A 115,343-nucleotide genomic window follows, 5' to 3' on the forward strand; every position below is an offset into this window, starting at 1 on the left:
TGCTCCTTAGAAAGGAGGTGATCCAGCCGCACCTTCCGGTACGGCTACCTTGTTACGACTTCGTCCCAATCGCCGATCCCACCTTCGACGGCTCCCTCCCACAAGGGGTTAGGCCACCGGCTTCGGGTGTTACCGACTTTCATGACGTGACGGGCGGTGTGTACAAGGCCCGGGAACGTATTCACCGCAGCGTTGCTGATCTGCGATTACTAGCGACTCCAACTTCACGGGGTCGAGTTGCAGACCCCGATCCGAACTGAGACCGGCTTTAAGGGATTCGCTCCACCTCGCGGTATCGCAGCCCTCTGTACCGGCCATTGTAGCATGTGTGAAGCCCTGGACATAAGGGGCATGATGACTTGACGTCGTCCCCACCTTCCTCCGAGTTGACCCCGGCAGTCTCTCACGAGTCCCCGCCATTACGCGCTGGCAACATAAGATARGGGTTGCGCTCGTTGCGGGACTTAACCCAACATCTCACGACACGAGCTGACGACAGCCATGCACCACCTGTACACCGACCACAAGGGGGCCTACATCTCTGCAGGTTTCCGGTGTATGTCAAACCCAGGTAAGGTTCTTCGCGTTGCATCGAATTAATCCACATGCTCCGCCGCTTGTGCGGGCCCCCGTCAATTTCTTTGAGTTTTAGCCTTGCGGCCGTACTCCCCAGGCGGGGTACTTAATGCGTTAGCTACGGCACGGAGTCCGTGGAAGGAGCCCCACACCTAGTACCCACCGTTTACGGCATGGACTACCAGGGTATCTAATCCTGTTTGCTACCCATGCTTTCGCTTCTCAGCGTCAGTTACTTCCCAGAGACCCGCCTTCGCCACCGGTGTTCCTCCTGATATCTGCGCATTTCACCGCTACACCAGGAATTCCAGTCTCCCCTGAAGTACTCTAGTCCGCCCGTATCGCCTGCAAGCTTAAGGTTGAGCCCCAAGTTTTCACAAACGACGCGACGAACCGCCTACAAGCTCTTTACGCCCAGTAATTCCGGACAACGCTCGGACCCTACGTATTACCGCGGCTGCTGGCACGTAGTTGGCCGGTCCTTATTCTACAGGTACAGTCACTTGCGCTTCGTCCCTGTCAAAAGCGGTTTACAACCCGAAGGCCGTCATCCCGCACGCGGCGTCGCTGCATCAGGCTTTCGCCCATTGTGCAATATTCCCCACTGCTGCCTCCCGTAGGAGTCTGGGCCGTGTCTCAGTCCCAGTGTGGCCGGTCACCCTCTCAGGTCGGCTACCCGTCGTCGCCTTGGTGAGCCGTTACCTCACCAACAAGCTGATAGGCCGCGGGCCCATCTCGCACCGATAAATCTTTCCACCACAAGACATGCATCTCGTGGTCATATCCGGTATTAGACCCGGTTTCCCAGGCTTATCCCGAAGTGCAAGGCAGATCACCCACGTGTTACTCACCCGTTCGCCGCTCGTGTACCCCGAAGGGCCTTACCGCTCGACTTGCATGTGTTAAGCACGCCGCTAGCGTTCGTCCTGAGCCAGAATCAAACTCTCCGTTGAAGACTCTCGAAACAACCCTCCCAARGGGAGAGCGAATCAAAATTATCTAACTAGAGTCCGAAAACCTAGCAAAACAAAACACCAGCAAAAAGATTCGCTGTTGTTCAATGTCCAACCTCCCACGACCGGGGGGTACATGAAAGATTGGAACCAATAATAATTATTGGCACTGACATTCATCGACACACTATTGAGTTCTCAAAGAACACACGCACANTCCCACGACCGGGGGGTACATGAAAGATTGGAACCAATAATAATTATTGGCACTGACATTCATCGACACACTATTGAGTTCTCAAAGAACACACGCACACACTTCTACCAACAACATGTCGTCGGGGTTTCRGTGAGGCAAGGGTTCAAACTTAGCTCAAGGCAWTCACCGGAAGCAAATCCGGTTGAYGTAACCCTGAACACATGATCAGTCAGGCGCTCAACGTCCTACCTCGTGTCCCAGCCASTGGCTGAGTCGGTGTCCGTGTCGCTCTGACTGGAATAAAGTTACGTGCCGACAAACGCGAAGTCAAATCGGCTGGTCAGAGGCCCTATTTCGGCGCATCGACCCGTTCGACCTGTCCCCCGAGCGCCTGCATCTGCTCGACGAACCTCGGATAACCGCGGTCGATGTGATAGACGTCGTGCACTTCGGTGACGCCGTCGGCGACGAGGCCGGCCAGGACCAGGCCCGCTCCCGCGCGGATGTCGGAAGACCAGACCGGCGCACTCGACAAGCGCGGGATCCCACGGACCACCGCATGGTGACCGTCGGTCCTGGCATCGGAGCCAAGTCGGATCATCTCCTCCACGAAACGGAACCGCGCCTCGAAGACGTTCTCGGTGATCATCGAGGTGCCGTCGGCGATGGCGGCCAGGCCGATGGCCATCGGCTGCAGGTCGGTCGGGAAACCGGGGAACGGCAGCGTCGCGAAGTTCACCGCGCGCGGACGTTCGGCCTGCACGACCCGGAAGCCGTTGGGCTCGTAGGAGATTCGCGCACCGGCCGAGCGCAGCTTGTCCAGCACCAGGGCGAGGTGCTTGGGGTTGACCCCGGTGACACGGACGTCGCCCGTGGTCATCGCGGCGGCGATCCCCCAGGTGGCGGCGACGATGCGGTCGCCGATCACCCGGTGTGTGGTGGGCGAGAGGCTCTTGACGCCCTGCACGGTGAGCACGGAGGAACCGGCACCGTCGATCTGCGCACCCATCTGGACGAGCATGGTGCACAGGTCGACGATGTCGGGCTCGCGCGCCGCGTTGTCGATGACCGTCTCCCCCTCGGCCAGGACCGCGGCCATCAGGATGTTCTCGGTCGCGCCCACCGACGGGAAGTCGAGGCGGATCCGCGCGCCCTGCAGCTGTTCGGCCGACGCCACGACGCAACCGTGCTCGATCGCACTGGTCGCACCGAGCAGACGTAGCCCCGCCTGGTGCATATCGAGGGGGCGCGAACCGATGGCGTCACCACCGGGTAGCGCCACCACGGCACGTTTGCAGCGCGCCATCAGCGGACCGAGCACACACACCGAAGCGCGGAACTGGGTCACCGCGGGGAAGTCCGCGTGGTACTTGGGTTCGGCGGGGGTATCGATGGTCACCACCGAGTTGTCGCCGCCGACGTCGTCGGAGATCGTCACATCGCAGCCGAGGCCGCGCAGCACCTCCGCCATCAAGGGGACATCGAGGATGTCAGGGCAGTTGGTGATGGTGGTCGTGCCCTCGGCCAGCAACGAGGCAGCCATCAGCTTCAGCACGCTGTTCTTCGCGCCGCCGACCGCGACCTCGCCGACGAGTCGATTGCCGCCGGAGACCAGAAACCGTTCGCTCACCACGCCAGCTTATCGACCGTCACGCGACGACACGCCCCCCTGCCACGAAAGAACAAGAAACCGACCGATTCTCCGCGTCGGAGAGTCGCTTTCAGCGGGGCAGCCCGCCGCCGGGCTGCCACAACACGTCGCCGGAAGGATTGGTGGCGCGGCTGAGGATGAACAGCAGGTCCGAGAGTCGATTCAGATATTTCGCGGGCAGCACACTGGTGTCGTCAGGGTACGTTTCGACAGCGGACCACGCGGATCGCTCGGCGCGCCGCACCACGGTGCGGGCTGTGTGCAACAACGCAGCCAACGGCGTGCCGCCGGGCAAGATGAACGAATTCAGCGGTGCCAGACCGTCGTTGAACTCGTCACACCACTTCTCGAGCCGGTCGATGTAGGGCTGGGTGATGCGCAGCGGCGGGTACTTCGGTTCGGCGACAACCGGGGTGGACAGGTCGGCGCCCGCGTCGAACAGATCGTTCTGGATCTGGCGCAACACCGTCAGCACAGCGGGTTCGGGCGCACCGAGGGCGACGGCGACACCGAGGGCGGCGTTGGCTTCGTCGCAGTCGGCGTAGGCGATCAGCCGTGGATCGTTCTTGGCGACGCGAGAGAAGTCGCTGAGACCGGTCGTGCCGTCGTCACCCGTACGGGTATAGATCCGGGTCAGATGCACGCTCACGATGGGCCTCCACGAGTACGGCGGGCGCGATCGGACGGTCGCGACTCCACCCAGGACAGAAAAGCCGCCATCGAACCGCGGTCGAGCGCTAGCTCGAAACTGCTCTGCGGATCGGTGACGGCTACCACCACGATGTCATCGGTCATGATGTCGAATTCGTCGCCCTGCGGCGCTCGGCGCTCGACGATCTCGAGACCCTGCCGATGCACCGTGGAGTCGGGACCGAATTTCAAGCTGGTCAGTTTGAAGAAGACGAGGCGGTCCTCGTCGTAGCGAATGAGCCCGTGCCGCCAGCCGTGGCCGCCGCGCGCGGGCAGTGCGCGTAGTAGCGCGGCCGTGCCCCCTCGGCGCAACATCACCAGGCGATATGTCGATGCACCGGCTACGAACACGAGCGTCAGCACCAGAATGATCAGGAGAACCATCCCGGTTTGCAATGCTGTACGCCCTTTCGTTCTTGCCGGTGTCCAAGACACCCCCGCTCCGATATTCAATCACGACCGCCACGGGACGCTCCGGCCGGATCGTTCATCCCCACGAAAACGCTGCGCAAACAACTCTGCCGGCGCGGAACCGAAGTTCCGCGCCGGCAGAGCGTGTTCTACTGCGATCAGTCGGTCACGGTCGCTTCGACCGCGCGCACCTGGCCCTGCGCCGCGCGCAGCTCCACCTCGGTGGCGCTCGCGTCGGAGAGCACCTTGCGCGCCGCGTCGACGTCGACCTCACCCGCGAGATCCGCGGACTCGGCCAGCACACGCACGGTGTCGGCGGTGACCGAGAAGAAGCCGCCGTGCACCGCGGCGACGATCCGCTCGCCGTCGGTCGACACGATGGAAACCGTGCCGCCCTCGACGAGCTGACCGAGCAGCGGCTCGTGGCCTGCCATGATGCCGATCTGACCTTCGGTGGTCTGCGCGCTGACGAACGAAGCCTGGCCGGACCAGATCTTGCGCTCGACAGCTACGAGATCAACTGTCATCTCCGCCATAGTGGACTACTTCCCGAGGATCTTCTTCGCGGCTGCCTCGACGTCGTCGAGACCACCGCAGGAGTTGAACGCCTGCTCCGGGTAGTGGTCGAACTCGCCCTTGCAGACACGGTCGAAGTCGTCGATGGTCTGTTCCAGCGGAACGACCGAGCCGACCTGGCCGGTGAACTTCTCGGCGACGATGAAGTTCTGACCGAGGAACTTCTCCAGGCGACGGGCGCGACCGACGAGGACCTTGTCCTCTTCGGAGAGCTCGTCCATGCCGAGGATGGCGATGATGTCCTGCAGTTCCTTGTACTTCTGCAGGATCCGCTTGACCTCGTTGGCAACCCGGAAGTGACGCTCGCCGACGATCGAAGCCTCGAGGATACGAGAGGTCGAGGTCAGCGGGTCGACGGCCGGGTAGATGCCCTTCTGCGAGATCGGGCGCGAAAGCTCGGTCGTCGCATCCAGGTGGGCGAAGGTGGTCGCCGGCGCCGGGTCGGTGTAGTCGTCGGCGGGGACGTAGATCGCCTGCAGCGAGGTGATCGAGCGACCCTTGGTCGAGGTGATGCGCTCCTGGAGCTGACCCATCTCGTCCGCCAGCGTCGGCTGGTAACCCACGGCCGAAGGCATGCGACCCAGCAGGGTCGAGACCTCGGAACCGGCCTGGGTGAAACGGAAGATGTTGTCGATGAAGAGCAGCACGTCCTGGTGCTGGACATCGCGGAAGTACTCCGCCATGGTCAGCGCCGACAGGGCCACGCGCATACGCGTGCCCGGCGGCTCGTCCATCTGGCCGAAGACGAGGGCGGTGTCCGGAAGGACGCCCATCTCTTCCATTTCCAGACGGAGGTCGGTGCCCTCACGAGTACGCTCACCGACGCCCGCGAACACCGAGGTGCCCGAGAACTCGCGAGCGATACGGGTGATCATCTCCTGGATCAGAACGGTCTTGCCGACACCGGCACCACCGAACAGACCGATCTTGCCGCCCTTGACGTACGGGGTCAGCAGGTCGATGACCTTGACGCCGGTCTCGAGGATCTCGGTCTTGCCCTCGAGCTGGTCGAAGCTCGGCGGCTGACGGTGGATGCCCCACTGCTCGCCGTCCCGGCCGAGGCCGGGGGTGTCGAGGCAGTCACCGAGGGCGTTGAACACGTGGCCCTTGACGATGTCGCCGACGGGCACCGAGATCGGCTTGCCGGTGTCGGTGACAGTCGCGCCACGGACCAGGCCGTCGGTCGGCTGCATCGAGATGGTGCGCACGATGTTGTCGCCGAGGTGCTGAGCGACCTCGAGGGTGAGGGTCTTGGCCACCGACGGGAGCTCGATGTCGGAGTTCAGAGCGTTGAACAGCTCGGGAATGGCGCCACGCGGGAACTCGACGTCCACGACGGGGCCGATGACACGGACGACGCGACCAGCGGTTTCGCCCGCCTTCTTCGCGTTGTCCTGAGTGACAGCTGCGGTCATTAGATTGGTTCTCTTCCTGCGCTACTTAGTCGCGGTCCGAGCTCGACGCCAGCGCATTGACGCCGCCGACGATTTCGCTGATTTCCTGCGTGATCTGGGCCTGACGCACCGAGTTCGCCTCGCGCTGGAGCACATTGGCCAGCTCGTTGGCGTTATCGGTCGCCGCCTTCATTGCGGTGCGCCGAGCCGCGGACTCGGATGCCGCTGCCTCGAGCAACGATGCGTAGATACGCGTGTTGATGTACTTGGGCAGCAGAGCCCCGAGCAGCACATCGGCGTCCGGCTCGAACTCGTACTGTGCCGTGGCCACCGCGTTCGGTGAGTCCGACATCATGTCGTCGCCGAGCTCGTAGTTCTCGTCGACGTAGCTGACCTGGATCGGCGCCAGACGGCGCACCTCCGGGTTCTGGGTCAGCATCGACACGAACTTGGTGTACACGATGTGCAGCTCGTCGACACCCTCGATGGTTCCGGTTTCGTCGAGCGAGGTGACCTCGCCGTCGGAGCCGGCCATGAAGGCCTCGACCAGGTGCTTGCACGCGGCCGACGCGTCGGTGTACTTGGGCTGCTGGGAGAAGCCAGCCCACGACGCCTGGAACGGACGGTTGCGGAACTTGTAGTACGTGATGCCCTTACTGCCCATCACGTACAGAACGGGTTCCTTGCCGTCGCCACGCAGCGAGGTCATGAGCTCCTCGGCACGCTTGAGCACGTTCGAGTTGTAGCCACCGCACATACCGCTGTCACTGGTGATCACCAGGACAGCGGCCCGACGAGCGTTGGCACGCTCGGTCAGCAGCGGGTGCGACAGGTTCTTCGACGCGCTCGCCAGTTCGCCGAGGACCTTGGTGATCTCCTCGGCGTACGGCTTGGCAGCCGCAACCCTGGCCTGGGCCTTGGAAATTCGCGAGGTCGCGATCAGTTCCTGAGCCTTGGTGATCTTCTTGATCGAATTCACACCACGAATGCGGGAGCGCAATTCGCGCAAACTTGCCACTAGCGGTTCACACTCCCTTCATTCGCCAGATCGGAAATTGCCGACATCATGACCCGGCTTACTTGTCGACGTGCTTGCGAGTGACCGACAGCGACTCGACCTCTTCGTGGTCCAGCTCGCCCGCGGCAGCCTCGTTCACGATGCGATTGCCGTCCGAATCGAGGAAGCCCTGCTTGAACTTGTCGGTTTCGGCCTTGATCGCGTCGGCGGCCTCGCCGGCGAGCGGCTTCTTGCCACCCTCGAGCGCGTCGAACGAGGACTGGGTCGCACCGTGCAGGTACTCCAGCAGCTCATTGGTGAAGCGACGCACGTCGGCGACGGGCACCGACTCGTAGTAGCCGGCGTCGACCAGGAAGATCGAGACGACCTGATCCTCGACCGAGACCGGGGAGTACTGGTCCTGCTTGAGCAGCTCGACCCAGCGGGCGCCACGCTCGAGCTGCGCCAGCGACGCGGCATCGAGGTCGGAGGCGAAGGCGGAGAACGCCTCCAGCTCGCGGTACTGCGCCATTTCCAGACGCAGCGAACCGGCGACCTTCTTCATGGCCTTGGTCTGGGCGGCGCCACCGACGCGGGAAACCGAGGTACCGACGTTGATCGCCGGGCGGACGCCCTTGTTGAACAGGTCGGACTCGAGGAAGACCTGGCCGTCGGTGATGGAGATGACGTTGGTCGGGATGAACGCCGAGACATCGTTGGCCTTGGTCTCGATGATCGGCAGACCGGTCATCGAGCCCGCGCCCATCTCGTCGGACAGCTTCGCGCAACGCTCCAGCAGACGGGAGTGCAGGTAGAAGACGTCACCGGGGTACGCCTCGCGGCCCGGCGGACGACGCAGCAGCAGCGAGATGGCGCGGTACGCCTCGGCCTGCTTGGTCAGGTCGTCGAACACGATGAGGACGTGCTTGCCCTGGTACATCCAGTGCTGGCCGATGGCCGAACCGGTGTACGGAGCCAGCCACTTGAAGCCGGCGGAATCGGAGGCCGGGGCCGCGACGATGGTGGTGTACTCCATCGCGCCGTGCTCCTCGAGCGCGGTCTTGACGCCCGCGATGGTGGAGCCCTTCTGGCCGATCGCGACGTAGATGCAGCGAACCTGCTTGTCGACGTCGCCGGTCTCCCAGTTCGCCTTCTGGTTCAGGATCGCGTCGATCGCGACGGCGGTCTTGCCCGTCTTGCGGTCGCCGATGATCAGCTGACGCTGGCCGCGGCCGATGGCCGTCAGCGCGTCGATCGCGGTGATACCGGTGGCCAGCGGCTCTTCGACCGGCTGACGCTCCAGCACGGACGCGGCCTGCAGCTCCAGCACGCGGCGCTCGTCGGACTCGATCTCGCCCAGGCCGTCGATCGGCTGGCCGAGCGGGTTGACGACGCGACCGAGGAACTTGTCACCCACCGGGACCGAGAGCACGTCGCCGGTGCGACGGACCTGCTGGCCCTCTTCCAGCGAGGCGTACTCGCCGAGAATGACGGCACCGATGTTGGTGTCCTCGAGGTTCAGCGCGACGCCGAGTACCCCGCCGGGGAACTCGAGCAGCTCGTTGGCCATCGCCGAAGGCAGGCCGCTGACGTGCGCGATACCGTCGCCGGTATCGGTCACGACGCCGACTTCTTCGATGGAGGTTTCCGGGGTGTAGCTCTGGGTGTAGCTCTCGATCGCGCTACGGATCTCGTCGGAGGAGATCGTCAGCTCCGCCATGTTGTTCCTGCTCTCGCTGTGGTCTCGAATGTCGGGGGTCGGAAAAATACTGCGTTGAGCGCCCTTTTCAGGACAGTGCCCGACGCAGCTTCTCCAGTCGGCCGGTGGCGCTGCCGTCGATCACGTCGTCTCCGACGCGCACGACGACGCCGCTCAGCAGCGTCGGGTCGACCTGCACGTGCACGGTGACCGCCTTGCCGTAGATCCGCTGCAGGGAAGCCGACAGCTTCGCCTTCTGCTGATCGGTCAGCTCGACCGCCGAGTGCGCGTGGGCGACGATCTGGTCACGACGGGCCGCCGCCAGATCGGACAGGGCGTCGAGGGCGACGCCGATGTTGTTGGACCGCAGGCGGGTGACCGCCTGCTCGGCCAGCGCCAGGGTGACCGGCTCGACCTTGCCGGTGAGCAGCCGCTCGATCAGTTCGCGCCGCGCCGAGGCGGGCTTGCCGTGATCGGAGAGGGCCTGCTCCAGCTGCGGGTTGTCGGCGACGATGCGTCCGAGCCGGAACAGCTCGTCCTCCACCGCGTCCTGCCGGCCACCGACGGCGGCCGACTCCAGCAGAGCCTCCTGCCCGAGCAGCACCAGGGTGTCGACCAGATCGCGGGTGCGTGACCAGTTCTGTGCCACCGCGGTGGTCAGCACTGCCTGCGTGGCAATGCTGACCTTGCCGCCGAAGACCCGCTCACTGAGTTCAGCGCGCGCCGAACCCGGCACCGAGGCGTCCGCGAGCGCCACACGCAGCGAACGCTGGTCGTCCAGCACGGCGACAACGGCGAACAGTTCCGACCCCGTTGTGGCCGCAACAGTTTCGCTTCCGGTCAGAGCGACCCGAAGCGCCTCGCGAGACCGGGTACTGGCCTCGCGGCTCGCTGCGTACATGCTTCTCACTTTCGCGTCGCTACCTTCCGACCCCGATGGCGTCGGTGTCGTCGAGTTCGCTGAGGAACTTGTCGATCGACGCCGCCTGCTTGGCTTCGTCCGAAACAGACTGACCGATGATCTTCTCGGCCAGGTCGACGGCCGTACGGCCGACCTCGGAACGCAGCTCCGTCAGGATCTGCTGGCGCTGGGCTTCCAGCTGGGAGTGACCGGCGGCGACGATGCGGTCGCTTTCGGCCTGGGCATCCGTGCGCATCTGCGCGAGGATCTGCTGACCCTGGGTGCGTGCTTCCTCACGGATGCGCGCGGCCTCGAGCCGGGCGTCGGCCAGCTGCTGCTGATACTGCTCCAGCGTGTGCTGCGCCTCGACCTGGGCTGCTTCGGCCCTGGCGATACCGCCTTCGATCTTGTCCGTGCGCTCTTCGAGTGTCTTGGTCACACGCGGGATCACGTATTTCCAGAAGAGCACGCCGATGATGACGACGCAGACGATCGACCAGACGATGTCGTACGTTTCGGGAACGAGAGGATTCACATCCTCTCCACCCTCAGCTGCGAGCGTGATGAGTTCGCGCATCGGAATCAGAAGATGAAGCCGGCGACGAGGCCGATCAGCGCCAGGGCCTCGGTGAACGCGATACCGAGGAACATGGTGGTACGGATCTGGCCGGACAGCTCGGGCTGGCGAGCGATGCCCTCGATGGCCTTACCGACGACGATACCCACGCCGATGCCGGGGCCGATCGCGGCCAGACCGTAGCCGATGGCGCCGAAGCCCTTGAAGGTGCTCTCGGTGGTCGCGGCTTCCTGGGCCAGGTAAGCGAGGCTCATGAATCTTTCCCTTTCTGTTGCTCACCCGCCGGTCGGCGTGTGTAGCAGGTTTCCGGTAGTTGTTTCAGTCAGGTCAGTGGTCGGCAGCGTGCTGTGCTTCGCCGATGTACACAGCGGCCAGCAGGGCGAAAACGTAGGCCTGCAGCGCGATGACCAGCAGCTCGAACAGCGTGAACCCGATGCCCGCGAGCAGCGAGAACGGCGAGAAGATCTTCATCCACGCGGTGGCGTCGAACAGGAAGTACCAGGTCGCGCTGAAGAACAGCACCAGCATGATGTGGCCGGCCAGCATGTTGGCCATGAGTCGCACGGTGAGCGTGAACGGGCGCAGGATGAAGGTCGAGATGAACTCGATCGGGATCAGCAGCACGTGCAGCGCGATCGGCACGTCGGGAACGACGATGCTGTGCCGGATGTAGGAGAAGAACCCGTACTTCCGGATACCGACGAAGTTGTACGTGATGTACACGATCGCGGCCAAGACCAGCGGCATGCCGATGCGCGCATTGGACGAGATGTTCAATCCTGGAATCACACCGGAGAAGTTCAGGAACAGAACCGTGAAGAAGATCGTCGCCAGCAGCGGCAGGAACTTCTTACCGTTTTCCTTACCGAGTACTTCGTCGGCGATCTGCTCCTTGACGAAAACCACACCGGCTTCCATCACGTTCTGCAGGCCGCGCGGCACGATCTTCGGTGCGCGGAAAGCCAGCACGAACACGATCACCACAACGGCGGTCATCAACAGGCGGACCAGCATCAGACGATCGAGTTCGAACGGCGTACCCTCGAACAGCACTGCTGGAGGGAAGAAGTCGGACAGCGATGGCGCGTGGAACTCGCCCGCCGCCAAAGTGATGACGCTCAGCGTTCTCTCCCGTGTTCGGGCCGCGGGTACGACGGTCATTCCCGCGGTTCGATCGGACATTGACGATCAATGGGGTCGACTCTGGTCGGCTCGAAATTCGACAGCCGCTCGTACGGTGTAACCCGTATCGGCTTCTGTTCGGGCGTCGGCGACATCGTCGACATGCTTCAACCGGGCACATTCCACCCGGATCGGCAGTAAGCATAGCGGCACCGGGTGGGATCGTCAGGATCCCCCCTGGTAACTCGAGGCAATGCCCCGAGTTTGTCGGGCCGAGCCTCTAGCTTGGGTGCTTGCTTACCAACACTTTACCAAGCTATCTACGACAGTGTGTAGCTGGGTGGGATTATTCCTGCTCGGAAGCCGTTTCGCTGTCTCCCGCGCGTGTCGTGACGTACGGAACCTTCTGGCTCACAACGCCGTACGTCTCGGCGCCGAGGACGATCAGCAGGGCCCCCACCACCGTAAAGAACAGCGCGGGCCTGCTGTAGAAGTCGAACTGGTTGAGCACGACGATGACCAGCAGCGCCACCAGCATCTTGCCGACCCAGCTGACCAGCATCACCGCACCGGCCATGGTCGGCGGCAGCTTCGCGCCGAGCAGCACCGCGACGACCGTGGTGAGGATGAATCCACCACCGATCGCGGCGCCGAGCAGCGCGCCCCAGAGACCGGCCGTCCCGGCCACCGCCGAGGCGATCGCCACGGAGACGACCACGAGCACGCCGAGGCCGATGAGGCCGTAGCGCAGCGCGGCGCGCAGAGGAGCGTCGGGGCCTGGCACGGTTTCGGGTGTAAAGCTCACGGCCCGGACTTTACCTTGCGCGCCGAACTCAGTGGTGCGTCGACTCCGACCTACGCACCGACGGGATCGCGGTCACTACCAGCGCGAACACCAATCCGCCTGCCACCAGCAGGACAACGAGGCGTCTATCCATCAAGGAAGTCCCCACCGCACCGAACGCGAGTACGCCGACCCATAAATAAATCAGCAAGACCACACGCCGGTGCGAATGTCCGATCTGGAGCAATCGGTGGTGCAGATGCATTTTGTCCGGTGTGGAGAAACTCACGCCCGCGCGCACTCGCCGCACGATCGCCAGCAACAGATCGAGCACCGGAATGAACATCACCGCGCCGACCAGCAACAGCGGTGACAGCAGACCGACAATGTCGCGCGGGCCGTAACCCTGCAGCGGAATTCGGCCGGAGGCGCCGGTGGATACCGCGGCCAGGATCAAACCGATCATCATCGAGCCGGTATCGCCCATGAATATTCGGGCGGGCGAGAAATTGTGCGGCAGAAATCCGAGGCAGGCGCCCGCCAGCGCGGCGGCCAGCAACGCGGGCGGATAGGTGTCGACCGAACCGCCCTGGTCGTAGAGCAAACCGATGGAGAACACGAAAACCGCGGTCGCGCAGATCAAACCGAGGCCGGCGGCCAAGCCGTCCAATCCGTCGACGAAGTTCATCGCATTCACGAGGGTGACGGTGATGCCGACGGTGACCAGACCGCCCTGCAACGCGTCGAGCACCACGGTGGTGTCGTTGAACGGGTTATAGATCACGTACCAGCTCAGGCCCATCACGGCCATGACGCCCGCCGCGGTGATCTGGCCGACGAATTTGGTGAGCGCGTCCAGGCCCCACCGGTCGTCGACGATGCCGACGACCACGATGATCGTCGCGGCGACCAGCACCGCCGGGATATCCGGGGCGTAGTCGAAACCTCTTCGCAGCGCGGGCAATTGGTGTGCGAACAACACCGCGGCGACGACACCGACATACATGCCGACACCGCCCATTCGCGGCACCGGCTTCACGTGCACATCGCGCTCACGCGGCACCGCCACCGCGCCGAACGCGATAGCGAGCACCCGGACACCACCGGTGGCCAGGAAGGTCACCGTGGCCGAGACGAGCAGCACGAGCAGTAGCTCGCGCAGGGGAACGACTGAGCTCATCAGCGGCGTGCGATCACCGCTGCGCGGAACTGATCAGGGCTTCCGGCACCATCCCGAGCACCTCCGCGATATCGGCCACCGACACAGCACCCTCCCGCAACACCCGCGGCTGATCCGCGGTGAGATCGACGATCGTCGAGGCAACGGCGTGCTCGGCCGGACCACCGTCGAGATACACACTCGCCAGTGAACCCAGCTGCTCACGCGCCTGCGCGGCGGTGGTCGCGGGCGGCTGCCCCGACACATTGGCGCTGGACACGGCCAGCGGCCCGACCTCACGCAACAGTTCGAGCGCCACCGGATGCAACGGCATCCGCAACATCACCGTGCCGCGGGTATCACCGAGGTCCCACGCCAGCGAGGGCGCGGCTTGCACAACAAGACTCAGCGCACCGGGCCAGAACGCGCGAATCAGATCCCGCGCCTGCGGTCGCACCGAGAACACCAGCCCATCGATCGTGTGCCACGACCCGACGAGCACCGGCACCGGCATATCCCGCCCACGCCGCTTGGCGGCCAGCAGGTCACTCACCGCGGCGGAATCGAACGCGTCGGCGGCGAGGCCGTAGAGCGTGTCCGTCGGCATGACGACCAATCGCCCGGACTTCAACGCGCTGGTCGCGGCGGTGATGCCCGCCGCCCGCGAATCAGCCTCAGCACAGTCATAGACGGTACTCACAGCGTTTCCGCCTCTCCGCGAATTTTTTGCATTTCCGCCTCCCGGAGACTCTGCGGTCTTCGGGTGCGGCAAGAGTCTAGCTGCCGGGCCTGCGGCGAGATGTGGGGGGACTTTTGGACGCCCCCGGCGAGTTACCCATGTTCTCTCGAGATCAGCCGTCGCGAGAGTTGCTCGGAGTGCGCTCGGAAGCGCTGGGTCGCGAGGGCATTGGTTCGACCTCGCGGATTCCGCCCGATCGGAGTTAGCCGAGGCGTGCGACGACGAAGCGGGGCTTATCGGCGAGGTCGGTGTGCTCGACGATCTCGGTGAAGTCGGCTGTCGCGAGCAGAGCAGCCGCTCCCCCACCGTTGGTGTCGTCGTGTTCGATGGCGGTGGCGCCGCCGGGGCGCAGGAGCCGGGCGATGGTGGGGATCATCGCCCGGATGACGTCGAGGCCGTCCGGGCCGCCGAAAAGGGCTCGATGGGGGTCGTGGTCAGCTACCTCGGGTTCGAGGATCGCGGCTTCGGGGATGTAGGGCGGGTTGGCGACGACCAGGTCGACGGTATCCGTCAGCGCGGTGAGCAGGGCCGGGTCGGTGACGTCACCGGCGTAGAGGGTGACCGGGGTGTCACCGTCGGCGATGCGGGCGTCGGCGTTGCGGCGGGCCCAGGCGAGGGCATCGGGGTCGAGCTCGACCGCGTGGACCTCGGCGTCGGGGCGGGCGTGGGCGATGGCCAAGGCCAGCGCGCCCGAGCCCGTGCACAGGTCGACGACGATCGGCGCGTGGTCGCGCGGGAGAGTCTCGAGGTAGGCCAGCGCCCACGCGAACAGCAGTTCGGTCTCCGGGCGCGGCACGAAGACGCCGGGGCCGACTGCGAGGTCGATCTCCCCGATCGCCGCCGTTCCGGTCAAGTGCTGCAAGGGAATTCGCGCGGCCCGCTGTTCGATCAGCGCGCGGTACCGGTCGGCGATCTCGGGCTCGACCATCGGGATCAACGCCAGCCGCATGCGCTCGGTGCCGAGCACATGGGCGGCCAGGTTCTCCGCGTCGGGCATCGGCGAACCGACGCCCGCCTCGGCCAGCCGCGCGGCGGCTTCGACGATCAGCGGCCGCAACCGGAGACGTTCGGTCACCGTGTCAGTCCGCTCATGCCGATCACTCGGCAGCCATGCGGGCGTCGCGATCCGCCTTGCCGAGCGCGTCGAGCAGCGGGTCGAGATCACCGTCGAGGACCGCGTCGAGATTGTGCGATTTGAACCCGATCCGGTGATCGGCGATCCGGTTCTCCGGGAAGTTGTAGGTGCGGATCCGCTCGGAGCGGTCGACCGTACGGATCTGGCTGGCGCGACCGGCCGCGGCTTCCTGGTCGGCATGCTCCTCGGCCAGCGCTTGCAGCCGCGCGGCGAGCACCTGCATGGCGCGCGCCTTGTTCTGCAACTGGGAGCGTTCGTTCTGACAGGTCACCACGATGCCCGACGGCAGGTGAGTGATGCGGACCGCGGAGTCGGTGGTGTTGACGCCCTGGCCGCCCTTGCCGGAGGACCGGTAGACGTCGATGCGCAGGTCGGTCTCGTCGATCTGAACCTGCTCGACCTCGTCGGGCTCGGGGTAGATCAGCACGCCCGCGGCAGAAGTATGGATGCGGCCCTGCGATTCGGTCACCGGCACGCGCTGCACCCGGTGCACGCCGCCCTCGAACTTGAATCGCGACCACACCCCGTCGCGCGCGGCGTCCTTGCTCTTGATCGACAGCGTCGCGTCCTTGTATCCGCCCAGGTCGGAATAGGTGACGTCGAGGGTCTCGACCTTCCACCCGTGCCGCTCGGCGTAGCGGATGTACATGCGGGCCAGATCCGCCGCGAACAGCGCGGATTCCTCGCCGCCCTCGCCGGACTTCACCTCGAGCACCACGTCGTCCCCGTCGTGCGGGTCGCGCGGGGCGAGCAAGTCGGCGAGAGCCTGTTCCAGCTCCACCAGCTGTGTCTCCAGCCCCGGCACCTCCGCGGCGAACGAGGCATCGTCGGAGGCCAGCTCACGGGCGGCCTCCAGATCGTCGCGCACGGTCTCGAGCTTGCGATAGGTGCTCATCACCGGCGCCAACTCGGCGAACCGCTTACCCACCCGTCGCGCCGCACCCGCGTCGTTGTGCAACGACGGATCGGCGAGCTGCATCTCCAAGCCCGCGTACTCGGCCAGGATGTCGTCGATAGCGGACGGCTGCGTCACAGAAGGTTCCTTATGGTGTGGAAAAGCGATTACCTCGGGTAGAGAAACCACCGACGCCCGGCCTGCTGATGCAGTACCGGGCGTCGGGGGAGGTAACTAGGAGGCGTCTTCGGCCGTCTTGGCACCCGCGCGCTTGCCGTAGCGAGCCTCGAAGCGAGCCACGCGGCCGCCGGTGTCGAGGATCTTCTGCTTGCCCGTGTAGAACGGGTGGCACTGCGAGCAGACCTCGACCGAGATCTGGCCGGACTCCTTGGTGGAGCGAGTCTGGAAGGTGTTGCCGCAACCACACACAACGGTGGTGTCGACGTACGTGGGGTGGATTCCTGCCTTCATGGGCGTCCTCTCGATAATGGTCGCCGGGTCGTAGCTCCATGGAGTGGAGTACGTGAACCGGAACCGACTAGGCGGGAGTCTGCGAGAACTCGCAGACACACAGCGGTCCAGTATGCCAGATCAGGCCGCACTCACTCAGAACACCCCCCACCTCCGGTTTGTTCCCTGCTACATAGCGGCTGGCGCCGCGGTTCTCGGCGCTTGACTCCGCCTCTTCCCTCCCTGCGGGCACTCCTTCGTCGCACCCTCCGGTCAGTCCATCGGCGGAGGCGCGCCGAGAACAAAACAAGGGCCCCGCCGAAGCGAGGCCCTTGCCAGTAGTTCTAGACGATCACTCGTCGAGAGCGCTCGGTGCGGTCTTGGAGACCGTCATCAAGAACTCGAGGTTGTTCTTGGACTTGCGCAGACGATCCATCAGCAGATCGATCGCCTGGTGCGAGTCCAGACCCGACAGCACGCGCCGCAGCTTGTGCACGACAGCCATCTCGTCGGGCGAGAGCAGCAGCTCGTCGTGGCGAGTGCTCGACGGGTTGATGTCCACCGCGGGGAACACACGCCGCTCGGCGATCTTGCGGTCGAGCTTGAGCTCGGCGTTGCCGGTGCCCTTGAACTCTTCGAAGATCACCGTGTCGCCGGTGGAACCGGTCTCCACCATCGCCGTGGCGATGATGGTGAGCGAGCCACCGTTCTCGATGTTGCGTGCCGCGCCGAGGAAACGCTTCGGCGGGTACAGCGCGGTCGAGTCGACACCACCGGAGAGGATGCGGCCCGACGCAGGCGAGGAGTTGTTGTACGCACGACCCAATCGGGTGATCGAATCGAGCAGCACCACAACGTCTTTGCCCATTTCCACCAGACGCTTGGCACGCTCGATGGCGAGCTCGGCGACGGAGGTGTGGTCACCCGGCGGGCGGTCGAAGGTGGAGGCGATGACCTCACCCTTCACCGAACGCTGCATATCGGTGACCTCTTCGGGACGTTCGTCGACCAGGACAACCATGAGGTAGCACTCGGGGTTGTTGATCGCGATCGCGTTCGCGATGTCCTGCATGATCGTGGTCTTACCCGCCTTGGGCGGGGACACGATCAGCGCACGCTGGCCCTTACCGATCGGCATGATCAGGTCGATCACGCGCGTGGTGAGCTTGTTCTGCGCGGTTTCCAGGCGCAGGCGCTCGTTCGGGTACAGCGGGGTGAGCTTCTGGAAGTCCGGCCGACGACGCGCTGCTTCGAGCTCGCCACCGTTCACGGTGTCCAGGCGAACCAGCGGATCGAACTTCTGTCGCTGGTTGTTCTGCTCGCCGTCGCGCGGGGCACGCACCGCACCGGTGATCGCGTCACCGCGGCGCAGGCCGTTCTTGCGGACCAGGTTCATCGACACGTACACGTCGTTGGGGCCGGCGAGGTAGCCGGAGGTCCGCACGAACGCGTAGTTGTCGAGGACATCGAGAATGCCCGCGACCGGCTGCAGGACGTCGTCCTCGCGAATGTCGTAGTCGCGGGCCTCGGTCTGGCCACCGCCGACGGGACCACCATCGCGGTCACGACCACGACGACGCTCGCGGAATCGACGACCCCGGCGACCGCGGCCGCCTTCCTCGTCGTCACCACCACGGTCGTCGCGGGGACCGCGATTACCGCCGGTGTTGCCGTTCTGGCTCTGGTTCTGGTTGCGCTCGTTCTGATTACGGTCGCCACCGGTGCGCTCGCCACGGTCGTTGCCGCCACGGTCGTTGCCGTTGCGCTCGTTGCGCTCGGCACCGTTGCGGTCGCCACGATCACGTCGGCGTTCGCCCTGGTCGCCGCCCTCGGCCTTATCGGCCTGCTTGGTCTCCTCGGCGCGGTTCTCGGCGGGTGCGCGGTTCTCGGCGGGGGCATTGTCGCCACCACCGGAACGGGCCTGGTCACGCCCACGGCGCTGCCTACCACGACCACGCTGACCACCGTCGCGACCGGAATCCTCGCCTGCCTCGGCGGGGGCATCGGTCTTGACCTGCCCGGTCGCGGCCGGTTCGGCCGGCGCCTCGACGGTCTTGGCCTCGGTGGCCTTGACCTCGGCGGGAGCCTGCTTCTCGGCGGGCGCGGCCTGCTTCTCGGCGGCCTTGGCGGACTTCTCCACCTTCGCGGGCGCTTCGCTCTTAGCAGGCGCTTCGCTCTTGGCAGGCGCTTCGCTCTTGGCAGGCGCTTCGCTCTTGGCAGGCGCTTCGTTCGCGACAGGCGCGGCGGCCGTCACGGCGGCGGGCTTGTCACCCTTGGCCGGCGCTCCGGATTGATTTTCCTTGATAGCGGCGATGAGATCGCCCTTACGCATTCCGGAGGTACCTCGGATACCGAGCTCCCCCGCCAGTGCGCGCAACTGCGGCAACAGCATTCCAGTCAGCCCCGATCGTGCGACGTCGGTTTGTTCGCTCATTTTCGAAATCTGTCCGGATTCACTTTCGCGGCTGCCCGAGTTCGTAGGGTTGGAATCCACCCCGGGTGTCGCGAGCAGGTCCGTTTCTGTCACGGAAGTCCTTTCCTTCCCTCGAATGCCGTGTGCTGATTCGAGGGTTCCGTTCCGTAGACCCGGCAACATATGCCGAGCTCGGATTATGCGTCCATGTTCGACGCCTGTGCCGTACTACCCGCCGCGGGAGGACCGGAGGCCTTCGCCACCAGAAGACAGTGGTGAGGGGAGCGATTGCCCTGATGAAGCACCGGCGTCTGATGCGCACGATGTACGGACTTGCTCAGAATAGCTGCCTATTGCGAACAACGGCAAGGCAGGCACGCCGTCAGTCGATCGATACTCCGGCGGCGATGCCGGGCTCGACCACGCGCAAACCGTCCGATTCGGCCTGTTTGCGCAGGTCATCGGGGAATTCTTCGGTGGTCAGCGCGAGAATCGTCGGGCCGGCGCCCGAAACCGTCGCCGCGATTCCCGCAGCGCGCAGCAGCTCGATCCACTTCGTGGTGAGTGGTAGCGCGGGTGCACGCTGGGTCTGGTGCAACCGGTCGGCGGTGGCCGACATCAGCAGATCGGGGCGTTCGGTCAGCGCGACGACGGCCAGCGCCGCCCGGCTGACGTTGAACGCCGCGTCGCCGTGGGGAACCTGCTCGGGCAGCAGCCCTCGGGTGTGCGCCGTGGAGGAGCGTTCCTGTGGGATCAGCACCACCGGACGAAGAGCCGACGCCGGGGTGAGCCGCACGGCCCGGTAGGCGCGGGTCTGCGCGGCATCGGTTTCGGTCCACGACACCACGATTGCCCCGAGCACGCTGGCGGCGGCATTGTCGGGATGGCCTTCGAACTCCGAGGCGAGCTGCACCAGCCGGTCGTCGTCCATGCGCAGCGCGGGGTCGAACTTCGCGGCCAGCCCGGCGCCCGCGGCCAGCCCCCCGACCACGGCCGACGCGCTGGAACCGAGCCCACGCGAGTGCGGAATCACGTTGCGGCACACCACGTCGAGACCGTCGGCCCACACACCCAGCGATTCCAGTCCACGCTCGATCGCGCGGACCACCAGATGTGTTGGGCCCCAAGGCACGTCGTCGGCGCCTTCACCCTCGACACGGATGTCGAGCCCCGATGCGGTAGTGCGCACCACGATTTCGTCGTAGATGCCCAATGCCATTCCGAGACAATCGAATCCGGGACCGAGATTGGCCGTGGAGGCGGGAACGCGCACGGTCACTTCGAGACCGGCGGGCAGCGTCGCTGTCATCAGCGTGGGCTCGGGTGCGGTCAACTCAGGCCAGCTCGAGTTCACGGGCGATAGCGACCGGGTCGACCGCGATCGGCTTGACCTCCGGCATTCCGGCCAGCGCGTTGTCGGGGTCCTTGAGACCGTTGCCGGTCACGGTGCACACGACGGTCAGGCCCGAATCCAGCCAGCCTTCCTTGCGCGCGGCCAGCAGACCGGCCACGCTCGCGGCCGACGCGGGCTCGACGAAGACGCCCTCTTTCGCGGCGACGAGGCGGTAGGCGGCCAGGATCTCGTCGTCGGTGGCCGCGCGGAAGGCGCCACCGGACTGCTCCTTGGCCTCCATCGCACCGTTCCACGACGCCGGGGCGCCGATCCGGATAGCGGTCGCGATGGTCTCCGGGTCCTTCACCGGCGCGCCGTTGACCAGCGGCGCGGCACCGGCGGCCTGCACACCGAGCATGCGCGGCAGCACCGAGGTGATGCCGTCGGCGTGGTACTCGCGGTATCCACGCCAGTAGGCGGTGATGTTGCCCGCGTTGCCGACCGGCAGCACGTGCACATCGGGCGCCTTGCCGAGCACGTCGCAGATCTCGAACGAGGCGGTCTTCTGGCCTTCGATACGCGCCGGGTTCACCGAGTTCACAAGGCCGACCTGCGGAAACTCCGCGGTCACCTTGCGCGCCAGCTCGAGACAGTCGTCGAAGTTGCCCTCGACCTGGATGATCTTGGCGCCGAGCATCACGGCCTGGGCCAGCTTGCCCATCGCGATCTTGCCCTGTGGGATCAGCACCGCGCATTCCATGCCCGCGCGGGTGGCGTACGCCGCGGCCGAGGCCGAGGTGTTACCGGTCGACGCGCACAGCACGGCCTTCTGGCCGCGGTACTTGGCGTCGGTCATCGCCATGGTCATGCCGCGGTCCTTGAACGAACCGGTCGGGTTGGCACCCTCGACCTTGAGGTACACCTCGCACCCGGTGAGCGCGGACAGGTGCGGCGCGGGGACCAGCGGGGTACCGCCCTCGAACAGCGTCACCGGCTCCCAGTCGGCCGCACCGGCCAAGCGGTCGCGGTAGGCAGCGATCAGACCGGGCCAGCGCGAGTGCACGCCCAACTGCGGTGCGATTCCAGTCGTGCTCATGCCAACGCTCCCTGCGTCGCGGCGCAACCATGCGCGCACGTGTCTTCTGCGTACGATGCGGTGCGAATGTCGGCGACGCCGCGCACATTCCGCCTCATTCTTCTGTGCCTTCCAGTCTGAGAACGCTGGTCACAGCGGTGACGGATTCCATGTCCGCCAATACGGCGACAGTATCTGCCAGCGACGACTCCACCGCATGGTGGGTGACGACCACGAGTCGGGCGCCGTCGCCGTGGCCCTGCTGACGCACGGTGGAGATGCTCACCCCGTGCTGGGCGAAGGTGTCGGCGACCGCGGCGAGCACGCCGGGACGGTCCTCCACCTGCAGGTTCACGTGATAGCGGGTGGGGGTGTCACCGATCGGCGCGATCGGCAGCTCAGCATAAACCGATTCGCCGGGTGCCCGACCACCGTAGAACTTGTTGCGCGCGGCCATCACCAGGTCGCCGAGCACGGCCGACGCAGTGGGGGCGCCACCGGCGCCCTGCCCGTAGAACATCAGGCGACCGGCGTTGTCGGCTTCCACGACCACCGCGTTGAACGCGCCGTTGACCGAGGCCAGCGGGTGCTTGCGTGGGATGAGCGCCGGGTAGACGCGCACCGAGACGCGATCCTTGCCGCCCTGTTCCAGCGTCGGCTCGCCCGGACCGGCCGAGACGCGCTCGCAGATGGCGAGCAGCTTCACCGTGCAGCCGACAGCCGACGCGGTCTCGAGGTCTTCGGCGGTGATCTTGGAGATGCCCTCGCGGTAGACGTCCGCCGCGGTCACCCGGGTGTGGAACGCCAGCGAGGCCAGGATCGCGGCCTTGGCGGCGGCGTCGTAACCCTCGACATCGGCGGTGGGGTCGGCCTCGGCGTAGCCGAGCGCGGTGGCCTCGGCGAGCACGTCGTCGTAGGCGGCGCCGGTCTCGTCCATCGCGGAGAGGATGAAGTTGGTGGTGCCGTTGACGATGCCGACGACCTTGTTCACCCGGTCACCCGACAGCGACTGGATCAGCGGCCGGACCACCGGGATCGCACCGGCCACGGCGGCCTCGAAGTACAGGTCGGCGCGGCTGCCTTCGGCGGCGGCGGCGAGCTCACCGGTGTAGTCGGCCAGCAGCGCCTTGTTGGCGGTGACGACGGACTTGCCCGCGTTGAGCGCGTCGCCGATCAGCTTGCGGGCGGGGTCGATGCCGCCCATGACCTCGACCACGAGGTCGACATCGTCACGGGCGACGAGCGCGGCGGCGTCGGTGGTGAGCAGCTCGGCGGGCAGACCGCGGTCCTTGCTGATGTCGCGCACGGCGACACCGCGCAGTACGAGCGGCGCTCCGACGCGCGAACGCAGGTCATCGGCGTGATCGCGCAGTACGCGAACCACCTCGGTACCGACAGTGCCCATCCCGAGCACGGCTACGCCGAGCGGACGCCCCGCATCTTTGGTGCCGTTCATTCTTCCACCTCCAGGCTGAGCAGGTCCGCCACCGTTTCCCGGCGCAGAATCAGTCGCGACGCACCGTCACGCACCACGACCACGGCGGGCCTGGTGAGCAGGTTGTAGCGGCTCGACATCGAATAGCAGTACGCACCGGTCGCGGCAACGGCCACCAGGTCACCGGGTGCCGCGTCGGCGGGCATCCAGGTGTCACGAATGACGATATCGCCACTCTCGCAATGCTTTCCGACCACGCGGGCAACGACCGCATGGGCGTCCGACGAGCGCGAGACCAGACGGCAATCGTAGTCGGCCTGGTACAGCGCGGGGCGGATATTGTCGCTCATCCCGCCGTCCACGCTCACGTAGCGACGGCGCGCGCCACCGTCGAGTTCGACATCCTTGATGGTGCCGACCTCGTACAGGGTGACGGTGCCCGGACCGGCGATGGCGCGGCCCGGTTCCACGGCGATGGTCGGCTCCGGCAGCCCGGCGCGGGCGGCCTCGGCGGCGACCAGGGCGCGCAGATTGGTGGCGAATTCGCCCAGCGGGGGCGGGTTGTCGCTCGGCAGGTAGGAAATACCGAGGCCGCCGCCGAGATCCAGGGTCGAGATCTGGGCGGTGCGGTCGATGCCGAACTTGTCGATGGCCTCGCGCAGCAGGCCGAGCATGCGACGCGCGGCGATCTCGAAGCCGTCGAGTTCGAAGATCTGCGAGCCGATGTGGCTGTGCAGACCGACCAGACGCAGGTTGTCGGCCTCGAAGACGCGCGCGAGCGCTTCCATGGCGTCGCCGCCGGCGATCGAGAAGCCGAACTTCTGGTCCTCGTGCGCGGTGGAGATGTACTCGTGGGTGTGCGCCTCGACGCCGACGGTCACGCGGACCAGCACGTCCTGCACCACGCCCGCCGCACCGGCGACCGCTTCGAGCCGCTCGATCTCGTAGAGCGAGTCGACGACCACGTGCCCGACACCGGACGCCACGGCCGCTTCCAGCTCGGGCACCGACTTGTTGTTGCCGTGCAGCGCGATGCGCTCGGCCGGGAAACCGGCGTTCAGCGCGACAGCGAGCTCGCCGCCGGAGCACACGTCGAGGGAAAGGCCCTCGTCCCGGATCCAGCGCGCGATCTCGCCGCACAGGAACGCCTTGGACGCGTAGTGCACGCGGGCGTTGGCCCCGAACGCGGCCACCATGTCGCGGCAGCGCGAGCGGAAATCGTCCTCGTCGATCACGAACAGCGGCGTGCCGTACTGCTCGGCGAGCTGTGTGACGGGCACGCCCGCCAGCCGGACCACACCGTCGTCAGCGCGCGAGGCATTGCGCGGCCAGACGTTCGCGGGGAGGTCGATCATCTCCCTCGGATCGGTCGGGCGCTCGGCCAGACTCGGTGCGTGCGGGATCTCTGCATGCCGGGGACCGGCCGGGTGTGCACTCATCTCGGTGCGTCCTTCCTGAAAAGCTTGCCGGTGTTCACATGCGCTCCGGTGCGCTCACGCCGAGCAAGGCCAGGCCGTTGGCCAGCACCTGGCGGGTCGCCTTGACCAGTTCGAGCCGGGCCGCGTTGAGCGGAGTGACGGCGTCGTCACCCTTGGGGAGCACGCGCATGTCGTCGTCGGACTGGAACGGGTGGTAGACACCGGCCAGTTCTTCGAGGTAGCGGGCGATGCGGTGGGGTTCGCGGGTGTCGGCGGCGGTGGCGACCACGCGCGGGAAGTCGCCGAGGGTGCGGATCAGGTCACCTTCGCGACCGGAGGTCATGAGCGCGAAATCCGGTGCCACCGAAGCGAATTCGGGATACTTCGCGGCGTTGCCGATAATGCTGTTGGTCCGCGAGTGCGCGTACTGCACGTAGTAGACCGGGTTCTCGCTGCTCGCCTTGGTCCACAGGTCCAGGTCGATGTCGATGCTCGAGTTCACCGAGGAACGCACCAGCGAGTAGCGCGAGGCGTCGACGCCGATCTGCTCGACCAGGTCGTTGAGGGTCACCACGGTGCCCGCGCGCTTGCTCATCTTCACGGCGACGCCGTCGCGCACCAGGTTCACCATCTGGCCGATCAGCACCTCGACGGTGTCGGGGTTGTCACCGAACGCGGCCGCGGCGGCCTTCAGTCGGCCGATGTAGCCGTGGTGGTCGGCGCCGAGCATGTAGATGGCCAGGTCGAAGCTGCGGCCACGCTTGTTCTGGAAGTAGGCGATGTCACCGGCGATGTAGGCGGCGTTGCCGTCGCTCTTGAGGACCACGCGGTCCTTGTCGTCGCCGTATTCGGTGCTGGCGATCCACCACGCACCGTCCTTCTCGTACAGGTTGCCGGAGTTCTTGAGCTGCTCGACGGCCTGTTCCACGGCGCCGGAGGCGAATAGTTCGCTCTCGTTGAAGTACACGTCGAAATCGGTGCCGAACTCGTGCAGATCCGCCCGGATCTGGGCGAACATCTGCTGCACGCCCTCGCTGCGGAACACCTCGTGACGCTCGTCGGCGGGCAGGGTGAGCACCTCGGGATGCGCGGCGACGATGCCCGCGCTGATCTCGGAGATGTACTCGCCCGCGTACCCGTCCTCGGGGGTCGGCTCGCCCAGCGCGGCCGCGACCAGGGACTTCGCGAAGCGGTCGATCTGCGCCCCGTGGTCGTTGAAGTAGTACTCGCGCGTCACGTCGGCGCCCTGAGCTGCCAGGATGCGACCCAGCGCGTCGCCGACGGCGGCCCAGCGGGTGCCACCCAGGTGCACCGGACCGGTCGGGTTCGCCGAGACGAATTCGAGGTTGATCTTGGTGCCTGCCAGCGCGAACCCGGTGCCGTAGATCTCCCCCGCGGCCAGGATCTGGCTCACGATCGCACCCTGCGCCGAGGCGGCGAGGCGAATGTTCAGGAATCCGGGCCCGGCGATCTCCGCCACATCGATACCCTCGGTCGCCGACAGCGCCTCGGCCAGCCAGCCGGCCAGCTCACGAGGGTTGGTTCCGACCCGCTTGGCCACCTGCATCGCTACATTCGTGGCATAGTCGCCGTGTTCGGGGTTGCGCGGACGCTCCACTGTGACCTGCTCGGGCAGGACCGACGAGTCCAGTCCGCGTTCGACAAGCACCTTCGCCGCGGTGGTACGAAGGAGATCTGCAAGGTCAGCTGGAGTCACGAGTCTCTATCCTATTGGCTGGGCCCCTTGCAACCACTACCGCCCGCCACGAACCCACCGATCCACACGTCGAAAGAGCACAACGAGCGATGCCTAGCAGGACCAGCGCCACATCAGCCAAGGCCGTGCGGGCCGCGGGGAAGTCGTCTCCGTCCCGCAAGACCCGCAAGGGCAACCTTCCGGGCAAGAAGCGGGACACGCCATGGGCCCTGCTCGGCGCGGGCCTCGCCATCGTCGCGCTGGTCGGCCTGCTCGCCTACAGCCTGGTGCCCAAGTACATGGACCAGGCGGCGATCCGGGAAGCCCAGACCGATCTCAAGGAATGGGTGCCCTCCAAGGAGAACCAGGACCCCTCGGCGAAGATCGACGGCGTCGTGAAGTCGGAGTACCCGGCCGGTCTGCACGTGACCGCCAGCCAGCGCGTGGCCTACGACAAGGCCCCCGCCTTCGGTGGCCCGCACGACGGCGCCTGGGCGAACTGCACGGGCACGGTGTACGCCAAGCCGATCCGCATGGAGAACGCGGTGCACTCGCTCGAGCACGGCGCGGTCTGGATCGCGTACAACCCCGACAAGGTCGACGCGGCCGGTGTCGAGACGCTGTCGAACTTCGTCAAGGGCCGTCAGTACTCGCTGATGTCGCCGTACCCGGGTCTCGACTCGGCGATCTCGCTGCAGTCGTGGGGGCACCAGCTCAAGCTGGACAACGCCGACGACGCGCGGATCAAGCAGTTCATCTCCGCCCTGCGCGAGAACCCGTACGCCTACCCCGAGGTCGGCGCGAGCTGCTCGAACCCGATCTTCGACGCGAACAACCCGCCGCCGTTCGACTCCTCGCCCTACGGTCCCGAAGCGGTCCCGATGGACGGTAAGGGCCTGACTCAGGACCCGACCGAACTCGGTGGCGGCGGCACGGGCTCGGGCATCCCCGGCCTGCCGAACATCCCGATGCCGGGCGGCCTGCCCTCGGGTCAGTAGTGAGCACGGAAGAAAGCGCGGTCGAATCCGACGACACCGCACCCGAGTCGAGCGCGCGTCGCCCGGCCGGGGCGGTGCTCGTCCTCGGTGCGATCGGTCTGCTGCTGCTCGGCGCGGTGGCGGGCGTGCTGTTGCGGATGCCGCTGGAGAAGAATTCCGAACCCGAGCCCAGCGCGGTCGACATCGGTTTCAGCCAGGACATGTCGGCCCATCACGCCCAGGCCGTCGACATGGCAGGCGTAGCGCTGATCGCCTCGACCGACAACGACGTGCGCCGCCTCGCCTACGACATCCTGACCACCCAGCAGAACCAGATCGGCCGCATGCAGGCCTGGTTGCAGCTGTGGGGCGAGTCCAACCAGAACGTCGACGGCTACATGGGCTGGATGACCGACGACCACGGCGGTGCGGGCCACCACGGCGGCAGCGCGGCCGAACCCGCGATGTCGGGCCCGATGCAGCAGATGCCCGGCATGGCGAGCCAGGAAGAGATGACCGCGCTGCGCCAGTCCACCGGCCCCGCCCTCGACACGATGTTCCTGCAACTGATGCTGCGCCATCACCAGGGCGGCGTCCCGATGCTCGACTACGCCGCCGAGCACGCCGACACCACCGCGGTCCGCACCCTCGCAGCCACCATGGCGAAAACCCAAGAGGGCGAATCCCAGCTGATGACGACCATGCTCGCCAACCGCAACGCCACTCCCCTCCCCCTCAACTGACCCCCCGTGCCGGACCGGCCCATCCCCGGTCCGGCACGGTTTTTGGCGCACCGCACTCGATGCGATACGCTGTCGCTGCCCGATCGCCTCACCGCGACCGGCATCTATCCCGCCCTCGTAGCTCAGGGGATAGAGCGTCTGCCTCCGGAGCAGAAGGCCGCAGGTTCGATTCCTGCCGAGGGCACACACGAAGAAGGCCCCCGACCAGCACTCCAGCTGGCGGGGGCCTTTTTCGTCGGCGCGATCACGACCATCGGACCCTTGCGCAGGTGCATCGTCGTGCCGCAGGTATGGCGAGCATTGTGGAGCCGACCAGGTCAGGACGAAACCGCCATCGCGGTGCCGTGGGTCCGCGGGTCGTCGATGGCGTCGAGTAGGTAGCTCGCCAGGTCGGCTCGTGATGTTCGCGGGCCGGCTTTCGTGTTCGTACCCAAAAGGATTCGCGGCCTACTTGCGGCAGGGCCGTCTGTCAACCGGGTGGGCCTGATGGCGGTCCAGCGTAATTCGCTGTGTGCGAGCAGCTGTTCCATACGCGCCATATCCGAATACGTGTCGCGCATGATTCGATGCAGCGCGCGGGCGAGGAACCGGGTCGCCGGTCCCGCGTCGGACGGAATGTCCAGCCCGGCGGAAGAGACGACCAGCAGTCGCCCACCGGGCGGCATGGCGGCGATGATCTCGGTGGCGCCGGCCGAGTAGACGGTGGTGGGTCCACGGTCGCGGGCACCGAGTGCGGAGATGACCGCGTGGTGTTCGTCGAGCAGACCCGCGAGGGATCCGGGCACGGTTGGATCGGCGACTGTCACGGTCAATCCCGGTGCAGGAGGGAGGCTTCCGGCCGTACGGACAATCGCGGTGACACGATTGCCGCGGGCCAGGGCCTCGGCGACAACCGCCCGCCCGGTGCGCCCGGTGGCTCCCACCACGGCGATGGTGGTCATCGGTGCGCGCCGGGTCGCGTGGCGGGCTGGAATCTGAAGGAGACCGCCTCCATCAGCGGCTTGCGCTGGGTCTTCTGTACCGCGGCGATGCGCCACTGGCCGTCGGCGTCGCGGATCACGGTGTAGGTCGCGAGTTTGCCGAGCTTCTTCGCATCGCCCTTCGAGGATTCACCTCGCGTGACAACGATGGCAGTATCGCTTCCGTACCTGCGGATTTCGAGAATCTGCACGGTGAGGCGGGTGCCTTTCAGGAAGCTGTCGAACAGCGCCTGGTGCGCCAGGCCGATCTCGACGCCACCGTGGTAGACGGTGCCGACAAAGGTGACATCGGTGGCGTCGGCGGTGAAGCACGCGCCGTAGGCGGCGCCGTCGCCACGGTTCCAAGCGTCCTGGCCGCGCTGGACGAGAGCGCGGATGTCGAGGTTGTCGGTGTCCATGATTGTTTCCTTATCAGTGCGCGAGCACGGCCAGTGCGGTCTTGCGCGGTAGTAGCCGCAGCGCGGCGGTGAACAGTCGATTGGTCCGGTTGGTGAGGACTACCGGACCGGCCTTGTCGGACAGGGCTTTCCGGGCACGGTCCACGACCTGCTGCGGCGTCTGGACCAGCCAGGGCGGTACATCAGCGCTGGTTCGGGAGGCGGTGACGCCAGGGCACAATGCCAGGACATGCACGCCGCAGGATTTCTGTTCGTGCCACAGTGTTTCGGAGAACGTGGTGACGAAGGCCTTCGAGGCGCTGTAGACGCTCATTCCCGGCTTCGGGGTGTAACCGAGCGTGGAGGAGACGTTCACCAGCGCGCTGCCGGCCACGGCATGGTCGAGGAACGCGTGGGCCAGGACGACGACCGCCCGGCAGTTGAGATCCATTACAGTGAGCGCGGATTCGAGCGAAAGCTCGGCGAAGTCACCGTGCGTGGCGGTTCCCGCATTGTTTACCAGGAGGCTGTAGACGCCGCTCCGGAGCAGTGCGGCGGTCGCGCGCAGCCCCTCCGTGGTCGCGAGGTCCGCGACGAGATAGCCGTGCCCCGCGCCGAGCTCGGACATCAACTGGTCCAGGTCGGCAATTCCGCGGGCCACCGCGGTGACCGAATAGCCTTGCTCGGCAAGCGATAGCGCGAAGGCCCGGCCGATGCCCGCGCTGGCCCCGGTGATGAGCGCCCTCATCGTTCGGCCGCGGGCTTGGTCGCCGGATCGAACAGGTAGGAGATGCGCTCCATGACTCGCTGCCGCTGGGTGTTGTGGAAGCTGGCGATCCGCCACTTGCCGTCCGGTTCGTGCACCATCGTGTAGGTCTGGGTCTTGGATAGCTCGGCGGGGCGCTCGTCGTCGTAGCGGTCGCCCCGGCTGGTGACGATCGCGACGTCACCGCCGTAGAAGCGCACGTCCAGGTACGAGTCGGCGAGCTCGGTGCCCTTCAGAAATCCATCGAACAGGGCCCGATGCCCCTCGGTGAGATCCTGACGGCCCGCGTAATGGGTGCCGACAAAAGTGGTGTACGTGGCATTTTCAGTGAAGGTCGCGCCGTAGGCGTCGGCATCGTTGCGACCCCACGCGGCGGTCATCTCCGACAGCGTGGCACACACCCCCTGCAGATCGGCAGCGGTGCCACCGTCGGGTACGACGCCGGTGCACTCGGCGACGCCAGTGTCGCGCACATCCGAGGTCTGACTCAGCCACACGTAACCGCCGCCGGCGGCGACGCCGAGCGCGAGGGTGGTCGCACCCAGCGCTCGCACGATGGTGCGACGGCGATTCCTGGCGGGAGTGGTGGTCGATTCGACATCGCCGATAGTCGCGTTCATGGAGGGAACCTCTCTCGTAATCTTACCTGCTTGTAAGATCTTAATGCTCATACGAAGTATCTTCGTTAGAGAAGAGATTATGAGAAGGGTGAGCCGTTGTCAACAGATGAACGCGAAACCGACGCCGACCCCGTTCTTCCGCCGGTACCCGAGTTCCGTTGTGCCGCAGCCTCGAGCGAGCGCGAAGGCAGTCGGACTGGACGGGGTCGCGGTCGTCGTCGAGCGGCGAGGTCGAACGCACAGGCCCCGAGTCGAACCCACCCAGAGTGATCAGATGACGCTGCCCCGCCTCATGGCCACCGATCTCGACGGCACCCTCCTACGCGCTGACGGCACAGTCTCCCAGCGCACGCTCGACGCATTGCGGACCGCCATCGGCGCCGGGGTGGAGATAGTTGTCGTCACCGCGCGCCCACCCCGTTACCTCGATGTCCTCGTCGCCGCGGCAGGGCTGACCGGAACGGCGGTCGAGGGAGTCGGGTTCGCGGTCGAGACCGGCCACCGGGTGTTCTTCGAACCGGGCTACCGACCGAGGCTGACGCGGGACACCGGGGCCGAGTCGCCTGTGCGGGCTCTCGCCGACCTGTGGACCCTCGATGTCCCCATCGTGAAGCTCCTCGCCTACTCCACACCGGGTACGCGATGGGCAACGCCCCACTCCAGCGTGCGGGCGGCGGTAGCCAGACATACCGCGTCGAACGAGGAGGACGGGGTCGCGGTCGTCATCGAGCGGCTCTTCGAGAGCTGTAGTCGAGCCCCGGCCGACACTCGAAGTGACGTCGGCGTCTAGCCGACGGCCTCCTTCGGGCGGTGGTAGGCGGCCTCGACCAATCGCGTCAGTTCAGCGTTGAATTCCGGTTGGGCTTCGATGTTACTGAGATGGCCGGTCGGCAAGATTTCCATCCGCACGAAACTGCCTGTCGCGCGCAGCATTTCCGAAATCAGATCGGAGTGGGCGACCGGGATCACGTCATCGAAGGAGCTTGCGACGATCGAGGTGGGCACCACCAGGTTTCGCGCCGATTCGCCCAGATCCATATCGGCTGCCAGCAACCCGAAGCGAGCCCGGACCAGCGCCGGACAGGACCGAACGATGTTCATGCCGAAGTCGAGCAGGTCCCCCTTGGCGGCGGTGCTCATGATCTGCCGGGCGAACAGCCATTCCACCGGGGCGATCGGAGGGAAGACGATCGGGAAGCCGATACCGAGGCGGCCCACCAGGAACGGCAGCGGCACTTTGAGTTTCAGCAGCCGGGAGGGCCGGTTGAACAGCGGCACGATGGTGGTCTCGAAGATCAGGTGCGCGGCCGCGGTATTGGCAAGCAGCACCGAATGTGCCCGTGCCGCAACCTGTTCCGGGTAGCGACCTGCCCAAGCTTGCAGAGTCATGCCACCCATGCTGTGGCCGACCATGACCGCGCGTTGCCCGGCGTCGAGGGTCGCGTCGAGCACATCGACGAGATCGTCGGCGAGCAAGTCCATGCTGAGCTTGCTCGAGCCGAACTCGCTGGCGCCGTGACCACGCTGGTCATAGGCGATGACGCGGTACTCACCGGCGAACGCGTTGATCTGGGCATTCCAGTATTCGATAGCGCAGGTCCAGCCGTGCACCAACACGATGGCAGGCGCGTCCTCGGGGCCGTAGGAGTGCACGCGCAGCCGAGTTCCGTCCCTGGTGGTCACGGGGACGACCCGGCGGGCGACGGTAGGCGGATTGAACGCGGCGGTCGCGTAGGAACGGGACCGCAAGTTCGCGCGGTGAGCGTCGAACAGAGCACTGGATATGCCCGTCCACGCCGTCGCCAGCAAGGCAAGCATCGGACAACTCCTTTGTTGTTACTGATCGAGACAGTAGGGCCAAGGAGGTGCCCGCTTGCCGGTACTGACAGTGAATAGGTACAGACCACAGTGAAGGCGGCGAATGGCCGTGATCGGTCCAGCGCCGACATCCGCGACATCCCGGATCGGCCAAATTTGGCCGGACCGGATCGGCGGGTTACGGTACGCCGAAAGCTTGGTGTACCCGCTCGATCTCGCACGGTTCCATACGTTGTGGGGGCCGACGCCCCCGATGACATCAGGAGCGTTGCCATGACGAATCCACCCGAGGGACAGCAACCTCCCTTCGGTCAGCAGCCGCCGGTCGAGCCGGGGATGCCATCCGGGCCGCCGGGGTATCCGCACGCGGGGTTCGGCGCGGGTGGGCCGCCGGGGCCCGAATATCCGGATGGCCCCGACGTTTTCATCCCGCCGCCCGCGCCGAAGAAGAAGCGGACCGGGTTGTTCATCGTGCTCGGTGTCGTCGCGCTGGTGGTGATCGGCGCGCTGGTGACAGGCGTGGTACTCACGTTGCAGGGTCGTACGCCGCTGTCGTCGGACGAGAAGCAGATCGATGTCGCGGTGCGCGACTTCTACGACACGCTCGACTCCGACGGTTTCGTCGCCGCCGCGCAGCTGGCCTGCCAGGCCGATCGCACGGAGATCGACAATCTCACCACCGAGCAGCGCGCGCAGTTCGAGCGCGCGACGGTGCAGGTGACGATCGATGACGTCAAAGACATCGTCATCACCGGTGACGATGCGAAGGCGACGGTGACCGGCCAACTGACGCTGTCGGTGGAGGGCGAGGAGCCCGATACGGAGTCCAGCACCGAGGAGCACCTCACCAAGGAAGACGGCACCTGGAAGATCTGCTCGGCACCGGCCAACAAACACTGATCGAACGCCGCCTCGGCGACCCCGCGCATCCTCGGCCTCGGCACCGGGACCATTGCGATCACGCTGATCCCAACCCTGGTCGTGCACACGGGCGCACGGCACTATCAATGGTGAGGCGGGCGTGGCTGAGTGGTTTAGGCAACGGTCTGCAAAGCCGTTAACGCGGGTTCAATTCCCGCCGCTCGCTCTGTGGGGAAAGCGGCTGGGTCGTGGAATGATCGGATTCATGTCACGGCCCAGACCGCTCTCCCATGACCCCATCGCCGAGGCGTACCGGCAGTGGGTGGCCCACGGCTGGGAATCGGTCGCCGACGGGATGGCCCTGGTGACCTCGCTGGTCCGGGCGCAGCAGATCGTGATGGCACGCGTCGACGAGGCCCTCAAACCGTCCGGCCTGACGTTCTCCCGCTACGAACTCCTGCAACTGCTCAGTTTCAGCCGCACCGGCGCTCTGCCGATGGCCAAGGCGAGTGCGCGTCTGCAGGTGCACCCGACGAGCGTGACCAATACCGTCGATCGACTCGAAGCCGCCGGGCTGGTGATTCGGGTCCCGCACCCCAGCGATCGACGGGCAACTCTCATCGAAATCACCGATGAGGGAAGGAAATCCGTGTCCGAGGCCACGGCGGCACTCAACGCCGAAGTGTTCGCCGAACCCGGTCTGCCCGCCGATCAGGGTCGCGATCTGATACGACTGCTGGCACAATTCCGACACGCCGCGGGAGATTTCGATATCGACGACCCGGAAAACCTCGCATTCCACGCGACCTGGCAACCGGCGGGTGAATCTTCGCCCGACCCCCTTGGCAGCTAGCGCGAAAAGGTCCACGATGTAGCCCATGGTGCTGATCCTCGGGGTATCGGCGGGCGCGGGTGGAGCCCGTGCCGTGCTGACCCATTCCGATCAGCCCCACATGCCGCCCATCGACCGGATCCACGTACCGCGCCGGGCAGGGGGCTCGGTGGAGGAATCGGTACTCACCGCGATCCACCGTATGCGCGCGGCGGCGGCAGAACGCGACGAGTACATCTCCGGCACAGCTGTCACCTGCCGCAGCGAGCTACAGGCCGACGCGATCAGAGCGGCCGCGGGCCAGGCCGACTTCGCGATCGTCGACGAACCGCTCGCCCAGCTGCGCTACCTGCGTTTCACCGGCCTGCTGCCCGCCGCCGACTCGGTCCTGCTCTACGACCTCGGCAGTTCCGGTCTGACCATCACCCACGCCGATTGCCGCACCGAAACGATCATCGCGGGCAAACGCAGCACTCTCCTCAGCGGCAACGGCTACGACGCGCTGTTGCGCTGGCAACTCGCGCGCAGCGGCATCTCGGCCGACGCGCATGCCAGCCGCGAACACCGAGAATCGTTGAGCCGCACCAGGGTTGTCACCGCCGCCGATGCCGACACCGGCGGCCGCGCGGTACTGACCCGCAGCGACCTCGCCGCGTTATGCGAAGCGGGACTGCATCATTCGGCCTCGTTCGTGCGCCTGCTGATCGAGGAGACAGGGGTGCGGCCGGGAGCGCTGGCACTGCTGGGTGGCTGCACACGCAACCCGAGTCTGCGGGCGGATCTGGGCCGGCTGATCGGTCTGCCGACCGTGTACGACCCTGAGCCGGAATATGTTTCGGCTCGGGGCGCGGTGCTGCTGTGCGCCCGCCGTCCCTCGGCGCGGTTACGCATGCCACGACGAGGTGCGGGCGTCATCGGCGTCGCGCCGCGCGCGAGCCACCGAAAACTTCTCGCCGCGGTCGCGGTGACGGCCACCCTCGGTGGCACCGTCGTCGGCCTGCTCAGCAACGACAACACCTCGGCGCGGTCCCCTGAGGAGGGCACCGCGCCGACTACCGCGCACTTCATCGACGGTGCGCCGCGCTGGAAACCGAACTAGCGGTTGCTGAAGTTCGGCGGTCGCTTCTCGACGAAGGCGGCCATGCCTTCCTTCTGATCCTCGGTCGCGAACAGCGAATGGAACACCCGGCGTTCGAACAGCAGCCCCTCGGCGAGGGTGGTCTCGAACGAGCGGTTCACTGCCTCCTTGGCGATCATCGCGACCGGCAGCGACATCGACGCGATGGTCTGCGCGGCCTCGAGCACGGTGTCGAGCAATTCGTCGGCGGGCACGACCCGCGACACGAGCCCGGAGCGCTCGGCTTCCTCGGCGCCGATCATCCGGCCGGTCAGGATCAGATCCATCGCCTTGGCCTTGCCGATCGCGCGGGTGAGACGCTGCGAGCCGCCGATGCCGGGGATGACGCCGAGCGTGATCTCGGGCTGACCGAACTTGGCGCTGTCGGCGGCGATCAGAATGTCGCACAGCATCGCCAGCTCACAACCGCCACCGAGCGCATAGCCCGAGACGGCGGCGATGGTGGGCTTGCGAAAGTTGGCCAGCCGGTCCCAGCGGGCGAAGTAGTCGGCCAGGAACATGTCCATGTACGACTTGGGCGCCATCTCCTTGATGTCGGCGCCCGCGGCGAAGGCTTTCGCCGAGCCGGTGATCACGACGGCGCCGATGGAATCGTCGCCGTCGAGTTCGTCGAGCGCGGCGATGACGTCGTCGAGTACCTGGGCATTGAGGGCATTGAGCGCCTTGGGCCGGTTCAGGGTGATCCAGCCGACCCCGCCCTTCCCGTCGGCGCCGCCCTTGCGCTCCAGCAGAATCGTCTCGAATTCGGTCACGGCCACCCTCTTGTCAGTCAACGGTCACGGATCACGCTGACGATACCGAGCCAGGTCGCCCACCGGTGCGGGGTGCCGCTCCGATCAGGCCCGCAGTCCCAGTTCGCGCTCGCCGAGCGCGGCGAAGTAGGCGTCGACCTGGGCATCGGTGACGTCGGCGAGAGTGGCGGGCGACCAGTGCGGCGTGCGGTCCTTGTCGATCACCTGGGCGCGGATGCCCTCGACCAGATCGTGGGTGCTCAGCGCGGCCACGGTGATCCGCAGTTCGGCATTCAGCGCCCCGGCCAGTGTCAGGTCGCGGGCATCGCGCAGCGCTCGCAGGGTCGCTTTCAGCGCGATCGGGGATTTCGACAGCAGGTCATCGGCGGCCTTGGTCGCTTCGGGCGAATCTGCGGCGCGCAGCGCCTCGACGATCTGTTCGACGGTGTCGGCGGCGTAGCAGGTATCGATCCAGTCGCGCTGGGCGTCTAGTTCGGATTCCGGTGCGGGCGTGGCGAATCGGGCGATCGCCTCGTCGGCCAGGGTGGTGCGCAACGCGTCGAGCAGGGCGGGCAGGTCTTCGGAGGCGACGAACGTATCGGCGAAACCGGCCACGATCGCGTCTCCCGCGCCCATCCGCGCGGTGGTGAGCGCCACGTGGGTGCCCAGCTCGCCGGGGGTGTGCGAGAGCAAATAGGTGCCGCCGACATCGGGCACGAAGCCGATACCCACTTCGGGCATGCCGATCTGCGAGCGCTCGGTGACGATGCGGTGACTGCCGTGCGCCGACAAGCCCACTCCGCCACCCATCACGATGCCGTCCATCACCGCCACGTACGGCTTCGGGTAGCTGCCGATCAGAGCGTTGAGCAGGTATTCGTCACGCCAGAACGCCGCCGACGCGGTGTCGATCGGTGCGGGTACGTCCGCGCCGCCGTCGTTGATCGTCTTCGCGTCGCGATGGATGGCCACGATGTCACCGCCCGCGCACAGGCCGCGCTCGCCCGCGCCGACGACCGCGACGGTCCGGATCGCCGGATCGGTAGCCCATGCCCGCAGCTTCTCGGTGATGGCCAGGCTCATCGAGTGGTTGAGCGCGTTGATCGCGCGCGGCCGGTTCAGCGTGATCAGACCGAGCCCGCCACGTACCTCGAACAGCACTTCCGCTTCACTCATGCCCGTCACGATAAAGTCGGATATCGGAGGATCCGAAACTGTGGCACGCCGTCTGTGACGCATTCCACCGCGTCCGATTTGCGGCACAATCAGAGCATGGGCAGCGACCACTTCGTGCGGATCACCCGCCTGCGCGCACTGATCGACCACGAGAACACCGGCGCGGGCGAGCGCGCCACCGCGGAACGCATGCTCGAGCGTTTGCTTCGAAAATCCGTGGGCCACAATGGTTCCGGCGCCGCCCCTGACCGCGTCTACGGTTCGCGCCACCACCGTGCGGGCAGACACGCGAGCACCGCGTCGATCGTCGAATTCGTCCGCGAGGACATCGCCTTCGCCCGCACTTTCGTCGCCGCGGGCGCACCCGGCGAGGTCACCGTCCACAGCCCCCTCGCCGCGGCCCCCGCCGAGCTCACCGTGGCCGTCACGACCCCGTTCGCCGACCAGATCGTCGTCACGATCACCGATATCCCGCCCTCATGGGGCTGGGAACCCGACGAATTCGACCGCATCACCGCCACCGAGGACCTGCGCCGACTCGCCGACGAACTCGCCGAGATCATCGACAGCTACAACCACGACGGCGCGGACGTGGGCCCGCGCTTCTTCCGCACGATCCGCGCCCAGGAAACCACCCTGATCCTCTGATTCACCCCGGTCGCAGTGGCCCTTGCCGAGTGAGCAGGACGACCAGGCCGACCATGAGTACGAGCGCGCCGATCGCCAGCACCATGCTCGCCACGACCGGACCTCCGGTGGTGTAGTCGGCCACCACCTGCACCACCGCGATCGCGGTCCCCGCGGCCCCGCCGAGCACCAGCACGGCGTCGCGCCGAATCGCGTACAGCACGAAGCAGACCACCCCGATCAGCGCGGTCGAGCCGGGCCGCCACAGTGATTCGCTCAACGTCAGCGTCTGCGCCCCGATCACCGCGATCACCCCGCCGAGTAGGTATCCGGCCCCTTCGGCCACCAGCAGCCGAGCCCATGCGAGGCCGAACCACAACGCGCCGAACATCATCAGCGCGATCCCCTGCCACGGCGAGCGGAAATCGAACAGCTCCGAGGTCACGCTCAGGATGCTCGCGACACCGAAGCAGGCCACGGCGACCATGCCGAGCACGCTCGGCACCAGCAGATACCCCAGTATCGCGACAAGCAGTCCCGCGACCGAGGCCGCGATCGCCGTCTCGTCGCCGTGGTGGTGGTCGAACGCCGTCGCCACCGCGCCGGTCATCGCCACCGCCGCCAGCACCAGCAGCACCGCGGCCAACCTGACCCGCACCGCCGACGCGATCGGCACCCGCCGGTACACCCCCACGCATCCACCGGCCAACGCCACCGCTCCCCACATCGCGCACCCGGCCACCACCACCAGCAGCACCACCCGCCCCGACTGCGCCACCTGCGCCCACGCCTTGTCGATGAACAACCCCAGACCCGCGGCCACCAGCCCGGCCCCCACATACGCCACGATCTCGGCAGCCACCCAGCCCCCACTCGCGCGCCCGGTCCGATCTTGCTCGTCGACCGCCCGCAACACCGCTGTCCGCTGCTCCCCACTGATCACCCCGGCGGCTACCAATCGTTCCAACGCCACATCCACCCGATGCTCGCGAACCATCCGTCGAGTATGTCGACCTGCGGCGACGATTCCGCCGGAAGCTGGGCGGGGCGTTTCGCGGCGGAGTGACGCGGTTCACACTAGAATTACTTTGATGTCCTAGTATCGGGCGCTCTACTACATGGCGGAGGCAGTCATGGACCTGCATGTTCCTGTGAATCCGGTGCGGTTCGTGACCTCGGCGGCCCTATTCGACGGACACGACGCGGCAATCAACATCATGCGGCGGATTCTGCAGGCCCAGGGCGCCGAGGTGATCCATCTCGGACACAACCGGTCGGTGCGCGAGATCGTCGACGCGGTGATCGAGGAGGACGTGCAGGGCGTCGCGGTCAGCTCCTATCAGGGCGGGCACATCGAGTTCTTCGAATACCTGGCGCAGGCACTGCGCGAGGCGGGCGCGGACGATGTGCGCATCTTCGGTGGGGGCGGCGGGGTGATCGTCGCCGAGGAGATCGAGCGGCTCGCGGCGAGCGGCGTGCGGATCTTCTCCCCCGAGGACGGCCAGCGCCTCGGCCTGCCCGGCATGATCAACGAACTGATCCAGCTCTGCGATGTCGACCCCGCGCGCACCGCCCCCGACCTCGCCGCGCTCTACACCGGCGATCGAAACGCGCTGGCGCGCACCATCACCTGCTTGCAGCAGGGCGCACTGTCCGATGCCGACCGAGCCGCGATCGTCGCGGCGGCCGCCACACGGCGCGTCCCCGTGCTGGGCATCACCGGCACCGGCGGCTCCGGAAAGTCTTCTCTCACCGATGAATTGGTGCGCAGACTCCGCACCGACCAGCAGGACAAACTGCGCATCGCCGTCCTGGCGGTTGACCCGACCCGCAGACGAGCGGGCGGCGCCCTGCTCGGTGACCGCATCCGGATGAACGCCCTCGACGGCGATCACGTGTACTTCCGTTCGCTGGCCACCCGCGGCAATCACGAACTGCCCGACGATATCGACACCATGATCGCCGCCTGCCGGGCCGCCGGTCACGACCTGGTCATCCTCGAGACCCCCGGCATCGGCCAGGGCGACGCGGGCATCGTCGACCACGTCGATGTGGCGCTGTATGTGATGACGCCGGAGTTCGGCGCCGCCTCCCAGCTCGAGAAGATCGACATGCTCGACTACGCCGACGTCGTCGCGATCAACAAGTACGAACGCCGTGGCGCGGCCGACGCGGTCCGCGATGTGGCGCGCCAATTGATCCGCAACCGTGCGGAATTCGGCGCGAGTCCCGCTGACATGCCCGTTTTCGGTACCAGTGCCGCGACTTTCGACGACGACGGCGTCACCGCGCTGTACCAGCACCTCACCGGTCTGCTCACCGAACACGGCCTGACGCTCGAACCCGGCGTGCTGCCCCGCGTCGATACCTCGGTCTCCACGCGCTTCGCCCAGCTCGTCCCCCCGTCGCGGGTCCGGTATCTGGCCGACATCGCCGACACGGTCCGGGGCTACCACGCCGATACTCAGCGCGAAGTCGCGGCGGCCCAGCGGATTCAACGGCTGGCGCTGGTCCACGACGAACTCCCCGACGACGCGGCGGTCGCCGACCTGCTCACTCTGGCCCGCCCCACGCTCTCCCCGGTTTCGACCGAAGCCCTGGCCGAGTGGCCGGCGGTCGCCGAAAGCTATCGCGGTGACGAACAGGTGGTCCGCATCCGCGACCGCGAACTGCGCACACCCCTGCGTCGCGAGTCCCTCTCCGGCACCAGCATTCCCCGCGTCGCGCTGCCGCGCTTCACCGACGACGGCGAACTCCTGCGCTTTCTGCGCGCCGAGAACCTGCCCGGCCGATTCCCTTTCACCGCAGGCGTTTTCCCTTTCAAGCGCGAGAACGAGGATCCCGCTCGAATGTTCGCGGGCGAGGGCGATCCCGCCCGCACCAATCGTCGCTTCAAGGTCCTCAGCGCCCACGCCGAAGCCACCCGCCTGTCCACCGCGTTCGACTCGGTGACCCTCTACGGCCACGATCCGGCCCCGCGCCCCGATATCTACGGCAAGGTGGGCACCTCGGGTGTCTCGGTGGCCACCGTCGAGGACATGCGCACCCTGTTCGACGGTTTCGACCTCGGCGCCCCCACCACCTCGGTCTCGATGACCATCAACGGTCCCGCCCCGACCATCCTCGCCTTCTTCCTCAACACCGCCATCGACCAAGCGCTGCACCGCTTCTCCGACGCCGAGGGCCGCGAGCCGACGTCCGGCGAAGCCGCCGAGATCCGGGCACGCACGCTGTCGACCGTGCGTGGCACCGTGCAGGCCGACATCCTCAAGGAGGATCAGGGCCAGAACACCTGCCTGTTCTCCACCGAATTCAGTCTGCGCATGATGGCCGATGTGCAGGAATGGTTCGTGCGCAACGACGTCCGAAATTTCTATTCGGTCTCGATCTCGGGATATCACATCGCCGAGGCGGGCGCGAACCCCATCAGCCAACTCGCCTTCACCCTCGCCAACGGATTCACCTATGTGGAGACCTATCTCGCGCGCGGGCTGGCGATCGACGACTTCGCCCCGAATCTGTCGTTCTTCTTCTCCAATGGCATGGACCCCGAGTACACGGTGATCGGCCGGGTCGCCCGGCGGATCTGGGCGATCGCGATGCGCGACCGGTACGGCGCGGGCGAACGCGCCCAGAAACTCAAGTACCACGTGCAGACTTCGGGTCGTTCGCTGCACGCACAGGAAATGCAGTTCAACGACATTCGCACCACTCTGCAGGCGCTGATCGCGGTTTACGACAATTGCAACAGCCTGCACACCAACGCTTTCGACGAGGCGGTGACCACCCCGACCGAGGATTCGGTGCGCCGCGCACTGGCGATTCAGCTCATCATCGCCAAGGAATGGGGACTGGCCGTCAACGAGAATCCGCTCCAGGGCAGTTTCATCGTCGACGAACTCACCGATCTCGTCGAGGAGGCGGTGCTGCTCGAATTCGAGCGGATCAGCGAACGCGGCGGAGTGCTCGGCGCCATGGAGACCGGCTACCAGCGCGGTCGCATCCAGGACGAGTCCATGCGCTACGAACAGCGCAAACATGACGGATCGTTGCCGATCGTCGGGGTGAACACCTTCCGCGGCCGCGACGACGACACCGAGCACGCACCGATGGAATTGGCCCGCGGCACCGAAACCGAACGCCGCTCCCAACTGGACCGGCTGCACAGTTTCCAAGCCGATCACGCCGAACAAGCCCATCTCGCGCTGGCCCGGCTGACCGAAGTCGCCCACACCGACGGCAATATTTTCGATGTGCTCATGGACGCGGCGCGGGTGTGCACATTGCAGCAGGTCACCGATGCCTTCTTCGCGGTGGGAGGACAGTATCGGCGCACGGTGTGAGCAGCGTAATCCGTCGCTGTGCGCCGCTGACGTGTGACAATCGCCGAGAGCAATGCCAGCGGCGGCGACGGGACGCACAGCATGGATCTGACCGACTTCGACATCATCGATGCCCATATTCACCAGTGGGATCCCCATGCCACGCCACGCGAGTTCAGCAAGCTGGCGAAACTGATGCGCTATCTGCCGGTGCCGGTCGATATCGCCGCAAAGCTGGCCCCGCGTGGTGACCGCGAATTCGTCGGCGACCCCAGCGCCTACCTGCAGCCTTATCTGCCGGCCGACTACCGCGCCGATCGGGGAAATACGCCGGTCGAGTCGGTCGTGGAAATCGAGGTGCAATGGACGGGCTGGAAGCCCGACGAGACGCGCTGGGTGGCGAGCCTGCCCTTCGGTGTCGACACACCCGCCTTGGCCACGATCATCGGCTCGGCCGACCCCGCCGCCGCGGACTTCGGCGCGGTGCTGGATGCGCATCAATCCGCGTCGCCGCTGTTCCGGGGCATCCGGACGATGGTCGCCCAGCACCCTGATCCCGCCGTAAAGTCGTTCGCCGCGCACGACGGCGCGCTCACCGCCCCCGCCTTCCTGAACGGCTTCGGGCAGCTCGCCGAGCGAGGGCTCTCGTTCGACGCGTGGGTGTATTCGGGGCAGCTCCCCGAGGTGACGGCACTGGCCGAACGGTTTCCCGAGGTACCGATCGTGCTCGATCACCTGGGGACCCCGGCGGGCGTCTTCGGACCGGTCGGCAAGAACACCGGACACACCGCCGCGCAGCGGGAGGCCGTGTTCGATCGGTGGCGCCAAGACCTCACCGATCTGGCCGCGCAGCCGAACGTGGTGGCCAAGGTGAGCGGGCTGATGATGCCGGTGCTCGGCCATCCGGTGCCGCGACGTGGCACGCCGACGCCCGTGCCGACGCTGCTCGGCCGGGTGCGGCCGCTACTGGCGCACGCACTGTCCGTCTTCGGCGCCGACCGGCTGATCTGGGGGTCGAACTTTCCCGTGGACAAGCCGATCACCAGCCTCGGTGGAGCAGCCGAGACCGTGGCCACCGGCCTGAGCGAGGCGGGTGCGAGCACCGACGACCTGCGGAAGGTGTTCGGCGGCAATGCCATCCGGTTCTATCGGATCGAGCCGGCCGGGTGAATCGCCGCGCACGATCGCTCGTTTCTGTCGGTGGGCGGGTTTAGCATCGGCGCATGAAAGCCATCGGCACCTTCGAGGTCACCGCGTTCGATCCCACCGAGCTGACGCCGCAGCCCCCCATCGTCACCGGGATGCCGGTCGGCATCTCGACCATGACGAAGTCCTACGCGGGCGAGATCGAAGGACTCTCGGCCACGCTGTTCACCGCCGCCTTCGACATGGACACCGGCGCGGGCACCTACCTCGCGATGGAGTCGTTCGAGGGTGCGCTGAACGGCAAGGCCGGTGCGTTCAACTTCGTCCACTCCGCCACCACCGCGGGTACCGACCGCACCGACGAGTTCTTCCACATCGTCCCCAGCAGCGGCACCGGGGAATTGACCGGCATCGCCGGGACCGGCGCGTTGTACGTGGATGCCGAAGGCGGACACCACATCTGGTTCGAGTACGAGCTGGGCTGAACCGCTCCGGTTCGAACGGCGGGGCAGTTCCGCTGCCTCGCCCAGCTCAACTCAAGTGTCGAATTCGGTGTAGAGCGAGCGCAATTCGCGTAGTCCCGTTGCCGCGGTCGGCTCGTCCTCGGTGGACATCCGAAGCGCGCGACGCAGCGGGATCGCGTCGAGATCTTCGATCACGGCGTGGAATTCGACGCGGGGCAGCTCGGGCAGGACCAGTTCGTCGCCGTAGGGATCATCGGAATCGGCGGTGCGCGCCGATCTCTCGACGCCGCCGATGAGGGTGTCCAGGTCGAGTCCGCGCAGGGTGAGGATCTCGCTCGGCTGTTCGTCGAGACGCTCGGCGAGCAGGTAGCAGACCGCGGCGACGTGCTTGCACGGCCAGCCCATATCCGGGCAGCTACAGGTGAAGTCCAGCTCCGAGGCGGTGGTCGGCAGCAGGTGCGGGCCGAGCGCGGGTGGGAGCGCGCCCGAGGCGATCTCGGCGAGCATGCCGGGCGCCTCCCTGATCTCGGCGAGCAGCAGGTCGACCTCGTCTTCGCGCAGTGGCCGGATCGACAGCACCGAGGTGAAGGGGCTGGGCTGGCTGCCCTGGACCTCGGCGGTCACCGCACCGCGTTCGATCCGGTAGTTCACCACCTGTCCGACCCTGGCGTAGGTGCGTCCGCGCGAGAGCCTGCCCGCGTCGGCCACCTTCTCCACCGCGTCGAGCAGCGATTTGCCCCACCAGGTCCGCCCGAAACCGCCGCGCGCCTGGGCTCCACCGCGGACCGGTTTGCGCGGACCGAACTGGCTGAAGTCGGCCATCAGTCGCCCACCGCCTCGGCGCCGAGGGTGAACAGCTCGCGCAGTTCGTCGGTGCTCATCTCGGTGATCCAGTTCTCCCCCGCGCCGACGGCCAGATCGGCCAATTGCTTCTTCCCGTTGATCATTTCGTCGATCCGCTCCTCGATGGTGTCGACACACACCAGCTTGCGGACCTGCACCGCACGCTGCTGGCCGATCCGGAACGCGCGGTCGGTGGCCTGGTTCTCGACTGCCGGATTCCACCAACGATCCAGGTGGATCACGTGATTGGCGGCGGTGAGGTTGAGGCCGGTGCCGCCCGCCTTGAGCGAGAGCAACATCAGCGGCGGGCCGTTGTCGCCTTGGAAACCGGTCACCATGTCGTCACGGCGCTGTTTGGCCACACCGCCGTGCAGGAACGGGATCGGGGTGCCGAATCGTTCGGTGAGATACGGCAGGATCAAATCGCCGAATTCGCGGAACTGGGTGAAGAGCAGGGCTTTCTCGCCATCGGCGAGTACCGCGTCGAGCACGTCCTCGACCAGCGCCAGCTTGCCCGAGCGGTGCCCGCCGCGACGCAGGACCGGCGACCCGTCGCCCAGGTAGTGCGCGGGGTGGTTGCAGACCTGTTTGAGCCTGGTCAGCGCGCCGAGCACAGCGCCCTTGCGCGCCATGCCTTTCGCGTCTTTGAGCTTGTCCAGCATGTCGTCGACAACGGCCTGGTAGAGCGCGGCCTGCTCGACGGTGAGGTTGGCCCGCACCGTCATTTCCAGCTTCTCCGGCAGGTCGCTGATCACCGTCGGATCGGTTTTGAGCCTGCGCAGCACGAACGGATCGGTGATCAGGCGCAGTCTGTCGATGGCTTGCTGATCACGCTCGCGTTCGATCGGCACCGCGAACTTGGCGCGAAACGATTGCGGGCTGCCGAGCAGTTTCGGCATGGCGAAGTCGAACAGGGCGCGCAGCTCTTCCAGGCGGTTCTCCACCGGAGTTCCGGTGAGCGCCAGCCGATGTCGGGCTTTCAGCGCCCTGGCCGCGCGCGCCTGCCTGGTCACCGCGTTCTTGATGTGCTGCGCTTCGTCGAGCACGATCCGCTCCCACTGCTGTTCGCTCAGCAAGGTGACGTCGCGGGCGAGCAGTGCGTAGGTGGTGATCACCAGGTCCGAATCTGCCACCGCCGCAGCGAATTCCGAACCGGTGAGCCGCCCGGGGCCGTGGTGCACGAGCATGCGCAGGTCGGGCGCGAACCGTTGGGTTTCGCGCTGCCAGTTGCCGACCACCGACATCGGACACACCAGCAGCGTCGGTCCGACCACCGACTCGCCCATCGGCGTCGGTCGCACGCCTGCCAGGCCGGCCTCGCGCTCATGGACCAGCAGCGCGAGGACCTGCACGGTCTTGCCCAAGCCCATGTCGTCGGCGAGGATCGCGCCGCAGTTCAGTCGACTCATGGTGGCCAACCAGCTCAGCCCTCGCTCCTGGTACGGACGCAGCTGAGCCTTCAGGCCGACCGGCACCGGAACCGGCTCGGGTTCGCTTTCCCTGGCGAACAATTCGGCCGCCCACCCGTCGGCGGTGACCTCGGTGACGGGGACGTTGTCGACCCGTTCGGCGGCCAGTTCACCGATCATGTCGGCCAGGGTGATCGGGCTGTCGTCGGCGTGCTGCGCGACATAGCGGGCGGCGGCTGCCAGTGCTCGGTGGTCGGCCTGCACCCACTCGCCGCGCAACTGGACCAGGTCGGACTTGCTGCTGATCAGCCGGTGCATCTCGGCCGGGGTGAGCACCAGATCGCCGAGCGCCAATTCCCAGCGGTAGGACAGCAGTCCGCTGAGTCCGACAGTGGATTCGGCGGCGGCGGGGCTGCTCACCCGCAGCCGCATACTCGGTTCGGCGATGTTCCAGGCGCGCGGCAGGAGTAGTCGAATTCCGGCTTCCTGCAGGGCATGCGCGCCGTGCGCCACCAGGTCGGCGACCACCTCGGTGGGGAGCAGCAGGTCGAGGCCGCGCGGATCGGTGGGCAGGTCACGCAGGCGCGGGTATGCCTTGCGCGCCTGGCCGAGTTTCTCCGCCGCTGTTCGCACGAGCACCGGATCATCATCGAAGACAATGGGTTTGGGTGCGTCGTCGACCGGGCGCAGGCATACCTGTAGCCGCCACAGCGCCACCGATTCGTCGGCGGTACCGAATTCGCCGTCGGGTTCGCACAGGCGCAGCACGAGTTCCGGCTCGTCGGCGGCATAGCCTTCGCGCCACTGCGTCAGCGTTTCGGACAGTCGGTAGGAGCCGACTTCCAGCGGAGTGTCGGCGATCAACGCGGCCAGCAGCGGGTGGGTCATCGTGCGGTGCGTGAGATATTCGCGGGCGATCGGGTCGGTGAGATGCGTGCACAAATCATCGAGCACGGCGGCGGGCGGACCGGCGACCCGCAGCGCCGGTGGCATCGCGGCAGCCAACTCGGCCAGCCACGCCCGTTGACGTTGTCCGCCGACCAGCCGCCAGCGCACCCACCACTGACCGTCGGCCCGCTCGATCTGGGGCACCACCCGGCCGGCCCGCACCCACCGTTCGATGCCGCGCGCGACGTGCGCGAGGAACCGTAGATCGCCCGAGATGTTCTCGCGCGGGAGTCGGCTGCGCAGCACGACGGCCGCCGTCGGTGGCGCGAGCGCGTGCGCGCGAACCTCGGCGGTGCCCGACTGCCCCTCGGCATCGACGACGAACACCTCGGCGCGGTGCCGGAACCTGGCGCGGTCCAAGATGTCGCCGAGCACCGACCCCACGGCGACCGGCTCCGCGTCGTGCCACAGCAGTAGGCCCGATTCGGGGGACCACAGACCGTGCAGCATGGGCACCATCCAAGCAGGCGGCACCGACACCGATCACAGCCGCCATACCTCTGGATTTCTCGCGGCAACGAGCGGATAATTAAATAACCCCTGGTCATGGGCCGGAACACCCACCGGCGACAACTCCATACTCACCCAGGCGAGCCGGACTCGATCCGGTTCGGCCGATGACCCCTTGTAATTCGTGCGGAGGGCAGCGATGACGATTCTGCTCCAGGTTCTCGAGCAGAGCTACACACCCAACACCCCTTGGGAACGGCGCAAATTCACCTTCATCGACACCACGAAAATCCTCGGTATGCGCCTGGACGGCCAAGCCGGCGTCTGGCTCGATCTGTCGCGGCCCGGCGAATCCCAGCGCCTGGCCCACACCATCGACCCCCGGGAATCCATCACCTTCCTGCTCACCGTCTTCGCCAAGATCGCCGAGTGCGAAGAGCGTGGCGGTTCCTGGCTGGTCGGCCACGACGGCGCCCATGTCTCCTCGATCGCGGCGACGCGCTTCCCGCCGATCGCCAGTGGCCTCGCCGCCGACGACCTGCTGGCCCGAGCCTGGTTATAGGTCGGTCCTCTCCCCGAAATACGGCCTCGTCCGCCCAGAACTGACCCATCAGCGGTAATTGTCGGTGCCACCGACTACAACCTGCGGGTATGGGGAAAGCGGCGTGGTTGCTCGTGCTGGTGCTCGCGATAGCCGGTTGCGGTGTGACCGGGCCGACTGAGCCGGTCACTCCCGCACCCGGCAGCCCGACGCGCGCCGAGGTCACCGCCCTGCTCGACACGGTGCGGGTCATCGCCTCGCGCCCTCGACCGGGCGGCTACGAACGTGGTTGCAAGGCGGGCCAGGCCTGTGTCTTCGGCCCGGCCTGGACCGATGATTCCGATGCCCCCGGCAGCCACGACGGCTGCGACACCCGTAACAACGTCCTGGCCCTCCAGTTGCGCCAGGTCGTCCATCGCGGCCGCTGCGTGGTCGTGGAAGGCATCCTCACCGACCCTTACACCGGCACCGACATCGCCTTCAGCAAGTCCGACGGCGGCCGCATCCAGATCGACCACGTCTACCCGCTGGCCGCCGCATGGGACATGGGCGCGGCAGCCTGGACCGCCGACAAACGCCGCCGCTTCGCCAACGATCTCGCGATCAACCTCCTGGCCACCGGAGCCTCGACCAACCAGTCCAAAGGCGACGACACTCCGTCCGGATGGCTCCCACCCGCTCGGCCCAACCACTGCTTCTACGCGGCGAAGTACCTCACCGTCGCGGTCGACTACGACCTACCGATCACCGCCGCCGACAATGCCGCTCTCCACGACATCGCCCGGAACTGTCCGTGAGGGCTGGCACCAGCGCTCACGCTCCGGTGGCCACGGCCCGCTTCGGATCGTTGGACCACTGCGAGTACGAGCCCGGGTAGAGCACGGCGTCGATGCCCGCGACGGCGAGGGCGGCGATCTGATGGGCGGCGGTGACGCCGGATCCGCAATACACCGCGACCGGACCTTCGCCGAATCCCGCGAAGCGAGCACGCAGGTCGTCGGCGCTGCGGAAATGTCCTGTGCCATCCAGATTCTCGGCGGTCGGCGCGCTCACCGCGCCAGGGATGTGTCCCGGTCGCGGGTCGACCGGCTCGACCTCGCCGCGATAGCGCTCCCCGGCTCGCGCATCGAGCAGTACACCCGGCCACTTCGCGGCGGCGTCGGCGTCGATCACCGGCAACCCGCCGGGACGAACCACCAGGTCACCGCCGACCGGGTCCGTTTCGGCGCCGGTCGCGAGTTCTCCACCGGCCGCGATCCAGGCGGGCAGCCCGCCGTCGAGAATGCGCACGTTGTCCACACCCGCCCACCGGAGCAGCCACCATGCCCTCGCGGCCGCCGTCGCGCCGGTCGCGTCATAGACCACCACCGGCTCACCATCGCTCAATCCCCAACTGCGCGCACACTTCTCGAAGGTGGCGGGCTCGGGCAGCGGATGCCTACCGCGGGCAGGCGACGGCGCCGCGGCCAGTTCGGTCTCCAGGTCGACGAACACCGCGCCCGGAATATGCCCGTCGAGATAGTGCTGCGGCCCATTCGGATCACCCAGCGCCCACCGCACATCGAGTAGATGAATCGCTTTGTCCGCCAGCTGTTCCCGAAGCTCCGCCGACGAAATCAACACCGCGTCCAATCCCACTCCTTACCGAGGCCCCCACCTGCGAAACAGTTCCCGCCACCTTACGCACCGTGCCGCCCGACGACATGGGACTTGCCCCTTCCCGTCCTCATCTCCGCGGCATCGGTCACGTCGGGCAACGCTGCCGGGGCGGACACCGGCACCCCTCACGACCCGAGGTCCGCTGAGGCCGGTGGAGGGAACTGGACCGACGAGCGGTGCTGATGAATCAGTCCACTTTCGCGGGACTGGTAGGCGACGAGGGCGGATTCATCGGGCAATATCGGCACAATGTCGCAGGTCTCCACCACATCCCCTGATATCGCCGACGAACCGGCGGGAATCGCGCAGCCTCTCGGCGCGGGTGCGATCACGGCACTGGTCGGGTTCACCAGTTCGTTCGCGGTGGTGCTGAGTGGTTTGCGCGCGGTGGGGGCCAGTCCGGCGCAGGCGGCGTCGGGGTTGCTGGTGTTGTGCTTCACGCAGGGCATCGGCATCCTGCTGCTGAGTTCGCGGTACCGGATCCCGATCACCCTGGCCTGGTCCACACCCGGCGCCGCGCTGCTCGCGAGCACGGGGCTTGTCGCGGGCGGCTGGCCCGGCGCGGTCGCGGCCTTCGCGGTGACCGGCGTGTTGATCGTGATCACCGGGCTGTGGCAACGGCTCGGGTCGCTGGTCGCCGCGATTCCGGTGCCGATCGCCCAGGCGATGCTGGCCGGTGTCCTCGTGCCGCTCTGTTTGGCGCCGGTGCAGGCGCTGCGCACCTCGCCCGCCGTGGTCGTCCCGGTCATCGTGGTGTGGCTGGTCCTGCAACGGTTCGCGCCCACATGGGCTGTGCTCGTCGCCTTCGCGACAGCGGCCGTCGGCACCGGCATCGACATCGTCGTGAACAACCGGCACCTGGAGTTGTCCGCCATGGTTCCGACGGTGCAATGGACTGTCCCCCAATGGCATTGGCAGGCGATCATCGGCATCGCCGTCCCGCTCTACATCGTCACCATGGCTTCACAGAACATCCCCGGCGTCGCGGTGATGCGCTCGTTCGACTTCCAGGTGCCGTGGCGGCCCGCCATGCTCGTCACCGGTATCGGCACCATCCTCGGCGCCGCGGCGGGTGGCCACGCGATCAATCTCGCCGCCATCAGCGCCGCGCTGGCCGCCGCCCCCAGCGCCGGCCCGGACCCGAAACGCCGGTGGATCGCCGCGGCCACCGCGGGCGCCGCCTATCTCGTCCTCGGGCTCGCTTCCGCCGCCCTGGTCACCCTCATCGCCGCCGCCCCCGCGGGCACCATCGAAACCGTCGCCGGTCTGGCCCTGCTCGCCACCCTCGCCGCTGCCCTGACCGGCGCCCTCAGCGATCCCACCCATCGCATGGCGGCCCTGGTGACCTTCCTCGTCGCAGCCTCCGGTACCACCCTGTTCGGCATCGGCGGCGCATTCTGGGCCCTCGTGGCCGGCCTCGTCGTCCGCCGCTTCCTGCCCACCGGCACCTGACGGTTCGTGGAGTTCAGTTCGGGTCGGCCAGTCGGTCGAGCAGGGGGCCGGTTCGGGGGCCGACGAGTTCGCGCATGACCAGAGCCATGTTGGTGCGCTCCACGCCCGGGATCTTCAGTATTCGGCCCGCGATGCGGTAGAGGTCGTCGGCGTCGCGGGCGACAATGCGGACGGTGAGGTCGGTGGCGCCGGTCATGCCACAGACCTCGGTGACCTCGGGGACGTCGGCCAGGTCGTCCACCACGGGGTCGAGCCGGTGCTGGTCGACCACGACCGCGACGAACGCTGCCAGTGGGTAGCCGAGGGCGCGTGGTTCCACTCGGCGTTCGAAGCTGCCGAGCACCCCACCGCTGTCCCATCGGGCCAGACGGGCCTGCACCGTGTTGCGCGACAGGCCGAGGCGCGCCGCGAGCTCCACCCCGGTGGCCCGTGGGTTGGCGACCAGTTCGCGCAGTAGCCGCGCGTCGGTGGCGTCGAGTGTCACGGCATCGGGTTCGCCACTGGTCATACAACGCAGTATGACAGCGCGGGAACCCCACAGACCATGCATTCTGCTCATTTGTGCGCGTATCGCTTGCGCATACCGCGTTATGGGGGATGCTGAAGTGATACACATCGCACTCAGCGGCGTGGCGTACTTGCATCGGCTCACAAGGCAGGGTGACGAGGAGGCGATCACGATGTCGCAGAAGCAGACCTACCCGGTCCAGCTGGTGCAGCCCGACGGCCGTCGGGTGTTCGACAAGGCGCACGCCGCGCTGGTGGCCGATATCGATGCGGCGCGATTGCGGCAGCTGTATCGGGACATGGTCGTCACCCGCCGGATCGACGTCGAAGCGACCGCACTGCAACGCCAGGGCCAGCTCGGATTGTGGCCGCCGCTGCTGGGCCAGGAGGCCGCGCAGGTCGGCTCGGCACACGCTTTGCACCCCGACGACTACGTCTTCTGCTCCTACCGCGAGAGCGCCGTCGCCTACTGCCGTGGCGTGCCGCCCGAGCAACTCACCGCCCTGTGGCGGGGCGCCTCCCACCACTGCTGGGACCCCACCGAGTTCAACATCACCAACGCCAACATCGTCGTCGGCTCCCAGGGCCTGCACGCCACCGGTTACGCCTACGCCGCCCACCTCGACGGCGCCGACATCGCGACCATCGCCTACTTCGGGGACGGCGCGACCAGCACCGGCGATATCGCCGAGGCGCTGGGATTCGCCGCGGCGTGGAGCGCGCCGGTGGTGTTCTTCTGTCAGAACAACCATTGGGCGATCAGCGAACCCGTCACCGTTCAGAGCAACGTCGCGCTGGTGCGCCGGGCCGACGGCTACGGCATCCCGGGCGTGCAGGTGGACGGCAACGACGTGCTCGCCGTCCTCGCCGTCACCCGGCAGGCCGTCGAACGTGCCCGCACCGGCGGCGGCCCCACCTTCATCGAGGCGATGACCTACCGCATGGGCCCGCACACCACCGCCGACGACCCCACCCGCTACCGGACCGCCGCCGACACCGAGTACTGGGCCCAGCGCGACCCCATCGACCGCGTGCGGCTGCTCCTCGAGCGCGAAGGCCACCTCTCCCCCGAGCTCGCCCAGCAGGTCACCGACGAGGCCGACGATGTCGCCCGCCGCCTGCGCGCCGCGACGATCGAGATGCCCGACCCCGATCCCGAGCGGATGTTCGACAACGTCTACGCGACCGAGCACCCGCTGATGACCGAAGAGCGCCAACAGCTCTCGGCCTACCTCGCCGAAGGAGCGCAGTCATGATCACCACCTTCGCCGCCGCCCTCAACACCGGCCTGCGCAGCGCGATGGAAGACGACGCCAAAGTCGTCTTGCTCGGCGAGGACATCGGCCGACTCGGTGGCGTGTTCCGCGTGACCGACACCCTGCAGAAGGATTTCGGCGACAACCGCGTCATCGACACGCCGCTGGCCGAATCCGGCATCGTCGGAACGGCTTTCGGGATGGCTTTGCGTGGATACCGGCCCGTGGTGGAGATCCAGTTCGACGGTTTCGTCTACCCGGCCTTCGACCAGATCGTTTCCCAGGTGGCCAAGATCCACAACCGTACCGGCGGAAAGATCAAGGCCCCGTTGACGATCCGCATTCCCTTCGGCGGCGGCATCGGCGCGGTCGAACACCATTCGGAGTCGCCCGAGGTGTATTTCGCGCACACTGCGGGCCTTCGCGTTGTATCACCGAGTACGCCCGCCGACGCGTATTCGATGATTCGCCAGGCCATCTCACTGGACGACCCGGTGGTTTTCTTCGAACCCAAACGTCGCTATTGGGACAAGGCCGACGTAGATTTCGAAGGCGAACCGGATCTGCCCCTGCACAAGGCCAGGGTCTGTACCCGCGGCGCCGATGCCACCGTCGTCGCCTACGGCGGCACCGTCGCCACCGCGCTCACCGCGGCGAAGATCGCTGCCGAGGAAGGACATTCGCTCGAGGTGATCGACCTGCGCAGTCTCTCGCCGATCGACGTCGACACGATCGCCGAGTCGGTGGTCAAGACCGGCAGGCTGGTCATCGTGCACGAGGCGCCCGTGTTCGCCGGGCTGGGCGCCGAGATCGCCGCCCGCGTCACCGAACGCTGCTTCTATCACCTCGAGGCGCCGGTGTTGCGCGTCGGTGGCTACGACATCCCCTACCCCCCGGCTAAGCTCGAAAAGCACCACCTGCCCGACCCCGACCGCATTCTGGCGGCGGTCGACCGCTGCCTGACCGCGTGATGAAAGGTGCCCTCGTGCCGGAACCAGCCGCCGCCGACGACGGTCATGTTCTCGAGTTCCGCCTCCCCGACCTGGGCGAAGGACTGGCCGACGGCGACCTGGTCTCCTGGGCCGTCGCGGTCGGCGACACGGTGGAACTGAACCAGACCATCGCCGAGGTGGAGACCGCGAAGGCGGTGGTGGCGCTGCCGTCGCCGTTCTCCGGGGTCGTGGTCGAACTGCTGGCCGAGCCCGGCGACACCGTGCCGGTCGGCGCGCCGCTGATCCGGGTGCGCAACGACCTGGAGGTGACGGCGCCGCCGACCGCCGAGCCCCGCACGGACGTGCTGGTCGGCTACGGCCCCGAGGCCGAATCGAGTTCGCGGAGAAGGAAAGCCACGCCGTCGATGGCGGCGAGCACGCCGAGCACCCATCGCGCCGCGGCTACCCCCGCGGCCCGCAAGCTGGCCAAGGAACTCGGCATCGACCTGTGGTTCGTCGCGGGTTCGGGCCCGGAGGGCGCGGTCACGGTCGACGACGTGCGCTCGGCCGTACCGGTCACGCAGCCGCGTACCCCCGCCCGCCTCGGTGACATCGCGCCGGCACGCCCGTCGAACGGCCACGTCACCGATGCCGACGGGCTCATCGAGCCGACCGCCCGCGAAGAACGCACTCCCATCACGGGTATCCGCAAACGCACCGCTGCCGCGATGCAGGCCAGTTCGCGCACGATTCCGCAGGCCAGCACCTTCGTCACCGTCGACTGCACCGCCTCGATGGAACTGCTCGACCACCTGCGCACGACCAAGTCCTTCGAAAACCTCACCCTCACGCCCCTGGCCCTGGTCGCCAAGGCCACCTTGGCGGCGATCGCGGAGTACCCGGGGATCAACACCGCGTGGGACGAGCAGAACCAGGAAATCGTCACCAAGCACTATGTGAATCTAGGGATCGCGGTCGCCTCGGATCGCGGCCTGATGGTGCCCAATCTCAAGGAAGCGCAAGCGCTGAGCCTGCGCGAACTGTGCCGCGAGATCACCTGGGCGGCCGACACCGCCCGCTCCGGCAACGCCACCCCCAGCGACCTGCGCGGAGGTACCTTCACCCTCACCAATGTCGGGGTCTTCGGCGTCGACAGCGGCGTCCCCCTGGTGAATCCGGGTGAAGCCGCGATCCTGTGCATCGGCGCGATCCGCAAGCGCGCCTGGGTTTTCCGCGACGAGCTGGCTGTCCGCTGGGTCACCACCCTCGGCCTCAGCTTCGACCACCGCATGGTCGACGGCGAACTCGGCGCCCGCTTCCTCGCCACCACGGCGGGCTTCCTGGAGGACCCGCTGACCCTGCTCAGCCGCATCTGAAAGCGCCGGAAATCGCCGTATAGTGCGGGGCGGTGCGCGTCCGACCGGACTGGCCACCGCTCGAACGAAGATCGGCAGAGGCAGCCGAGAACTGGGGGACGTCATGGGGTATCCGTATGGGCCGCAACAAGGTCAGGGCTATCCACCTGCCGGTCAGCAGGGGTACAACCCGCACGGCGGCCAGGGCGCTCCCGGGTACGGAACACCAGGCCCCGGCGCACCCGCCTTCGGTGCGCCCAACCATGGAGCTCCCGGCCTCACCGCTCCTGGCTTCGGCGGCCACGGGTACGGAACGCCTGCCCCCGGCGCACCCGGCTACGGCGGGCCCGGCCACAACGGACCCGGCTACGGCGCGCCTCGCGGGCCGGTCAACGGTACAACTGGGATCATCGCAGCCGTTGTGGCCGCACTGCTTTCGCTGGTCTCCGTGGTCGGGGCGGCTATCGTCTACAACTCTCCAGCCGCGATCGATTACCGCGCCGGCAAATTCGTCATGGACCCCGACGGCACCTTCAGTAATACGAGCGACGCATTCATACCGACGGCGATCGGCTACATGGTGGTCTGCGTCGTCGTCAGCGTGCTCCTGCTCACCGGCTCGATCCTGCTGTTCCTCCGCACGACGGCGGGACGGGTGATCGCCATCGTCGCCGGGGCGCTCAGCGCGCTCGTCGGAGCAGCATCCTTCGCACCCGACCTAGTTTCCCCGGCGAACATCAATGGGGCGATGATCGGCATGGTCCAGCCCGTGCTCTCGCTGGTGCTGCTCGCCCTGGCCATCGCACCGTCAACGGGGCGTTGGATCCAGGCATCTCGCCGGCGCCCGAGCTACCCGCAAGGCAACTACCAGCGGTATTAATCGCTGCGAGTGATATATCCGACCCGCAACGCCGACGAAACACGCCGCTCACTCACGGTAAAAAACGGGGACTACAACCTGTTACATGAGTGAGGCACATCCCGTCGACACCAGGCTGCCGTTCGCTCGGCAACTGGCTTTCGGCATTCAGCACGTCCTGATCATGTACACCGGCTGTATCACCGTGCCGCTGGTCTTCGGTGCGGCCGCCGGACTGGACCGGGCGACGATCGCGCTGTTGATCAGTGCTGATCTGCTGGTCGCGGGCATCATCACGCTGGTGCAGAGCCTCGGCGTGGGCAAGCTGGCCGGTGCGCGACTGCCGATCGTGTGTGGCGCCACGTTCGTCGGGCTCAACCCGATGATCCTGATCGCCAAGGAATACGGGCTCGACGCTGTGTACGGGTCGATGCTGATCGGCGGTGTGGTCGGTGTCGCACTGGCGTGGCCGTTCGCGCGGGTGGTGCGGTTCTTCCCGCCGCTGGTCACCGGGACCGTGCTCACCGTGGTCGGGGTATCGCTGATCGGGGTCGCCGGTGGCCTGATCATCGGGACCGATCCGAAGTCGTCGAGCTTCGCCTCGCCGTCGAATATCGGGCTGGCCGCCGTGGTCGTGCTGATCGCGGTCGGCTTCGTGTGCCTCGGGCGCGGCGTGTGGTCGCAGCTCGGCGTGCTGATCGCGTTGGTCGCGGGCATCGTGATCGCGCTGCCGATGGGCCTGATCAATACCGGCGGAGTCGGTACCGCCGACTGGATCGGCATCCCGCAGCCGTTCCACTTCGGGTCACCGCAGTTCCCGGTGACCGCGGTGGTGGCGATGAGCATCGTGATGGCCGTGGTGTTCGCCGAGTCGACCGCGAGCATGCTGGCGATCAGCGAGATCACCGGCAAACCGCTCAGCAGAGGCGATCTGGCGCGTGGCCTGGTCGGCGACGGTCTGTCGGGCGTGCTCGGCGGCATTTTCACCGCGTTCGTCGACACCATCTTCAACCAGAACGTCGGCGCGGTCTCCACAACCAGGGTCTTCAGCCGGTATGTCACCGCGGTGAGCGGTGCGATCCTGGTGGTGCTCGGGCTGGTGCCACGCATCGGCGAGGTGGTCGCGGTGATTCCGAAACCGGTGGTCGGCGGGGTCGGGCTGGTGTTGTTCGCGACGGTCGCCGTTGTCGGCGTCACCACGCTACTGAAAGCCGATTTGATGGACCGGGTCAACGCCACCGTCGCGGCGACCGCCATCGGCATCGGCCTGCTGCCGGTGTTCACCAAGGACATGTTCGACAAGTTCCCCACCTCGGCCCAGATCCTTCTCGACAGTGGCGTCACCCTCGGCGCGGCCACCGCGTTCCTGCTCAACCTGGTCTTCAACCACACCCGTCTGGGCACCCTCGCTCGCGCCACGACGACACCACCGCCACCGCCACCCCTGCCCAGCACCCCGAAACCCGCCGTCACCGCCTGATCGAGCCGAAAGAACGAGTCCCGACCGTATCCACTCCCTGCCACGACGTCATTCCCAGCCCCGAACGACCCGACCTCGAGGAGGGTCCGCCGACGCAGTCGGCGGTTCGCGCCCGTCCCGTCGATCAGGTGCCGTTGCGTAGGCGACGAAGGAGCAAGCAACGGTGCCTGATCGGCGGGACCGCCGGGGGCGCGAACTCGAGCGCGCCAGCGCTCCAAAAACTACTGTGTGGGCATGGAGATAGCAGGCAAGGTCGCGATCGTCACCGGCGCGGGTGCGGGCATAGGCGCCGCTCTCGCTTATCGTCTAGTCGCCGGTGACGCGCGGGTTGTCGTCGCCGATCTCGATGCGGACAGCGCTGCGAAGGTGGCGGCCGAACTCGGCGACAAGGCGATCGCGGTCGGTGGCGATGTGGCCGATGAGCTGGTCGTCGCGGAGTTGATCGCCACCGCCGAACGCGAATTCGGGCCGGTGGACCTGTATTTCGCGAACGCGGGCATCGGCGGCGGACCCGGTCTCGACAGCACCGAGGCCCAGTGGGCGAGCACGATCGAGGTGAATGTGATGGCCCACGTGCGGGCCGCCAAGCTGCTCGTTCCCGGTTGGCTCGAGCGCGGCAGCGGTTATTTCGTCTCCACCGCGTCGGCGGCGGGCCTGCTCACGCAAATCGGTTCCGCCCCTTACTCGGTGACCAAACACGCCGCCGTCGGCTTCGCGGAATGGCTCTCGGTCACCTACGGCGACAAGGGCATTCGCGTGAGCTGCCTGTGTCCGATGGGTGTGGACACCCAGCTGCTCACCGGTGGCCTCATCCCCGACGCCCCGGAGGCGGGCGCGCTGGCGATCAAGGCCGTGAAGACGGCGGGCGCGGTGCTCTCCCCCGAGGAAGTCGCCGACACCGTCGTCGAAGCGATGGCCGCGGAACACTTCCTGATCCTGCCGCACCCCGAGGTATTGCAGATGTACCGCAACAAAGGTTCCGACTACGACCGGTGGATTTCCGGCATGCGCCGATTCCAGTCCATGCTCGGAGCGTGAGAACCGGTCGGTCCGCGAGAAAAATTTCGGCGAGGTAGCGGCGAGATCGCTCGATTCCTGCCACGATGGTCGGTAGCCGCCGGTCACGATCCGCTGCCCGGCGGAGGTCTACGCGGAGATCCGGCGATGGCACACCTGATGTATTTCAAGAAGGTTCGCGACGAACGCACCGAGGTCGAGTACCACTGGGGACCGAGCCGAGAACAACTCGACTCGTCGGTGGTGATCGACAAAACCACCTTCGCCGCACTACCCGGACCGCCGGGCTACTCGCCGGCGGGCCAGATCATCCTGCGCGCTCGCCGCGGCAGCGAATGGCCCGAGGTAGGGGTCATAGCATCCTGAACGCATACCGCGACGGACTCCAGAGCAGTCGACGCCCCGAGGTAGGAGTCATAGCATCCTGAGCGCTACTCGGTGACGAGCTCTGCTGCCGCGATACGCACTACCTCGGGTATCGCGACCGGTTTGCGGGTGTCGACGTCGACATAGACGTGGACGAATTCGCCGGACGCGGCGAGCTCCAGACCGGCGTCGCCCTCGCGGAAGATCGCCAGATCGTAGGTGATGCTCGAGTTGCCGAGGCGGGCGATCCGCAGCCCCACCTGCAACTGGTCGGGGAAGCTGACCGATCCGTGGAACCGGCACGAAGTCTGCGCGACGACGCCGAGCGCGGGCAGCGCGGTGATGTCGGCGCCGGTGGCGCGCATCAGCCAGGCGTTTACGGCGGTGTCGAAGTAGGAGTAGTAGGTCACGTTGTTCACGTGGCCGTACTGGTCGTTGTCGGCCCACCGGGTCGGCATCGGCCACAGGACGGGATAGCTCATCGGGCCATCATGCCGCGCGACCCTGTCGATGGTCGCGCGGGCTCACCCCGAAGTGCCGTTTGAAGGCGGTGCTGAGCGCGAACGCGCTGCCGTACCCCACCTGGTGGGCGATGGATTCCACCGTCGCATCGGATTCGGCGAGCAGATCGGCCGCGAGCGAGAGCCGCCATTCGGTCAAGAAGCTCATCGGCGGCTCCCCGACCAACTCGGTGAACCGGCGGGCCAGCGCGGCGCGGGACATGCCGACGGCCTCGGCCAGGGCCACCACCGTCCACGGATGCGCCGGATTGTGCTGGAGCAGCCGCAGGGCCTTGCCGACCAGCGGGTCGCTGTAGGCGTGGTACCAGGCGGGGGCGTCGTCGCGGGCGAACCAGGCGCGCAAGGCGGCGATGAGCAGCAGGTCGAGCAGTCGGTCCAGGACGACGGTTTGCGCGGGCAGGTCCTTGGTCGCCTCGTCGACGAGCAGGTCGAGCAGTCGAGAATCGAGCTCGCCGCGCGGCAGCACCGCGACCTGCGGCAGCGCGCGCAGCAAGCGCCTGCTCACCGCACCCGCCGATTCGTAGGTCCCGGTGACCATCAGCGTCTCACCATCGGGATCGGTGCCCCACTGCCGGACACCGAGACTCAATGTCTCGCACAGGATTTCACCGTCGGGCGTCGTGGATACCTGTCCCGGACGGATGACGACCTGGGGTTCGGTCAGCGGATCGTCGGCCACCGTATACGGCTGCGGCCCACGGAAAACGGCGACATCGCCCGCGCCGAGTTGGCGCGGCGGCATCGAATCCGTACTGACCCAAGCCTTTCCGCGGATCATCGCGAGCACCGTGAGCGGGGCTTCATCCTGCACGCGCAGCGACCACGGCGGATTCAGCAGCGAACACATGAGGAACGCGCCGCGGGCGCGTGGACCTTCGAGCAGACCGGCTAACGCATCCACCCTTTCCACAGTAGACGATTTCGCGTAGACGACAACGCATGTTCGTGAGCGGCACGACGATGTTGCCGCGAGCCGCGAGGCGGTGTACTTATCTCATGACGAACACAGCCTCTCACCAGCAGCTTTCCCTCATCACCGGCGCGACGGGCAAGACCGGCAGCCGAGTGGCGGCGCTCCTCGAAGCCGCCGGTCGGCCGGTCCGCCACGGCTCACGCACCGCCGCGATCCCCTTCGACTGGACCGACCGCGAGACCTGGGCACCCGCACTCACCGGCGTCGACTCCGTCTACCTCGCCTTCCAGCCCGATCTGGCTGTTCCCGGCGCACCGGACACCATTCGCGCGTTCACCGCCGCCGCCCGATCCGCGGGCGTGCGCTCGGTGGTACTGCTTTCCGGTCGCGGTGAACCCGAAGCGCTGGAATGCGAAGAGATCGTGCGGGATTCGGGTCTGAGCTGGACCATCGTGCGCTGTGCCTTCTTCGCCCACAATTTCAGCGAAGGCGCCTTCGTCGACGACGTGCTCGCCGGTGCGGTGGCGCTGCCCAACGGCGATGTGCCGGAGCCGTTCGTGCACGTCGACGACATCGCCGAGGTGGCGGCCGCCGCGCTCACCGACCCTCGCCACGAGGGTCAGCTCTACGAGCTCACCGGCCCACGCGCCCTGACCTTCGCCGACGCGGTCGGCGAGATAGCCGCTGCCACCGGTCGCGAGATCGCCTTCATCCCCGTGTCCCGGCCGGAATTCGTTGCGGCCCTCAGTGAATACCAGGTCCCCGACGACGTGATCAGCCTGCTCGACTACCTCTTCGGCACCATCCTCGACGGGCGCAACACCCCCACCGCCGACGGTGTCCGCCGCGCCCTCGGCCGCGAAGCCCGCGATTTCACCGACTACGCCAAGGAGACCGCCGCCACCGGAGCCTGGACACCCCAGCAGTAACATCGCGATCTACGACGGGGGTCCGGTCACGCCCGGTACCGTCGAAGTGGTGAGTTCAGCGACGATCGACCGCCGCCTTCGCCTCGGCAGGGCCGCGGTGTTCGCGACCTTCACGCTGAACGGGTTCCTGCTCGCCATGTGGGTGGTCCACATTCCGGCGATCACCGATCGGACCGGAGTGTCGGCCTCGACGTTGGGGATGTTCGTCCTCTTGCTGGCGGGTGCCGCGATCGTGGGGATGCGGCTGGCCGGGCCAGCGGCCGATCGGTTCGGCAGCCGCACCCTGGTCGCGCTGGCCGCGTCCGCGGTGTCGGTGACGGTGCTCGGGCCAGCGCTGGCGACCGGACCCGCGAGTCTGGCGATCGCGTTGATCTGCTTCGGTTTCGGCAACGGCGCGCTCGATGTCTCGATGAATACCCAAGCGGTGCACGTGGAACGGGCCTATCGCCGCCCGATCATGTCGGCTTTCCACGCGATGTTCTCCGGCGGCGGGTTCGCGGGTTCGCTGGTCGGCGCCGCCACCCAGCGGGCCGGTTGGTCGCCGCAGGTGACGTTGACCTGTGCGGGCATCGCCGGACTCGTCACCACCGCGCTGCTGGTCCCCCATCTCCTCAGCCACCATCGGCCGGAAACCAGCTCGCGCCCGGAGCACTACGACGCACCTGGTGACGGCCAGGCGCCACACGGCCCGTCCGCTCACCATGCTGTGTCAGCACTCGACAAAGAACCACTCGGTGGAGCCAGTACTTCTGCACTACCCGACCACAGCTCCGGCCATCACGGTCTCGACACAATGTCCGGTCGAGCTGAGGCGGACGCGCGAACCCGTCGCGAACGCACACGAAAGGTAGTGTCGCTCGGCGTCATCGCGTTCGTCCTGCTCCTCGCGGAGGGGGTGGCGGGCGATTGGAGCGCCTTGCAGGCCCGCGAACATCTCGGCGTCTCCGATGCCGATGCCGCACTGGCGTTCGGCTCCTTCTCCGCGACGATGACCCTCGGACGCTTCCTCGCCGATCGGGTGAGCGGCGCCATCGGCCCGGTAGCCATCGTCCGCTACGGAAGCCTGCTCGCCGCAGGAGGATTCGCCCTCGTCATCGCCTCCCCCTGGCTCCCGCTCACCCTCCTCGGCTGGGCGATGTGCGGGCTCGGCCTCGCCGGCGGCGTTCCCCAGATCTTCTCGACCGCAGGCAATCTCGGTGGCACGACAGCCGCCACCGATATGTCCCGCGTCTTCACGATCGGATACCTCGGCCTCCTGGCAGGCCCCGCCATGATCGGCTGGCTCACCGCCGTCATTCCGCTCACCGCGGCGCTGCTCGTACCCCTCGTACTCACCCTCGCCTGCGCCATCGCCGCGCCGGTTGTCCGCCGCTGAAATCACTTGTCCTGGAGGGAAGCAGGCGGTGCCGATCGCTAGAGGTACATGCCGACGTCGGTCGAATGGTCGATGGTCGACTGGATCTGGATGCCGCCATCGCGGTGGGCAACCAGCTCGGCCAGGGTCGCGCCGTCGGGGAAGCTCGACTCGGCCGGAACGCCGTCTTGGCGGGCCAGCCACTCGTTGGCTTCTGTCGCCGAGAGTCGGCCCACCTCGAGTTGGGCCAGGCAGCGGCCCGGCCGGACGACAGCGGGGTGCAGCCGGGAGAGGTCTTCGTTGGTGGTGATCGCGATCAACACATTGCGGCCCTGGCCGAGCATGCCGTCGGTGAGATTGAGCAGCCGCGAAAGCTTCTGGCCCGCCGCTTCTTTCGCCTCGCCGCGGATGAGTTCGTCGCAGTCCTCCAGCACCAGCAGCCGCCAGCGGCCGTCCTCGTCGTCGCCGTCGGCACCCGCCGCGACTTCCATCAGGTAGCCGGGATTGCTGAACAGTTCTTCCGGGTCTACGACGCAGTCGACCTGACACCACGGCGCCCACGACCGCGCCAGCGCACGCAGCGCGGTGGTCTTGCCGGTGCCGGGCTCACCGTGCAGCAGCACCAGCCGACCCTTGATATCGGCGACGCCGAGCCCCATCAATCGCTCCATGCCCGCGGCCACCCCGCCGGTGTAGTTCCCGCGAATGTCCGACCAGGCGGGTGCGGCGATCTGGCGGCGTCTGCGCGCGGGGCGGCGCACGTCCATGTGCCAGAACCCCATCTCGACCGTGGCTTCACTGTCACGTGACAGTGAAGCGCCTTCGGTGGCCTTGGCCAACACTTCGACGGCGAGTTCGTCGCTCACCGCGGTCACTTCGATCGTGGCCGAACCACTCGCCCACCGCACGGCCCGCAGCGCCCAACCGTCACCGGCCGCGAGCAACGCACTGCTGTCGTCGTCGGCGACCGAGCGGACGATCCGCGAGTCGATCGGCCGCAGCGGCGCGTCGGGACGCACTCGGTCCAGGTGGGCTTGGCGGGCGAAGGGCTGGTCGCCGCGCAGGAACGGGGCAAGGGCCAACGCGTCGATCGCATCGCGGGTGGAATAGGTGGAGTCGATGGTCGCCGACCACGGAAACGGCTTCTCCTGATCCTCCGGTCGACGCGGCGAATCGACGAGCCTGAGCTGTTCGTTACGTGTGGACACCGAGCCCATCCTCGTAGCCGTCCGCCGGGAATGTCCAATGACTTACGGCGAGCACGGCCGGAAAACTCACTGGCACCGGAGGTGTACCCGTCGGTACGGTCGTAGTGTGACGTCGACTCAGCACGACCAGTCCCCGCCGGAATCCACCACGAGGGCCGGGGTCAAGGAGTGGATCGGGCTCGCCGTCCTCGCCCTGCCGACGCTGCTCATCTCGATGGACATGAGCGTGCTCTACCTGGCGATCCCCAGCATCAGCGAAGCACTCGAACCCAGCAGTTCACAACTGCTGTGGATTCTCGACATCTACGGCTTTCTCGTCGCCGGCTTCCTCATCACCATGGGCACCCTCGGCGACCGCATCGGCCGCCGCAAACTCCTGATGATCGGCGCGCTCGCCTTCGGCATCGCCTCGGTGATCGCCGCGTACTCGACCAGCGCGAACATGCTGATCGGCACCCGCGCGCTGCTCGGCATCGCGGGCGCGACGCTGATGCCGTCCACGCTGGCGCTGATCCGCAACATGTTCCACGACGACCGCCAGCGCACCGCCGCGATCAGCGTGTGGATGACCAGTTTCATGGTCGGCATGGTGATCGGACCGCTCGTCGGTGGCGCGATGCTCGAGAATTTCTGGTGGGGTTCGGTGTTCCTGGTCGCGGTGCCCGCGATGGTGTTGTTGCTGGCGACCGGCCCGTTCCTACTGCCCGAGTACAAGGACCCGAACCCGGGCAAGCTCGACATTCTCAGCGCGGTGCTGTCGCTGCTGTCGGTGATGGGTGTCATCTACGGCATCAAGGAGCTCGCCAAGGACGGCTGGTCGATCGAGGCCGTCGGCGTCCTGGTCGCCGGTCTGGTGCTCGGCACGGTGTTCGTCCTGCGACAGAAGCGCCTGACCAACCCGCTGATCGACCTGCACCTGTTCGGCAATGTCCGGTTCAGCGGCTCGCTGGTCGCGTTGATGGTGGCCATGCTGGCGATGGGTGGGCTGTTCCTGCTGCTCTCGCAGTATCTGCAACTGGTGCTGGGCCTTTCGGCATTCGAGGCCGGATTGTGGACCGTGCCGCAGGCGGCCGCGATGGTGGTGGCGGCCGGTGTGGTGAGCGCGCTCGCGCCCAAGATCCGGCCCGCGTACCTGATGACCGGCGGTCTGATCATCGCCATGGCTGGGTACGCGCTGTTCACTCAGCTCTCCGGCACCGACGACCTCGCGTTGATCGTCACCGGCATGGTGGTGTTCTCGCTCGGCCTGAGCCCGATGTTCGTACTCGGCCTCGACCTGATCGTCGGCGCGGTGGATCCGGAACGCGCCGGTGCCGCCTCGGCCATCTCCGAAACGGGTCAGGAACTCTCGGCCGCACTCGGCGTCGCGGTGATCGGCAGCATCGGTACGGCCGTCTACCGCGGACAGATGACAGAGCAACTGCCCGCCGGACTTCCGCCGGAGATCACGCACACCGCAGAGGACACGCTCGCGGGCGCCCTGTACGTCGCGTCAGCGCTGCCCGAACCCTTCGGCGACGAGCTGACCACAATCGCCCGCGAGGCCTACACCCATGCGCTGCAAGTGAATTCGGTGGTCGGCATCGGGCTGACCGCTGTCGCCGCCGTGCTGGTCATGACGCTGTTGCGCCAGATCCCCGCGCCGAACGAGAAGGTAGCCGACACCGACTGACCGGTGCGGTGCGGACACAACGAATCCCGCCCGGTGCTGATTCCGGGCGGGATTCGATTCTCGCTGAGTTGTCCCCTCCGCGAGGTTCGGTTCGGCCGATTCGGCCGAGGTCGTTCGCCTACTTGGCCGGGGCCGGGTTGTTCGGCATCGGGGAGTTGATCGTGGTGAAGTACTGCACGGCAGCCATGATCGCGACGGGAGCGGTGATGAAGATCTGGCCCGCCAGGGTGCCGAGCGCGCCGATGGCCATGATGCCGGCGATGCAGCCGACTGCCGCGGCCGGAATGAACGGACCGAACATGCCGACGATGGTGGCCGAGGCGATGGTGGCGCCGGCGATGCCGCCGAGAACGCAACCGATCGCGCCACCGCCGAGGCCGCCGACCAGGGTCGCGATGCTGGCGCCCAGGGAGATGGTGCCGGTCATGCGGCTCCACGCGGCCTGCTCACGGTCGTACTCGCTCTTCCACGGAGCCACGTTCTCGTAAGGCAGCGCGACCGGCTTGTAGGTGGCGTGCGCCAGGTCGAACTGCGGGGTCAGCGTGGCGGTGCGCCCGGAGATGTCGGCGGCGATCGGGAAGACGAATTCGTCTACCCGGAAGGACAATTCGGTACCGGCGACGGTGGTGCCGTTGGCCGCCTTGATCTTGAATACGCCGTCCTCGACCACCATCGAGCCCGCGTCCGTACCGATGATCGTCGAGGTCTCGGTGGTCGTGGAGGTGTAGTTGATCGGCTCATCCGCCGCGGGTGCTGCGTGGCTGGTTCCGGCAGCGATGCCGAGGGCAACGCTGACGGTGGATGCCAGCAGAGCGAATTTTGTGATTTTCACGGGGGTGAACCTTTCGTGTTCCTCATCATGAGATGCGCGGCGCACAAGCTGTGGTCCGAACGAGATGTGACCATAGCGAGGTAAGCCTCACCTATCAAGACCTTGCTTAGGCTAACCTCCAAGGCGACCGAGTTTCTGCCGCGAGAGAGAACCCTGATGAGAAATCCGCGTTGGTGCGGGTGGCTTCTTGCCGCATTCGCGCTGGTCGCAGTCTGTGCTCTCAGCTTGCTGGTCGGCACGAAAGCCATTGCGATCGGCGAAGTCTGGCAGGCACTGTTCGGCGCGAGCACCACCCCCGATCACGTGACCGTCACCGAGTACCGCGTGCCGCGCACGCTGCTCGGACTGCTCGTCGGGCTCGCGCTCGGCGTCGCGGGCTGCTTGATGCAGGGCCTGACCCGCAACCCGCTGGCCGACCCCGGTCTGCTCGGCGTCAACGCGGGCGCGGCCTTCGCGATCACCATCGCCGTCGCGATGTTCGGCGTGAGCGAGATCACGTCGTATGTCTGGTTCGGGTTCCTCGGCGCCGCCCTGGTGTCGGTGGTCGTCTACCGCGTGGGCACCGCGGGCCGATCCGGCACCGATCCGGTGCGCCTGACGCTGGCAGGTGTCGCCGCCACCGCGGTTCTCGGCGGTCTGACCAGGGGCTTGATCCTGATGCACCCCAAGGCTTTCGACGAAATGCGCCAATGGGATTCCGGCGGACTCACCGGACGCGGATTCGAGATCCTCTACGGCGCGACCCCGTTCATCGTGGTGGGCCTGATCATCGCGGCGCTGTGCGCGCGCTCGCTCAACGCGGTGGCGCTCGGCGACGATCTTGCGCACTCGCTGGGTGTGCACGTGGGGCGCACACGCTTGTTCACCGCGCTGGCGGTAGTACTGCTGTGCGGCACCGCGACTGCCGCGGTGGGCCCGATCGCGTTCGTCGGTCTCGCGGTTCCACATGTGGCCAGGTGGCTGATCGGACCCGACCAGCGCTGGATCTTCGCCTATTCGCTGGTGCTGGCGCCGATCCTGGTGCTGTCGGCCGACATCGTGGGCCGCCTCATCATTCGTCCCGATGAAGTCCCCGCCGGCCTGGTCACCGCGTTCCTCGGGGCGCCGGTACTGATCTGGCTGGCCCGCCGCGCAAGAGTAGGTGCCGCCGCATGAGTTCGACGATCGATTTCGGCCGCGCGATGCTGGTGATCCGGCCGCGCGGAGCGCGTTTCTCCGCCCGCATCGGCGTGCGCACCCTCGTGGTGTGCGCTGTCCTGCTGACGATTTCGGTGGTGACGGCGGTGCTGGCACTCGGCAGCGGCGACTATCTGATCCCGCCACTGCGGGTGCTGCGCGCACTGGTGATCGGCGACGAGCGGTTCGACCGGCTGGTGGTGTGGGACTGGCGGCTGCCGCGCATCCTGCTCGCCCTGATCCTCGGTGCGGCACTGGGCGTGAGCGGCGCCATCCTCCAGTCGGTGACCCGAAATCCGCTGGGCAGCCCGGACATCGTCGGCTTCAACACCGGCGCCTACACCGGCGCGCTGATCGCCATCCTGACCCTCGGCGGTGGGCACCTGCAGACCGCGACCGGTGCGGTGATCGGCGGGCTCGGCGCCGCGTTGGTCATCCATCTACTCGCGTTCCGGCACAACGTGGCCGGATTCCGGCTGATCATCGTCGGCATCGGTGTCAGCGCCATGCTCGCCTCGATCAACACCTGGCTGATCCTGCGCGCCGACCTGGACGCGGCGATGTCGGCGGCGGCCTGGGGCGCGGGCACGCTCAACGGACTCTCGTGGCCGCAGGTGGGTCCCGCGGTGGTGATCCTCGCGCTGCTGGCGATCGCGCTGATCCCGGCTGCCCCCCGCTTGCAGATCCTCGAACTCGGCGACGACACCGCTCGCGCGTTCGGCCTGAACGTCAGCAGGGCGATGCTGTGGCTGATCGTGCTCAGCGTCGCGTTCACCGCGGTGGCGACGGCGGTCGCGGGCCCGATCGCGTTCGTCGCCCTCGCCGCACCGCATCTGGCGCGCAGGCTGGCTCGCACACCGTCGATCGCGCTCGCGCCCTCGGCGGCGATGGGAGCGATGTTGCTGATCACCTGCGACTGGATCGCCCAGCACGCGTTCGCCCCGACCACCGTGCCGGTCGGCCTCGTCACCGTCTCGGTCGGTGGCCTGTACCTGGCGTATCTGCTGGTCGCCGAGGCGCGACGGAACTAGGAAAGCGAAAAGATGAACGACACTTCACGGCTGCGCGCCGACCGGGTCCGCCTCGGCTACAAGGGCACCACGATCAGCGACCAACTGTCGGTGGACATCCCGGACGGCAAGTTCACGGTGATCATAGGCCCGAACGCGTGCGGCAAGTCCACCCTGCTGCGCGCACTGGCCCGGCTGCTGACCCCCGAGTCGGGGACCGTGCTGCTCGACGACAAACCGATCAGCTCCTACCCGGCCAAGCAGGTGGCCCGGCAGATCGGGCTGCTGCCGCAGACTTCGACCGCGCCGGACGGCATCCGCGTCGCCGATCTCGTTGCGCGCGGGCGCTATCCGCATCAGACGCTGCTGCGGCAGTGGTCGAAGGCCGACGAGGAAGCCGTCGCGTCGGCCATGGCGGCGACCGGTGTCACCGAGTTGTCGGCACGGATGGTCGACGAGCTGTCAGGCGGTCAGCGCCAGCGGGTGTGGATCGCGATGGTGCTCGCTCAGGACACCCCGCTGATCCTGCTCGACGAGCCGACGACCTACCTCGACATCGCCTATCAGATCCAGCTTCTGGATCTGTGCCGGTCACTGAACCGCGAATCCGGGCGGACCGTCGTGGCCGTGCTGCACGACCTGAACCACGCGTTCCGCTACGCCGATCACCTCATCGCCATGCGCGACGGGCGGGTGGTCGCGACGGGTGCGCCCGCCGACATCGTGACCGCCGAGCTCGTCGACGAGGTCTTCTCGTTGCGGTGCCGAATCGTCGACGACCCGGAAACCGGTACGCCACTGGTGATTCCGCTGGCAGAAGACGCCGCCAAGGTGCGCTAGACCTGCGGCGATGCGGTAGCCAAACATAGGTATTCCGCAATCAGTTAAGTTAGGCTAACCTAACCGATTGTGAATGTGACGAGGGAGGGAGTTGCCGTGAACGATGGTCTCGAGTTGCCGCTGACCGGACCGCAGCTCGGCATCTGGAACGCCCAACGCTTCGATCCCGAGTCCGGGCGCTACCTGGTCGGCGAGGTCCTGGAGATCACCGGGGACGCGCCGATCGATGTCGACTCCCTGAGCGAGGCGATCCGTCGCACCGTCACCGAGGCCGAGAACATGCGGCTGCGATTCACCGAAACCGCCGACGGGCCGAGGCAATTCGTGAGCGATGCCGAGGCGGTGCTGCGCCCGACCGTCGATCTCCGAGCGGCGGCGGAGCCGATGGCCTTGGCCTACGAGGCTGTCGCGCTGGAGCGCGCGCAGGCCGCGCAACGGTGCCGAGGCATGGTCGACCGGCAGCTCTACAACTACACGCTGATCCGGATCTCCGACTGCGTGGTGTGGTGCGTGCAGCTCTACCACCACCTCATCGTCGACGGTTACAGCGCGGCGCTGCTCTCGCGCCGGGTCGCCGCCCACTACACCTCCCTGCGACGCGGAACACCTTCGCCGAAACAAACTTTCGGAACCATCGCCGAGCTGGTCGCCGAGGAGCAGGCCTATCGGGCCGGGCCCGAATTCGAGGCCGACCGCGCCTACTGGCGCGACCAGCTCACACCGTGGCCTGATCTCGACGGTCGCGGTCGCCACCTCGGCGGTGCGGTCGAGCGGACGATCCGCGCCGAAGCCATCCTGTCCATCGAACTGCTGGCTGCACTGCGCGAGGGCGCCGAACGGCACGGCATCACGTGGGCCGACGCGCTCGTCGCCTGCTACGCCGCGTTCCTGCACCGCCGACTCGGCACCGCTGATGTGGTGGTCTCGATGCTGCTGATGGGCCGGGTCGGCCGCGCCGCCCTGCGCACGCCCGCCATGGCGGTGAACGTACTTCCCCTCCGGGTCAGGGTGAGCGCGGGCGATCGGCTCGGCGAGCTGGGCCCCCGCGTCGCCGACACCCTGCGCGAGGTCCGTAAGCACCAGCGCTACAGCGGCGACGACCTCGCCCGCGACTTCCACGGTCACGGTGCGGGCGAACTCCTGCACGGAATCGGCATCAACCTCAAGGTTTTCGACTTCACCCTCGATTTCGACGGTGCGCGTGGTGTTCTGCGCAATGTGGCAGGCGGGCCACCGGAGGACCTGGGGCTGACCGTCACTCCACTGCCCGACGGCACGGTGCTGCTCGGATTCGAATCCGACGCGCGAACCAACGACGCGGACACGGTGCGCGGGCGGATCGCCGGGTTGGTCCGGGTGATCGAGTCTTTCACCGGGTCGGACAAGATCGCGGTGGGTGCGCTCGACCTGCTCGATCCGGCCGAGCGCACACGGTTGCTGGCCGCGCGGTCGACGGCAATGCAGCTCCCAGACAGCGAAACCCGGGCTCCTCGCGACGACGAGCCGTCGGTCGCGATGGTCCCCGACGTTCTCGAACAGGTGCTCGCCGAGCAACCGGACGCCGTGGTGCTGAGTTCGGCTGAGGCCGAGTACACCGCCGCCGAACTTCGACTCAGGGTGAACCGGCTCGCGCGCTTCCTGCGCGGTGCCGGGGTCGGGCCGGATGCGATCGTCGGTCTCGCGCTACCCCGCGATGTGGAATTCGTTGTCGCGTTGCTCGCCGTCTGGCGGGCGGGTGGCGCCTATCTGCCCTTGGATCCGGAACATCCGGTCTCCCGGCTGCGAGCGACGATCGCGGACGCGAGCCCCGCTGTGGTGCTCAGCGTCGGCGAGTTGGCGACCCAGCTCGGTGACGACGCCGTCGCGATCGACGACACCGACTTCCGCGCGCGCCTCGACGACCACGCGGACACCGACTTCGATCTCGCGGTGAGGCCCGAGCACGCGGCCTACGTCATCTACACCTCGGGCTCGACCGGTCAGCCGAAAGGTGTTGTCGTAGAGCACGGGTCCGTGGCCGCGCTCGTCGCCGCGCACCGCGCCGGGATCCACAGCGCTGCCGCGAGCCGTGCGGGCAACCGTCAGCTGACCGTCGCGCACACCACCTCTTTCGCCTTCGACGCCTCGCTCGACCCACTGCTGTGGATGACGGCCGGACATCGAATCCACGTGTACGACAGCGATACCCGACGTGACCCGGCCGCCCTGGTCGAGGCTTTCGCCCGGGACGGCATCGACGTCGTCGACGGCACTCCGTCGTTGGTCGCCGCCCTGCTCGAACACGGCTTGACCAGCGAACTACCGTCGGCAGCAGCACAGTCGAGCCCGGTCGGCCGGAAGTCGGCGACAGCGCGCCCGCCGCTGACGCTGGTGATCGGCGGCGATGCCTGCTCGGCGGAGCTGTGGGGCGCGATCGACCGTGGCGGGTTCGCGGCGGTCAATCTGTACGGCCCGACCGAGGCGACGGTGGATGCGATCGGGGCGCCGATCGACAGCGCCGGCCCACGAATCGGGATGCCGGTCGCGGGATCGCGGGCTCATTTGTTGGACAACGGATTACAGATCGTCGCCGACGGACAGGTGGGCGAGCTGTATCTCGCCGGTCCGCAAATCGCGCGAGGCTATCTCGGCCGGTTCGCCACTACCGCACAGTCTTTCGTCGCCGATCCCTACGGTCCGCCGGGAGCGCGGATGTACCGCACCGGCGACCGGGCGCGCTGGGTTCCCGGGCTCGGCTACGAATACCTGGGCCGGGTCGACAACCAGGTGAAGATCCGCGGCCACCGTGTCGAACTCGGTGATGTGGCGGCGGCACTTGACGGTCTGCCCGAGATCCGCACCGCGGCAGCCGATATTCGCGACTTCGCCGGGCGTCCCACCCTGATCGGCTACGTCGTCGCCGCGACCGGCAACCTCGATACCTCGGCCGCACGCACCCGCCTGGCCGACCTGGTCCCCGAGCACATGGTGCCGGCACGACTCGTCGTCCTCGACGCCCTGCCCACCACGGTCAACGGCAAACTCGACCGCACTGCGCTACCGGACCCCGCGACCGACGAGTCCGGACGCGCACCGGCCACCGCCGCCGAACATGCTGTCCACCAGGCGATCTCGAACACCCTCGGCCTCGACACCGTCAGCATGGACGACGACTTCTTCGCCGTCGGCGGCGACAGCATCACCGCCATCACCGTCAGCAGCGGCCTGCGCGCCAAGGGCCTCACCCTCCTCCCCCAGCAACTGCTGACCCGGCGCAGCCTCGCCGCGCTGGCCGCGGAAGCGGCCCCCGAGCCGCAACATCCCACGACCGCAGTGGGATTCGAGTCGGCAACCGCTGTCTCGTCGTCGCTCCCGACAGCGCCCGGCCGCCTGATCGCAGCGCTCGCGCAGAGCGACGTGGACGAGTTCAGCGCTACCTATGGACCGGTCGCCGACGTGCTCCCGCTGTCCCCCTTGCAGGAGGGATTGCTGTTCCACGCGCTGCGCGACGGCGCCGCCGACGTGTACACGATGACGGCCCGGTTCAGCCTCGACGGCGTCGTCGATCCGGAGCGGATGGGTGCGGCGTTCGCGAGCATGCTGCGGCGGCATCCGAACCTCGGCGCGGCGTTCAGCTATGAACAGTTCGACCAGCCGGTGCAGATCGTTCCGCGGACACCGGGGGTCTCGTGGCAGGTCGAGGATCTGCGTGAGACACCTGATCCCGAAGCGCGAGCGCGGCTTTCGGTGCGGCGCGCCGGCTCCGAACCGTTCGACATCGATCAACCGCCGCTGATCCGCGGCCTCCTGATCCGCCTCACCGACACCTCGCACTGGCTGGTCCTGATCGCCCATCACCTCCTGGCCGACGGCTGGTCGGTACCGACGATGGTCCGGGAAACCCTCGCCCTCTACACCGGCGAGACCCTCTCGACCCCCGCCTACTTCGGCGACTACCTCACCTGGCTCGCCACCCGCGACACCACAGCGACCCTGCACTGGTGGACCGAAAACCTCACCGGCCTGCGCGCGCCGACCCTGCTCGCCGCCACCCCTACGGAGCCGACCACGAACGGCGTTGGAGCACCGCGCTCGGCGGATTCGACGAGGGCCCAGCGACAGCGTCCAGTCGGACTTCGGGTTCCGCTGACCGCCGACGTGGCGACGGCCTTGGCCGAGAACGCCCGGCGGCACGGGCTGACCATGAATACCGTGCTGCAGGGCGCGTGGGCGATGGTGCTCGCGGATCACTTCGGGCGGACCGATGTGGTGTTCGGGACCGTGGTGTCCGGGCGTCCCGCCGATCTCGCCGGGGTCGGCGGGATGGTCGGTTTGTTCAGCAATACCGTGCCCGTGCGGGTATTGCTGGGGACCGGTCGGCCGGTGGCCGAGCAGCTCGGGGAGTTGCAGCAGACCTCGTTCGACGGCCAGGCTCGGGGATACCTCGGATTGGCCACCATCGAGCGGGCGCTGGGCATCGGGCGATTGTTCGATTCGCTCGTCGTATTCCAGAACTTCCCGAAAGCCGGTCTGTTGCAGCCGGATCCCGATGGGGTACAGGTGGTGGACGTCGATGTGGACGGGCTGACGGACTTCCCGGTCACGGTGACCGCGTTGCCCGGCGCCGAGTTCGCGCTGATGTTGCACCACGACGCGGCCGCGGTGCCGGGCCCGGTCGCCACGCGGCTGAGCGATCGCCTCGGCGCCGTATTGTCCACGCTGGCCGCCGATCTCGATGGGTCCGTCGAGGAAGCCATGGCTGTCGCGATGCCGTCGGAAACACACGGCGGCACGCTGGCCGACTGGTCGGTGACGGCGACGATCTCGGCCGATGCTCCGGCCGTCACCGCGAACGGCGTGACGATCTCGTTCGGTGAATTCGACAGCCGGGTCAATCGGCTCGCGCGCTGGCTCATCGACGCGGGCATTCGGCCCGAAACTGTTGTCGCGGTGGCGATGACGCGGGGCATCGAGTCGATCGTCGCCGCGCACGCGGTGTGCCGGGCAGGCGGGGTCTATCTGCCGCTGGATCCGCGCAGTCCCGCGCAGCGCGCCGACAGGATCCTCGGCACATCCCGCACGGCGCTGGTTCTCACGACCGCGGCCGACGGCTTCGCGACCGATCGCGCGCCCGTGGCGCATGTCGAAGCGTTGGATCTGTCCGATTTCTCCGATACCTCGGTCTCCGACTTCGACCGACTAGCACCACTGCTCCCCCGCAATGCCGCGTACCTGCTGTTCACCTCGGGCTCCACCGGCGAACCCAAGGGCGTGAGCGTCTCGCACGAGGCCATCGTCAACACCTTCGAGTGGATGCAGCGACGGCACCGATTCGGCACGGGCGACACCGTCTTGTACCGCACCGCGGCGACGTTCGACGCCTCCCTGCTGGAGCTGTTCCTGCCGCTGCTGGTCGGTGCGCGCGTCGTCGCAGCGCCGGTGTCGGGTCGACTCGACCGCGACCCGCACTACCTGGCCGAACTGATGGCCACCGAGCGGGTCGGCATGGTCCAGCTCACCTCGTCGATGCTCACCGTGCTCGCCGAGGAGGCCGACCTGAGCGGCTGCACCGCGCTGCGCTGCGTGATCACCGGCGGCGAACCGCTGCCGCCGCCGACCGCGGCGCGGATCAGAGCGCTCACCGGCGCCCGCGTCCACAACCTGTACGGACCCACCGAGGCCGCGGTGTGCATCACCCACCACGAGACCTCCGACGCCGACCGCGGCAATGTCCCGATCGGTCTGCCCGCCGCCGGCGCCGATGTGCGGGTTCTCGACACCCAGCTGCGCCCTGTTGCGGTCGGCGTGATCGGCGAGTTGTATCTCACGGGAACGCAATTGGCGCGCGGATACCTCGCCCGCCCGGCCCGGACCTCGGGTTCGTTCGTCGCCGACCCGCTGGGACACGGCGAACGCATGTACCGCACCGGCGATCTCGTGAGCTGGGGCCCGCACGGCGAACTCGATTACGTGGGCCGCGCCGACAGCCAGGTGAAGCTACGCGGTCAACGCATCGAACTCGGCGAAATCGAGGCAGCGCTGCTGAGCTGCCCCGGCGTCGCCCACTCGGCGGTGATCCTGCGCGAAGACACCCCCGGCGATCAACGCCTCGCCGCCTACCTGGTGGCCAAGGCGGACACCGACATCGACATCGCCGCGGTCCGTTCCGGCTTGCAGGCACGGGTGCCCGCCTACATGGTCCCGGCCGCGTTCGTCGTCCTCGACCACATCCCCCGCACGACCAGCGAGAAGATCGACCGCAAGGCCCTGCCGGTCCCGACCTATGACGCAGGCCCGAGCAAGGCCGGCGGCTCCCACGTCGCGGTAGGCACCGCGACAGCGACCGGTAGCGGCCCGCACCAGGGCGCCGAGCTGATCAGCGCCATTCGTTCGGCGATGGCAGCCGTCCTGTCCACCACCGACATCGGTGCCGACGACGACTTCTTCGAGGCAGGCGGCCACTCCCTGACCGCCGTCCGCGTGATGGGCAGGCTCCGACGGGCAGGTCTCGCGGTCGTCCTCGACGACGTCTTCGAGGCACCGACCCCACGGGGGCTCGCCGATCGGATCGCTCAGAGCGACAATGCCCCTCGCACGACTTCCCGAGCACAGGACGCGAAGGCCGACAACGCCTGGGGCTCTCGACTCGATCATGTCCTCGAACTCCGCACCACCGGATCGCGCGAGCCACTGTTCTGCGTTCACCCGGTCGGCGGTACCGCCTGGCAGTTCGGTCCCCTCGCGAAACTGCTGCGAGCCGACCGCCCGATCGTCGGCCTACAGCTCCCGACGCTGAGCGACACCACCTTCCGTGCCGAGACCATCGACGACCTGGCCGCGTACTACGTGGCCACCGTCCGCCGAATCCAACCGCACGGCCCCTACCACCTGCTCGGTTACTCCCTCGGCGGCACCGTCGCCCACGCAATGGCCGCCGCACTGACCGCGGCGGGCGAGCAGGTCGCTTTCACCGGACTGGTCGACGCGTTCGCCCTGTCCGATCTCACCGAACAGGCGACCCGCGCCCTCACCGACCCCGCCGATCTGGACCGGCTGTTGCCCGACATCCCGGACGACGCACCAGAACTGGCGACGAAACTCCGCGATGCCGCGACCACCCTGCTCGGCATGGTCACCGCGTCCACCGCGGCCGACTACGACGGCCCGATGGCGCTCTACGCCGCCGACACCGGAACCCCACCGGGCCGCACCGAGGCGCAACTGGCGGGCTGGCAGTCCGCACAGGCCCGGCTCGTGGTGCGCCGACTGCCTTACTCCCACTTCGAGATCGTGTCGCCCGCCGGCTGGGCCGAGGTCGCGGCACTTCTCGACACCGACCCGGTGATCGGCGGCTGAGCATGCAGCGCACCGCTTTTCACCGTTCGAAAAGAAAGATGAGGACAACTCCTTCCATGTTCACCACACGATCATCGGGCAGGCTCCGCGCCACCCTCGCCCTGCTGGTTCTCGCGCTGATCGCAGCGCTCACCGGCTGCGGCACCTCGTCGGGCGACACCGCCGCACCCAGCGGCCCCCGCGAGGTCCAGACTCCGAAGGGCCCGGTCTCCGTCCCTGCGGATCCGCAACGCATCGTCGTGCTCAACGGCACCCTGGCGGGCTACCTCTACGACCTCGAGGCGCCGGTCGTCGCCGCCGACCCGCGTCTGCTCGGCGTCGCGAGCAAGCCGGGTGAGTTCCCGACGGGCTGGGCCGAGGACGCGGCGAAACAGGGCACCAAGGCCCTGCCCACCGGTGAGAACATCAACCTGGAGTTCATCGCCGCCCAGCGCCCCGACCTGATCATCGGTGGCGGCCAGGGCTACCCGGCGCAGCAGTCGGTGAACGCCTACGACCAGCTCAGCGCGATCGCCCCGACCGTGCTGGTGCCGACCGAGACCACCTACTGGCAGGACCAACTGCGGGTGATCGCCGACGTGGTCGGCAAGCCGTCCGAGGTCGACCAGCTGATCGCCAACTACAAGGACAAGCTGGCCAAGGCCAAGAGCTCCATCAAGGCGCCCGCGGGCAACGCCGTCGTCATGCAGTCGCTCAAGAGCCAGAAGCCGACCGCGTTCGTGCCCACCGCCGCACTGCCCACGCTGCTCTCGGAGGTCGGCTTCACGCTGGACCGTCAGCTGGAGAGCAAGGCGGGCAACCCCGCTCGTGAAGGGAGCGCCGACTTCATCAGCTTCAGCCCGGAGTTGCTGAACACCGCGGTCGACGCGCCCGTGCTGTTCATGATCCCGCTCAACGGCGGCCGGAGCCTGGCCGAGCTGCGGGCCGACCCGATGTACGCGTCGCTGCCCTCGTTCAAGGCGAACACCGTCTTCGAGCTGCCCGCGACCAGCTCACGTCCTGACTACCGCACGGTCATGACCACGCTCGATCTGCTCGTGGAACGCTTCAAGTGACAGCGGTCGGCGGCCTGCTCATCGACATCAGCCCGCTGCGGACCTCGCGTCCGTTCCGGTGCGCGTTCGCGGCGCGGCTGGTGTCGGTGCTGGGGCTCGGGCTGCTCATGGTGGCCCTGCCGTTGCAGGTCTATCAACTGACCGGCTCGACCCTGCAGGTCGCCGGCATCGCGACGACCACCGCGGCCGCGTTGTTCGTCGGCAGTCTCGCGGGCGGTGTGATCGCCGACCGTTACGACCGGCGCAACGTGATCCAATGGTCGCGCAGCGCCGCGGGTTTCGGCTTCCTGATCCTCGGCATCAACGCGGTGCTGCCCGATCCGATGCTGTCGGTGATCTATCTGGCCGCCGTCATCGACGGACTCGCGGGCGGCGTGAGCGGCTCCGCGTTGATGGCTCTGGTCCCGATGTTGGTCGGTCGCGAGAAGATCGCGGCGGCAGGCGCTTTGACCGCGCTCACCACCGACCTCGGCACCATGATCACGCCCGCGATCGCCGGCGTGCTCGTCGCGCAGACGGGGGTGTCGGTCGCGTTCTTCCTGTGCGCGGGCGCCACCGTCGCCACAGTCGGACTGATCACGGCGATCGGGCCTGCGCCCCCGCCGGCCCGCGACCTGCAGAACCCGGTGCGCGAACTGGCGATCGGCATTCGATTCGCGATGCAGCACAAGACTATTCGCCTCATCCTGCTCACCGGCCTGCTCGCCATGCTCGTCAGCGGCCCGCTGGTGCTGTTGCCCGCCTTCGCCGAGGTCGAACTCGGCGCGGGCCCCGGCACTCTCGGCCTGCTCTACGCCGCGCCGGGCGCCGGTGCGGTTCTCGGCTCGCTCACCAGCGGCTGGATGAGTCGCACCCGCTACAACGGGCTCGCCCTGCTGATCTCGCTGGCCCTCATGCCACTGGGCGTGATCGCCGCCGGACTGTGGTCGCACGCGGCGCTGGTGTTTCTCGGGCTGGCCGGATTCGGCCTGGCCAGGGCGGTGAACATCGTGCTGCGCTACACCCTGCTGCAACAGCAGGCGCCCGAGGAACTGCGCGGCCGGATGGCCGGACTTCTCATGGTGCAGTCGGTGACCGGCACCGCGATCGGCTCGATGGCCGCCGGTTTCGTCGGCCAATTCTTCGCACCGGGTTCCGCGCTCGTGTTCTACGGCGTCGCGGTCCTGGTTCTCACCGGCGTGGTGGCGCTTGCCGCCGGGCCGCTGCACGGAAAGGAACAGCAGTGACAGATCGCAGTGGCTATGCCGCGCGCATCGCCGAAGTGCTCGCCAGTGAGCACGGCGCCAAGGTCCCGTATCCGATCGGATTGCAGGAAGTGGAGGTGATCCGCACGGTGGCGGTCGGGGCCGGGCTGCTCAGGATCACCTTCGGCGGACCCGATATCGCGTCCTTCCACAGCTATGTGCCGGATGAGCATGTGCGCCTGGTATTTCCGTGTGAGGACGGGGTGCTGCGGCTGCCCGCGCGCGACGGTCAGTCACTCGAGTGGGGCAACCCGCGCCCGGTGTCGCGCGAGTACACGGTGCGCCGCCACAGCATCGCCGACAACGAACTCGATATCGATTTCGCGATCCACCCCGGCGGCTTGGCCTCGGAGTGGGCAAGCGCGGCGACCCCGGGCACCAAGATCCACATCGCGGGCCCTCCCGGTGGCGTCGTCGTCCCGGAGTCCTACGACCGGTTCCTCTTCGTCGGTGACATCACCGCGCTGCCCGCCATCGCGCGCTGGCTGGAACGGCTGTCGCGGACCGCGCGGGGCTGGGCCTTCATCGAGGTGACCGGGCCCGAGGAAGAGATCGAGATCGACGCGCCGGCGGGCATCGAGGTGCGCTGGCTGCACCGCGGCGACCTGGAGCCGGGCACCGGCGACGCGCTGGAGAAGGCGGTTCGCGGGGTGGAAGTCCCTGCCGGGCAAAGGGTTTACGCCTGGGTCGCCGGCGAGGCGGGGTGCCTGCGTGGCATCCGCAAGGTGGTGCGCGGCGAACTCGGCATCGGTCCCAAGGACTCACTGATCGCCGGGTACTGGAAGCGCGGCGTCGCCGACTTCGATCGAGAGGAATGAGCGATGACCGACGAACAAGTCATCTCGGATGTGGCCACAGCACTGGGTGTCGACCGATCCGAACTGGCTGCCGATACCGACCTGCTTGACGCGGGCCTGGACTCGGTTCGCATCATGTCGCTCGTGGAGAAATGGCGGTCGGCCGGACATGCAGATATCGACTTCCCCACGCTCGCCGGTGATCCCGTGCTCGGGTCGTGGATCGAACTGCTGGCCTGATCGCGTGCTGCGGGCCGGGGCCGGCTCGAAATCCGCGCCGCCCCCGGCTCGGTCAGGTGCCGTGCGCCCCGTCGGCGAGTGCCTGCCGCAGATCCTTGCGGCTGGTCTTGCCGACGCCGGTTTCCGGGAATTCGTCGACGACCACCACCGTGTCGGGCATCTTCCACGCCGCCACTCCGCGCGAGCGCACGAACTTGCGCACCGAGATCAGCGTGGGTCGCTGTGCGGGGTCGATCGGCTGGACGAAGGCGCAGATGCGTTGACCCAGGACAGGATCCGGCGTTCCCACGATGACGGCGTCGCGGACCGCGGGATGTTCGAGCAGGTGCGCCTCGAGCTCTTCGGCCGATACCTTCTCGCCGCCACGGTTCACCCAGTCGCCCGCGCGGCCCGCGACCACGAGATTGCCGTCGGGGCGCACGGACACGATGTCGCCGGTGCGGTACCAGCCGTCGGCGGTGAAGCTGCGGGCATCGGCGTCGGGGTTGTCGTAGTAGCCGCGAATGGTGTACGGGCCCTGCGTGATCAGGTTCCCGGTCGACCCCGGCGCCACCTCGACGCCGTTGTCGTCGACGACGGCGAGCTGGTCGTGCTCCGACATCGGCCGTCCCTGTGTGCTCACCACCACGTCGATCGGGTCGTCGAGCCTGGTGTAGCAGACCAGACCCTCGGCCATCCCGAACACCTGCTGCAAGGTCACGCCGAGCGCGGGACCGATCCGGCGGGCCAGCTCGTCCTGGCACCGTGCCCCGCCGACCTGGAGGACCCGCAGACTGGACAGGTCGGGGGTCTCGCCCGCCTCCGCGCGCTCGGTCCACAGCCGGGCCAGCGGGGGCACCAGACCCGTGATGGTGACGCCGAACCGCTCGATCAGCGGAAAAGCCGTCGCCGGAGTCGGATCCGGCGTCATCGCGACCGCACCGCCTGCCCACAGCGCGCCCAGGATGCCGGGCGAACTCATCGGGAAATTGTGCGCGACGGGCAGTGTCGCGAGGTAGACGCAGGCGTGATCGAGTTCGCAGATCTCGGCGCTGCGGCGCACACTGTAGAGGTAGTCGTCGTGGGTGCGGGCGATGAGCTTCGGGATACCCGTACTGCCGCCGGACAGTTGCAGGAACGCCACGTCGTTCGGCGACGGTCCCGCCAATTCAGCTGGGGCGTCACGGTATTCGTCGATGTCGTGCGCGTCGTCGGGCAGCGACAGGCAGTCGACCAACAGCAGGTGACGCAGACTCTCGACCTCGCCGCGCACCTCGGCGGCCAGCGCCGCGTAGTCGAAACGCTGGTGGGTGCCGCAGGTGATCATGGCCTTCGCCGCGGCGGCACGGGCGATCGGCACCAGCTCGGCCTTGCGGTGGGCGGGCAGACAGAACACCGGCAGCGCGCCGAGTTTGAACAGCGCGAAGATCACCTCGACGAATTCCGCGCGGTTGGGAAGCTGCACCAGCACCCGGTCACCGGGCGCGATGCCGAGGCGGGCCAAACCGGTGGCGAGCGAGCGGGAACGGCGCTCGAGCTCGGCATAGGTCCAGCTGTTCGCGTCGTCCAGGACCGCGATCCGGTCCGGCGCCGCGACCGCGCGCGCGGTGAGCACATCGCCGAATGTCTCACCGGTCCAACAGTTCTGCTCTCGATATCGTTGCGCCAGCTCAGCGGGCCACGGAGTGAATCCGGGGAGCACGGGATCGGTCAAGTCGAGCACCTCTTTCCAGCGGATCTTCGAAGTTCCTCGCCGGAAGCTGTAAGGGAAGCTAACCAACCGACGATGAAATCAGGTTAGGCTAACCTCATGCATAGTGGTGAGTCCAGAGGGCGAATCGTTGTCGTCACCGGCGCCCGCGGGGGAATCGGCGCCGCGATCGCCGCCCGTTTCGCCGGCGAAGCGGGAGTTCTCTCGCTCTGGGACCGCGACCCCGCCGTCCACAAGGTCGCAGCCCAACTGTCGGCACGATCCGCTCATGGCGTCGAACTGGATGTCAGCGACGGCGCCGAAGTACAGGCCGCATTCGACCGTCTCACCACGGAATTCGGAACACCCGATGTCGTCGTGCACGCGGCCGGGCTCATGGTCGGCGGCTCGGCACTCGACCTCGACCCACGGGAGTGGGCGCGCTGCCTGACCGTCAATGCCACCGGCACGATGCTGGTCACCCAGCGCGCGGCCGCCGAGATGGTCCGCGCCGGTCGCGGCGCGATCGTGGTCGTCTCCTCGAACGCGGCCGCCACGCCACGCGTCGGAATGGCCGCCTACGGCGCCGCCAAGGCCGCCGCCACCGCGTTCACCCGCTCGCTGGCCCTGCAAGTCGCGCCGCTCGGCGTGCGGGTGAACCTGGTCTCGCCCGGTTCCACCGATACCCCGATGCTGCGTGAGATGTTCGGCGGCACCGTCGACGACGCGGCCGAGAATGCGCTGCTCGATGGCGACCCGAGTGTCTACCGCCTCGGAATTCCGTTGCGCCGCATCGCCACTCCCGCCGATATCGCGGGCTCAGTCCACTTCCTGGCGTCCGAGGACGCCCGCCACATCACGATGCACGACCTGCGGGTCGACGGTGGCGCAACGCTCGACATGTGACCGAGAGGAATGATCACCATCAGTACCGACAGCTCAGACCCCGCTTTCCTGCTGTCCCGTCCGCAGCGGACCGTGTCCGCCACCGCGGGCGGGACCGTCTTCCGCTCGGCACACGACGCGATCACCGCACTGCGCAGCGGCCGGATCAGCCGCATCGTCGGCGCGCTACCGTTCACCCCCGGCGCGCCGACCGCGCTGTGGGCGCCGGACTCGGTGACGATCACCGAGGCGCCGCACCGACCCGGTTCGCGGGCGCTCCCCCGCTTCGAACTCGATGCCGCGCTGCCCGCGCCGGAGGAACACCGCCGGCGCGTCGCCACCGCTGTCGAACTGCTCGGCAATCCCGCGCATCCGTTGCGGAAGGTGGTGCTGGCCCGCGCTGTTCGTGCTCGTGCGGCGAAACCCGTTCGAGCACTGGACATCCTGAATTCGATGGTCGCCTCGGATCCGATGTCCAACGGGTTCCTGGTCGACCTCTCCGCCGCCGGCGGGCGCTATCCCGGCGGTCATCTGGTCGGCTCCAGCCCTGAGATCCTGGTACGCCGCAACGGAAGTCAGGTTCTGAGCCACCCCCTGGCGGGCTCGGCCCGGCGAATCCTCGACGACAGCAGCGCCGACCGCGCCGCTGCCGACGCACTGCTCGCCTCCACCAAAGACCATGCCGAACACCGCTTCGTGACCGACCAGGTCTCCGCCGTGCTGCGCGACCGCTGCGCCGAAGTACACACTCCCGCACCAGAACTCATGGCCACGCCGGCGATGTGGCATCTGGGCACGCCGATCACCGCGACGGTCCCGCTCGCCGGACCATCGGCACTGGAGTTGGCAGTGGCACTGCACCCGACCCCCGCGATCTGCGGCACACCCACCGCGGCGGCCGCCCGGCTGATCGCCGAACTCGAGGGCGAACGCGGTTTCTACGCGGGCGCGGTCGGCTGGTGCGATGCCGACGGCAACGGGGAGTGGATGGTGAGCATCCGCTGCGCCGAACTGTCCGCCGACGGCACCACCCTGCTCGCCCACGCGGGCGGCGGGATCGTCGCCGCCTCCGACCCCACCGCCGAATTGGCCGAGACCACCGGCAAATTCCAGCGCATCCTCGGGCCGCTCGGTATCGCCGACCTGCCCGTCACCGTCGGCTGACCCCGCCGACCCCAACGCCCAACGGAGACTCCCCCATGCCCATTCCCCCGATCGCGCCCTATCCCATGCCGACCGCGGACGAATTCACCGCCGATCAGGTCGACTGGACCGCCGATGCAGGCCGTAGCGCACTGCTGATCCACGACATGCAGCAGTACTTCCTCGACGCCTACGACCTCTACCGCGATCCCGCGCGCACCCTCATCGCCAACATCGCCACCCTGCGTGATCACTGCCACCGGTTCGACATCCCGGTCATCTACACGATGCAGCCCGGCGACCAGCATCCGTCGCGACGCGGGATACTCGCCGAATTCTGGGGCACCGGCATGTCCGAGGGCGCCGACACCGAGGTGATCAACGCCATCGCCCCCGACCCACAGGACATCCAGGTCACCAAGTGGCGCTACTCCGCCTTCCAACGCACTGATCTGCGTGAGCTACTCGGCTACTACGGTCGCGATCAACTCCTCATCACCGGCGTCTACACCCACATGGGCTGCATGCTCAGCGCCGCGGAAGCGTTCATGGGCGACGTGCGCCCCTTCCTCGTCCACGATGCCACCGCCGACTTCAGCCGCGACGAACACATCATGGCGCTGAACTACGTCGCCCGCCGCTGCGGTGCCGTCACCAGCACCGACGATCTGATCCGTCAGCTCGGCACCACGAAGGTGGATTCCACCGAACGCCGATCCGCCTGATCGGCACCGACCGAAGGCCCTGCCGTTCCACCGAACGGCAGGGCTTTTGCCCGCCGAATCTCCTTAGCCTGGAGTTCATCGTGCGACGACCGTCGGCGGCCTGCTGATCTAGCGCGCCGACGAAGCCCAAGTGGCCGACACTCGCTGGTCGCCGACGCCATCACCGGCGCGGGCCTCCTCGCCGGAGTGGGTGATCGGGATCTTGGGAAACGCGTGGGCGTGGTGGCGCCCGATCCAGGTCAGCAGCTCCTCGCGGACCGCGCAGCGCAGGTCCCACGCATCGTCGGCATCGGCGGCCGACATCGTCGCGCGGACGACGATGTCGGTCGGCGTGCTGTCGGTGACCACGAGATTCCAGCTGCGGCCGTCCCATTCCCGGCAGTCGCGCAGGTAGGTGCGCAGGTGCTCGCGCAGCGCGGGCACGGGGGTGCTGTGGTCGAGGTGCAGCAGGACCGTACCGGTGACCTGCGAGCCGCCCCGCGACCAGTTCTCGTAGGGCTTGCTGTTGAAGTAGGACACCGGCATGGTGAGCCTGCGGTCGTCCCAGATCCGCACGGTCAGGAAGGTCAGGGTGATCTCCTCGACCGTGCCCCACTCCCCTTCCACGACAACGGTATCGCCGATCTTGACCGAGTCGCCGAAGGCGATCTGCAGTCCGGCCATGAGATTGCTCAACGTCGACTGGGCGGCGACACCGACGATGATGCCGATCACGCCCGCCGAGGCCAACATCGACGTGCCGAGGGTCCGCAGACTCGGGAACAGCAGCATGATGGCCACCGCGGCGGTGGTGACAACCAGCACCGAGGTGACGATGCGGCGCACCAGTCCGAACTGGGTGCGCAACTGACGTACGCGCGAAATCTCGCCGGCGCGTTGGGCATAGCGACCCAGCAGGCTGTCGGCGACCACATCGGTGGCGCGGATGACCAACCACACCGCGGCGATGATGGCCGCCGTCGCCAGGAAGTTCCGGATCACCCCGTCCTGGCGCAGGTCGAGTTCGGCAAGCGGGTAGACCGCGTGCAACGTGCCCGTGCCGAGCAGCACCTGAAGCGGCAGTTGCAGTCGCCGCAGCGACGGCAGATGGACGCCGGGACTGCGGCGCGCCGCGTAGCGCAGCAGACGCTCTACCAGCAGACCCACCGAAACCGTGATCGCCACCGTACCGAGCAGCACGATGATCGGCCGTAATATCTCCTCCACGAGATCGAACTCCTCTCGTTGTCGGCTCGCTTCTGCTGCGGCATACCCACTCCCACTCCCGACAGACATGACCGTCTGATGGCGAGTCCCGGTCGGCACAACGACAAGAGGCTCCGCTGTTCGACGAGAACAGCGGAGCCTCTTGCGGATGTATTCGGCTGTCTTACAGCGCTTTCAGTTCCTCGGTGACCGCACCGACGGACTTCTTCGCATCACCGAACAGCATCGAGGTGTGATCGGCGTAGAACAGCGGGTTGTCGATGCCGGCGAAGCCGGAGTTCATCGAGCGCTTGAGCACGATGACGCTCTTGGCCTGGTCGACGTTGAGCACCGGCATGCCGTAGATGGGGCTGGACTTGTCGTCGCGGGCCGCCGGGTTGGTGACGTCGTTGGCGCCGATGACCAGAACCACATCGGTACGGTTGAACTCACCGTTGATGTCGTCCATTTCCTTCATCGCGTCGTAGGACACCTCGGCCTCGGCCAGCAGCACGTTCATGTGACCGGGCATACGACCGGCGACCGGGTGGATCGCGTACTTGACCTCGACGCCCTTGGCCTCGAGCAGCAGCGCCATCTCCTTGACCGCGTGCTGGGCCTGGGCCACGGCCATGCCGTAGCCGGGAACCACGATCACCTGGTTGGCGTAGGCCATCTGGATCGCGGCGTCGGCGGCGGAGGTCGCCTTCGCGGTCTTGGCCTCACCGTCACCCGAACCCGCCACCGCGCCGCCGCCACCGAAGCCACCGGCCACGATCGCGGGAATGGAGCGGTTCATGGCCTTGGCCATCAGGTTGGTGAGGATGGTGCCCGAGGCGCCGACGATCATGCCCGCGACGATCATCGCGGTGTTGTTCAGCGCCAGACCCGCGGCCGCGGCCGACAGACCGGTGAGCGCGTTGAGCAGCGAGATGACGACCGGCATGTCCGCGCCGCCGATGGGCAGCACGACCATCAGGCCGAGCACACCGGCGAGCACGAGCAGACCGATCATCCACAGCTGCGAGACGCCACCGTTGTCGGCGCCGAGGCCGATCACGACGGCGCACACGATCGCGCCGACGAGCAGGATCAGGTTCAGCGGCTGCTGCAGGCGGCCGACGCTGATCGGCTTGCCGGACAGGAGTTCCTGCAGCTTCGCGAAGGCGATGATCGAGCCCCAGAAGGAGATCGAGCCGATCACCGCGGCGAACAGCGAACCGATGATGATGTGAATGGTCGGGGTTTCGTGCAGCTCGGAAAAGCCCGCGCTGTCGACGAATTCGGCCCACGCGATCAACGCGACGGTGCCGCCACCGACGCCGTTGAACGCCGCGACCAGCTGCGGCATCTCGGTCATCTTGGTGCGGATGGCGGGCGGAACACCCAGTGCCACACCGACGATCAGGCCGGCGGCGATGAGAATCCAGTTGAGCAGGGCGGCGTGGCGCACCGAGATCAAGGTGGCGACCACCGCGATACCCATACCGACAGCGGCGATCTGGTTGCCGCGCACGGCGGTCTTCGGGCCGGTCAGACCCATCAGGCCGTAGATGAACATGGAGAAGGCCACGATGTAGAGGCCGTTGACCAGGTAGGTCATATTGTCGACTGCGTGCATCACTCGGCCGCCTTCTTCTTACCCTTGAACATGCCGAGCATGCGGTCGGTGACCACGAAGCCACCGATGACGTTCAATGTTCCGAACACCACAGCGACGAACAGGATCACCTGCACCAGCAGCGAGGGGTCCTTCACATTGCCCAGGGTCACCAGCGCGCCGAGCACGACGATGCCGTGAATGGCGTTGGTGCCCGACATCAGCGGGGTGTGCAGGGTGTTGGGGACCTTGGAGATCACCGCGAAGCCGACGAAGCCGGACAGCACGAGGATCGCGATATTGGCGAGAAGTTCGGTGTACATCAGGCTTCCACCTCACGGGTGACACAGGAATCCGCCAGGACCTGATCTTCGAAGTCGGGGGCGAGCTTGCCGTCGACCAGCATCAGTTCCAGCAGCGCCGAGATGTTCTTCGAGTACAGCTCGGAAGCGTGCTCGGGCATCGTGGCGGGCAGGTTCAGCGGCGAGGCGATGGTCACCTCGTGCTTGACGACGACCTCGCCGGGCTCGGTGAGCTCGCAGTTGCCACCGGTCTCACCGGCCAGGTCGACGATCACGCTGCCCGGCTTCATGCCCTCGACAGCGGCGGCGGTGACCAGGCGCGGTGCGGGACGACCCGGCACCAGCGCGGTGGTGATCACGACGTCGAAGCTCTTGATGGCGTCTTCGAGCGCCTGCTGCTGCTGGGCCTTCTCCTCGTCGGTGAGTTCGCGGGCGTACCCGCCTTCACCGGCGGCGTCGATTCCCAGATCCAGCCACTGCGCACCGACCGAGCGCACCTGATCGGCGACCTCGGGACGCACGTCGTACCCGGTGGTCCGCCCGCCCAGACGCTTGGCCGTGGCCAGCGCCTGCAGACCGGCCACACCGACACCGAGCACCAGCACGGTGGCCGGCTTGACGGTGCCCGCCGCGGTGGTGAGCATCGGGAAGAACCGGGTCGACTCCGACGCGGCGAGCAGCACGGCCTTGTAACCGGCCACGTTCGCCTGCGAGGACAGCGCGTCCATCACCTGCGCGCGCGAGATACGCGGAATCGCCTCGACGGCGAAGGCCTGCACACCGGCGGACTTCAGCGCACCGATCTGATTCTCGGCATTGCGCGGCGCCAGGAAACCGATCAGGGTCTGCCCGGAGGACAGCTTGGCCACCTCGGCATCGCTGGGCGGGGCGACCTTGACGACGACCTCGGCCGACCACGGGTCACCGATGGTCGCACCGGCCTCTACATAGGCAGCGTCGGGAATGAGAGCGCCGAGGCCGGCACCGGCTTCCACGATCACCTCGACACCCTGCTTGGACAGGGCGGGGATGATCTTGGGCACCAATGCGACTCGCCGCTCACCCGGGCCGGATTCGCGAACGACTCCGACCCGCGCTCCGCGCGGCGAACCCTCGCCCACGTTTTGCGTTGTCTCCACTAGTCAGACTTCCTTTTCGTGCTGGCTTCGAGCCTGGGAACAACGGGGCGCCGAAGTTACCTGTGAGTAAGTTCGACTGAAATCCTCGCCACTGTACTCGGCTCGCGGTGAGCCTAGCCGAGATGCCCGTCACAACGGAGAACTGGACTGACGACCACAAAACGGACACCCCCGACCTGATCACCTCTGACAACGGCCTCCCGACCCGATAGACACCGGTCGGCGCGTGCGCCCGGATTCGTCGCCGCAGGTGGGACACACAAGACCACAGGTCCGCGCTGATCACTCACCGCGACGCCCGAGCACCGCCGCATCACACGGAACGTGACGCGGGTCATGATGACGGACCGTTCGGGCTGTCGCGCGACCCAGATCACACCGTAGGGTCGAGGCCGTGAACGACTGCGCCTTCTGTTCGATCGTGACGGGTGCCGCACCGGCAACCATGGTCTACTCCGACGACGCCGTGTGCGCGTTCCTCGACATCCGTCCCATCACCCGCGGCCATACCCTGATCGTTCCCAGGGTCCACGCGACCGAGCTCGACGATCTCGATCCCGAACTCGGCGCACAGATCTTTCGCACCGGCCACCGTCTCGCCCGCGCCCTGCGCGTGAGCGGGCTCGCGAGCGACGGGGCCAATCTCATCCTCAACGACGGCATCGCCGCGTTCCAGACCGTCGGCCACGTCCACCTGCACGTGGTCCCTCGCAAACACGGTGACAAACTCACCTTCGCCAAGGGTTTCCTGCTGCGTCGTCCGCACGAACCGAATTCGACCGCAGCGGCGATCCGCGCGGGCCTCACCGCGCTCGACCAGAGCGATGCAGAAGGAGCACAGGGATGAACCGGACGCCGGGCCGCGAGCAACTCACCGATCTACTCGCGGAGCAGTGGGAAGCCATCGCGTTGCTGGTCGCCGACCTCGACGAAAAGGCTTGGCGCCGAACGTCTCCGCTGCCCGGCTGGACCCTGTTCGATGTTGTCGCGCACGTGATCGGCACCGAGTCCTGGCTGCTCGGCGAGACGCCGCCGCCGCATGATCCGTTGCGCCCCAAGGCCGATGTGCGAACGCTGCCGCATGTGCGCAACGAAGTGGCCGTGCTCAACGAGATCTGGGTCGATCGGTTGCGCCCGCTGTCGGGCAAGCGCCTGCTCGCGCTGTTCGACGAGACCACCGAGCGTCGCCGGGCCGCGCTGGCCGCCATGGACGACGAGGCCTGGCAGGCCTCGACCGTCTCGCCGGTCGGGCAGGTGCCCTATGGGCGCTTCATGCGGGTGCGGCTGTTCGATTGCTGGATGCACGAACTCGACCTCGCCGACGGGATCGGCCGCAGCGTGCCAGAGGGTGGCGCGCGAGCCGAGACCGCGTTCGCCGAACTGACCATCGGCCTGGGCCGCGCGGTGGTGAAAGGCGCCAAAGCGCCGGATGGTTCGCTGATCACTCTCGATCTGACCGGGCCGGTGACCAGGCAGGTACATCTGTCGGTAGCGGGTGGGCGCGGCACGGTTCTCGACGAGATCTCCGGCGAGCCGACTACCCTGCTCCGGTTGGACTCCGGGCTCTTCGCGCGGCTGCGCGGAGGGCGTACAACGGCTGATCGGCACCCCGGCGAGGTGGTCGTCGAGGGCGATACGGCGCTCGGTGAGCGACTCGTGCGGAATCTGGCGTTCACCATCTGATGCGACTTTTCCTGGCGTCGTACAGGTTCGGCGGTTTCGCCGATCGGCTCGTCGGGCTCGTCGGTGCGCCGGGGCGGGTGGCGGTGATTCCGAACGCGTGTGACGCGTGGCCGGACGCCTGGTCGTCGGCGGTGACGAGCGATGTGAAACCGCTGGAACAGCAGGGTTATTCGCCGGAAGTGCTGGATCTGCGCGAGTACGTGGGACAACCGGATCGGCTGGAACGGCATCTGCGCGGGTTCCCCATGGTCTGGGTTCGCGGTGGCAATACTTTCGTCCTGCGCGCGCAATTCGCCCGCAGCGGTGCGGATTCGGTGTTTGCCACCCTGTTGCGCGAAGACGCGCTGGTCTACGCGGGCTACAGCGCGGGCGCGTGCCTGCTCGGACCCGATCTGCACGGACTGGAAACCATGGATGACCCCGCCGAGGTCCGGCCCGCCACCGGTATCGAACCACTGTGGGACGGACTGGGTGTGGTGGATCGTCGGCTGGTGGTCCACCTGGACTCTCCCACCGACCCGGACGGCGACTCCGCCGCGATGCTGGCCCACTGCGTCGCCGAGCAGATCCCGCATTGGGCACTCACCGACGACGACGTGGTCCTGGTCGACGGCGATCGGACCGAGGTACTCAGGGGCTGAGCCTCACGCCGCGGTCACCGCCGGTGCGCGGCGGAAGACGATCCAGCGCATCGCGCAGTACATGTACACGGCCTCACAACCGCCCGCGAGCAGCCTGGCCAGGTGGTATTCCAGGCCGAGCGCGGTGAGACCGGAGCCGACGCCGAGGATGAACGCCAGGTAGTTCACCAGGACGACGACCACATACACCGCGGCCTGCTTGCCCATCGGCGCATGGGAGTGGAAGTTGAAGGTGCGGTTGAGCAGGAAGCTCAGCCCGAACGCGACGATGTAGGCGAGGGTGATCGACAGCCAGATCGGCAGGCCGAGCCCGCTGTGCAGCAGGGTGAGCAGCAGCAGGTCGACACCGAAGGTGAAGCTGTTGATCAGCGCGAAGCCGAGGAATGTCGCGGGCACATAGCGGTCGAGGCCCCACGGCAGCCGGGCCACGACCGCCTCGCACCACCGGGTGAATCGGTCGGCCACCGACTCGGTGACACTCGCCTGATGCTCCACGCGGCCAGCCTGCCAGCGGCAGATGAAGCCAGGGTGAGCAACCGGCAAACGGGCGGGCCGCGCAGCTAGCGGCTGACCGCCGCGAACGGGCGAGTATCGAACGAGGCCCATGCGGCGAGACAGCGGCGGCGGGTGAGCTCGTCGGCCTCGGCGAGCAGGGCGTCACGCAGCAGCGCGGGGTCGGCGCTCCAGCGCGCGGCGATCTCGGCCATCGCGCGGACGTCGAACATCCCGGTCGATTCCAGCGCGGACAGCCATTCCTGATGGACGCCGGTGTGGACACAACGCATCGCCTCGGTGTCGAGGCCCGCGTCGGCGAACTCCGCGGCCAGCAGAGCACCCACCAGCTCGCTGCGGTCCTGCGGTTGTTTCATCATCGCCAGTCCTCCCTACGAAAAGCGGTGCGGCGCAACGGCGTCGCATGATCGATGCGCGCGGAGCGCACCCGTGGAGCAGAACTCGAAACACGCTGGGCGGCGAGGCGATTCACCATCGAACACACCCGGTACGGGCATTGTGACGGATTGGACGGCGTATACACCAACGGGGCGCGCCAGATCACATCGATGCGGAGATTTCCTTGTTCGGGCCCACATCACATCTGGTCGATCACCCGGGCGATGTTCGCGTGACTCCCTGGTGCGCGATCGACCAGGACGAACTGCCCGCGGCGGAGGGGGTGTGCGGGTTAGCGTGAACACGTGGACGAGCCCAGCGGTGACCTCGATTCGTTGATTTCGGCGCTGTCGGACGGGGCGGTCGTCATCGACCCCGATCTGCTGGCGGGCTACCGGCAGGACTGGGCGCGCGATCCCGATGCGGGCACGCCGCTGGCGGTGGTGCGGGCGCGCACTACCGCCGACGTCGCCGCCACGCTGCGGTGGGCGCACGCGAACAAGGTGCCGGTCGTGCCGCGCGGGGCCGGGACGGGTTTGTCCGGCGGAGCGACCGCGGTGGACGGCGGGATCGTGCTCACTACCGAGTTGATGCGCGAGATCGACGTCGACACGGTGACCCGGATCGCGGTGGTGCAGCCAGGGCTGCTCAATGCCGAGGTGAAGCGGGCCGTCGCCGCGGTCGGTCTGTGGTACCCGCCGGACCCGTCCTCGTTCGAGATCTGCTCGATCGGTGGCAACGCGGCGACCAACGCGGGCGGGCTGTGCTGCGTGAAATACGGCGTGACCACCGACTATGTGCTCGGCATGGAAGTGGTGCTCGCCGATGGGACCGTGGTGCGGCTCGGCGGGCCGCGACTCAAGGATTCGGCCGGGCTGTCGCTGACCAAACTGTTCGTCGGGAGCGAGGGCACGCTCGGCGTGATCACCGAGCTCACGCTGCGGCTACTGCCCGCGCAGCCGCCGCAGTCGACCGTCGTCGCGAGTTTCGGCTCGCTCACCGCGGCGACCGACGCGATCCTGGCGATCACCTCGACACTGCGGCCCGCCATGCTCGAATTCATGGATACCGTGGCGATCAACGCGGTCGAGGACGAGATGCGGATGGGGTTGGACCGCACCGCCGCCGCCCTGCTCGTCGCCCGCTCCGACGCACCGGGCGAATACGCCGGGCAGGAAGCGCAATTGATGGTGGGGCTGTGCGAGAAAGCCGGGGCGACAGAGGTTTTCCACACCGCCGATGCCACCGAAGGTGAAGCGTTCACCGCCGCAAGACGATTCGCGATTCCCGCGGTGGAGAAGATCGGGCCGCTGCTACTCGAAGACGTCGGCGTGCCGCTCCCCCGCCTCGGCGATCTGATCGCCGGGGTCACCGCGATCGGTGAACGCAACGACGTGCTCGTGTCGGTCATCGCGCACGCGGGCGACGGCAACACCCACCCGCTGATCGTGCACGATCCCACCGACCCCGACAACACCGCCCGCGCCCACCGCGCCTTCGGTGAGATCATGGACTTGGCCATCGCCCTCGGCGGCACCATCACCGGCGAACACGGCGTCGGCCGGTTGAAAAAGGCCTGGCTCCCCAACCAGGTCGGCCCCGACGTCATGGCCCTGACCCGCCGCATCAAGGACGCCCTCGACCCCGAAGGCATCCTCAACCCCGGCGCGGTCCTCTGACCGGGTTAGCATCTCCAGGCATGACCACCAGGCTCGAGCACAACGTCGACGACACCCGCTACGAGATCTACCACGACGATGTCCTCGCGGGATACGCCGACTACGCCGAACGCGAGGACCCCAAGGTCCGCGACTTCCACCACACCATGACCTTCCCCGAATTCCGGGGCCGGGGAGTAGCGGCCGAGGTCGTGAAATACGGCCTCGATGACTCCCGCGAACACGGCTACCAGATCATCCCCACCTGCTGGTACGTCGAGAAGTACATCGCCGAACACCCCGAATACGCCGAACTCGTCCCGTAATCCGACGCGGTCATCGCGTCTCGTTTTCGGTGCTGCCGGCCACATTCGTATTGTGAACCGAACTGACCCACCAACTGTCGTCCTGTTCCGTGAAAACCCATGTTCCGCGGTTGGTTACGGAGAAATTCGACGTCCGCAGTGTCTGTTCGACATTGACGATCGCATGCCCTCCGGCAAGCAAACGCGCGGCAAGGATCTTGTAGTTCGCTTCGGCATCCGGGATGTTCCGCAACGCGGTGAGATGGTAGGCGTGCAGCTCATCCCAGCCTACGAAGACAGCGCCCGCCGGATTGATGAAAACCACGTCGTCGGTGAAGACGCTGTCGAAGGCGTCGGCATCCTTCGCCGCGAGTGCGGCTTCGAGACTGTGGAACACCTTGGTGATCGTGGCTAGAACGAGGTCCTGATCCGTTGCGACGACGGCGGCCTTCGGGCGCGCGCTCTGCGCATCGACAGTCATCGTTCCAACATACGTATTCCGTCTGCTATAGGTACGAATCCGCTTGTCTCCGCACAGCAATCGACCGGGTGTTCCGGCCTACCACCCGCACGGCCTGGCCGAGGGGAAGTAGGCGAAGTGGAACACCCGGTCGGTGCGGGAATCAGCCCTTGAGCAGGTTACGAGCCATCACCAGACGCTGGATCTGGTTGGTGCCCTCGTAGATCTGGGTGATCTTCGCGTCGCGCATCATGCGCTCGACCGGGAAGTCGGTGGTGTAGCCGGCGCCGCCGAAGAGCTGGACGGCGTTGGTGGTGACTTCCATGGCCACGTCCGAGGCGAAGCACTTGGCGGCGGCGGAGATGAAGCCGAGGTTCTTCTCGCCACGCTCGGCGCGGGCGGCCGAGGTGTAGACCATCAGGCGCGCGGCTTCGATCTTCATGGCCATGTCGGCCAGCATGAACTCGGTGTTCTGGAAGCTGGCGATGGTCTTGCCGAACTGCTTGCGATCCTTGGTGTAGGCGATCGCGGCGTCGAGCGCGCCCTGGGCCAGGCCGACGGCCTGCGCGCCGATGGTCGGGCGGGTGTGGTCGAGGGTCTGCAGCGCGGTCTTGAAACCGGTGCCGGGCTCGCCGACGATGCGGTCGCCGGGGATGCGGCAGTTCTCGAAGTACAGCTCGGCGGTGGGCGAACCCTTGATGCCCAGCTTGTGCTCGAGCGGGCCGACCACGAAGCCCTCGTCGTCCTTGTGGACCAGGAACGAGGAGATGCCGTTGGCGCCCTTGTCGGCGTCGGTCACGGCCATCACGGTGTACCAGGAGGACTTGCCGCCGTTGGTGATCCAGCACTTGGAGCCGTTGAGGATCCAGTCGTCGCCGTCGGCCTTGGCGCGGGTGCGCATGGCGGCGGCGTCGGAGCCTGCCTCACGCTCGGACAGCGCGTAGGAGGCCATCTCGCCGTTGACGATGTCGGCGAGGACCTTGGCCTTGAGCTCTTCGGAGCCGTTGAGGATCAGGCCCATGGTGCCGAGCTTGTTCACAGCGGGGATCAGCGAGGAGGAGCCACAGACGCGGGCGACTTCCTCGATCACGATACAAGTGGCGACCGAGTCGGCGCCCTGGCCGCCGTAGGCCTCCGGCACGTGTACGGCATTGAAGCCCGCGGCGTTGAGCGCGGTGAGCGCCTCCTCGGGAAAACGGGCGTTGCCGTCGACGTCCTTGGCGTAAGGAGCGATCTCCTTCTCCGCGAGGCCGCGGATGGCACCGCGCAGCTCGTCGTGGAAGTCCTCGAGCTTGAACAGGTCGAAATCGGGGTTTCCAGCCATCGGGGGCACACTCCTGGTCGTGGTCGTGATCGCTGCGACGATGCTCACAGCGCGTGGCGCGTCGGCACGCAGTGCCAATCTACCGAGGATTATACGCCCGGCACTCTATCGCTACATGCGGATATATGGGTGGCACTCAGTGTCACCGCTACGCGCACCGGCGTGAGCGGCGCTCACAGGTTACCGAGGCGGGCGGTGAGCAGATCGGCCACCTTGCGTGGCGGCATGTCGCGGGGGAACACCGCGAGCACCAGCTCGTCCGGCTCGGTCTGCACGCGTCTGCCGCGCGGGATCATGGCCAGTTCGGTGCGCAGATCCGCCACCGCGGCCCCCGATTCGCCACGAACCATCCGACGCAGCAAGTAGTTGTGCGTGGCGGTGACCGCAGCGGTGTACTGCACCCGGGCGAGGTCGGGCACCTCCGGCAATCGGCCGCGCAGGAACTCGGTGAACAGCCGCTCGTACCGGAACACCGTGACGATCTCGCGCTCACGCAACGCGGGCACCCGCCGCACCACCTGATACCGCCGCGCCGCGATGTCACGCCACTGCGTGAACCGCTCGAACACCCCGATCACGGCCTCGCATATCGCTTCCCACGGATCACCCCCCGCCCCTTCGAGGAACTCCTGCGCCGAGGCCAGCTGGAACTCGTGATCGGCGAAGATCACATCCTCTTTGGACCGGAACTGCCGAAAGAACGTCCGCCGCGAGATCCCCGCCGCCACCGCGATCTCATCCACCGTCGTCGCCTCGTACCCCCGCTCGGCGAACAACCGCAACGCCTGATCAACCACCGTAAGCCGAAACTGCGCCGCGTCATCGTGTGCCACGGGGGTCAACCGTAGTCACTGCCATGCGGCGGGATTCAGGCAGGCGAACGCGGCGGCGACTGCGCGGTGAACGCGGCGACAGGTCGGGCCATCCCGCCGACGACCTGGTCAGGCGACCTACCTCATGCGCCACCCTGACGAGGAGATCATTCCGGTCACCGGCGAGATCGGTAGTGACGAGGCGCGGGCGCTGCCTCGGGAAGCTGTCAGTCTGCTGGCGTTCATCTCGGCGCAAGCGTCAGCACCAGATATGGCCGCGAGCGAGGTTGGTCGAGGCCGTAGCCGCATTGCGCGAGGGGCGTTGCGGTTCTCGAGTTCTGAGCGTCCCGCCCGCCAGGTCGCTGACGGGCGCACGTCATCTCAGCCGAGGAGTTTGTTGCGCAGGGCCTCGTCCTTGTCGAGGACCATTTGCTCGAGGCCGGTCTGGAACTGCTCCATGCGGGTGCGCAGTGCTGGGTCGGCGGCGGCGAGGATGCGGACGGCGAGTAGGCCCGCGTTGCGGGCGCCGCCGATGGAGACGGTGGCGACCGGGACGCCTGCGGGCATCTGGACGATCGAGAGCAGTGAGTCCATGCCGTCGAGGTATTTCAGGGGGACGGGGACGCCGATGACCGGGAGGGGGGTGGCCGAGGCGACCATGCCAGGGAGGTGGGCGGCGCCGCCCGCGCCCGCGATGATCACCTGCAGGCCGCGACCGGCCGCTTCGCGGGCGTAGTCGAGCATGCGCTGGGGAGTGCGGTGGGCGGAGACGACGCCGACCTCGAAGCGGATGCCGAATTCGGCGAGTGCCTCGGCGGCGGCTTCCATGGTGGGCCAGTCGGAGTCGCTGCCCATGATCAGGCCGACCTGGGGTCCGTTGGTGCTCACGTGGGTTCCTTAAGTGGTCGAAAGCGTTGTGGTGGAAACGGTTTCACGCCCCGTGCGGGTCCCAACCATCGGTCCAGACGGCGTGCGACATCCAGTGCGCGGCCCGCTCGGCCTTGTCGCGCACCTCGGTGACATCGTCGCCGAGGATGTTGATGTGGCCGATCTTGCGGTCGGGGCGCTCGCCCTTGCCGTAGAGGTGAACCTTGGCCTCCGGCAGGCGGGCGAACAGGTGGTGCAGGCGTTCGTCCATCGACATCTCGGGCGCTTGCGCCGCACCGAGGATGTTCGCCATCACCGTCACCGGCGCGAGGGGGCTGGTGTCGCCGAGCGGGTAGTCCAGGACCGCGCGCAGGTGCTGCTCGAACTGGCCCGTGCGGGCACCGTCCATGCCCCAGTGACCGGAGTTGTGCGGGCGCATCGCGAGCTCGTTCACCAGGAGTTCGCCGTCGTGGGTTTCGAACAGCTCGACAGCCATGACACCCACCACACCGAGACCGGCGGCCAGCTCCAGCGCCATGGTCTCGGCACGTGCGGCCAGGTCCTCGTCCAGATCCTGGGCGGGGGCGATCACCACGGCGCATTGACCGTTGCGCTGCACGGTCTCCACGACCGGCCACGTCGCGGCCTGCCCGAACGGCGAACGCGCGACCATCGCCGACAGCTCACGCTTCAAGTCGACCTTCGACTCGGCCAGCAACTGCACACCGTGTGCGAGCTGGTCGGTGACCAGCCGGGTGGCCTCGGCGGCATCGGCGGGCATCCAGACGCCGCGGCCGTCGTAACCGCCGCGCACGGCCTTCAGCACGAACGGCCAGCCGTGCTCGTCGCCGAACGCCACCGCCTCCGCGGGCGCGTTCACCTCGACGAACGCGGGCACCGGCAGACCGAGCGAGGACAGCTTCGTCCGCATGGCCAGCTTGTCTTGGGCGAAGATCAGCGCCTGCGGCGGCGGCGCCACGTTCACGCCCTCGGCGACCAGCACGTCCAGGTGCTCGGTCGGCACGTGCTCGTGGTCGAAGGTCAACGCGTGCGAGCCGTTGGCGGCTCTGCGCAGCGCCGACAGGTCGTTGTGGCTGCCGAACACGACGTCGGGGGTGACCTGGGCGGCCGGGTCGTCGGGCCGCTCGGCGAGCACCCGTAGACGCTGGCCGAGGGCGATCGCGGCCTGGTGCGTCATGCGCGCGAGCTGGCCTCCACCGACCATCGTGACGGTGGGCATGGCTGACGGATCGAATGAACGTGCACTCACGTTGTGCAATGCTGTCATGTCGAATGCGAATGTTCGCGACCGGTACACTCAGAACTCGTGTCAATCGTCGACGACGTGGTCAGCGTCCTTCCCCCGCGCCTTCGCGAAACCGCGATCAGGCATAAAGAGCTGATCAAGTTCGCCATCGTCGGGGCGACGACGTTCGTGATCGACAGCGGCCTGTTCTACCTTCTGAAATGGACAGTTCTCTCGGATAAGCCGATCACCGCCAAGATCATCTCGGGCGTGGTGGCGGTAATCGCGTCTTACGTCCTCAACCGAGAATGGTCATTCAAGAACCGGGGCGGGCGAGATAAGCATCACGAGGCACTGCTGTTCTTCGGGGTGAGCGGGATCGGGGTGATCCTGAGCAATATCCCCTTGTGGATCTCGATCTATGTGCTCGATCTGCGCGAACCCCATGTGAGCTTCCTCGTCGAGAACATCGCCGATTTCGTCAGCGCTTTCGTGATCGGCAATCTGCTGCAGATGGCGTTCCGGTTCTGGGCGATGCGGCGCTGGGTGTTCCCCGACGAGATCGACGACATCGTCGCCGAACTCGAGGTCCTGGTCGAAGGGGAACAGGAACCTCTCGGCCAGAGCTGAGTCAGCGCGGCTCGGTCAGCGTCGCGTTCTGCGGTCGGTTGAGCTTGGAACCGAGGAACACCGCGAACAGCGCTGGACGACGACGCTGCAGCTCGAGACGACCACCGTCGGCCTCGACCAGCGCGCGGGCCAGCGCGAGACCCACGCCGGTCGACCCGCCCGCGGAGAAACCACGATCGAAGATGTGCGGTGCGAGTTCATCGCGCACCCCCTCGCCCTCGTCGGACACTTCCACACAGATCAGCGGGTCGCGCGAACTCATCGTCGGGACCGTGCGCACCGAGATCGTGCAGGTGCCCGCGCCGTGCATCAGGGCATTGTCGACCAGCACCGCGACGGCCTCGCGCAACCGCGAACCGGTGATCGGGGCCTGCAGGGATTCGTCGCCGAGCAGGAGCAGTTCGCGTCCGGTCTCGTGGAACGGATGGGTCCACTCGGTGACGACACCGCGCAATTCCGCCATCACCGGGACCGGATCGCGGTCGGTGGCGTCTTCGTCGCGGGAGGCGCGGACCAGGTCGTCGATGGCCTCGGTGAGCCGGTCGACCTGCGCCATCGCCTCTTCTGCCTCGTGAACCACCTCGGGGTCGGCGTGGGTGGACAACTCGTCCAGACGCAATCGAACGGCGGTCAGGCGGCTGCGTAGCTGGTGGGAAACGTCGGCCACCAGCGCGTGCTCGCGTTGCAGGCGGCCCGCGATCTCGACGGTCGCCGAATCGAGCACATCGGAAACCCGGTCGAGTTCGGCGATGCCGTGGCGGCGGGGATCGGGCCGGAAGTCGCCCATCGCCAGCCGGGCGGCCCTCGCGGCCACATCGCGCAGCGGATCGGCGACCCGCCGCGCGGTCACCACGGCGACCGAGAATGCCGCCCCGAGTGAGGCGAGCACGGCCAGCGCCACCGCGGCCACCGCCTGCTCCTGCCTCGAATGCATCGGCCCGGCGGGCACCTCGAGCCGCAGCGAACCGGAGGTGCCCATCGACAGCGATTCGACCAGCGGATCGGTGACCTCCCCGACACCGACATCGGTGCGCGCGGCATTGTCGTCCGGGGTGGGATAGACGATCGTGAGCTTGCCGCCCTCGGGGACCAACGCGCTCATGGCGCGTATGTCGAGGCCGTCGTGGACGGTCCCGTCGACGCGTTCCTGGGCGATCACCTCGGTCGAGATCCGTTCCAGGCGACTCTGCAGATCGTTGCGGGTGATGTCTTCGACCCACAGCCAGGCGGTGTAGATCAACGGCACGCCGAGCACCACCGTGGTGATGGTCAGCACGGTCAGGATCGAACGCAGGATGCGACGTCGCACGGCCCGTCAGCCTCGGTGCGAGGTGGGTCCGTCGGTATTGAGCCGGAACCCGACACCGCGCACGGTGACGATGCGACGCTCGGCCATCGGGCCCTCGTCGCCGATCTTGCGACGCAACCAGGACATGTGCATGTCGAGTGTCTTGGAACCGCGCAGGTCGGCATCGCCCCAGACCTCGCGCAGGATGGTCTCGCGCGCCACCACCTGACCGGCCCGGTCGATGAGCACCTTGAGCAGCTCGTATTCCTTGTTGGCCAGGTTCACCTCGGCCCCGTTGACCAGTACGCGCCGCGCGGCGGGTTCGAGCCGGATGGCGCCGACCTCCACGGCGTCGTCACCGATTCCGCTGCGCCGCAACAGAGCTCGCACGCGGGCCAGCAGCTCGGCCAGGCGGAACGGTTTGCCCACGTAGTCGTCGGCGCCCGCGTCGAGGCCGACGACGAAGTCGACCTCGTCGGTGCGGGCGGTGAGCATCAGCACCGCTAGGTCGGCGCCGCTCGCGCGCACCTGCCGACACACCTCCAGCCCGTCCATGCCGGGCAGGCCGAGGTCGAGGATCAGCAGGTCGTGGTTGCCCTCGAGCGCGCGGCGCAACACCGCCGGACCGAAGCGCTCGACGGTGACGGTGTAGCCCTCACGCCCCAGTGCACGCGACAGGGGTGCGGCGATCGCCTCGTCGTCTTCGGCCAGCAGTACAGCGGTCATCTGCACAGGTTATGCGAAACCTCCGCCCGCGCTCCGGCCATGCGCAGCTGAGGAACGCTGCGCGTCGGCTCACCGGTATCCGCCACCCCAGTGCTGCTCGTTGGCGGAACGTCCCGCCTCGAACACCTGGTGATAGAGCAGCGAGTGGACCTGCTGCACCTGGGGCACGTCGTCGTATTCGAGCGGCTCCTCCGACGAGGAACCGATGATCAGCGTGCCGGTGCCGAGCGCCCGGTCGAGGAGACCGTGGCGGAACTGCACACTGGAGATGCGGCTGAGCGGGATATCGATGCCGGTATGGGTGAGCACGCCCTGGCGCACCAGCACCCGCCGTCCGGTGACGATGAAATGCGTCGACTTCCAGGCGATCACGCGCGCGACGACCCGCCAGGCGATCAGCCCGAGCCAGGCGAGGCCGAGCAGGATCAGCAGCACAGTGCGGACGTGACCGGTGGTATTGCGCCAAGCCAAGCCGCCGAGGAAACCGGCGACCGCGGTCCCGACGATAAGAGTGACGATGGGCCACACCAACATTTTCCAATGTGGGTGGCGGTGCAGGATCAACTGCTCGTCGGGCGCGAGGACATCCTCCGGGTAACCCATGATGTGACAGTACCGCGCTGGCACACCGCATTTCTCGATGCCACGGCCGAGGCGATACTGTGGATTACACGCTAGATGCCAGGTTTTGCCCATATCTGCTTGCTCGACACCGACAGTGGAGGCACGCGTGACCGAAGATCTGACTCAGCTCGAAATCCTCACGGCCCTCGAACCAGTGGCCGAACAGAACCTCAACCGGCACCTTTCCATCGCCAAGGACTGGAATCCGCACGATTACGTTCCGTGGGAGGAAGGCCGCAATTTCGCCGCCATGGGCGGAAGCGATTGGGAGCCATCACAATCGAGGCTCACCGAGGTCGCCAAGGCGGCGATGATCACCAATCTGCTCACCGAGGACAACCTGCCGTCCTATCACCGCGAGATCGCCGAGAACTTCTCGCTCGACGGCGCGTGGGGCACCTGGGTGGGCCGCTGGACCGCCGAGGAGAACCGCCACGGCATCGTGATCCGCGACTATCTCGTCGTCACCCGCGGCGTCGACCCGGTGGCGCTGGAAGAAGCGCGGATGGTCCACATGACTCAGGGCGCGCACGCACCGGCGAACTGGGGTGGATTCCTGGTCAACGTCGCGTATGTGACGTTCCAGGAACTGGCCACCCGGGTGAGCCACCGCAATACCGGCCGCGTGTGCGACGACCCGGTCGCCGACAAGATGCTGGCCCGCGTCGCCACCGACGAGAACCTGCACATGATCTTCTATCGCAACCTGTGCGCGGCGGCTCTCGATCTCGCGCCGGACCAGGCGATGCCCGCGATCACCAAGGTGCTCACCAACTTCCAGATGCCGGGCGCGGGCATGCCCAACTGGCGGCGCAACGGCGTGCTGATGGCCAAGCACGGCATCTACGACCTGCGCCAGCACCTCGACGAGGTGGTGCGTCCGGTGCTCAAGCAGTGGAATGTCTTCGAGCGCAACGACTTCGGTGCGCGCGGTGAGGCCGCGCGCGATGAACTCGCACTGTTCATCGACAAGTTGGAGAAGGACGTCCTGCGGTTCGAGGAGCAGCGCGACCGGTTGCTCGCGCGCGAGCGCGAGGTGGCCGAGCGTGCGACGGCGGGTTCGGCCGCACGCTGACCCTGTGCCGGCGACGGGCCCGGTTCGGGCCCGTCGTCAGTACTGTCCGCGCAGGTGGGACACATCGCCCGCCGACACAGCCCGCTCGCCGATGAGCAGCCGTCCGGTGTCGTCGACGCCGGAGGCCACCCCGGTGAGCACCGTCCCGCCGGGCAGTTCGGCGCGCACCTCGATCCCGATGGTGGCGCACCGCTCGCGATATTCGGCCACCAGATCGGCGGTTTCCCAGCCTGCCCGCTCCCACGTGGTGAAGCGGCGCGCGAACTCGGTCAGGATCGCCGCGACCAGCGCGGTACGGTCGATGTCTCGCGCACCGGCCAGAGCAAGCGAAGTCGCGTGCGCGACAGGCAGTTCCGACTCGTCGAGGTCGACATTCATCCCGATGCCGACCACGACCGCGGGCGAGATCCCGGTCGTGGCGACCTCGGCCAGGATGCCCGCGAGCTTGCGGCCGTCGAGCAGAACATCGTTGGGCCACTTCAATTCCGGCGAGACCCCGGCCGTGCCGCGCAGCGCGTCGACCACCGCGATGCCGGTGAGCAACGGCAGCCAGCCGAGGGCGGTGGGGTCGATGCCGGACAGGCGAACCAGGATCGACAGCGAGATCTGCGCACGGGGCGGACTCACCCAGGCGCGGGCATGTCGGCCGCGACCGCTCACCTGTTCCTCGGCGAGCAGCGCCTGACGGTCGGCGGACGGGTCGGCGGCGCGGGCGACCAGATCGGCATTGGTCGATCCGGTCGATTCGACCACATCGATCCGGTCGTAGAACGACAGTCCCTGCGAGCTGCGCAGACCCTGTACATCGATGGGTGCCCTGTTCATTCTCGGCACGTTACTGGAGTTCTCTGTGAACGATCATGACCACACGGAATAGGCGCTGTGGGCGCAGCCCATCATCAGACCGCGCATGGCCGGAGCGAATGCGAAGGTACGCCTAGCTGGGGTTTCTCTACTGGCCGGTAAGCGAGACTGCCGTGGTGCGCGACGGTGTCACTCGTTACACTCGCAACCCATGACGAGTGTCCAGCAGCAGCCCGCATCGGAATCGGCGGGCACCCCCGATATCCACACCACCGCCGGGAAGCTGGCTGATCTGCGGAATCGGCTGGAAGAAGCGCAACACCCGATGGGTGAGGCCGCGGTCGACAAGGTGCACGCCAAGGGCAAGATGACCGCGCGCGAGCGCATCCTCGCTCTGGTCGACGAAGGCTCCTTCGTCGAGCTCGACGCCCTGGCCAAGCACCGCAGCGTGAATTTCGGGCTCGAGCACAACCGCCCGCTCGGTGACGGCGTCGTCACCGGCTACGGCACGATCGATGGCCGCGACGTGTGCATCTTCTCCCAGGACGTCACCGTGTTCGGTGGCTCCCTCGGCGAGGTCTACGGCGAGAAGATCGTCAAGGTGATGGACCTGGCGATCAAGACCGGTCGTCCGCTGGTCGGCATCAACGAGGGCGCCGGCGCGCGCATCCAGGAGGGCGTCGTCTCGCTCGGCCTCTACGGCGAGATCTTCCACCGCAACGTGCAGGCCTCCGGCGTGATCCCACAGATCTCGCTGATCATGGGTGCCGCCGCCGGTGGTCACGTGTACTCCCCCGCGCTCACCGACTTCGTGGTGATGGTCGATCAGACCTCCCAGATGTTCGTCACCGGGCCCGACGTGATCAAGACCGTCACCGGTGAAGAGGTCTCGATGGAGGACCTGGGTGGCGCGCACACCCACATGGTGAAGTCCGGCGTCGCCCACTACGTCGCTTCCGGCGAGCAGGACGCCCTCGACTACGTCAAGGACCTGCTGAGCTACCTACCGAGCAACAACCGCGCCGAGGCCCCGCGCCACGCGCCCACCGACCCGATCAACGGCGCGATCGACGAGTCCCTCACCGATGAGGACATCGAGCTCGACACGATCATCCCGGACTCGCCGAACCAGCCCTACGACATGCACGAGGTCATCCGCCGTCTGCTCGACGACGACGAGTTCCTCGAGGTCCAGGCCGAGCGCGCGATGAACATCATCTGCGGCTTCGGTCGCGTGGACGGCCGCAGCGTCGGCATCGTCGCCAACCAGCCCATGCAGTTCGCCGGCTGCCTCGACATCGACGCCTCGGAGAAGGCCGCGCGCTTCGTGCGCACCTGCGACGCCTTCAACGTTCCGATCATCACCCTGGTGGACGTGCCCGGCTTCCTGCCCGGCACCGGCCAGGAATACAACGGCATCATCCGCCGTGGCGCGAAGCTGCTCTACGCCTACGGCGAGGCCACTGTGGGAAAGATCACGATCATCACTCGCAAGGCTTACGGCGGCGCCTACGACGTCATGGGTTCCAAGCACATGGGTGCCGATGTGAACCTGGCGTGGCCGACCGCTCAGATCGCCGTGATGGGCGCCTCCGGCGCCGTCGGTTTCGTCTACCGCAAGCAGCTTGCCGATGCCGCCAAGAACGGCGACGATGTCGACGCGCTGCGCCTCGAGCTGCAGAACGAGTACGAGGACACTCTCGTGAACCCGTACGTCGCCGCCGAGCGCGGATACGTCGACGCGGTCATCCCGCCCTCGCACACCCGTGGCCAGATCGTGTCGGCGCTGCGGCTCCTCGAGCGCAAAATGGTGACCATGCCGCCGAAGAAACACGGCAACATTCCGCTCTGAAAACGCGATATCCCGGATAGGCCGCGCACACTTGTTGTGGAAGACAACTATTGATCAGCGCGGCCACACCGGGAATGATCGCGTCAACCGCGCTGTGAAGCGAAGTAAGTGCAGGAAGGATCTGGCACTGTGACAACTGTGGCAGAAGAAGACGTGCTGACAGTCGCCGAGCTCGAGCTCGTCGTCGAACCACTCGTCGAAGAAGCCGAACTGTCGGTCGCGGCGGTCGAGGCCCCCGTGTCGACCACCGGCGAGCCGATGTTCCGCATTCTCAAGGGTTCGCCCACCGATCAGGACATCGCGGCTCTGGTCGCCGTCCTGAGCGCGGCAACCGCCAACGCGCCCGCCGGTGCCTCGAACGGACCGGCCGACGCATGGGGCACATCGACGATGATGCATCGGGGCACCAACCCGTTCTCGCCGTACGTGTACCCGATGCTGTCGCACCTGCGCTGAGGTGACCGAGCTGGTGCTGAGATGACCAGACTGGTTCTGGCATCGGCGTCGCCGGCCCGGCTCGGGATCCTGCGCACCGCGGGCATCGACCCCGTGGTGCGGGTCTCGGGCGTGGACGAGGACGCGGTGTCGGCGGCACTGCCCGCGGACACCTCCTCGCACGATGTCGTCGTCGCCTTGGCTCGCGCCAAGGCGGCCGACGTCGCCGCTTCGATTCCCGAACTCGCCGCCGACTGTGTTGTCGTCGGCTGCGATTCGATGCTGCTCGTCGACGGGCAGCTGCAGGGCAAACCGCACACCCCCGAGGTGGCGCGCGAGCGCTGGGCCACGATGGCGGGCCGCAGCGCGGACCTGATCACCGGGCACTGCGTGCTGCGTCTACGCGACGGCGAGATCGTCGCCGAGTCGGCCGAATGCAGCAGTACCACGGTGCATTTCGCGAAACCGACGCCCGATGAGCTCGATACCTACATCGCGACGGGCGAACCCTTGAAGGTCGCGGGCGCGTTCACTTTGGACGGGCTCGGCGGCTGGTTCGTCGACCGGATCGAGGGCGACCCGTCCAGCGTCATCGGGATCGGATTACCGCTGTTGCGCCGACTGCTCGAAGACGTCGGCGTCGGTGTCACTCAGTTGTGGCGGGATCCGCGGGGCTGACGGCGCGATCACGTGCTGATCCCCCGGCTCCTTGGCCGGGGTGCGGTCGGGCGCGTTCATCGTCAAGTCGAGCCGGGCCGTACACAGCTCGGGCTCGACGAACGGATGCAGCTGCACGTCCACCCGCCCGCGGGCCCCGTTGCGCTCGAGAACCTCCCGCATGAGGCCCATGTGCACACCACACACCACCTCGGAGTGCGAGCGGGCCAGTTCACGCAGCGGACAGGCGGTCAGGTTGATCTGTACGTGCTCCGGGGTCTCCCCGGCGGGCTCCTTCTCGGGCGCGAACCCTAGCTCCGACATCAGCGACATGGTGATGTCCCTGGCATCGGCGAGGGTCTCCACCTGCTGCGTGCCGACATCCATCCGCGCACCCCACGCGCGGCCCGCGGCCACGGCGGCGGCGGATCGGGCGACCGGATCGGGGCCGAGATGGTCGGCCAGTACCTGCGCGAGCTCCTGATAGCCCACCGAGCGCTGCACCGCGCGATAACCGATGCGCGGGCGTCCGCGGCCGCGTGGCGGCTGCTGGAACTGGCGAACCAGCGATTCACGGGTGAGGACATCGAGGTGGAATCGGACGGTGGTGACGTGCTGTCCGGTGATGCGGGCCAGTTCCTGGGCATCGAGGGGCTCGGTGGCGCCACGTAGGATCGCGAGCAGTCGCCGTCGCGGCCAAGAATCGGACATAGCTCACCCCTCCTCTCCAGAGACTTTATCGGACATCCGTGCGCTTTATTCGCCCATTGTGTCGATTCGTGATGTGCCACCACACACTTACCATCGGCTGCGACCACCAAGTGCTCGCACCCGCCCAACTCGCGTGAAGGACCACACCGTGCCTGTCGCCCCGGATCCGCACCCCGCCTTCGGTTCCTACGCAGTCCCGCATCGATTGGTAACCACAGAATGGCTGTCCGCAAACATCGGCGTGCGTGGTTTACGAATCATCGAGTCCAACGATGACATCCTGCTCTACGACATCGGCCATGTCCCGGGCGCGGTCAAGATCGACTGGCGCGGCGACCTGAGCGACCCGGTGACCCGCGATTATGTCGACGGCGAGCGCTTCACCGAACTGATGCGCGCCAAGGGTATCGAGCGCGACGACACGATCGTGATCTACGGCGATCGCGGCAACGCCCAGGCCGCGCACACCGCCTGGATCTTCACGCTGTTCGGCCACGAGGACGTGCGCCTGCTCGACGGCGGCCGCGACGCCTGGATCTCCGAGGAACGCGACACCACCTTCGACCAGCCCTACCCCACCCCCAGCGACTACCCCGAGGTCGTGCGCGACGACTCGACCGCGCGCGCGTTCCGCGAGGAGGTGCTCGGCAGGCTCGGCAAGCCCCTGGTCGACGTGCGTTCGGCGCAGGAGTACTCGGGCGAACTCGAGGACAAGCCGCTCAACCAGGAGTACGCGGCCCTGCGCGGCGGACACGTGCCGACCGCGGTGAACATCCCGTGGACCGCGGCGGCCACGATCGACGGCCGTTTCCGCTCGCGCGCCGACCTCGACGAGGTCTACGGCGCGCTTCCGGCCGACGACCTGGTCGTGTACAGCCGGGTGGGCGAGCGGTCGAGCCACACCTGGTTCGTCCTCACATTCCTGCTCGGCCGCAGGTCGGTCCGCAATTACGACGGTTCGTGGATCGAATGGGGCAACTCGGTGCGGGTACCGATCGCCACGGGCACCGAACCAGGTGTCGCGAATCAGATCATTTGAAACATGTTCACATCACTGGACGCCGCGTAGTGTGACCTGCGACCTACTCGACAGTAGGGCTAGCCGAGTTCGAGCAGGGTTGGCACACTGCCTACACTCGCCCGAGACGAAAGTTGTCGATACCGGGCACGGGGCCTAACCGGCGACCCGTTCCCCGACGCGACCAAAGATTGCACACAGGAGGCTCAGTGCCCAGCCATGCCAGCGCACGGATCACAAAGGTACTCGTAGCTAACCGCGGCGAGATCGCGGTTCGCGTGATCCGGGCTGCCAAGGACGCGGGAATCACCAGCGTCGCGGTGTATGCCGAGCCCGATGCCGACGCTCCCTTCGTGAAGCTCGCCGACGAGGCCTTCGCCCTCGGCGGTCAGACCTCTGCCGAGTCGTACCTCGTGTTCGACAAGATCCTCGACGCCGCGGCCAAGTCCGGCGCCGACGCGATCCACCCCGGTTACGGTTTCCTCTCCGAGAACGCCGACTTCGCCCAGGCCGTCATCGACGCCGGGCTGATCTGGATCGGCCCGTCGCCGCAGTCCATCCGCGACCTCGGTGACAAGGTCACCGCGCGCCACATCGCCGAGAAGGCGAAGGCGCCGATGGCCGCGGGCACCAAGGACCCGGTCAAGAACGCCGACGAGGTCGTCGCGTTCGCCAAGGAATACGGCGTCCCGGTGGCCATCAAGGCCGCTTTCGGTGGCGGTGGCCGCGGCATGAAGGTCGCCCACACCATCGAAGAGATCCCCGAGCTGTTCGAGTCGGCCACCCGTGAGGCCATCGCCGCCTTCGGTCGCGGCGAGTGCTTCGTCGAGCAGTACCTCGACAAGGCCCGCCATGTCGAAGCCCAGGTCATCGCCGACCAGCACGGCAACGTGGTCGTCGCCGGTACCCGCGACTGCTCGCTGCAGCGCCGGTTCCAGAAGCTCGTCGAGGAGGCGCCCGCGCCGTTCCTGTCCGACGAGGTTCGCGCCGCCATCCACGAGTCGGCCAAGCGCATCTGCCGCGAGGCGGGCTACTACGGCGCAGGCACCGTGGAGTACCTGGTGCAGGGCGAGACCGTGTCGTTCCTCGAGGTGAACACCCGCCTGCAGGTGGAGCACCCGGTCACCGAGGAGACCGCGGGCATCGACCTGGTGCGTCAGCAGTTCGCGATCGCCAACGGCGACGAGCTCTCCATCAAGGAAGACCCCACCCCGCGTGGCCACTCGTTCGAGTTCCGGATCAACGGTGAGGACGCCGGTCGCGGCTTCCTGCCCGCTCCCGGCCCGGTGAACGTCTACCGCGAGCCCTCAGGCCCCGGTGTGCGCGTCGACTCCGGCGTGGTCCAGGGCAGCGTCATCGGCGGTCAGTTCGACTCGATGCTGGCCAAGCTGATCGTCACCGGCGAGAACCGCGAGCAGGCGCTGCAGCGCGCCCGTCGCGCGCTGGCCGAGTTCGATGTCGAGGGCCTGGCGACGGTCATCCCGTTCCACCGCGCGGTCATCGAGGATCCGGCGTTCATCGGTGACGGCGAGAAGTTCGACGTCTACACCAAGTGGATCGAGAACGAGTGGAAGAACACCGTCGAGCCGTACACGGCTGCCGGTGCCGCCGACGATGACGACGACGATCTGCCCCGGCAGAAGGTTGTCGTCGAGGTCGGTGGACGTCGCGTCGAGGTGTCGCTGCCCGGTCAGTTCACCCTCGGTGGCGGTGCGGCCGGTTCGGTCGGCAACGGTGTGGTTCGCAAGAAGCCGAAGGCGCGCAAGCGTGGCGGCGCCGGTGCCGGTGCCGCGTCGGGTGACGCGGTGACCGCGCCGATGCAGGGCACTGTCGTGAAGGTCGCGGTCGAAGAGGGCCAGACCGTCGAGGTGGGCGACCTGATCGTGGTGCTCGAGGCCATGAAGATGGAGAACCCGGTCAACGCGCACAAGGCCGGTGTCGTCACCGGGCTGGCCGTCGAGGCGGGCGCCGCGATCACCCAGGGCACCGTTCTGGCGGAGATCAAGTAGGTAGCAAGCTCACCAAGGGGCGGCAATACCGCCTGGTTACCCATGTACCACCGAGATCAGTCGGTGCGTGAGTGAACGGAAACTGAAGACCCGCTGTCTCAGGCAGCGGGTCTTCAGTTTCCAGGCTTATCGTTGTCTGGTGACCAGTACTGCGCACACCGGCCTGGACCCGCTCTCGACGCCGGGTTCGGCCACGGTGGCCGAGGTCATCCGGGCTCGCCGGGAATCCGGGCAGCGCGCCGACGGTAATCGGCTCGCGTTGGTGATCGAGGGCGGTGGCAGCCGCGGTGTGTACTCCAGCGGCATGGTCCAGGCGCTCGAGGAGTTGGGCCTGTCGAAGGTGTTCGACGCCGTCTACGGCACCTCGGCCGGGGCGATCAACGGCGCGTGGTTGCTGTGCGGGCGCGCGGCGACGGGAATGCGTTCGTGGACCGACCCGGTGATCATGCGCCGCGTGGTCGATCCGGTGCGGATCTTCCGCGGTCGACCCGTCTTCGATCTGCACTATCTCGTGCATCGCGTGTACGACGGCATCGAGCCGATGGACTTTCCGGCCATCCTGGCCAATCCGACCACCTTCCACCCGATCGCGACCGATATCCGCACCGGGAAGTCGGTGGACCTCGGGCCCTACATCACCGATAAGAACACCCTCATGACGGCGCTGCGGGCCTCTGCGGGCCTACCGCTGCTGGCGGGACCACCGGTGGCCCTCGCGGGCGGCAGTTACTTCGACGGCGGGCTCACCGAGACCGTCCCGATCCGCACCGCCGTGGCCGCGGGCGCCACCCACGCCCTGGTCCTGCGGACCCGCCGGACCGATGAACTCCGCCCGCCCGCTCCCCTGCTGCATCGGGTGGTCGGCGGCGGCTATATGCGCGCCATCGCGCCCGGCGCCTTCCGGGCGTGGAGCAAGCGGCCCGGCCAGCAGGCGGTCGAGGACAGCTACCTCGACGGGCTCGGCGATCACGTCCTCCAGGTGCACCCACCCGTCGGTTCCCCCGCCATCGACAGCGCGGCCCGCGACACCGACCTGCTCACCCGCGCCCTCGACATCGGTCGCACAGCGGTTCACTCACTGCTCGGCGGCGGCGCCCTGCGCACGGCCTGACCCCGGCTCGGCGCACGGCACCACTAGGCTGCTCGCGTGGAACCGATCGAGATCAACGCAGGGTCCTGGTATCTGCGCGCCCTTCGCGCCGACGAGCGCATCGACGACCGGCCCGCGCTGGCCGACGGCGGCATCACCGATCCGGACTACGTGGCCACCCGGTCGGCGCAGTGGGCCGATGAATCCCATTTCTCCTGGGCGGTCTGCGTTCCGACGACGGCCGAACTGGTCGCCGAGATCGGCGTGACACCGGGCCCCGACGACACCGCTACCATCACCGGCTGGGCTCGCCCCGGCGAGGACCAGGCACTGGCCGCCGGTCTGGCCTCGGTCCACCGCTTCGTCGCGGGCGCACTCGGATTGACTGTCCCGCAGACCTGATCGCCACTACCGCATGGCACCGCGTGCCCGGCGGAACAGTCTCCGGGCACGCGGCCACACCGTCAGGTTTCTCGCGTGAGCACCGCGTCGAGGGCGCCGACGGCCTGACTCAGCTCGTCCTCGGTGACGGTCAACGGCGGCCGGAACCGGATGCTGCGCTCCCCTGTGCCGAGCAGCAGCACATGTTCACGGTCACGAAGCTCGTTCACCACCCGATCGCGCAGCTGCGGCGTCGCCAGGGTGATCGCGCACATCAGCCCACGCCCCCGCGCCTCGCTGACCATGTCCGGGTGCGCGGTGGCGAGCTTGCCGAGCAGGTCGAGCAGATACGCACCGAGCGGCCCCGCGCCCTCGATCAGCCGATCTCGCTCCAGCACTTCGAGAATGCGCCGGGTGCGCACCATGTCGGTGAGGTTGCCGCCCCAGGTGGAGTTGAGCCGTGAGCTCACCTGGAAGACATTGCCGGCCACCTCGTCGACCCGCCCGCCTGCCATGATCCCGCAGACCTGGGTCTTCTTGCCGAAGGCGATCACATCGGGCTGCACGTCCAATTGCTGGAAGGCCCAGGTGGTTCCGGTCATGCCGACACCGGTCTGCACCTCGTCGAGGATGAACAGCGCGTCGTTGGCGTGGCACAGCCGCTGCATGGCGCCGAGGAATTCCGGTCGCAGGTGGCGGTCACCGCCTTCGCCCTGGATCGGCTCGGCGATGAAGCAGGCGATGTCGTGCGGGTTGTCGGCGAAGGCCTGTTCGGCCTGGGCTATGGCGCGCGCTTCGAGGGCGGCGATGTCTGGCCCGGCGAAGGTGTGCGGTGTGTCGATTCGCGGCCAATCGAATTTCGGGAATCGCGCGGTCTTGACCGGGTCGGTATTGGTGAGCGACAACGTATAGCCGCTCCGCCCGTGGAAGGCGCCGGTCAGATGCAGCACCTTTGTGCCGAGATCCGTTGCGCGGCCGTGCAATTCGTTGTGTCTACTCTTCCAGTCGAAAGCGACTTTCAGCGCGTTCTCGACCGCGAGCGCACCACCGTCGACGAAGAACAGATGCGGTAAACGCGGATCACCGAGAACTCGGGCGAAGGTGTCGACGAAGCGGGCCATCTCGACGGTGTAGATATCGGAGTTGCTCGGCTTGTTCAGCGCGGCGGTGGCCAGTTCGGCGAGAAAGCTCTCGTCGCCGGCCAGCGCGGGGTGGTTCATCCCGAGCGCGTTGGAGGCGAAGAAGCCGAACATGTCGAGATAGCTGGTGCCGTCGCGTTCGTCGACCAGCGTTCGGCCGTGCGACTCGTGTAGGTCGAGCACAAGCTCGAAACCGTCCGCGAGGATGTGCGAGGACAGGATTTCGTGGACCCGGTTGGCGGGGATGACCGCCGCGCCGGGGCGCTCCAGTTCGATGGTCATGAAACCGACGATACGCAAATTTTTACGGAAGTTCTATGGAATCACGGATCAAATTACGGAAGATGACTACCTGTCATAGAATGTCTGCAGGATGATGGTGCTGCGGGTGTGTACGTTGGCTGTGGCCCTGATCTCCTGCAGCAGATGTTCCAGATGCCGAGGCGAGGCCACCCGCACCAGGAGGACGTAGCTCTCCTCGCCCGCCACCGAGTGGCACCCCTCGATGCCGGGGATGTGCTGCAGCAAGGCGGGCGCGTCATCGGGCTGGGACGGGTCGAGAGGAGTGATCGCGACGAACGCCGACAACAAGTGCCCGAGCGCTTCGGGGTCCACCTGCGCCGCGTACCCGCGAATCACCCCGCGCGCTTCGAGCCTGCGCACCCGCGATTGCACCGCGGAGACCGAGAGACTGGCCTTCTCGGCCAGATTCGACAATGTAGCGCGACCGTCGGCCATCAGTTCTTTGATCAATAGTCGATCGATGTCATCGAGCTGGGGTCGAGCCGGTGTATCCGCCATCAGCGAAGGCTAACTCAGCGCGGGGCTCGGGCGGGGAAAACTTCTTACCGTTCCCCACCGAATTCTCCCGAACTTTTCCGTGAGTCGTACCAAACAGCAGAAGGTGAGCAGAGTACCGATGACGCAGACCGTGAACTTCTCCGAGCAGCTCTCCCTGCGAGCCAGGGCGCTGCTGCAGGGCCTCGGCGCCGCCGTGCCGGAACCCGGCCCGCTGCTCGCGCGCACGCCGATTTCCGGCGGCGTCCTGTTGCCCCTGACCGCCGACACCCCCGACGACGTCGATGCCGCGATCGGCCGCGCCGCCACCGCATTCGAGGCGTGGCGCACGGTTCCCGCGCCCGTTCGGGCGGCGTTGGTGCGCAGGCTGGCCCAGTTGCTGGTGACCAATCAGAACGAGCTGGCCGAGCTGGTGACCCTGGAAGCGGGCAAGATCGGCCCCGAGGCACTGGGCGAAGTGCAGGAGATGATCGACGTCTGCGAGTTCGCGATCGGGCTGTCGCGCCAACTCTACGGCGCCACAATGCCTTCCGAGCGGCCCGGACACCGGCTCATGGAGACGTGGCATCCACTCGGCGTCGTCGGGGTGATCTCGGCGTTCAATTTCCCTGTCGCGGTGTGGGCTTGGAATACCGCGATCGCGCTGGTGTGCGGGGACACGGTGGTGTGGAAGCCGTCGGAGACCACGCCGTTGACGGCGTTGGCATGCCACACGCTGCTGCGTCGCGCGGCGGTCGAGGTGGGAGCCGATCCCGAAGTGCACCAACTGGTCCAAGGTGACGCCACGGTCGGATCCGCGTTGGTCGACGATCCCCGGGTCGCCCTGGTGAGCGCGACCGGTTCGGTGCGGATGGGCGCCACCGTCGCCCCGCGGGTGGCCGGGCGGTTCGGGCGCTGCCTGCTCGAACTGGGGGGCAACAATGCCGCGATCGTGGCGTCGAGTGCCGATCTGGAGCTGGCGGTGCGCGGCATCGTCTTCTCGGCGGCCGGGACGGCGGGGCAGCGGTGTACGAGTCTGCGGCGGTTGATCGTGCATCGTTCGATCGCCGACCAGCTGGTCGACCGGCTCGCCGCGGCGTACAGCCAACTCCCCGTGGGCAATCCACTCGACGACGGGGTGCTGGTCGGGCCGCTGATCAACGAGCGTGCCTTCGCGGCGATGCAGCAGGCGCTGGTCGGCGCGGTGGCCGAAGGCGGCGACATCATCTGTGGCGGTGAGCGAGTCGAGGTACTCGGCCCCGACGCCTACTACGTGCGCCCCGCCCTTGTTCGCATGCCCGCGCAGACCGAGCTCGTGCGCGAGGAGACCTTCGCACCGATTCTGTACGTGCTGACCTACGACGACATCAACGAGGCCATCGCACTCAACAACGATGTGACACAGGGACTTTCCTCGTCCATCTTCACTCTCGACCAGCGCGAGGCCGAACAGTTCCTCGCCGGATCCGACTGCGGCATCGCCAATGTCAATATCGGGACATCGGGCGCGGAGATCGGCGGCGCGTTCGGCGGGGA

At 67.3% G+C, this 115,343-nt stretch carries 107 protein-coding genes, 2 tRNA genes and 1 rRNA gene (1 of these 110 running past the window's edge); 51 read left to right on the top strand and 59 right to left on the bottom strand.

Annotated features, from left to right (window positions below):
- Positions 1-10: 10 nt before the first annotated feature.
- The 24 genes from ASD42_RS17180 to argS form a co-directional block, all read right to left on the bottom strand.
- A 16S ribosomal RNA gene (locus ASD42_RS17180) occupies positions 11-1,529 on the bottom strand.
- A 548-nt stretch (positions 1,530-2,077) separates the two neighbouring features.
- The gene (gene murA / locus ASD42_RS17185) at positions 2,078-3,358 is read right to left on the bottom strand and encodes a UDP-N-acetylglucosamine 1-carboxyvinyltransferase (protein ID WP_056819138.1); all 1,281 of its coding nucleotides are present in this window, start codon (positions 3,356-3,358) and stop codon (positions 2,078-2,080) included.
- Between the two features lie 91 nt (positions 3,359-3,449).
- Positions 3,450-4,028: a cob(I)yrinic acid a,c-diamide adenosyltransferase gene (locus ASD42_RS17190; RefSeq protein ID WP_056817888.1), complete on the bottom strand. Its 579-nt coding sequence runs from the start codon at positions 4,026-4,028 to the stop codon at positions 3,450-3,452.
- Positions 4,025-4,453, bottom strand: coding sequence for a DUF2550 domain-containing protein (locus ASD42_RS17195; RefSeq protein WP_056817890.1), 429 nt, complete (start codon positions 4,451-4,453; stop codon positions 4,025-4,027). The genes ASD42_RS17190 and ASD42_RS17195 overlap by 4 nt, the downstream gene beginning before the upstream one ends.
- A 185-nt stretch (positions 4,454-4,638) precedes the next feature.
- On the bottom strand, positions 4,639-5,016 hold the full coding sequence (locus ASD42_RS17200) for a F0F1 ATP synthase subunit epsilon (RefSeq protein ID WP_056817892.1): 378 nt from the start codon (positions 5,014-5,016) through the stop codon (positions 4,639-4,641).
- 6 nt (positions 5,017-5,022) lie between these two features.
- Positions 5,023-6,471, bottom strand: coding sequence for a F0F1 ATP synthase subunit beta (atpD, locus tag ASD42_RS17205; protein ID WP_056817894.1), 1,449 nt, complete (start codon positions 6,469-6,471; stop codon positions 5,023-5,025).
- Positions 6,472-6,496: 25 nt separating this feature from the next.
- Positions 6,497-7,468, bottom strand: coding sequence for a F0F1 ATP synthase subunit gamma (locus ASD42_RS17210; RefSeq protein WP_056817896.1), 972 nt, complete (start codon positions 7,466-7,468; stop codon positions 6,497-6,499).
- Between the two features lie 58 nt (positions 7,469-7,526).
- Positions 7,527-9,167: a F0F1 ATP synthase subunit alpha gene (atpA, locus tag ASD42_RS17215; protein WP_056817898.1), complete on the bottom strand. Its 1,641-nt coding sequence runs from the start codon at positions 9,165-9,167 to the stop codon at positions 7,527-7,529.
- A gap of 67 nt (positions 9,168-9,234) precedes the next feature.
- Positions 9,235-10,047, bottom strand: coding sequence for a F0F1 ATP synthase subunit delta (locus ASD42_RS17220; protein ID WP_056817900.1), 813 nt, complete (start codon positions 10,045-10,047; stop codon positions 9,235-9,237).
- A 19-nt stretch (positions 10,048-10,066) separates the two neighbouring features.
- A complete protein-coding gene (locus ASD42_RS17225) occupies positions 10,067-10,624 on the bottom strand; it encodes a F0F1 ATP synthase subunit B (protein ID WP_056817902.1) in 558 nt (185 codons plus the stop codon).
- Positions 10,625-10,629: 5 nt separating this feature from the next.
- Positions 10,630-10,878 (bottom strand): ATP synthase F0 subunit C, encoded by a 249-nt coding sequence (locus ASD42_RS17230; protein WP_056817903.1) that lies wholly within the window; start codon positions 10,876-10,878, stop codon positions 10,630-10,632.
- A gap of 73 nt (positions 10,879-10,951) precedes the next feature.
- A complete protein-coding gene (atpB, locus tag ASD42_RS17235; RefSeq protein ID WP_082844077.1) occupies positions 10,952-11,806 on the bottom strand; it encodes a F0F1 ATP synthase subunit A in 855 nt (284 codons plus the stop codon).
- Between the two features lie 286 nt (positions 11,807-12,092).
- Positions 12,093-12,551, bottom strand: a complete 459-nt coding sequence (locus ASD42_RS17240; RefSeq protein WP_056817905.1) for a hypothetical protein — start codon at positions 12,549-12,551, stop codon at positions 12,093-12,095.
- 28 nt (positions 12,552-12,579) lie between these two features.
- Positions 12,580-13,710 (bottom strand): MraY family glycosyltransferase, encoded by a 1,131-nt coding sequence (locus tag ASD42_RS17245; RefSeq protein WP_056817908.1) that lies wholly within the window; start codon positions 13,708-13,710, stop codon positions 12,580-12,582.
- Between the two features lie 13 nt (positions 13,711-13,723).
- On the bottom strand, positions 13,724-14,389 hold the full coding sequence (locus tag ASD42_RS17250) for an L-threonylcarbamoyladenylate synthase (protein WP_056817909.1): 666 nt from the start codon (positions 14,387-14,389) through the stop codon (positions 13,724-13,726).
- Between the two features lie 241 nt (positions 14,390-14,630).
- Complete coding sequence (gene prmC, locus ASD42_RS17255; RefSeq protein WP_056817911.1) at positions 14,631-15,503, bottom strand: peptide chain release factor N(5)-glutamine methyltransferase; 873 nt, start codon at positions 15,501-15,503, stop codon at positions 14,631-14,633.
- Positions 15,504-15,525: 22 nt separating this feature from the next.
- Positions 15,526-16,596 (bottom strand): peptide chain release factor 1, encoded by a 1,071-nt coding sequence (gene prfA, locus ASD42_RS17260; protein WP_056817913.1) that lies wholly within the window; start codon positions 16,594-16,596, stop codon positions 15,526-15,528.
- 96 nt (positions 16,597-16,692) lie between these two features.
- Positions 16,693-16,929: a 50S ribosomal protein L31 gene (rpmE, locus tag ASD42_RS17265; protein WP_056817915.1), complete on the bottom strand. Its 237-nt coding sequence runs from the start codon at positions 16,927-16,929 to the stop codon at positions 16,693-16,695.
- A 331-nt stretch (positions 16,930-17,260) separates the two neighbouring features.
- The gene (gene rho / locus ASD42_RS17270) at positions 17,261-19,435 is read right to left on the bottom strand and encodes a transcription termination factor Rho (protein ID WP_084787184.1); all 2,175 of its coding nucleotides are present in this window, start codon (positions 19,433-19,435) and stop codon (positions 17,261-17,263) included.
- Between the two features lie 268 nt (positions 19,436-19,703).
- Complete coding sequence (thrB, locus tag ASD42_RS17275; protein ID WP_056819144.1) at positions 19,704-20,630, bottom strand: homoserine kinase; 927 nt, start codon at positions 20,628-20,630, stop codon at positions 19,704-19,706.
- A gap of 25 nt (positions 20,631-20,655) precedes the next feature.
- The gene (gene thrC / locus ASD42_RS17280; protein WP_056817917.1) at positions 20,656-21,750 is read right to left on the bottom strand and encodes a threonine synthase; all 1,095 of its coding nucleotides are present in this window, start codon (positions 21,748-21,750) and stop codon (positions 20,656-20,658) included.
- Positions 21,751-21,844: 94 nt separating this feature from the next.
- Positions 21,845-23,185, bottom strand: a complete 1,341-nt coding sequence (locus ASD42_RS17285) for a homoserine dehydrogenase (protein WP_056817919.1) — start codon at positions 23,183-23,185, stop codon at positions 21,845-21,847.
- Positions 23,182-24,603, bottom strand: coding sequence for a diaminopimelate decarboxylase (gene lysA / locus ASD42_RS17290; RefSeq protein WP_056817921.1), 1,422 nt, complete (start codon positions 24,601-24,603; stop codon positions 23,182-23,184). Before lysA ends, ASD42_RS17285 begins: the two co-directional genes overlap by 4 nt.
- A 34-nt stretch (positions 24,604-24,637) precedes the next feature.
- Positions 24,638-26,299 carry an arginine--tRNA ligase gene (argS, locus tag ASD42_RS17295; RefSeq protein ID WP_056817923.1) on the bottom strand — a complete coding sequence of 554 codons (1,662 nt, stop codon included), beginning with the start codon at positions 26,297-26,299 and terminating at the stop codon, positions 24,638-24,640.
- A gap of 89 nt (positions 26,300-26,388) precedes the next feature.
- Here argS and ASD42_RS17300 point away from each other — a divergent pair, with 89 nt between their 5' ends.
- From ASD42_RS17300 to ASD42_RS17310, 3 genes are all read left to right on the top strand, one after another.
- Positions 26,389-27,276: a DUF3105 domain-containing protein gene (locus ASD42_RS17300; protein WP_056817925.1), complete on the top strand. Its 888-nt coding sequence runs from the start codon at positions 26,389-26,391 to the stop codon at positions 27,274-27,276.
- Positions 27,276-27,998, top strand: a complete 723-nt coding sequence (locus tag ASD42_RS17305; protein WP_056817927.1) for a DUF305 domain-containing protein — start codon at positions 27,276-27,278, stop codon at positions 27,996-27,998. The genes ASD42_RS17300 and ASD42_RS17305 overlap by 1 nt, the downstream gene beginning before the upstream one ends.
- Before the next feature lie 111 nt (positions 27,999-28,109).
- Positions 28,110-28,182 (top strand) — tRNA-Arg (locus ASD42_RS17310).
- 133 nt (positions 28,183-28,315) lie between these two features.
- Here ASD42_RS17310 and ASD42_RS17315 read toward each other — a convergent pair.
- From ASD42_RS17315 to ASD42_RS33885, 4 genes are read right to left on the bottom strand one after another with little or no spacing between them, the layout of a single operon-like run.
- Positions 28,316-28,939: an NAD(P)-dependent oxidoreductase gene (locus ASD42_RS17315; protein ID WP_056817929.1), complete on the bottom strand. Its 624-nt coding sequence runs from the start codon at positions 28,937-28,939 to the stop codon at positions 28,316-28,318.
- Positions 28,936-29,376 carry an SgcJ/EcaC family oxidoreductase gene (locus ASD42_RS17320; RefSeq protein WP_056817931.1) on the bottom strand — a complete coding sequence of 147 codons (441 nt, stop codon included), beginning with the start codon at positions 29,374-29,376 and terminating at the stop codon, positions 28,936-28,938. Before ASD42_RS17320 ends, ASD42_RS17315 begins: the two co-directional genes overlap by 4 nt.
- Positions 29,377-29,389: 13 nt before the next feature.
- A complete protein-coding gene (locus tag ASD42_RS17325; RefSeq protein ID WP_056817933.1) occupies positions 29,390-30,103 on the bottom strand; it encodes an SDR family NAD(P)-dependent oxidoreductase in 714 nt (237 codons plus the stop codon).
- On the bottom strand, positions 30,100-30,741 hold the full coding sequence (locus tag ASD42_RS33885; RefSeq protein ID WP_084787185.1) for an SgcJ/EcaC family oxidoreductase: 642 nt from the start codon (positions 30,739-30,741) through the stop codon (positions 30,100-30,102). Before ASD42_RS33885 ends, ASD42_RS17325 begins: the two co-directional genes overlap by 4 nt.
- Positions 30,742-31,015: 274 nt before the next feature.
- On the opposite strand from ASD42_RS33885, the gene ASD42_RS17335 reads away from it, so the two are divergent.
- Positions 31,016-31,531, top strand: a complete 516-nt coding sequence (locus ASD42_RS17335; RefSeq protein ID WP_056817936.1) for an HAD family hydrolase — start codon at positions 31,016-31,018, stop codon at positions 31,529-31,531.
- On the opposite strand, the gene ASD42_RS17340 is transcribed toward ASD42_RS17335, so the two are convergent.
- Positions 31,528-32,559, bottom strand: a complete 1,032-nt coding sequence (locus ASD42_RS17340; RefSeq protein WP_056817938.1) for an alpha/beta fold hydrolase — start codon at positions 32,557-32,559, stop codon at positions 31,528-31,530. The genes ASD42_RS17335 and ASD42_RS17340 overlap by 4 nt on opposite strands.
- Before the next feature lie 273 nt (positions 32,560-32,832).
- Here ASD42_RS17340 and ASD42_RS17345 point away from each other — a divergent pair, with 273 nt between their 5' ends.
- The 4 genes from ASD42_RS17345 (at position 32,833) to ASD42_RS17360 (ending at position 35,351) form a co-directional block, all read left to right on the top strand.
- Positions 32,833-33,459, top strand: a complete 627-nt coding sequence (locus ASD42_RS17345; RefSeq protein WP_062984441.1) for an Rv0361 family membrane protein — start codon at positions 32,833-32,835, stop codon at positions 33,457-33,459.
- Between the two features lie 115 nt (positions 33,460-33,574).
- A tRNA-Cys gene (locus ASD42_RS17350) sits at positions 33,575-33,646 on the top strand.
- A 39-nt stretch (positions 33,647-33,685) separates the two neighbouring features.
- The gene (locus tag ASD42_RS17355) at positions 33,686-34,273 is read left to right on the top strand and encodes a MarR family winged helix-turn-helix transcriptional regulator (protein WP_056819148.1); all 588 of its coding nucleotides are present in this window, start codon (positions 33,686-33,688) and stop codon (positions 34,271-34,273) included.
- 25 nt (positions 34,274-34,298) lie between these two features.
- On the top strand, positions 34,299-35,351 hold the full coding sequence (locus ASD42_RS17360) for a hypothetical protein (RefSeq protein WP_056817942.1): 1,053 nt from the start codon (positions 34,299-34,301) through the stop codon (positions 35,349-35,351).
- Here the strand turns inward: ASD42_RS17360 and ASD42_RS17365 are convergent.
- Together ASD42_RS17365 and ASD42_RS17370 are read right to left on the bottom strand one after the other, a co-directional pair.
- Entirely contained in the window at positions 35,348-36,142 is a 795-nt protein-coding gene (locus ASD42_RS17365) for an enoyl-CoA hydratase (RefSeq protein ID WP_056819150.1), read from the bottom strand. The two genes, ASD42_RS17360 and ASD42_RS17365, sit on opposite strands and share 4 nt — an antisense overlap.
- Positions 36,143-36,226: 84 nt before the next feature.
- Positions 36,227-37,297 carry an enoyl-CoA hydratase/isomerase family protein gene (locus tag ASD42_RS17370; RefSeq protein ID WP_056817944.1) on the bottom strand — a complete coding sequence of 357 codons (1,071 nt, stop codon included), beginning with the start codon at positions 37,295-37,297 and terminating at the stop codon, positions 36,227-36,229.
- Between the two features lie 96 nt (positions 37,298-37,393).
- Between ASD42_RS17370 and ASD42_RS17375 the strand changes: the two genes are divergently transcribed.
- Complete coding sequence (locus ASD42_RS17375) at positions 37,394-37,945, top strand: hypothetical protein (protein WP_063893681.1); 552 nt, start codon at positions 37,394-37,396, stop codon at positions 37,943-37,945.
- A 1-nt stretch (position 37,946) separates the two neighbouring features.
- Here the strand turns inward: ASD42_RS17375 and ASD42_RS17380 are convergent, their stop codons facing one another.
- Positions 37,947-38,921, bottom strand: coding sequence for a DUF2157 domain-containing protein (locus tag ASD42_RS17380; RefSeq protein WP_056817947.1), 975 nt, complete (start codon positions 38,919-38,921; stop codon positions 37,947-37,949).
- 136 nt (positions 38,922-39,057) lie between these two features.
- Here ASD42_RS17380 and icmF point away from each other — a divergent pair, with 136 nt between their 5' ends.
- From icmF to ASD42_RS17395, 3 genes are all read left to right on the top strand, one after another.
- Complete coding sequence (gene icmF / locus ASD42_RS17385; RefSeq protein WP_235569644.1) at positions 39,058-42,267, top strand: fused isobutyryl-CoA mutase/GTPase IcmF; 3,210 nt, start codon at positions 39,058-39,060, stop codon at positions 42,265-42,267.
- Between the two features lie 81 nt (positions 42,268-42,348).
- A complete protein-coding gene (locus tag ASD42_RS17390) occupies positions 42,349-43,416 on the top strand; it encodes an amidohydrolase family protein (protein ID WP_056819152.1) in 1,068 nt (355 codons plus the stop codon).
- A gap of 53 nt (positions 43,417-43,469) precedes the next feature.
- Positions 43,470-43,877, top strand: a complete 408-nt coding sequence (locus ASD42_RS17395) for a DUF3224 domain-containing protein (RefSeq protein WP_056817953.1) — start codon at positions 43,470-43,472, stop codon at positions 43,875-43,877.
- A gap of 51 nt (positions 43,878-43,928) precedes the next feature.
- Here the strand turns inward: ASD42_RS17395 and ASD42_RS17400 are convergent, their stop codons facing one another.
- Positions 43,929-44,678, bottom strand: coding sequence for an SWIM zinc finger family protein (locus tag ASD42_RS17400; protein ID WP_056817955.1), 750 nt, complete (start codon positions 44,676-44,678; stop codon positions 43,929-43,931).
- Positions 44,678-47,506, bottom strand: a complete 2,829-nt coding sequence (locus ASD42_RS17405) for a DEAD/DEAH box helicase (protein ID WP_174551984.1) — start codon at positions 47,504-47,506, stop codon at positions 44,678-44,680. Before ASD42_RS17405 ends, ASD42_RS17400 begins: the two co-directional genes overlap by 1 nt.
- A gap of 199 nt (positions 47,507-47,705) precedes the next feature.
- Here ASD42_RS17405 and ASD42_RS17410 point away from each other — a divergent pair, with 199 nt between their 5' ends.
- Positions 47,706-48,068, top strand: coding sequence for a hypothetical protein (locus tag ASD42_RS17410; RefSeq protein WP_056817960.1), 363 nt, complete (start codon positions 47,706-47,708; stop codon positions 48,066-48,068).
- Between the two features lie 89 nt (positions 48,069-48,157).
- Positions 48,158-48,844 (top strand): HNH endonuclease family protein, encoded by a 687-nt coding sequence (locus ASD42_RS17415; protein WP_056817962.1) that lies wholly within the window; start codon positions 48,158-48,160, stop codon positions 48,842-48,844.
- Between the two features lie 16 nt (positions 48,845-48,860).
- Here the strand turns inward: ASD42_RS17415 and ASD42_RS17420 are convergent, their stop codons facing one another.
- Positions 48,861-49,667, bottom strand: coding sequence for a sulfurtransferase (locus ASD42_RS17420; RefSeq protein WP_442938657.1), 807 nt, complete (start codon positions 49,665-49,667; stop codon positions 48,861-48,863).
- A gap of 288 nt (positions 49,668-49,955) precedes the next feature.
- On the opposite strand from ASD42_RS17420, the gene ASD42_RS17425 reads away from it, so the two are divergent.
- On the top strand, positions 49,956-51,158 hold the full coding sequence (locus tag ASD42_RS17425) for a benzoate/H(+) symporter BenE family transporter (RefSeq protein ID WP_056817964.1): 1,203 nt from the start codon (positions 49,956-49,958) through the stop codon (positions 51,156-51,158).
- Positions 51,159-51,171: 13 nt separating this feature from the next.
- Here ASD42_RS17425 and ASD42_RS17430 read toward each other — a convergent pair whose 3' ends face one another.
- Positions 51,172-51,666 carry an Lrp/AsnC family transcriptional regulator gene (locus ASD42_RS17430; protein ID WP_056817966.1) on the bottom strand — a complete coding sequence of 165 codons (495 nt, stop codon included), beginning with the start codon at positions 51,664-51,666 and terminating at the stop codon, positions 51,172-51,174.
- Between the two features lie 172 nt (positions 51,667-51,838).
- Here ASD42_RS17430 and pdhA point away from each other — a divergent pair, with 172 nt between their 5' ends.
- The 7 genes from pdhA to ASD42_RS17465 all read left to right on the top strand — a co-directional run bounded on the left by pdhA (position 51,839) and on the right by ASD42_RS17465 (position 58,930).
- Complete coding sequence (gene pdhA / locus ASD42_RS17435; RefSeq protein WP_056819156.1) at positions 51,839-52,921, top strand: pyruvate dehydrogenase (acetyl-transferring) E1 component subunit alpha; 1,083 nt, start codon at positions 51,839-51,841, stop codon at positions 52,919-52,921.
- Entirely contained in the window at positions 52,918-53,892 is a 975-nt protein-coding gene (locus ASD42_RS17440) for an alpha-ketoacid dehydrogenase subunit beta (protein ID WP_056817967.1), read from the top strand. The genes pdhA and ASD42_RS17440 overlap by 4 nt, the downstream gene beginning before the upstream one ends.
- A complete protein-coding gene (locus ASD42_RS17445; RefSeq protein WP_056817969.1) occupies positions 53,892-55,229 on the top strand; it encodes a dihydrolipoamide acetyltransferase family protein in 1,338 nt (445 codons plus the stop codon). The genes ASD42_RS17440 and ASD42_RS17445 overlap by 1 nt, the downstream gene beginning before the upstream one ends.
- 103 nt (positions 55,230-55,332) lie before the next feature.
- Positions 55,333-56,088, top strand: a complete 756-nt coding sequence (locus ASD42_RS34440; RefSeq protein WP_156677501.1) for a hypothetical protein — start codon at positions 55,333-55,335, stop codon at positions 56,086-56,088.
- An 85-nt stretch (positions 56,089-56,173) separates the two neighbouring features.
- Positions 56,174-57,547 (top strand): uracil-xanthine permease family protein, encoded by a 1,374-nt coding sequence (locus tag ASD42_RS17455; protein ID WP_056817973.1) that lies wholly within the window; start codon positions 56,174-56,176, stop codon positions 57,545-57,547.
- 234 nt (positions 57,548-57,781) lie between these two features.
- Complete coding sequence (locus ASD42_RS17460; protein WP_056817975.1) at positions 57,782-58,585, top strand: SDR family oxidoreductase; 804 nt, start codon at positions 57,782-57,784, stop codon at positions 58,583-58,585.
- A gap of 126 nt (positions 58,586-58,711) precedes the next feature.
- On the top strand, positions 58,712-58,930 hold the full coding sequence (locus ASD42_RS17465) for a hypothetical protein (protein WP_056817977.1): 219 nt from the start codon (positions 58,712-58,714) through the stop codon (positions 58,928-58,930).
- A gap of 65 nt (positions 58,931-58,995) precedes the next feature.
- Here ASD42_RS17465 and ASD42_RS17470 read toward each other — a convergent pair whose 3' ends face one another.
- Both ASD42_RS17470 and ASD42_RS17475 read right to left on the bottom strand, forming a co-directional pair.
- Positions 58,996-59,412, bottom strand: a complete 417-nt coding sequence (locus ASD42_RS17470) for an acyl-CoA thioesterase (RefSeq protein WP_056817979.1) — start codon at positions 59,410-59,412, stop codon at positions 58,996-58,998.
- Between the two features lie 7 nt (positions 59,413-59,419).
- A complete protein-coding gene (locus tag ASD42_RS17475; protein ID WP_056817981.1) occupies positions 59,420-60,352 on the bottom strand; it encodes an AraC family transcriptional regulator in 933 nt (310 codons plus the stop codon).
- Between the two features lie 95 nt (positions 60,353-60,447).
- Here ASD42_RS17475 and ASD42_RS17480 point away from each other — a divergent pair, with 95 nt between their 5' ends.
- Positions 60,448-61,293, top strand: coding sequence for an NAD(P)H-binding protein (locus tag ASD42_RS17480; protein ID WP_056817983.1), 846 nt, complete (start codon positions 60,448-60,450; stop codon positions 61,291-61,293).
- 7 nt (positions 61,294-61,300) lie between these two features.
- A complete protein-coding gene (locus tag ASD42_RS17485; RefSeq protein WP_063893682.1) occupies positions 61,301-62,668 on the top strand; it encodes an MFS transporter in 1,368 nt (455 codons plus the stop codon).
- Positions 62,669-62,706: 38 nt separating this feature from the next.
- On the opposite strand, the gene ASD42_RS17490 is transcribed toward ASD42_RS17485, so the two are convergent.
- Positions 62,707-63,864, bottom strand: coding sequence for a DUF5925 domain-containing protein (locus ASD42_RS17490; protein WP_056817985.1), 1,158 nt, complete (start codon positions 63,862-63,864; stop codon positions 62,707-62,709).
- A gap of 97 nt (positions 63,865-63,961) precedes the next feature.
- Between ASD42_RS17490 and ASD42_RS17495 the strand changes: the two genes are divergently transcribed.
- Positions 63,962-65,527, top strand: coding sequence for an MFS transporter (locus tag ASD42_RS17495; RefSeq protein ID WP_056817987.1), 1,566 nt, complete (start codon positions 63,962-63,964; stop codon positions 65,525-65,527).
- A gap of 118 nt (positions 65,528-65,645) precedes the next feature.
- Here the strand turns inward: ASD42_RS17495 and ASD42_RS17500 are convergent, their stop codons facing one another.
- A complete protein-coding gene (locus ASD42_RS17500; protein ID WP_056817989.1) occupies positions 65,646-66,359 on the bottom strand; it encodes a hypothetical protein in 714 nt (237 codons plus the stop codon).
- Positions 66,360-66,515: 156 nt separating this feature from the next.
- Between ASD42_RS17500 and ASD42_RS17505 the strand changes: the two genes are divergently transcribed.
- From ASD42_RS17505 to ASD42_RS17540, 8 genes are all read left to right on the top strand, one after another.
- Complete coding sequence (locus tag ASD42_RS17505) at positions 66,516-67,514, top strand: iron chelate uptake ABC transporter family permease subunit (protein WP_056817991.1); 999 nt, start codon at positions 66,516-66,518, stop codon at positions 67,512-67,514.
- Positions 67,511-68,566: a FecCD family ABC transporter permease gene (locus ASD42_RS17510; protein ID WP_056817993.1), complete on the top strand. Its 1,056-nt coding sequence runs from the start codon at positions 67,511-67,513 to the stop codon at positions 68,564-68,566. Before ASD42_RS17505 ends, ASD42_RS17510 begins: the two co-directional genes overlap by 4 nt.
- A gap of 12 nt (positions 68,567-68,578) precedes the next feature.
- On the top strand, positions 68,579-69,385 hold the full coding sequence (locus ASD42_RS17515) for an ABC transporter ATP-binding protein (protein WP_056817995.1): 807 nt from the start codon (positions 68,579-68,581) through the stop codon (positions 69,383-69,385).
- Positions 69,386-69,481: 96 nt separating this feature from the next.
- Complete coding sequence (locus ASD42_RS17520; RefSeq protein ID WP_056817996.1) at positions 69,482-76,720, top strand: amino acid adenylation domain-containing protein; 7,239 nt, start codon at positions 69,482-69,484, stop codon at positions 76,718-76,720.
- 56 nt (positions 76,721-76,776) lie between these two features.
- Positions 76,777-77,775, top strand: a complete 999-nt coding sequence (locus ASD42_RS17525) for an ABC transporter substrate-binding protein (RefSeq protein WP_084787188.1) — start codon at positions 76,777-76,779, stop codon at positions 77,773-77,775.
- Complete coding sequence (gene entS, locus ASD42_RS17530) at positions 77,772-79,001, top strand: enterobactin transporter EntS (RefSeq protein ID WP_056818000.1); 1,230 nt, start codon at positions 77,772-77,774, stop codon at positions 78,999-79,001. The genes ASD42_RS17525 and entS overlap by 4 nt, the downstream gene beginning before the upstream one ends.
- Positions 78,998-79,837, top strand: a complete 840-nt coding sequence (locus tag ASD42_RS17535) for a siderophore-interacting protein (RefSeq protein WP_056818002.1) — start codon at positions 78,998-79,000, stop codon at positions 79,835-79,837. The genes entS and ASD42_RS17535 overlap by 4 nt, the downstream gene beginning before the upstream one ends.
- 3 nt (positions 79,838-79,840) lie before the next feature.
- Positions 79,841-80,056, top strand: coding sequence for a phosphopantetheine-binding protein (locus tag ASD42_RS17540; protein WP_056818004.1), 216 nt, complete (start codon positions 79,841-79,843; stop codon positions 80,054-80,056).
- Between the two features lie 52 nt (positions 80,057-80,108).
- Here the strand turns inward: ASD42_RS17540 and ASD42_RS17545 are convergent, their stop codons facing one another.
- Positions 80,109-81,758 (bottom strand): (2,3-dihydroxybenzoyl)adenylate synthase, encoded by a 1,650-nt coding sequence (locus ASD42_RS17545; protein WP_084787189.1) that lies wholly within the window; start codon positions 81,756-81,758, stop codon positions 80,109-80,111.
- Between the two features lie 87 nt (positions 81,759-81,845).
- On the opposite strand from ASD42_RS17545, the gene ASD42_RS17550 reads away from it, so the two are divergent.
- Genes ASD42_RS17550 through ASD42_RS17560 form a run of 3 tightly spaced genes read left to right on the top strand, consistent with a single transcriptional unit; the run spans position 81,846 to position 84,478 of the window.
- On the top strand, positions 81,846-82,631 hold the full coding sequence (locus tag ASD42_RS17550) for an SDR family oxidoreductase (protein ID WP_056818006.1): 786 nt from the start codon (positions 81,846-81,848) through the stop codon (positions 82,629-82,631).
- A gap of 9 nt (positions 82,632-82,640) precedes the next feature.
- A complete protein-coding gene (locus ASD42_RS17555; RefSeq protein ID WP_056818008.1) occupies positions 82,641-83,774 on the top strand; it encodes an isochorismate synthase in 1,134 nt (377 codons plus the stop codon).
- 35 nt (positions 83,775-83,809) lie between these two features.
- Entirely contained in the window at positions 83,810-84,478 is a 669-nt protein-coding gene (locus ASD42_RS17560; RefSeq protein WP_056818010.1) for an isochorismatase family protein, read from the top strand.
- A gap of 108 nt (positions 84,479-84,586) precedes the next feature.
- On the opposite strand, the gene ASD42_RS17565 is transcribed toward ASD42_RS17560, so the two are convergent.
- The 4 genes from ASD42_RS17565 to ASD42_RS17580 all read right to left on the bottom strand — a co-directional run bounded on the left by ASD42_RS17565 (position 84,587) and on the right by ASD42_RS17580 (position 88,704).
- Complete coding sequence (locus ASD42_RS17565; protein WP_056818012.1) at positions 84,587-85,684, bottom strand: mechanosensitive ion channel family protein; 1,098 nt, start codon at positions 85,682-85,684, stop codon at positions 84,587-84,589.
- A gap of 163 nt (positions 85,685-85,847) precedes the next feature.
- Entirely contained in the window at positions 85,848-87,266 is a 1,419-nt protein-coding gene (locus ASD42_RS17570; RefSeq protein WP_056818014.1) for an NAD(P)(+) transhydrogenase (Re/Si-specific) subunit beta, read from the bottom strand.
- 17 nt (positions 87,267-87,283) lie between these two features.
- Entirely contained in the window at positions 87,284-87,586 is a 303-nt protein-coding gene (locus ASD42_RS17575) for an NAD(P) transhydrogenase subunit alpha (RefSeq protein ID WP_056818017.1), read from the bottom strand.
- Positions 87,586-88,704, bottom strand: coding sequence for a Re/Si-specific NAD(P)(+) transhydrogenase subunit alpha (locus tag ASD42_RS17580; RefSeq protein ID WP_056818019.1), 1,119 nt, complete (start codon positions 88,702-88,704; stop codon positions 87,586-87,588). Before ASD42_RS17580 ends, ASD42_RS17575 begins: the two co-directional genes overlap by 1 nt.
- Positions 88,705-89,098: 394 nt before the next feature.
- Between ASD42_RS17580 and ASD42_RS17585 the strand changes: the two genes are divergently transcribed.
- The 3 genes from ASD42_RS17585 to ASD42_RS17595 are packed head-to-tail and all read left to right on the top strand — an operon-like array spanning position 89,099 to position 91,028.
- On the top strand, positions 89,099-89,551 hold the full coding sequence (locus tag ASD42_RS17585; protein ID WP_056818021.1) for an HIT family protein: 453 nt from the start codon (positions 89,099-89,101) through the stop codon (positions 89,549-89,551).
- The gene (locus ASD42_RS17590; protein ID WP_056818022.1) at positions 89,548-90,387 is read left to right on the top strand and encodes a maleylpyruvate isomerase N-terminal domain-containing protein; all 840 of its coding nucleotides are present in this window, start codon (positions 89,548-89,550) and stop codon (positions 90,385-90,387) included. Before ASD42_RS17585 ends, ASD42_RS17590 begins: the two co-directional genes overlap by 4 nt.
- Positions 90,387-91,028: a Type 1 glutamine amidotransferase-like domain-containing protein gene (locus ASD42_RS17595; RefSeq protein WP_056818024.1), complete on the top strand. Its 642-nt coding sequence runs from the start codon at positions 90,387-90,389 to the stop codon at positions 91,026-91,028. The genes ASD42_RS17590 and ASD42_RS17595 overlap by 1 nt, the downstream gene beginning before the upstream one ends.
- A 3-nt stretch (positions 91,029-91,031) precedes the next feature.
- On the opposite strand, the gene ASD42_RS17600 is transcribed toward ASD42_RS17595, so the two are convergent.
- Positions 91,032-91,523: a GtrA family protein gene (locus tag ASD42_RS17600; RefSeq protein WP_056818026.1), complete on the bottom strand. Its 492-nt coding sequence runs from the start codon at positions 91,521-91,523 to the stop codon at positions 91,032-91,034.
- A gap of 65 nt (positions 91,524-91,588) precedes the next feature.
- On the bottom strand, positions 91,589-91,900 hold the full coding sequence (locus tag ASD42_RS17605; RefSeq protein ID WP_063816124.1) for a hypothetical protein: 312 nt from the start codon (positions 91,898-91,900) through the stop codon (positions 91,589-91,591).
- Positions 91,901-92,224: 324 nt separating this feature from the next.
- Here ASD42_RS17605 and ASD42_RS17610 point away from each other — a divergent pair, with 324 nt between their 5' ends.
- Both ASD42_RS17610 and ASD42_RS17615 read left to right on the top strand, forming a co-directional pair.
- Positions 92,225-93,598 (top strand): FAD-binding oxidoreductase, encoded by a 1,374-nt coding sequence (locus ASD42_RS17610; protein ID WP_056818028.1) that lies wholly within the window; start codon positions 92,225-92,227, stop codon positions 93,596-93,598.
- 20 nt (positions 93,599-93,618) lie between these two features.
- Positions 93,619-93,903: a GNAT family N-acetyltransferase gene (locus ASD42_RS17615; protein ID WP_056818029.1), complete on the top strand. Its 285-nt coding sequence runs from the start codon at positions 93,619-93,621 to the stop codon at positions 93,901-93,903.
- A 10-nt stretch (positions 93,904-93,913) separates the two neighbouring features.
- Here the strand turns inward: ASD42_RS17615 and ASD42_RS17620 are convergent, their stop codons facing one another.
- The 5 genes from ASD42_RS17620 to ASD42_RS17640 form a co-directional block, all read right to left on the bottom strand.
- Positions 93,914-94,363: a YybH family protein gene (locus ASD42_RS17620; protein WP_056818031.1), complete on the bottom strand. Its 450-nt coding sequence runs from the start codon at positions 94,361-94,363 to the stop codon at positions 93,914-93,916.
- A 142-nt stretch (positions 94,364-94,505) separates the two neighbouring features.
- Positions 94,506-95,666, bottom strand: a complete 1,161-nt coding sequence (locus ASD42_RS17625; RefSeq protein ID WP_056819164.1) for an acyl-CoA dehydrogenase — start codon at positions 95,664-95,666, stop codon at positions 94,506-94,508.
- A 173-nt stretch (positions 95,667-95,839) separates the two neighbouring features.
- Entirely contained in the window at positions 95,840-96,499 is a 660-nt protein-coding gene (locus tag ASD42_RS17630) for a TetR family transcriptional regulator (RefSeq protein ID WP_056818033.1), read from the bottom strand.
- 360 nt (positions 96,500-96,859) lie between these two features.
- Positions 96,860-97,366, bottom strand: coding sequence for a 5-(carboxyamino)imidazole ribonucleotide mutase (purE, locus tag ASD42_RS17635; RefSeq protein WP_268793531.1), 507 nt, complete (start codon positions 97,364-97,366; stop codon positions 96,860-96,862).
- A 43-nt stretch (positions 97,367-97,409) separates the two neighbouring features.
- Complete coding sequence (locus tag ASD42_RS17640; RefSeq protein WP_056819168.1) at positions 97,410-98,633, bottom strand: 5-(carboxyamino)imidazole ribonucleotide synthase; 1,224 nt, start codon at positions 98,631-98,633, stop codon at positions 97,410-97,412.
- A gap of 39 nt (positions 98,634-98,672) precedes the next feature.
- On the opposite strand from ASD42_RS17640, the gene ASD42_RS17645 reads away from it, so the two are divergent.
- A complete protein-coding gene (locus ASD42_RS17645) occupies positions 98,673-99,221 on the top strand; it encodes a GtrA family protein (protein WP_056818035.1) in 549 nt (182 codons plus the stop codon).
- A 1-nt stretch (position 99,222) separates the two neighbouring features.
- Here the strand turns inward: ASD42_RS17645 and ASD42_RS17650 are convergent, their stop codons facing one another.
- The 3 genes from ASD42_RS17650 to ASD42_RS17660 form a co-directional block, all read right to left on the bottom strand.
- Positions 99,223-100,530: a sensor histidine kinase gene (locus ASD42_RS17650; RefSeq protein ID WP_056818037.1), complete on the bottom strand. Its 1,308-nt coding sequence runs from the start codon at positions 100,528-100,530 to the stop codon at positions 99,223-99,225.
- Positions 100,531-100,536: 6 nt separating this feature from the next.
- Positions 100,537-101,235, bottom strand: coding sequence for a response regulator transcription factor (locus ASD42_RS17655; RefSeq protein WP_056818039.1), 699 nt, complete (start codon positions 101,233-101,235; stop codon positions 100,537-100,539).
- A gap of 69 nt (positions 101,236-101,304) precedes the next feature.
- Complete coding sequence (locus tag ASD42_RS17660) at positions 101,305-101,838, bottom strand: PH domain-containing protein (protein WP_056818042.1); 534 nt, start codon at positions 101,836-101,838, stop codon at positions 101,305-101,307.
- A 127-nt stretch (positions 101,839-101,965) separates the two neighbouring features.
- On the opposite strand from ASD42_RS17660, the gene ASD42_RS17665 reads away from it, so the two are divergent.
- Positions 101,966-102,934 carry an acyl-ACP desaturase gene (locus ASD42_RS17665; protein WP_056818044.1) on the top strand — a complete coding sequence of 323 codons (969 nt, stop codon included), beginning with the start codon at positions 101,966-101,968 and terminating at the stop codon, positions 102,932-102,934.
- A 36-nt stretch (positions 102,935-102,970) separates the two neighbouring features.
- Here ASD42_RS17665 and ASD42_RS17670 read toward each other — a convergent pair whose 3' ends face one another.
- Positions 102,971-103,759: a biotin--[acetyl-CoA-carboxylase] ligase gene (locus ASD42_RS17670; protein WP_056818046.1), complete on the bottom strand. Its 789-nt coding sequence runs from the start codon at positions 103,757-103,759 to the stop codon at positions 102,971-102,973.
- A 190-nt stretch (positions 103,760-103,949) separates the two neighbouring features.
- On the opposite strand from ASD42_RS17670, the gene ASD42_RS17675 reads away from it, so the two are divergent.
- The 3 genes from ASD42_RS17675 (at position 103,950) to ASD42_RS17685 (ending at position 106,703) form a co-directional block, all read left to right on the top strand.
- The gene (locus ASD42_RS17675) at positions 103,950-105,590 is read left to right on the top strand and encodes an acyl-CoA carboxylase subunit beta (protein ID WP_056818048.1); all 1,641 of its coding nucleotides are present in this window, start codon (positions 103,950-103,952) and stop codon (positions 105,588-105,590) included.
- A gap of 129 nt (positions 105,591-105,719) precedes the next feature.
- Complete coding sequence (locus ASD42_RS17680; protein ID WP_056818050.1) at positions 105,720-106,046, top strand: acyl-CoA carboxylase epsilon subunit; 327 nt, start codon at positions 105,720-105,722, stop codon at positions 106,044-106,046.
- Positions 106,047-106,067: 21 nt separating this feature from the next.
- The gene (locus ASD42_RS17685) at positions 106,068-106,703 is read left to right on the top strand and encodes a Maf family protein (protein ID WP_056818052.1); all 636 of its coding nucleotides are present in this window, start codon (positions 106,068-106,070) and stop codon (positions 106,701-106,703) included.
- On the opposite strand, the gene ASD42_RS17690 is transcribed toward ASD42_RS17685, so the two are convergent.
- A complete protein-coding gene (locus ASD42_RS17690; RefSeq protein ID WP_056818054.1) occupies positions 106,629-107,393 on the bottom strand; it encodes a helix-turn-helix transcriptional regulator in 765 nt (254 codons plus the stop codon). The genes ASD42_RS17685 and ASD42_RS17690 overlap by 75 nt on opposite strands.
- 148 nt (positions 107,394-107,541) lie before the next feature.
- Between ASD42_RS17690 and ASD42_RS17695 the strand changes: the two genes are divergently transcribed.
- The 4 genes from ASD42_RS17695 (at position 107,542) to ASD42_RS17710 (ending at position 111,912) form a co-directional block, all read left to right on the top strand.
- A complete protein-coding gene (locus ASD42_RS17695; protein ID WP_056819169.1) occupies positions 107,542-108,432 on the top strand; it encodes a sulfurtransferase in 891 nt (296 codons plus the stop codon).
- A gap of 188 nt (positions 108,433-108,620) precedes the next feature.
- Entirely contained in the window at positions 108,621-110,420 is a 1,800-nt protein-coding gene (locus ASD42_RS17700; RefSeq protein WP_056818056.1) for an acetyl/propionyl/methylcrotonyl-CoA carboxylase subunit alpha, read from the top strand.
- A gap of 139 nt (positions 110,421-110,559) precedes the next feature.
- Positions 110,560-111,531 carry a patatin-like phospholipase family protein gene (locus tag ASD42_RS17705; protein ID WP_084787190.1) on the top strand — a complete coding sequence of 324 codons (972 nt, stop codon included), beginning with the start codon at positions 110,560-110,562 and terminating at the stop codon, positions 111,529-111,531.
- A 36-nt stretch (positions 111,532-111,567) separates the two neighbouring features.
- Positions 111,568-111,912 carry a hypothetical protein gene (locus tag ASD42_RS17710; RefSeq protein WP_056818058.1) on the top strand — a complete coding sequence of 115 codons (345 nt, stop codon included), beginning with the start codon at positions 111,568-111,570 and terminating at the stop codon, positions 111,910-111,912.
- Positions 111,913-111,974: 62 nt separating this feature from the next.
- On the opposite strand, the gene lat is transcribed toward ASD42_RS17710, so the two are convergent.
- Entirely contained in the window at positions 111,975-113,312 is a 1,338-nt protein-coding gene (gene lat, locus ASD42_RS17715) for an L-lysine 6-transaminase (RefSeq protein WP_056819172.1), read from the bottom strand.
- A gap of 66 nt (positions 113,313-113,378) precedes the next feature.
- A complete protein-coding gene (locus tag ASD42_RS17720; protein WP_056818059.1) occupies positions 113,379-113,831 on the bottom strand; it encodes an Lrp/AsnC family transcriptional regulator in 453 nt (150 codons plus the stop codon).
- 118 nt (positions 113,832-113,949) lie between these two features.
- On the opposite strand from ASD42_RS17720, the gene amaB reads away from it, so the two are divergent.
- Positions 113,950-115,343 carry the 5' portion of an L-piperidine-6-carboxylate dehydrogenase gene (gene amaB / locus ASD42_RS17725; RefSeq protein WP_056818062.1) on the top strand. It continues 124 nt past the right edge of the window, so the window shows 1,394 of its 1,518 coding nt (coding positions 1-1,394); its start codon is at positions 113,950-113,952; its stop codon lies beyond the right edge, outside the window.

This window comes from Nocardia sp. Root136, from assembly GCF_001427185.1.
Classification (GTDB): domain Bacteria; phylum Actinomycetota; class Actinomycetes; order Mycobacteriales; family Mycobacteriaceae; genus Nocardia; species Nocardia salmonicida.

Bases quoted from the DNA above. Each gene is read 5' to 3' on its own strand.
- ASD42_RS17195 (WP_056817890.1), bottom strand. From the start codon at position 4,453: ATGGTTCTCCTGATCATTCTGGTGCTGACGCTCGTGTTCGTAGCCGGT.
- ASD42_RS17200 (WP_056817892.1), bottom strand. From the start codon at position 5,016: ATGGCGGAGATGACAGTTGATCTCGTAGCTGTCGAGCGCAAGATCTGG.
- atpD (WP_056817894.1), bottom strand. From the start codon at position 6,471: ATGACCGCAGCTGTCACTCAGGACAACGCGAAGAAGGCGGGCGAAACC.
- atpA (WP_056817898.1), bottom strand. From the start codon at position 9,167: ATGGCGGAGCTGACGATCTCCTCCGACGAGATCCGTAGCGCGATCGAG.
- ASD42_RS17220 (WP_056817900.1), bottom strand. From the start codon at position 10,047: ATGTACGCAGCGAGCCGCGAGGCCAGTACCCGGTCTCGCGAGGCGCTT.
- ASD42_RS17225 (WP_056817902.1), bottom strand. From the start codon at position 10,624: ATGCGCGAACTCATCACGCTCGCAGCTGAGGGTGGAGAGGATGTGAAT.
- ASD42_RS17230 (WP_056817903.1), bottom strand. From the start codon at position 10,878: ATGAGCCTCGCTTACCTGGCCCAGGAAGCCGCGACCACCGAGAGCACC.
- atpB (WP_082844077.1), bottom strand. From the start codon at position 11,806: ATGTCCGATCGAACCGCGGGAATGACCGTCGTACCCGCGGCCCGAACA.
- ASD42_RS17245 (WP_056817908.1), bottom strand. From the start codon at position 13,710: ATGAGCTCAGTCGTTCCCCTGCGCGAGCTACTGCTCGTGCTGCTCGTC.
- rpmE (WP_056817915.1), bottom strand. From the start codon at position 16,929: ATGAAGGCAGGAATCCACCCCACGTACGTCGACACCACCGTTGTGTGT.
- thrB (WP_056819144.1), bottom strand. From the start codon at position 20,630: ATGACAGCGACGCTGCCCGCCGGTCTCGAAGTGACCGTGCGCGTTCCC.
- thrC (WP_056817917.1), bottom strand. From the start codon at position 21,750: ATGAGCACGACTGGAATCGCACCGCAGTTGGGCGTGCACTCGCGCTGG.
- ASD42_RS17285 (WP_056817919.1), bottom strand. From the start codon at position 23,185: ATGAACGGCACCAAAGATGCGGGGCGTCCGCTCGGCGTAGCCGTGCTC.
- lysA (WP_056817921.1), bottom strand. From the start codon at position 24,603: ATGAGTGCACACCCGGCCGGTCCCCGGCATGCAGAGATCCCGCACGCA.
- ASD42_RS17300 (WP_056817925.1), top strand. From the start codon at position 26,389: ATGCCTAGCAGGACCAGCGCCACATCAGCCAAGGCCGTGCGGGCCGCG.
- ASD42_RS17315 (WP_056817929.1), bottom strand. From the start codon at position 28,939: ATGACCACCATCGCCGTGGTGGGAGCCACCGGGCGCACCGGGCGGGCG.
- ASD42_RS17320 (WP_056817931.1), bottom strand. From the start codon at position 29,376: ATGGACACCGACAACCTCGACATCCGCGCTCTCGTCCAGCGCGGCCAG.
- ASD42_RS17325 (WP_056817933.1), bottom strand. From the start codon at position 30,103: ATGAGGGCGCTCATCACCGGGGCCAGCGCGGGCATCGGCCGGGCCTTC.
- ASD42_RS33885 (WP_084787185.1), bottom strand. From the start codon at position 30,741: ATGAACGCGACTATCGGCGATGTCGAATCGACCACCACTCCCGCCAGG.
- ASD42_RS17335 (WP_056817936.1), top strand. From the start codon at position 31,016: ATGACGCTGCCCCGCCTCATGGCCACCGATCTCGACGGCACCCTCCTA.
- ASD42_RS17340 (WP_056817938.1), bottom strand. From the start codon at position 32,559: ATGCTTGCCTTGCTGGCGACGGCGTGGACGGGCATATCCAGTGCTCTG.
- ASD42_RS17345 (WP_062984441.1), top strand. From the start codon at position 32,833: ATGACGAATCCACCCGAGGGACAGCAACCTCCCTTCGGTCAGCAGCCG.
- ASD42_RS17355 (WP_056819148.1), top strand. From the start codon at position 33,686: ATGTCACGGCCCAGACCGCTCTCCCATGACCCCATCGCCGAGGCGTAC.
- ASD42_RS17360 (WP_056817942.1), top strand. From the start codon at position 34,299: ATGGTGCTGATCCTCGGGGTATCGGCGGGCGCGGGTGGAGCCCGTGCC.
- ASD42_RS17370 (WP_056817944.1), bottom strand. From the start codon at position 37,297: ATGAGTGAAGCGGAAGTGCTGTTCGAGGTACGTGGCGGGCTCGGTCTG.
- ASD42_RS17375 (WP_063893681.1), top strand. From the start codon at position 37,394: ATGGGCAGCGACCACTTCGTGCGGATCACCCGCCTGCGCGCACTGATC.
- ASD42_RS17380 (WP_056817947.1), bottom strand. From the start codon at position 38,921: ATGGTTCGCGAGCATCGGGTGGATGTGGCGTTGGAACGATTGGTAGCC.
- icmF (WP_235569644.1), top strand. From the start codon at position 39,058: ATGGACCTGCATGTTCCTGTGAATCCGGTGCGGTTCGTGACCTCGGCG.
- ASD42_RS17390 (WP_056819152.1), top strand. From the start codon at position 42,349: ATGGATCTGACCGACTTCGACATCATCGATGCCCATATTCACCAGTGG.
- ASD42_RS17395 (WP_056817953.1), top strand. From the start codon at position 43,470: ATGAAAGCCATCGGCACCTTCGAGGTCACCGCGTTCGATCCCACCGAG.
- ASD42_RS17400 (WP_056817955.1), bottom strand. From the start codon at position 44,678: ATGGCCGACTTCAGCCAGTTCGGTCCGCGCAAACCGGTCCGCGGTGGA.
- ASD42_RS17405 (WP_174551984.1), bottom strand. From the start codon at position 47,506: ATGCTGCACGGTCTGTGGTCCCCCGAATCGGGCCTACTGCTGTGGCAC.
- ASD42_RS17410 (WP_056817960.1), top strand. From the start codon at position 47,706: ATGACGATTCTGCTCCAGGTTCTCGAGCAGAGCTACACACCCAACACC.
- ASD42_RS17415 (WP_056817962.1), top strand. From the start codon at position 48,158: ATGGGGAAAGCGGCGTGGTTGCTCGTGCTGGTGCTCGCGATAGCCGGT.
- ASD42_RS17425 (WP_056817964.1), top strand. From the start codon at position 49,956: ATGTCGCAGGTCTCCACCACATCCCCTGATATCGCCGACGAACCGGCG.
- ASD42_RS17430 (WP_056817966.1), bottom strand. From the start codon at position 51,666: ATGACCAGTGGCGAACCCGATGCCGTGACACTCGACGCCACCGACGCG.
- pdhA (WP_056819156.1), top strand. From the start codon at position 51,839: ATGTCGCAGAAGCAGACCTACCCGGTCCAGCTGGTGCAGCCCGACGGC.
- ASD42_RS17440 (WP_056817967.1), top strand. From the start codon at position 52,918: ATGATCACCACCTTCGCCGCCGCCCTCAACACCGGCCTGCGCAGCGCG.
- ASD42_RS17445 (WP_056817969.1), top strand. From the start codon at position 53,892: ATGAAAGGTGCCCTCGTGCCGGAACCAGCCGCCGCCGACGACGGTCAT.
- ASD42_RS34440 (WP_156677501.1), top strand. From the start codon at position 55,333: ATGGGGTATCCGTATGGGCCGCAACAAGGTCAGGGCTATCCACCTGCC.
- ASD42_RS17455 (WP_056817973.1), top strand. From the start codon at position 56,174: ATGAGTGAGGCACATCCCGTCGACACCAGGCTGCCGTTCGCTCGGCAA.
- ASD42_RS17460 (WP_056817975.1), top strand. From the start codon at position 57,782: ATGGAGATAGCAGGCAAGGTCGCGATCGTCACCGGCGCGGGTGCGGGC.
- ASD42_RS17465 (WP_056817977.1), top strand. From the start codon at position 58,712: ATGGCACACCTGATGTATTTCAAGAAGGTTCGCGACGAACGCACCGAG.
- ASD42_RS17470 (WP_056817979.1), bottom strand. From the start codon at position 59,412: ATGAGCTATCCCGTCCTGTGGCCGATGCCGACCCGGTGGGCCGACAAC.
- ASD42_RS17480 (WP_056817983.1), top strand. From the start codon at position 60,448: ATGACGAACACAGCCTCTCACCAGCAGCTTTCCCTCATCACCGGCGCG.
- ASD42_RS17490 (WP_056817985.1), bottom strand. From the start codon at position 63,864: ATGGGCTCGGTGTCCACACGTAACGAACAGCTCAGGCTCGTCGATTCG.
- ASD42_RS17505 (WP_056817991.1), top strand. From the start codon at position 66,516: ATGAGAAATCCGCGTTGGTGCGGGTGGCTTCTTGCCGCATTCGCGCTG.
- ASD42_RS17510 (WP_056817993.1), top strand. From the start codon at position 67,511: ATGAGTTCGACGATCGATTTCGGCCGCGCGATGCTGGTGATCCGGCCG.
- ASD42_RS17515 (WP_056817995.1), top strand. From the start codon at position 68,579: ATGAACGACACTTCACGGCTGCGCGCCGACCGGGTCCGCCTCGGCTAC.
- ASD42_RS17525 (WP_084787188.1), top strand. From the start codon at position 76,777: ATGTTCACCACACGATCATCGGGCAGGCTCCGCGCCACCCTCGCCCTG.
- ASD42_RS17540 (WP_056818004.1), top strand. From the start codon at position 79,841: ATGACCGACGAACAAGTCATCTCGGATGTGGCCACAGCACTGGGTGTC.
- ASD42_RS17550 (WP_056818006.1), top strand. From the start codon at position 81,846: ATGCATAGTGGTGAGTCCAGAGGGCGAATCGTTGTCGTCACCGGCGCC.
- ASD42_RS17555 (WP_056818008.1), top strand. From the start codon at position 82,641: ATGATCACCATCAGTACCGACAGCTCAGACCCCGCTTTCCTGCTGTCC.
- ASD42_RS17560 (WP_056818010.1), top strand. From the start codon at position 83,810: ATGCCCATTCCCCCGATCGCGCCCTATCCCATGCCGACCGCGGACGAA.
- ASD42_RS17570 (WP_056818014.1), bottom strand. From the start codon at position 87,266: ATGACCTACCTGGTCAACGGCCTCTACATCGTGGCCTTCTCCATGTTC.
- ASD42_RS17575 (WP_056818017.1), bottom strand. From the start codon at position 87,586: ATGTACACCGAACTTCTCGCCAATATCGCGATCCTCGTGCTGTCCGGC.
- ASD42_RS17590 (WP_056818022.1), top strand. From the start codon at position 89,548: ATGAACCGGACGCCGGGCCGCGAGCAACTCACCGATCTACTCGCGGAG.
- ASD42_RS17595 (WP_056818024.1), top strand. From the start codon at position 90,387: ATGCGACTTTTCCTGGCGTCGTACAGGTTCGGCGGTTTCGCCGATCGG.
- ASD42_RS17605 (WP_063816124.1), bottom strand. From the start codon at position 91,900: ATGATGAAACAACCGCAGGACCGCAGCGAGCTGGTGGGTGCTCTGCTG.
- ASD42_RS17615 (WP_056818029.1), top strand. From the start codon at position 93,619: ATGACCACCAGGCTCGAGCACAACGTCGACGACACCCGCTACGAGATC.
- ASD42_RS17620 (WP_056818031.1), bottom strand. From the start codon at position 94,363: ATGACTGTCGATGCGCAGAGCGCGCGCCCGAAGGCCGCCGTCGTCGCA.
- ASD42_RS17625 (WP_056819164.1), bottom strand. From the start codon at position 95,666: ATGGCTGGAAACCCCGATTTCGACCTGTTCAAGCTCGAGGACTTCCAC.
- ASD42_RS17640 (WP_056819168.1), bottom strand. From the start codon at position 98,633: ATGACAGCATTGCACAACGTGAGTGCACGTTCATTCGATCCGTCAGCC.
- ASD42_RS17655 (WP_056818039.1), bottom strand. From the start codon at position 101,235: ATGACCGCTGTACTGCTGGCCGAAGACGACGAGGCGATCGCCGCACCC.
- ASD42_RS17660 (WP_056818042.1), bottom strand. From the start codon at position 101,838: ATGGGTTACCCGGAGGATGTCCTCGCGCCCGACGAGCAGTTGATCCTG.
- ASD42_RS17670 (WP_056818046.1), bottom strand. From the start codon at position 103,759: ATGAACAGGGCACCCATCGATGTACAGGGTCTGCGCAGCTCGCAGGGA.
- ASD42_RS17675 (WP_056818048.1), top strand. From the start codon at position 103,950: ATGACGAGTGTCCAGCAGCAGCCCGCATCGGAATCGGCGGGCACCCCC.
- ASD42_RS17685 (WP_056818052.1), top strand. From the start codon at position 106,068: ATGACCAGACTGGTTCTGGCATCGGCGTCGCCGGCCCGGCTCGGGATC.
- ASD42_RS17690 (WP_056818054.1), bottom strand. From the start codon at position 107,393: ATGTCCGATTCTTGGCCGCGACGGCGACTGCTCGCGATCCTACGTGGC.
- lat (WP_056819172.1), bottom strand. From the start codon at position 113,312: ATGACCATCGAACTGGAGCGCCCCGGCGCGGCGGTCATCCCCGCCAAC.
- ASD42_RS17720 (WP_056818059.1), bottom strand. From the start codon at position 113,831: ATGGCGGATACACCGGCTCGACCCCAGCTCGATGACATCGATCGACTA.